We start from the raw sequence: 115,343 nt of genomic DNA, 5'->3' as shown, positions 1-115,343 counted from the left end.
CCGGCAGACGGCCCTGGGCCTCGGGGACGCCGGCCCGGAGCGCGCCGAACGGCTGGAGCAGGCCCTGCTGAAGGCCGTCCGCGAAGCCGCCCTGCACACGAGCTGGACCGAGCAGGACGCGGCGTACGAGGCCACGGTGTCCGGCCACGTCCCGGCGACCGCCCTGGAGCTGCCCGGGCCGCTGGCCGCGGCGGCCCGCGCGAACCTCCTCGGCATGGCGCTGCTGCACCTGGCCATGCCCGGGGTGCCGGAGGTCTACCAGGGCGCCGAGACGGAGTACCGGGCCCTGGTGGATCCGGACAACCGCCGCCCCGCCGTGTTCCCCCGGGAGGCCCTGGCCCGCCTGGACGCGGGGGCCGTCCCCCTGGGCCCGGCCGAGGAGAAGCTCGCCCTGACGGCCGCCCTGCTGCGGCTGCGCCGCAGCCGCCCCGGCCTGTTCGCGGGCTACGACCCGCTCCCCGTCCGCGGCCCGGCGGCGGAACACTGCCTGGCCTTCGCCCGATCCCCGGGCCTGGTGGCGGTGGCCACCCGGCTGTCGCACGGGCTCGCGGGGGCGGGTGGCTGGGGGGACACGGCCCTCGTGCTGCCACCGGGGAGGTGGCGGGAGCTGCCGGTCCTCGCGGCCGCACGCGAAGCCCCGTACGAGGGCGCGACCCGGCTGTCCGGGCTGCTCGACCGGGCGCCCGTGGCCCTGCTGGTCCGGGAGAGCTAGGGCCTGTCGTCAAAGTGCCGTCTGCCTCGCGGGCGACGACGCCACTTTGACGACAGGCCCTAGGCCGACAAGATCCGAAAGAGACGGCCCAGTGGCACATCGGACAACGCTTCGCGCAGGTGTCCGAAGACGGCTATCCCGTGCCCCCCACGGGCATGGGATCACCTGTGACCCTCATCCGTGACATGTGCTATCCGACCCCTCATGAACTCGCCCTCGCCGCCCGCGCGCTCGCCGATGAACATCCCGACCTCGTCCGCCTCCGCCAGGCCGGTGCCTCCCGGGCCGGGGAGCCGCTCTGGGTGCTCGCGGTCGGGCCCGCGGCGACCAGAGCGGACGCCGATGGCGACGCCGAGCCCGACGCGCGGAACGTGCTCGTCGTCGCCGGCGCGCACGCCAACGAACCCGTCGGCGGCGCCACCGCCCTCGCGCTCGCCCTGCACCTGATCCGCGAGCCCGCCGCCGGAACCACCTGGCACTTCCTGCTCTGCGCCGACCCCGACGGCGCCGCCCTGCACCGCACGCCCCGCCCGCGCTCGCTCCTCGACTACCACCGGAACTTCTTCCGGCCGCCCGGCCCCGAACAGCCCGAGTGGGCGCCGTCCTTACTGCCCCCGGACCGTCTCCCGCCGGAGACCCTCGCCCTCACCCGTCTCATCGACGAACTGCGGCCCGCCCTGCAGGTCTCCCTGCACGGAACCGATCTCGGCGGCTCCTGGGTCCAGCTCACCCGGGACATACCCGGTCTCGCCGAGCCCTTCGGCAAATCGGCCGCCGAGCTGCGCATCCCGGTCGAGACCAGCGCCTCCGACGCGGCCGGCTGGCCCTCCCCCGGGGCCGGGATCTTCGTGATGCCCGCTCCGGGGGCCGAGGGCGCGGCCGGTGCCTTCCCGCCGGAGGACACCCGGCTCAGCACCTGGTACCACGCGCACCGCCACGCCGGTACGACCGCGATCGTCGAAGTGCCCATGTGGGCCTCCGACCTGGTGGACGATCCGGCCCCGCACCCCGACCCGCGCGGCGCCCTGCACATGCTCGCCGGGCGGCTCACCGCCGACGCCGCGCGCGTGACCGAGCTGCGTCGGGGCGCGGCCCCCGGTACGGATCCGGCCACCGCGGCCCTGCTGCGCGCGGTGGACTGGACGCTCGCTCTGATCCCCGCGATCACCGTCGAGTGGACGGGCGCCGGGGCTCCGGCCGAGGCGACGGCGGCCTACATCGGGAGCATCGACGCCTTCGGCCGCCGGCTCTCGCTGCGCGCCGCCGCGATGCTGCTGCGGGTACTGCGCGCCCAGGGCCATCCGACCGCCCCGGCCGCGGACCGGCTGGTCACGGGCTGGTGCGAGGAGTTCGCGGCCCGCTTCCAGGCCCGCTGGGTCCCGGTGGCCACCCAGGTGGAGCACCAGTCCCGGGTCGTCCTGGCGGCCTACGAGCGCCTCGTGGCGGCCGCGCGATAGCCGGCCGGCGGCGTACGGCAGCCGTCACGCACCCTCCGTCGGCAGCGCGTACCTCCGCTTCGCCCGGCCCGTCGCCCCGAGCCGGTCGTAGAAGCGGATCGCCCCCTCGTTCCAGTCGGGCGTCTGCCACTCGACGTGTGCGAGACCGAGCTCGCGGGCCAGGCCCTTCACGCCGTCCATCAGGGCGGCGCCGAGGCCGTGGCCGCGGGCTTCCTCCGCGAGGTAGAGGCAGTCCATGTGGAGGTAGTGGCGGGCGTCCCAGAAGGCGAACTCGGCCGAGCAGGCGGCGTACCCGGCGACTTCGCCGTCCGGGGTCTCGGCCAGCAGCACCCACAGCCGGGCGTCCTCGGCGAAGAGCAGCGGGCCGAGCCGGTCGGCGAGACCGGCCGGGCGGGGCGCGGACTTCTCGTACGCGATGTGCTCGCGCATCAGCTCGTCCAGCCGGGGCAGGTCCTGCGGGCGGGCGGGCCGTACGACGGGTGCGGCAGCCGCCGCGGACGTGTGTTCCATGGGTGTCATCCTCACGCGCGGGGCGCGGACGTGCGCCACCCGGGTGCCCCGCCCGAAGTCACCGGGCGCTCCGACCGGATGCCCCGGCCGGACGTCTCAGCCCGCCGACAGCCGGAACGACACCCGTCCGAAGCCGATCTGGTCCCCGTCCCGCACCACGGCCGAGCCCGTCACCCGGCGCCCGTTCACGGTGGTCCCGTTCGTCGATCCGAGGTCCTTGACCACCCACACTCCGTCACGGATGCTCAGTTCCGCGTGCGCCCGGGAGACCGTCTCGTGGCTCAGGCGCAGCCCGTTGCCCGGATCGCGACCGATCCGCAGCGGCCCGGCGTTCGGGTGCGGCAGGAGCAGCTTGGGCAGCTTCTCGACGGCCCAGGCCCGCCGTACGCCCACGGCCACGGCCGAGGCCCGGCCCACCCAGCCGAACAGCCGACGGGTCCACGGGCTTTCGGCCCCCTCCCGCCCTTCCAGGTCGGCGGTGAGCACCGCCAGGTCCTCGGAACGGCGCGCTACCAGGGCGAGTTCCATGCGGCGCAGGAAGGTGTCGTGGGAGAGCTTGCCCAGGGCAGCTCCCTCCCGGAGCCGGTCCAGCGCCAGGTCGCGCTCGGCGTCGGACAACCGCGGAGCGGGATAGGCGGAGAACTCAAAACTCGACGTCACAGAGTGATTGTCCGCCCGTCGGGGGCAGAGTGTCCAGAACTCACCCGCCGCGCCCGGGATGATGGCCCGGACACGCAGGTTGGGGTAGCGCCGCCAGACGAGGGGACCGTCCGTGCAGTTCGAAGTGTGGGCACCGCTGACAGACCGGGCCGCCATGCGGCTCGACGAGGTCACGTACGAGATGGCGCGCGATCCGGAGCGCGAAGGCTGGTGGGTCGTCGAGGCCCCGGCCGCCGACGGCTCCCGGTACGGGTTCCTGCTGGGCCACGCGCAGGACACCGGTGAACCGCTGCGGCCCGACCCGCGCGGGCGCCGCCTCCCCACCGGGCCCGAAGGGCTTTCGGTGGTCGTCGACTTCGAGGCGCTGACCCCCGAGGTCCCGGCCCCCGCGCCCCGCACCCCGCTCCAGGACGCGGTCCTGTACGAGCTGCACGTCGGCACCTTCACCCCCGAGGGCACCTTCGACGCGGCGGCCGCCCGCCTCGGCCACCTCACCTCGCTCGGCGTCACCCACGTCGAGCTGATGCCGGTGTGCTCCTTCCCCGGCCGGCACGGCTGGGGGTACGACGGGGTCGCGCCCTGGGCCGTGCACGAGCCGTACGGGGGTCCCGCCGGTCTGGTCCGGTTCGTGGAGGCGGCGCACACCGCCGGGCTGGGTGTGGTCCTGGACGTGGTCCACAACCACCTGGGCCCCTCCGGCAACCACCTCCCGGCCTTCGGGCCGTACTTCACCGAGACCCACCACACCCCCTGGGGCGCGGCGGTGAACCTGGACGCGCCCGGTTCCGACGAGGTGCGCGCGTACCTCCTCGGCAGCGCCCTCGCCTGGCTGCGCGACTACCGGATCGACGGGCTGCGCCTGGACGCGGTGCACGCGCTGGCGGACGGGCGGGCGCTGACCTTCCTGGAGGAACTGGCCGCGGCAGTGGACGAACTGGCCGCCGAGACCGGCCGGCCGCTCTTCCTGATCGCCGAGTCCGACCAGTGCGATCCACGCACCACCATGCCCCGCGGCGCCGGCGGCCTGGGCCTGCACGCGCAGTGGAACGACGACTTCCACCACGCGCTGCACTGCGTGGTGACCGGTGAATCCCAGGCGTACTACGCGGACTTCGCCGAGGCCCCGCTCGGCGCCCTCGCCAAGACCCTCACCCGGGCCTTCTTCCACGACGGGACCTGGTCCTCCTTCCGGGGCCGCCACCACGGCCGCCCGCTGGACCGCGGCCGCACCCCCGCGCACCGGTTCCTCGGCTACACCCAGACCCACGACCAGATCGGCAACCGGGCGATGGGCGACCGGCTCGCGGCCTCCGCCTCGCCGGGGCTGCTGGCGTGCGCGGCGGCGGTGGCGCTGGCCGGGCCGTTCGTGCCGATGCTGTTCATGGGCGAGGAGTGGGGCGCGGGCACGCCCTGGCAGTACTTCACCGACCATCCCGACCCGGAACTCGCCGAGGCCGTACGGACGGGCAGGCGCCGGGAGTTCGCGGCGCACGGATGGAAGCCGGAGGAGATCCCCGATCCCCAGGACCCGGCCACCCGGGACCGCTCCTGCCTGGACTGGGCCGAGCCCGGCCGGCAGCCGCACGCCCGGCTGCTGGACTGGTACCGCACCCTGGTCACCCTCCGGCGCACCCACCCGGACCTGCGCGATCCCGATCTGGCGTCGGTCCGGGTGGCCCATGACGAGGAGCGGCGCTGGCTGACCTTCCGCCGGGGCGACATCCGCGTGGTCGTGAACTTCGGCGCGGAGCCCACGACCGTCGCCCTGGGCCGCAACGGCGTACGGGTCCTGGCCGCCTGGCTCCCCGTGGACCACCCCGATCCCGCCGGCCGCGTCCACGTACCGGCCGAATCGGTGGTGGTCCTGGGCCCGTAGGCCGTCTCCTTCGGATCCTGCCGGGGTCCTACTCGACGATCGCCAGTTCCCGCGAGGCGTTGTTGAAGCTGCGGCAGCCGTTCTCGGTGACGGTGATGATGTCCTCGATGCGGACGCCGAAGCGGCCGGGGAGGTAGATGCCGGGCTCCACCGAGAAGCACATGCCGGGGACGAGGGGCTGTTCCTCGCCCTCGACCATGTACGGGGGCTCGTGCGTGGTGACTCCGATGCCGTGGCCCGTGCGGTGGATGAACTGCTCGCCGTAGCCGAACTCGGTGATCACCGCGCGGGCCGCCCGGTCCACGTCCTGGCAGGCGGCGCCCGGCCGGGCCGCCGCCACGCCCGCCAGCTGGGCCTCGCGGACGATGTCGTGGACGCGCTGTTCCTCCTCCGTGGGCTCGCCCACGTGGACGGTGCGGGAGATGTCGGAGCCGTAGCCGTCCTTGAGGCCGCCGAAGTCGAGGACGATCATGTCCCCTTGCCGGATCACCCGGTCGCCGGCCTCGTGGTGCGGGTTGGCGCCGTTGGGGCCGGAGCCGACGATGGCGAAGTCGACCTGGGAGTGGCCGTGGACGCGCAGCAGCGCCGTCAGGTCGGCGGAGACGTCGCTCTCGCGGCGGCCGGCGAAGGGGACGTGCAGGATCTGCGCGTACGCGGCGTCCGCGGCCTCGCCGGCCGCCGCGAGCCGGGCCAGTTCGCGCTCGTCCTTGACCGCGCGCAGCATCGGCAGGGCGTCGGACAGCGCGGCGTACGAGGTCGTCGGCAACTCCCGCTGGATGCCCAGCAGGTGCATCGCCCAGGTGTTGTCGCTGACCCCGAAGCGGCCGGTCACGTCGAGCAGCGGTGAGGTGACGGCGTACGGGTTCTTCCCGTCGGTCCAGTCGCGCAGGGTCAGCGCGGCCGCCCCGGGCGCCTTCGCCGCGTCGGGGGCCTCCAGCGCGGGGACGACGAGGACGGGGTCCTGGCCGGCGGCGAGGACGAGCAGGGTCAGCCGCTCGGTGTCGACCGGCCGGTATCCGGTGAGGTGGGCGAGGTCGGGCCCGGGGGCGATCAGCAGGCCTGCCAGCCCGGCGTCGGCGGCGGACTGCGCGGCGGCGGCCATCCGGGCTGCGTAGTCGGCGGCCGTGAAGGGATCGGAGTCGTGGTCCATACCCGGGATCCTGCCGTGCGGCGCCCCTCCGGGCAGTGGGCCGCGCCGATCACCTCGGCCCCGCAGGGCTTCGCGTCACGCCGGGGTCGCCACCCGCAGCGCCCATTCCAGCGGCCCGCGCCGCAGCTCCGTACCGCGCAGGAGCCGGCTCCAGGCCAGGCACCCGGCCAGGGCGACGGCCGAAAAGGCGGCCAGCGCCTCCCACCCGCTCACACCCCGCAGGAACACCGCCAGCGCAACCGCGTGCACCACGTACACCGACAGCGCCATCGCCCCGACGGCCGCGAGCGGCCTCAGTACCCTCGCCACCCGGGCGGCCCGCGCCGCAAGGGCCAGCGAGCCCACGAGAGCGGCGCCGACCCCGGCGTTGCCGAGGGTCTCCAGCGGGGTCTGGCTGTAGGGGCTGGCCAGCAGCAGCCAGTCCCAGGAGGTGCTGGGGACGGCGCCGAACTGCTCGCTCAGCACCGCGGACACCGGATCGGGCTCCGCCAAGGCCCAGGGGTGCTCGCGGGCCACGGCCCGCAGCAGTGCTTCGCGGCGGCCCCCGGGGCCCAGGGCGAGCCAGGAGGCGCCGTACCCGATGGCGGCGGCCGCCGCCCCGGCACCGGTGAGCAGCCGGAGCGACCGCCCGCTGCGCAGGTCGGCGAGGCGGCCGAGGGCCATGCCGACCAGGATGTACGGGAAGTAGGTGAGCAGCGGGTACGCGCCCGAGAGCAGCAGGTCGCGCGCGGCCTCCCCGGCTCCGGCCCAGCTCGTCAGGGAGGCCGGGAGCGGGGTGGCGCCGCGCCCGCCGGTGCGCAGCCCGAGGGCCGGGCCCAGGGTGTAGGAGAGGACCGGGCCCAGGACCACCGCGGCGCCGGCGGTGGCGGCCAGGGTGCGGGTGCGCAGCCGGGTGAAGGGCTCGGCGGCCAGGAAGTAGACGGCGTAGAAGGTCAGGATCACGAGGATGCCGGGCGAGAGCGCGGCGAGGAGCAGGCCCAGCGCGGCGAGGATCGCGCAGCGGGTCAAGGTGGCCCGCGGCGACGGCGGTTCGGCGGCGCGGGAACGGGCCAGCGCGAGGGAGAAGCCCGCTATGAGCGTGAAAACGGCGGGGGCGCGGCCGTCGGCGGCGACGAGCAGCCAGCCGGCGCCGTCGGGGACGGGTGGCGGGCCGACGTGGACGGCGAACATGCCGAGGACGGCGGCGCCGCGGGCCGCGTCCAGGCCGGTCAGTCGGTTTGATCCCATATGGGTATGGAGGGATATCGGGGCGGCCGGGTTGCCTGCCGGAGCCGTCCGGCCCGGGTCCTTGGACCTGCGGCACTTGAGGCGGGCTGTAGAAGCAGTCGTGTCGTACGAGGTCACGCGCCGTCGCCCGATAAGACGTCGCGGGAGCACCCCGCAGATCGGCTATGCTGTGCATGCACATCGAACGGGTGGTCCGCCGCCCGTCGTGGTGGGTGTAGCTCAGTTGGTAGAGCACCTGGTTGTGGTCCAGGTGGCCGCGGGTTCAAGTCCCGTCACTCACCCTGTTGATCCCGTGGGGGGTACGAGGTTTCCTCGTACCCCCCACGGGTTTTTCGCGTCCCCGTCCCGTGTGACGCGGAGCGCTCCGGGCGCACCGGGCCACTCGGGTGATGCCGGCCACCGACGGAGTACACCCGGCGGTGGAGCTCTCCAGCGGCTCCGGGGCCCGGCGCCGGCCACACCCTGCCCGGCAGGCGCGACGCGCGCCCGCCGGCGGACGGCCGCGGCCGGTTTCGCGACCCCCTCCCGCCGCCGGGCGGCCTGGCAGGATCGACGGCATGAAGAGCGACACCACGTTGCTGCCCATCAATGGTCTCGCGGTGCTGCTGATCACCGTCCTGCTGACGGCCGCGGTGTTCGCGGGCACGGTGTGGCTGTGGCCCCGGCTCTCGGGGCGCGGGGTGCGGCCGGTGCTGGGCCGGGCCGGGCTCCAGCTGGCGGTCACGCTGACTATGGCGGTGCCGCTGCTGCTCACGGTGAACTCCTCGTACGGCTTCTACAACTCCTGGCGCGACCTGTTGTCCCTCCAGCGCGAGGAGCCGGCGCCCGCGGGCACGGACCCTTCGGGGCGGGACGGCCTGCTGGTGCGCAGTACGCACTCGTGGCGCCACGGAGGCTCGGACGACCCGTCGGTGATCGGCCGGATCGAGGCGGTCACGGTGCGCGGGCCGCGCAGCGGGCTGTCGGCGCAGGCGTACGTGTACCTGCCGCCGCAGTACCTGAACGCGACGGCCCAGCGGCGGGCGGAGTTCCCCGTGGTGCTGGCGCTGAGCGGGTTCCCGAGCACGACGCGGGTGCTGATCGACCTGTTCCGGTATCCGCAGGTGGCGCTGGACGCGGTACGGGCGGGGAAGATGCGGCCGGCGGTGCTGGTGCTGACCACTCCGACGGTGGCGCCGCCCCGGGACACCGAGTGCGTGGACGTGCCGGGCGGTCCCCGGGTGGAGACCTTCTTCGCGGAGGACCTGCGGGCGGCGACGGCCGCGCACTACGGCCTCACGCGCGACCCCCGGGCCTGGGGCGTGATGGGCAACTCGGTGGGCGGGTACTGCGCGCTGAAGCTGACCCTGCGCAAACCGGAGGCGTACCGGGCGGCGGCCGGGCTCTCGGCCCCGTACGAGGCGGCGCGGGACGCCGACACCGGTGACCTGTTCGGCGGCGACGCGCGCTACCGGCAGGAGAACGACCTGTTGTGGCGGCTGCGGAACCGGCCGCAGCCCGCGGTGTCCCTGCTGGTGGCGAGCAGCCGCAAGGGGGAGCACCAGTATCCACAGACGCTTGAGTTCATCGAGGCGGTGCGTCCGCCCGCCCGGATTTCGTCGATCATCCTGCCGAGCGGCGGGCACAACTACGAGACGTGGGGGCGCGAAGTGCCGCCCGCGCTCGTGTGGCTGGTGGGCCGGCTGGCTCCGGGTGACGGCGGGTCATGAGGATCCACCACCGGTCGTGACGGGTCGTGACGGACTCAATTCGACAGGTAGTAATTAGATGAATCCCCGACTAAATTCACGTCAATAAACCCTTCATCATTATCTCGATTTGATAACTACGCCACATCAAAGGCCTGGACCTTCACCTCAAGAGAAGCTCAATTGCCTTGATTTGACGGGGAATTGAGTGTTCGTCAAATCAGACGGACAGGTAACGGAATGATTTCTTGACGCGCACTCCCGTTTGTCCGAATTCTCCGTCGCATCCGTCTGGCAGGCTTCCGCGCACCCAGTCACTCCGATCACGAGTTGAGGTGCGCATGACAGGACGACGCAGACGGCGGGAACACCGGCGCAAACCACGCCGGTTCATACTTCTCACCGCCGCCACCGCCACGGCGGCGGTGATCGCCGCCGGCATCGCCTACTCCGGAATGGGCGACGGCGCCCAGGCCGCGGCACCCGCCCAGGCCTCGGGGGCCGCCGCGGACGCCGCACCGGCCGCCGCTCCCGCCCGGGACCAGGAGCCGGCCCCCCTCGCGAGCGCGCCCGCCAACGAGAGCGCGCGCGGCATGGTCTACGACGGCCTCGAGCCCGCACCCAAGGGCGACCGCTGTGTCGGGGTCTATCGCACCAGTGGTGGCCAGTGCACCCACGGTCCCGACGCACCGCCCACGGGCGTCGACATTGCGAAGGACGTCGCTCCCGCCGTCAAGACAACGGCTGCGGCGGCCGATCCGGCCCGCCCCGCCGCCGATGACCCGGTGACCGGCGAAGGCAGCGGGCGTCCTCAGGACGCGCCCGCCGCCGACGCCGACCGCACCGCCGACGAGTCCGCCGCGCCCGCACCGTCCGCCTCGGCCGCCGGCCAGGCCGTCGCCGCGGGACCCGCGGGCCAGACCGTCCAGTGCGACGGCGACGGCAGCACCGGAAACCGCGTCCAGGTCGCATACATCCACGGCCCCGGCCGGGACCGCTACTCCGAGTACGTGGCCTCGTTCCGCAAATGGGCGGCCGACGCCGACCTCATCTACTCGACGAGCGCCCAGGAGACCGGCGGCATCCGCCACATCCGCTACGTGACGGCCGCCGACTGCACGCCGACCGTGCTCGACATCGAGCTCCCGGACTCCGCGCTGTCCGAGTTCAGCGCCACCAACGCAGCCCTCGCCGGCAAGGGCCTGGACCGCCGCGACCGCAAGTACATGCTCTTCGCCGACACCCAGGTCTACTGCGGCATCGGCACCTTCAACGGCGACGAACGGCCCGGCCAGAACAACCAGAGCAACTTCGGCCCCTCCTACGGCCGTACCGACTCCGGCTGCTGGGGCGGCCACACCGCCGCGCACGAACTCGGCCACAACCTCGGCGCGGTCAACAACAGCGCCCCCAACACCAGCCACGGCGCCCACTGCACCGACGAGTTCGACGTCATGTGCTACTCGGACACCCCGTACTACCCGCAGATGCGCAACGTGTGCACCAACCAGGCGGCCGAGAACATCCTGGACTGCAACCACGACGACTACTTCCACACCAGCCCGAAGCCCGGCAGCTACCTGGCCACGCACTGGAACATCGCCGACAACCAGTTCCTGATGCGTGAGAACGGCGGAGGCGGCACCGGCCCCGACCCGAAGCCGACACCCACCCCGACGCCGACCAAGAAGCCCACCCCCACTCCCACTCCGACCAAGAAGCCCACGGGCGGACCGGCCGTGACGGCGGGTCAGATCAAATCCGACTCCGCCGTGGTGAGCTGGCCCAAGGTCGAGGGCGCCGCCTGGTACCAGGTCCTGCTGAACGGCAAGCACCTGACCTGGGTCCAGTCCCCGGTGCTGCGCATCTACAACCTCCAGGCGGGCACCTCGTACTCCGTCTCCGTCTCCGTCCGCGACACCGCCGGCCGGGACAGCGGCGCCGGCCGGGCCACGGCCTTCCGCACCCTGCGCACGGACGGCGGCGCGACCACCCCCAACATCCGCTACCTGCTCGGCAACGGCAGCACCGGCATGGCCGCGGAGCTGTGGGGCGGCCGCGACGCCGACGGGACCGTGCTCGTCGGGTCCCGTGCCAACGGCTACGCACAGCAGCAGTGGTACTTCGACGACGCGGGCGGCGGGCTGGTCCGCATCCGCTCCGCGGCCTCCGGCAAGTGCCTGCAGCCGGGCGGCGCCCCCGCCGCCGGCATGTGGGTCGCGCAGCGGCCCTGCGGCTCGGACGCCGCGCAGTCCTGGCGGCTGACCTCGCACGACGGCGCGGTGACCGTCACGGACCCGGAAGGCGGCTTCGCCCTGACCGTGGGCAACCGCCCGTACTACGGGACCTGGCTGCTGGAGCTGCGGCGCACCGACGGCGGCGCGGGCCAGCTGTGGACCGTGCAGAAGGCCGGCTGACCGGCTTGAGCGAGCTCCGGGCCGACCGCCCGGAGGAGACCCATCCCGACCCGGTGGACGGCCGCGGCCCGCGGCCGTCCACCGGCCCCTCACCCCACCCGGAGCACTGCGACGATGCCCACACGAACCGCTTTCACGGCCGCCCTGGCCCCGCTGGGCGCGCTCGGTCTGGTCCTGCTGTCCCCCGCCGCGGCCCGTGCCCACGGCGACACCGTGAAGGTGGTGGTCACCGGCGAGCGCGCCGGCCACGTCACCGCCGACGTCACCTGGGAGAACGACGGGGATGCCGTCGAATCCGCGGTCGCCGCCACCGTGAACGCGGTCAGCGGCGACGGCACCCGCACCCTCGGGCCCTGGCGCCTGGTCCGCGATCCGGCCGCGCCGCCCGCCGGGTGGAGCACCGCAGAGACCCTGCCGCCCGGGTCCTGGAAGGTGAGCGTGGACGTCGGGTTCCCGGCTCTGGGCCACGGCGAACGCGAAGTGGCCGTACCCGTGGTGGATCCCGCGCCGTCCACCGCCTCCCCCACAGCCGCCGCCTCCGCCGCCGACACATCGCCGACGCCCCAGACGGCGCCCCGCACGGCGGCCACCAAACCCACTCCCGAGCCCGAGGCCGGCGCCGCGCGGGGCGGCGCCGCCTGGTGGACGGTGGCCGGCGTGGCCGTGACCGCCTTGGCCGGCGCGGCGGTCGGCGTGCTGCTGCGCCGCCGCAGGGCCCGTCGGCGCCCGTAGGGCAACCCGGTACCCGTAGGACCTCTAGGACCGCAGGAACGCCTCCAGCGCTGTGGCGAGGGCCACCGGGCTCTCGTGCGGCGGGTAGTGGCCCGCGCCGGGGAGCGGGTGGATCCGGCAGTTCGGGTACCAGACCTGCCAGGTGGCCCGCATGACGTCGGCGGTGAGCGCGAGGTCGTACTCGCCGACGAAGACCAGCACCGGGACGGTGTTGCCCTTCACGGCCGCCGACAGGTCGAGCGGCTGCCAGCTCGCGAGGTACCCGGCGAAGGCGTCCGGCCGGGAGACGGTGAGGGAGTGCTCGACCATCCGCTCCAGCCAGTACGGGCTCGCGCGCTGGCCGGTGACGAGGTCGAGGATGGCGCGGCGGTTCTCCGGATGCTCGGCGGCTCCGTAGAACAGCGCGTGGGTCGCGTCGTCCATCTCGTACGGGCCCGCGGGGACCGGGTTGATCCCGGCGAGCTTCTCGATGCGTTCGGGCGCGCGGACCAGGACCTGCTGGGCGGCCTTGCCGCCCATGGAGTGGCCGAGGAGGGAGAAGGTGTCCCAGCCGAGCTCGTCGGCGAGCGCGAGGACGTCGTCGGCGATCTCGCCGAGGGTGTACCGGCCGGAAACGTCCCGGCGGTCGCCGTAGCCCCGGTAGTCGAGGAAGGCGTACGAGAACTCGCGCGGGTCCAGGTACTCCAGTACGGATCCCCAGTTGGCGGAAGTGCCGAACCAGTCGTGCAGCACGATGACCCGGACGGGACCTGTGCCGATCCTGCGGTGGGCGATGGCCATGCGTTCTCCCTCGGTGACGGGGCACGGAAAACCAACGCCGTACGTCTGCCCACCGGGTCCGGGATCACACCCGAACGGCCCCCGCACCGATACGGCCGCAGCCACCGCCCGCAGGACCTCCCGGTCCCGGGACGGTGGCTGCCGCGCGCACCGGGCGACCGCGTCAGACGGTCTTGATCGCCGGGTCCGAAACGCCGACGGCGCCCGTTTCGACGTGACCCGCGAAGCGGCGCAGGAAGGTGGTGTCCGCGTCGGAGACCACGCTGACGTCGTACCAGCGGGACGTGGCCGTCAGGGAGACCGTGCAGGGCACCGTCGCACCCGCCGCGACCCGCAGGATCTGGGGCGAGCCGCCGTAGGCGTTGGTCACCGTGAGGTTGACCGCGGCGGTGCCTCCGTTGGTCAGGGACAGGACCAGGTTGCCGGTGGCTCCGTCGTGGCGGGCCGTGACCTCGGGGCCGGCCTTCTTCGCCGGGCCCTTCCAGGTGCGCAGGAACCCGTTCGGGCCCCAGACCGTGAGGTTGATCTGGTTGCCGGTGGAGCTGCTCGTGCTCCAGGTGTCCGCGAGGGTCTTGCCCGCCTCGACCGTGTAGGGCCACGGGCCGTCCGTACGGTTGCCCGAGGTGCTGTGGAAGTGGGCGCCGAGGGAGGGACCCGAGGAGAAGGTCAGGGTGAACTTGCCCGTGGAGACCGTGGCCTTGCCGTCCACGTAGGGGACGTAGCCCAGTGCGCGCGTCGGCTTGCCGCCGGCCTCCTGCTTGGGCAGCGTACCCGTCGCCGGCGGGACCGGGTGGTAGGAGGCGTGGGTGTTGTGGTCCGCCGGGACGTACGCCGCCGTGGAGGGCAGGGCGGCGGGCGTCGCGTCGGCCTTCGAGAAGTCGAAGGCCGAGGTCAGGTCACCGCACACCGCGCGGCGCCACGGGGAGATGTTGGGCTCCTGCACGCCGAACCGCTTCTCCATGAAGCGGATCACCGAGGTGTGGTCGAAGGTCTCGGAGCAGACGTAGCCGCCCTTGCTCCACGGGGAGACCACGATCATCGGGACGCGCGGGCCGAGCCCGTACGGACCCGCCGTGTAGCTCGCGTTGCCCGCGAAGAGGTCCTTGGAGACGTCTGCGGTCGACAGGCCCCACGCCGAGGAGGTCGGCGGGTACGGCGGCACGACGTGGTCGAAGAAGCCGTCGTTCTCGTCGTAGGTGATGAAGAAGGCCGTCTTCGCCCACACGTCCGGGTTGGCGGTCAGCGCGTCGAGCACCTGCGAGATGTACCAGGCGCCGAAGTTCGTGGGCCAGTTCGGGTGCTCGCTGAACGCCTCGGGCGCCGCGATCCACGAGACCTGGGGCAGCGTGCCGCCCACGACGTCCGCGCGCAGCTTGTCGAAGTAGCCCTCGCCCGCCTTGGCGTTGGTGCCCGTACGGGCCTTCTCGTAGAGGGCGCTGCCCGGCTGGGCGTTGCGGTAGTTGTTGAAGTACAGCAGCGAGTTGTCGCCGTAGTTGCCGCGGAAGGCGTCGCTGATCCAGCCCCAGCCTCCGGCCGCGTTCAGACCGTCGCCGACGTCCTGGTAGATCTTCCAGGACACCCCGGCCGACTCCAGGCGCTCGGGGTAGGTCTTCCAGCCGTAGCCGGCTTCCTGGTTGCCGAGGACCGGGCCGCCGCCCACGCCGTCGTTGCCCGTGTAACCCGACCACATGTAGTAGCGGTTGGGGTCGGTGGCACCGATGAAGGAGCAGTGGTAGGAGTCGCAGACGGTGAAGGCGTCGGCCAGCGCGTAGTGGAACGGTATGTCGTTCCGCGTCATGTAAGACATGGTCGTGGCGGTCTTGGCCGGAACCCACTTGTCGTACTTGCCGTTGTTGTACGCCTGGTGGCCGCCGGCCCAGTCGTGGTTGAGGCCCTCGACGAACTGCATGCCCAGGTCGTTGACCTGCGGGTTGAAGGGGAGGATGTCCTTCGTCCCGTTGGACTGGTAGAAGACGGACTTGCCGCTGTCCTGCAGGACGGGACGCGGGTCGCCGAAGCCCCGTACGCCCTTCATCGTGCCGAAGTACTGGTCGAAGGACCGGTTCTCCTGCATCAGGACGACGATGTGCTCGATGTCCTGGATGGTCCCGGTGCTGCCCTGCGCCGGAATGGCGGCGGCGCGCGCGATGCTCTCGTTGAGCATGGCGGCGGCGGCCGTGCCGCCCGCGATCTGCAGGAACCTGCGGCGGTTCAGTTCTGCCATGGTGTCGACGACCTCTGGGGGGAGACAGTGAGGATGTGCCTGGCGGCGCCCCAAGAACAGCGGCCCCGGGGTACCGGTCGGCATTGCTTTCGTGACAGTGGGCCGTACACCTGGAGAACGGAAGGCCTCGTCGCACGGTTCATCCCCCACTGGCCGATTCCCGCCACGGCGCGCAACTCCCGTCACAACGCCCTGCTCACGGCCCGTTCCACAGCCCCGGCGGCACCCTCTCCCACTTCGGAGAGTCCAGTGACCACCGCAGTAGCGGCCTTCACGCTCTGGACACCCCGATCGCCACGCTTGAGGAGCATCCGCTGCCCCGCGTGCTCGACCGCAGCCGGGGCATCCCCCTCGATGCCGCGAGTCCCCTGGCGGAGCACCTGTCGAAGCTCATCGCGCAATCGGCGAGAGGTTCCTCCGCGGCGGCCACGGCGAGTGCCGGCGAAGGCCTGTACCGCATGGTGGTTCCGGCGAAGGTCGTCGCCCAGCTCGGTCAGGGGCATCGTCCGCCCGATGGCGTCGACGGCGGTGTCCGGCGGCATCCGCGGAGCACTCGTGAGGCGCATGCCGACCACAAGCGTCAGCAGGCTGTCGAACACATCACGGAACTGCTGGAGCAACTGCACTCGGAGAAGCTCTCTGACGAGCGCAACGAACTCGACGGCTGCCGCGATGGTCAACAGCCCCACGACCGACGTGGCGATTGAGATCGCCCGCGACAAGGACGGCTCACTGGTCGTGTTCCCCGCGCTGCCCGCGTAGGCACGGGCGTAGGCATAGGCATAGGCGCGCCAGGGTGCCCACGGCCCGGGATCACAAGTCGCTCGGCGACGCGAGAGCCCCGGAAACCGTCGGTGTCCGGGGCTCAAGGCGTCTCGGGGGCGCGGTCGGCCTCGGTGGCCGGCCCGTCAGCCCTCGGTGGGGGTCAGGCGCAGGGAGATGCTGTTGATGCAGTAGCGCTGGTCCGTGGGGGTGGGGTAGCCCTCGCCCTCGAAGACGTGGCCGAGGTGGGAGCCGCACTTCGCGCAGAGCACCTCGGTGCGGATCATGCCGTGCGCGGTGTCCGCCTTCAGTTCGACCGCCTCGGAGTCCTTGGGGTCGAAGAAGGACGGCCAGCCGCAGTGCGACTCGAACTTCTCCGTGGAACGGAACAGCTCGGAGCCGCAGCCGCGGCAGGAGTACACGCCCTCGGTCTTGGTGTCCGTGTACTCACCGCGGAAGGCGGGCTCGGTGCCGGCGAGGCGCAGCACCTGGTACTCGGACGGGGTCAGCTCCGCCTGCCACTGCTCGTCCGTCTTCTCTACCTCGTACGACATGACTGATCTCCCGCTTTCCCGCTCTTCCCAGAGCCGTCAGTTCGACAGACGGGCCAGAATGGCCGGCCCCAGGTCCGTGACGTCGCCCGCACCCATGGTGAGAACGAGATCGCCGGGCTTGGCCATTCCCGCGACGACCTCGGCCACGGCGTCCTTGTCGTGCTCGGGGGTGACGTCGGCGCCGGCCGACCGGGCGGCATCGATGATGATCTCGCTCGTGACCCCGGGGACCGGGTCCTCGCGGGCGGGGTAGATGTCGAGGACCACGGAGGCGTCCGCGAGGGCCAGGGCCTGGCCCATCTCCTTGCCGAGCTCCTGGGTGCGCGAGAAGAGGTGGGGCTGGAAGACGACCAGGATGCGGGAGTCCCCGGCGGCGCCGCGGATGGCCTCGAGGTCGGCGGTCATCTCCGTGGGGTGGTGCGCGTAGGAGTCGATGACCTGCACGCCGGCCGCCTCGCCCTTGAGCTGGAGGCGGCGCTTGACCCCGGTGTACTTGCCGAGGGCGGAGGCGAGGTTGTGCGGTGCGAGGCCGAGCGCGACACCGGCGGCGAGGGCCGCGACGGCGTTGTGCGCGTAGTGGCGGCCGGGCACGGAGACGGTGAAGGTCAGCATCTTGCCGCTGGGCAGGGCCACGGTGACGTCGCTGGTCAGGCCGCGCGGGGTGACCTTGAGGATCCGGACGTCGGCGCCCTCCCCCTCGCCGTAGGTGACGACCTCGATGTCGTACCTGCCGCTGACCCGCTCGGTGATCTCGGCAGCGCCGGCCTGGCCCTCGGCAATGACCAGGGTGCCTCCGGGGGCGATCCGGCCGACGAAGGTCTCGAAGGACTCGTAGATCTCCTCCATCGACGCGTAGTTCGCGTGGTGGTCGAGCTCCGCGTTGAGGATGATCGCGACCTGCGGGGAGTACTTGTGGAAGCTGCGGTCGCTCTCGTCCGCCTCGGCCACGAAGATGTCGCCCTCGCCGTGGTGGGCGTTGGAGCCCGGGGCGTCCAGGTCGCCGCCGATGGCGTACGAGGGGTCCAGGCCCAGCGCCGACAGGGACACCGCCAGCATCGAGGTGGTGGTGGTCTTGCCGTGGGTACCGGCGACGGCGATCGAGCGCAGGCCGTCCATGAGGCCGGCCAGGGCGTCGGAGCGGTGCACGACCGGGATGCCGAGTTCGGCGGCGCGGGCCAGTTCCGGGTTGTCGGCGCGGATGGCGCTGGAGACGACCACGCAGCTGGCGTCGTCGGCGAGGTGGCCGGCGGCGTGCCCGATGTGGACCGTGACGCCGTGGGCGCGCAGCGCCCGGGCGGTCTCGGAGTCACGGGAGTCGCTGCCGGCCACCTTCGCGCCGCGCTGCGCGAGGATCTTCGCGATGCCGGACATGCCGGCCCCGCCGATGCCGATGAAGTGGGGCCGTTCCATGGCGGTCGGCAGGCCGGGCTTCATTCAGGTAGCTCCAGAATCGAGTGCGTGCGGACAGCCGGACGCGAGGATCCGGCCACCTCCACCCTATTCGCTGTGGGCGAAGAGCTTGAGCACCGGAACGCCGACCTTGTGGCGGGCCCGTGAGGCCCAGTCCCGGTGGAAGAACTCCTCCACGTAGTGCGGGGCGGTCAGGACGATCACCTCGTCGGCGCCGGTCTCGTCCACGACGGCCTGGAGCTTGTCGAGCGGGTGGTCCTCGACGATCTGTCCGACGGCCTTGGCGCCCTTCTTGCGCAGGGAGGCCAAGGAGATCTCCAGTGCCTGCTCCGCCGGTCCGCGGGCGGCGTCGCCCTCCGGTTCCTCGCCTTCGTGGATGGCCTCGGTGAGCTCACCGAGCGCTACGTCGTCGATGGCGCGCAGCAGTCGGTCCCGGTCGCCGCGGGGCTGCATGAGGACGACAAAGGAGACTGCTTCGTCTCCGTGGAGGGTGGTGACGAAGTCCACGTCGACCGGGGTCAGCGGCTGCTCGATCATCAATACGCTCGTGAACACGGACGCCCTCTCCTTCGTGTGCCGAGGCCGGTCGGCCGGCCCCTGCGGAAACCATCCTGCCCCGCTGTCGCACGGGGCCCTGCGCGGGTATACCTGCCCACTTATGTGCCCAGCGGAAGCTAAGCGGAACGACAAATTCCGCTACCCGGTCAGATCCGACGGTAACGCGTGAAGAGAAACCCGGCCTCTTCCAGTAGACAGGCCGGCGCGAGCCGGTGCGGAACCGTGACGGAAGGCCCCCCGGAGATCCGCTGGGCGTCACCCGCCGTGAGCACCGGCGCGATCGTCAGGCACAGCTCGTCCAGCACGTCGGCGGCCACGAACTGGCCCAGCAGCCGGGGACCGCCCTCGGTGAGCTGGCGGCGCAGCCCGCGGGCCGCGAGCTCCCGTACCGCCCGGCCCGGGTCCACCCCGGTGCCGTCCCCGGCCACCACCACCACGGCCCCGGCCCCGGCGGCCTCGGCCACCCGGTCGGCGGGCGCGGCGGCCCCGGTGACCACCAGGGTGGGCAGGAGCGGGGAGGTGAACAGGGGCAGCGAGAAGTCCAGGTCCAGGCCGGCGCTGACCACGGCGATGACGGCGGCGGGGCCCTGGCCGGCGGCGGTGCGGCGGGCGGCGAAGGCCTCCCGGGCCCGTGCGGGACGGTAGCCCTCCTGGCGAACCGTTTCCGCGCCGACGACCACCACATCCGCCAGCGCCCGCAGGGTGCCGAAGATCCGCATGTCGGTCTCACCGGAGATCGGCTGCGAGCGCCCCTCGTGCTGGGCCGCGCCGTCCAGGCTGGAGACCATGTTGGCCCGCAGCCAGTGGCCGTCCGGGCCCGTCTCGGGGTACGCGTAGGCCTCGGCGAGCTCGTCCAGCGACCACTCCCGGTCGGTCTGGTCTGCTGATGTCTGATCGGTCACAGGGAACAGGCGTCGCATCGGTGCAGTGTGCCACGCCCCGTAGAGTTAAGAGCTGTGTCAACATCACTCTCGCACTCAGCACCGGCCTCCGGGCGGCCTCCGATAGCCGACGCCGGCCCGCAGGCCCTGTGCGCCCGCGAGCCCCGGGTGCCCGCCGAACGGCTGGTGGCCGAGATGGTGCCGCCCCCGCGTTTCGACTCGGTGCGCTTCGACACCTACAACCCGGATCCGGCCCAGCCGAGCCAGTCCGAGGCCGTCACGGTCCTCGCCGGCTTCGCCGCGGGGCTCGGCGGAGCCCACGCCACCGGGTCGGGCAAGCGCCGCTGGTTCTCGAAGAAGCCCGCCGCCGCCGTCGCCCCGCGCGGGGTCTACCTCGACGGCGGCTACGGCGTCGGCAAGACCCACCTGCTCGCCTCCCTCTGGCACGCCACCCCGGCCGAGCCCGCGCTCAAGGCCTTCGGCACCTTCGTGGAGCTGACCAACCTCGTCGGCGCGCTCGGCTTCCAGCAGACCGTGCAGACCCTCGGCGGACACCGCCTCCTGTGCATCGACGAATTCGAGCTCGACGACCCGGGCGACACCGTCCTGGTGTCCTCCCTGCTCAGCCGCCTGGTCGAGCAGGGCGTGGCGCTGGCCGCCACCTCCAACACCCTGCCCGGCAAGCTCGGCGAGGGCCGCTTCGCCGCCGCCGATTTCCTCCGGGAGATCCAGGGCCTGTCCGCGCACTTCCGGCCGCTGCGCATCGACGGCCAGGACTACCGCCACCGGGGCCTGCCCGAAGCCCCGTCCCCGTTCTCCGACGAGCAGGTGGCCAAGGCCGCGTACGCCACCGAGGGCGCCAGCCTCGACGATTTCCCCGGGCTCCTCGACCACCTCGCGCGGGTGCATCCCAGCCGCTACGGGGCCCTGACCGACGGCATCACGGCCGTCTGCCTCACCGACGTCGGCCCGGTGCCCGACCAGTCGACGGCGCTGCGCCTCGTGGTCCTCGCCGACCGCCTGTACGACCGGGAGATACCGGTCCTGGCGTCCGGCTCCCCCTTCGACAAGCTCTTCAGTGAAGAAATGCTGAACGGCGGCTACCGCAAGAAGTACTTCCGGGCCATCTCACGGCTCACCGCACTGGCGCGCGACGCCAAACCCCTGGTGTCCCAGTAGGTTTGGGAACGCCGGACCGTCCCTACGGTCCGGCCGTACCCACCTTCGTGAAGGGAACCACCATGGCCACCACGCGTTCTTCCCACACCGTCTGGGAAGGCAACCTGCTCAAGGGTTCCGGCGTCGTCTCCCTCGACTCCTCCGGCCAGGGCTCGTTCGACGTCTCCTGGCCCTCGCGCGCCGAGGCCGCGAACGGCAAGACCAGCCCCGAAGAGCTGATCGCCGCCGCGCACTCCAGCTGCTACTCGATGGCCCTCTCGCACGGTCTGGACGGCGCCGGTACGCCTCCCACCCGCGTGGAGACCAAGGCCGATGTGACGTTCCAGCCGGGCGAGGGCATCACCGGAATCCACCTGACCGTGCGCGCCGAGGTCCCGGGCCTGGACGCGGAGGGCTTCGCCGCCGCCGCCGAGGACGCCAAGAAGAACTGCCCGGTCAGCCAGGCCCTGACGGGCACGACGATCACCCTCAGCGCAGAGCTGGTCTGATCCCCGGACCGCCGGGCGGGCACTCCGGATCCAGCCCGCCCGGCGTCCGCCGCGCCGCCGTACCCCCTGTGCCCCGTACCCCCGGGCGAGGGGACCGTCGCGCGCGCCGGACGGGGCGTGCCGGGCCGGCGTGGTAACACGGGCCGTCGAAGGTCCGCCCCACCCCCGGGAGTTGCCCGTGCCGCCCACGCCCCTCAGCCGGCGCAGCCTGCTCGCCGCCGGCTCCATCGCCTTCAGCGGAGCGCTCGGCTCTCTCTTCGCCTCGTGCACAGCCGCCGCTGCCCCCGCCCCCGCCGCGCAGGGCTACGGCCCACTCGTGGCCGACCCCGCCGGGCTGCTCGACCTGCCCACCGGATTCGGCTACCGGGTGCTCTCCCGGGCCGGGGATCCGCTGCGCTCCGGCGAGGGCACCGTCCCCGCCAACTGCGACGGCATGGCCGCCTTCGCCGCCGGGGACGGCCGCGTCCGCCTCGTGCGCAACCACGAGAACCGGACCACCGCGGCCCTGCGGGTCCCGCTCGTCGACGGGCTCACGTACGACCCGTACGCCCTCGGCGGCTGCACCCTCCTCGAACTCGGCCCGGACAACCAGGTCCTCTCGGAGCGCGTCGCGCTGGCCGGTACGGCCGTCAACTGCGCGGGCGGCCGTACCCCCTGGAACACCTGGCTGTCCTGCGAGGAGACCGAGGACCGGGCGGGCACCTCCGGCTACGGCCGCGACCACGGCTACGTCTTCGAGGTCGACCCCGCCGACCCCCGCCGCTCCGGCGCGGTCCCGCTCACCGCGATGGGCCGCTTCGCGCACGAGGCCGTCGCCGTGGACCCGTACCTGGGGGTGGTCTACGAGACCGAGGACGCCTTCGTCGAGCCCTTCGGGCTCTTCTACCGCTTCCTGCCCGCCCGCCCCCTCGGCGGCCCCGGCTCGCTGCGCGCGGGCGGTGCGCTGGAGGCCATGCGCGTGCCCGGGCTGACGAACCTGGCGGTGGTGGACCGGCCTGGGGCCGAGTTCCCGGTGGAGTGGGTCCCCGTACCGGATCCGTCCGCTTCCGGGACCCCGATCCGGCTCCAGGACTTCGGCCCCGCGGGGATCACCCACGCGCAGAAGCTGGAGGGCTGCTACTGGGGCGGCACCGGGGTGCACTTCGTCTCCAGCTACTCCCGCACCCGCGAGGGCTCCCCCGCCGAGCACCACGGGCAGGTCTGGTTCTACGATCCGCTGCGCGCCCGGCTCCGCCTGGACGTGCTCTTCGGCCCGGCCACCGACATCCAGCTGCCGGGCGACTCCCCCGACAACATCTGCCTGGCCCCGGACGGCGGGCTGATGGTGTGCGAGGACGGCGGCGGCGCGCAGTACGTCTTCGGCGTGACCCCGGGCGGCGAGGTCTACCCGCTGGCCCGCAACGCCCAGGACATCGGCAGGCCGGGGGCGCCGGAGTGGGGGGAGTTCGCGGGCGTCACCTTCTCCCCGGACGCCCGGACCATGTACGTCAACGCGTACGCGCCCGGGACAACCTTCGCGGTGACGGGCCCCTGGCACTGACCGAAATAAGGTCTTCCGGACCGCCCGGCCCGGCCTTTCGCCACGTCGCGTCGTCATCCGATCTGTTGGAAGATCGTATGGAGTCGACGGGATCGAGGTAGCCAGCGGTGGCCAAGAAGGACAGCGGGAAGCCGGACAAGGCGACGAAGGCCGAGAAGCCCGGGAAGGCCGGGAAGGCCGGGAAAGCGGCCAAGGCCGAGAAGCCTGAGAAGGCACAGAAGTCGGAGAAGGCCGCCAAGCGGGAGAAGGCGGCCAAGGACACCAGCCCCGTCAAGGCCGAGAAGCCCGCCAAGGCCGAGAAGGCGGCGAAGCCCGCGCCCCAGACCGAGAAGGGCCCCGATCCCAGGCCCGACTCCAAGCCGAGGGCCAAGCCCAAGCCGGTGTCCCTCCGCGAGCTGCTCCGCATCTCCGCAGAGAGCTCCAAGGCCCCCAAGGGTGCCCGCAAGGCCGGCGGACACGGCGCGGGCTTCGACGCCCCGCTCGCCCCCCTGCTCCGCGTCCCCTCCGGCGAGCGCGTGGACCTCGGCGCGTTCCACCCGGGCGCGACCCCGGGAGGCCCCACCGACAAGGCGGCCGGCGTGGCGGCCACCGGCCACATGGCCGAACGCCTCGCCGACCTCCAGGAGCGGCTCTACGCCGCCAGCACCGCAGGAGACCGCCGCCGCGTCCTCCTCGTCCTCCAGGGCATGGACACCAGCGGCAAGGGCGGCACGGTCAAGCACGTGATCGGCCTGTTCAACCCCTCCGGCTGCCGGATCAAGGCCTTCAAGGCGCCCACTCCCGAGGAGCAGAACCACCCCTTCCTCTGGCGCATCATGAAGGCGCTCCCCCAGCCCGGCGAGATCGGCATCTTCGACCGTTCGCACTACGAGGACGTCCTCATCGCCCGCGTCCGCGACCTGGTGCCGCGCAGTCAGCTGGGCCGCCGCTACGCGCAGATCAACCGGTTCGAGAAGTCCCTCGCCGACGACGGCGTGACCGTCGTCAAGGTCTTCCTCCACATCAGCTACGAGGAGCAGCGCGAGCGGCTCCTGGAGCGGCTCGACAACCCGGAGAAGCACTGGAAGTTCAACGTGGGCGACATCGAGGAGCGCGCCGTGTGGCCCGCTTACCAGCAGGCCTACGAGCTGGCCCTGGAGCGCTGCTCCACGGACGCCGCGCCCTGGTACGTCGTCCCCTCGGACCGCAAGTGGTACCGGAACTGGGCGATCAGCAAGCTGCTCCTGGAGCACCTGGAAGGCCTCGCGCCGCAGTTCCCGAAGGGTGACTTCGACGTCGAGGAGTGCCGTGCGCGTCTGCTTGCCACTTAGTCAGATATTTTGCACATGTGACCATCTCAGTGCGTAAGGCGGCCGCCGTCGCGGCCGTCGCAGCCCTCAGTGCCGCCCTCGCCGCTTGCGGGGGCGGCACCGGCGCGTCGAACACCGGCAGCCAGGCCCGTATGGGCACCTCCGCGCCCCCCTCCGGGTCCGCTTCCCCGCAGCCGGGCTCCCCGAGTCCCCAGAGCGGCCAGCCGGGCACCCCGCAGACCGGCGCTCCGGGCAAGGCCCCCACGATGGCGCCCGGCCCGAACGGCCTGACCCCCGTCTTCGAGCGCACGAAGCAGCGGACCGACAAGACGGTGGCCCTGACCTTCGACGCCGACATGACCTCCGACCAGGGGCCGCGCGCGGCGAAGGGCGAGCACTTCGACAACCCGCAGCTGATCTCCACGCTGCGCACGCTCAAGGTGCCCTCGACCATCTTCATGACGGGCCGCTGGGCCGAGGAGTACCCGGACCAGGCGAAGTCCATCGGCACCGATCCGAACTTCGAGATCGCGAACCACTCCTACAGCCACCACGCATTCAAGTCCCCCTGCTACGGACTTCCCACCCTCGACGAGGCCGGGGCGCGGGCCGACGTGGACCGGGCCTTCGAGGCGTTCCGCAAGGCGGGGGCGGTCAACACCGTCCCGTACTTCCGCTTTCCCGGCGGCTGCTACGACGACCAGGCGCTGCGCGCCATCTCCACTGCCAAGGTGACGGCCGTCCAGTGGGACGTCGTCAGCGGGGACGCCTTCGCCAAGGATCCGGACGCGGTGGCCGAGCAGGTCCTGTCCGGGGTGAAGCCCGGCTCGGTCGTGGTCATGCACTGCACGCGCAGCGCGGCCCCGGTCACCGAGGAGGCCATCCGGAAGATCGTCCCGGAGCTGCGCAAGCGCGGCTACCGCTTCGTGAAGGTGTCCGAGCTCATCGGGAAGTGACGCGCGCGCTCAGCCCGAGCAGGCGGTGCGCTGCGCTTCCTGCCATTCGCACACCGGGCACAGCACCACGCCCGGTGTCGCGACCCCGTACTCGGTGGGCTTGCCGCACTCCAGGCAGTCCGCGTACGGCGGCCCCGCCACCCGTCCGGCCGGGGCCGCCGGGGCGGGGCAGTACGACGCGTACGACTCGCCCTGCTCGGGCCGGCTCTGCTCCGTCTGGTCCATGGGTACGAGCCTAATCGGCCCGGCCGCGGGGTGGAGCGGGGCGGGTGTGGAGCGGGCGGGGTGGCGGGCTCAGTGGGCCGCTGCGGTCTCGGTGACCTCGCTCGGGCGGACGATGACGAAGCCGTCGCCGCTGAGCTTCAGCTGCACGGCCTCGCCTGAGCCGCCTCGGATCATCGAGCCGACCGACTGGGACCGGTGCAGGTTCGTCTCCAGCCGGGCGCTCCAGCCGACCACCGCGTCCGTGTCCACGTAGACCGGGGCCTGCGGGGTGACCGGGATGATGATCGGGTTTCCGTCGCAGACGACGGCGAGCTTTCCGGTGCCGGTGAAGAGACTGTTGAAGAGGCCTCCGCCCGCCATGCCGGCGCCCTTCACCATCTTGATCTCGTAGGACAGCGTGGGGTCGAAGCACAGGACGTTGCGGCCGTTGATGGTGAGCGCGTCCCCGGGTTCGAACTCGACGACGAAGCAGTTGCCGGCCTGGTGCGCGAACCAGGCCTCGCCCTGTCCGCGCACGGACATCAGCGGCAGGCCCTCGCCGGTGACGGCGCGCTTGAGCATGCCGCCTATGCCCTGTCCCTTGCGCTCGAACTGGAGGTTGCCGCGGAAGGCGACCATCGAGCCCTGACGGGCGAGCATTTCACCGTTGACGGTGTACTTCACGGACTTGGCGTTCTGCAGGGTCATGCCGGGCGCGGCAGACGTCTGGACCAGGTTCTCGGACGCGAACAGATCACTCTTCATGCCCGTGATCCTCACCCGGCCGGGACCCCTCGGACATCATCCTGAAGACGGATGCTGGCATCCTTGACCGGATGAGCACCGAGCACACGCCCCACGACGACGGCCACGCCGCAACCCCCGCACCCGTACCCGCCGTCGGGTCGGACAGCCCGTTCCGGCAGGAGCGGATCGCCCGCGACGAGGCCCCGCAGTTCGTGCTGCCGCTGGTGGTGCGGATCGAGAAGGCCGAGCCGCCGGCCCGCACGGACGCCCTGGAGACGGCGGCCCGCGCGGTGCTGGTGCTGCTGACGGACGAACGGTCGGCGGGCGAGGGCGAGTGGGCCGAGGCGGTCCGCGACTGGCAGGACGCTCGGATCCGCAAGGTGGTCCGCCGGGCGCGCGGGGCGGAATGGCGCAAGGCCGGGACGCTGCCGGGTGTCACCGTGCACGGTGACATGTCGGAGGTACGGGTCTTCCCGCCGGTCCCGCTCGACGGCTGGCCCAAGGAACTGGCCAAGCTCCAGGTGTCGGGCACCGACCTGGACGACCCGGAACCGGCCGGTCCGGCGGAGTCCGGACTGCCGGTGCTGTGGCTCAACCCGGATCTGGACATGTCCGCCGGCAAGGCGATGGCCCAGGCCGGACACGCGGCGCAGCTGGCCTGGTGGGAGCTGACGGGGGCGGAGCGGACCACCTGGCGCGAGGCCGGCTTCCGGCTGGCCGTACGGACGGCTCCGCGCGAGCGGTGGGCGGAGCTGTCCGGGAGCGGGCTGCCGGTGGTCCGGGACGCCGGATTCACGGAGATCGCGCCTGGTTCGTGCACGGTGGTCGCGGACCATCCGGCGCTGCGCGCGCGGCTCTGAGGAGCGCGGGCCCGCAGCCCGGTGGACCCGGCCGGTCCGCTCGGCCCGGCCGGGAACCTCAAATGTTGCTCTGAACGTCCCCCTGTGCGGTTGGCTCGACTCCGTCGGGGCCATGACATCGGCAGAGAGACCGATGAGGGGGGCGAGTGGACATGAAGCCCATGGCACACCTGGGAGTGGGCATCGGCTGGCGGCCGGAGATCGCGGACGCCGTGGACGGGCTGGGGGGCCTGGACTGGGTCGAGGTGGTGGCCGAGAACATCTGTCCGGGCCACCTTCCGGAACCGCTGCAGAGGCTGCTCGACCGCGGGGTCCGTGTGGTGCCGCACGGGGTCTCGCTCGGAATCGGTGGCGCCGACCGCCCGGACCCGGCGAAGCTGGCCGCGCTCGCGGAGCGGGCGGTCGCCCTGGGGGCCCCGCTCGTCACCGAGCACATCGCCTTCGTGCGGACCTCCTCGTCGACGCCCGGCCGGACGCTCGAAGCCGGACACCTGCTGCCCGTGGCCCGGACCTGGGACTCGCTGCGCGTGCTGTGCGAGAACGTGCGGATCGCCCAGGACTGTCTGCCGGTGCCGCTCGCGCTGGAGAACATCGCCGCGCTGGTGTCCTGGCCCGGGGAGGAGCTCACGGAGGGCCAGTTCCTGACGGAGCTGGTGGAACGGACGGGCGTGCGGCTGCTGATCGACGTGGCCAACCTGCACACGAACCGGGTGAACCGGGGCGAGAACCCGGCCGCCGTGCTGGACGGGATCCCGCTGGAGGCGCTGGCGTACGTGCACGTCGCCGGGGGTGTGGAGCGGGACGGGGTGTGGCACGACACGCATGCGCATGCCGTGCCGGCGGTGGTGCTGGACGTTCTCGCGGAGCTTCGCTCCAGGGTGGAGCCGGCGGGGGTGCTGCTGGAGCGGGACGACGACTTTCCCTCCGGGGTGGAGTTGGCCGGTGAGCTGGACGCGATCCGGGGGGTGATGGGCCCTGCGGGAGCCGTCCCCGACCCTCCCCCAGACTTCGTCCGGGGGGACCCCCGGTTCCGCCCTTCCCCGGGGCTCCGCCCCGGACCCCGCTCCTCAAACGCCGGAGGGGCTGGATTTGGCGCAGCCGACGCGCTGGACAAGGCGCGGACTCGGGTCGGGATCGGGCAGGCCTCTCTGTTGTCGGCGCTGGTCGCCGGGACTCCCGTGCCCGAGGGGTTCGACCGGCAGCGGGTAAGGGTGCAGGCGCGGGCGCTCGCGGCCAAGCGGGCCGGGGTCGTGGCCCGGCTGGCTCCCGAGCTGCCCGGGATCCTGGGCGGCGAGGACGCGTACCGGGAGGCCTTCCTCGGCTATGCACGGCACCGCCCCATGACCGCCGGATACCGGCGCGACGCCCTGGACTTCGCCGAACACCTGCTGATCCGGGACCTGCCCGCCGACCCGGCCGCCCGGCGCCGGCTCACGCTCTGGTGGCAGGACCGGGCCGGGGCGCGGCCGACGCGCCGCATCGTGCGCTGGGCCCGCTCGCTGACGGCCCTCTCGCTGACGGGGAGAGCCGCATGAACCTCTTCGACTGGATCGCCGTCGCCGTCTGGGTCGGCGTCATCGTCTCCACCGTGATCCTGCGGCGGAGCGTGCCGCGCTCGCGGCCGCCCGTCCTCGGCCCGGTTCCCCGGCTGCACGATCTGTCCGAGGCCGCGTTCATGGCGGGCGGCCCCGGCGCGGTGGTCGACGCCGCGCTCGTCTCCCTGCTCTGCGACGGCCGGATGGTGGCCGGCGGGCCGGGCATCGTCCAGGTGCGCCCCGGGGTGCGGGCCGCCGATCCCGCCGAGCGGGCCGTCCTCCAGGCCCACCAGGGCGCGCCGTCGGGATGGCTCTACCAGATCCGCTACGCCGCCATGCGCGATCCGGCCGTCCAGGAGACGGGCGACGCACTGGCCGACCGCGGGCTGATCGCCCGGCCCGAAGGCCGACGCGGGCGGGGCCTCCACGGGGTCGTCCAGGCGGTGGTGTGCGGGGTGCTGCTGATGATGTCCCTGCCGCTCACCTTCGTCGCCCTCGTGCTCCAGCACGATCCCGGGTCCGACTCGGGCTCCTTCCACCTGCCCTTCATCGTCGAGGTGCTGCCGGTTCTGGTGGGCGGAATCGTGCTGGGTCTCAGGGGGGCCTCCCGCTCCCGGCAGCGGATCACCCGGGCGGGGGCCGCGGCGCTGCGCGAGATGCGCGCCCACCTCGGGGCCGACCAGAGCCCGTACGTGCAGACCTCGCTGTTCGGGCTGCGCGGACTGCGCGATCCGTATCTGCGCGGGCTGCTCCTGCCCGCCGCCCGGGACACCCGGCTGGCGGCGGCCCAGGCCCGGGTGCGTTCGGGCGGCTCCGGCGGGTCCGGTCATTCCCACCATTCCGGCAGCTCGGACACCGCTTGGGAGTCCGGAGCGGCGCTGGTCCCGGTGGTCTGGTGCGCGGGATCGGACGGCGGCGGATCGAGCGGGCCGGGCGGTTCCAGCTGCGGATCCGGTGGCTCCAGTTGCGGCTCGGGCGGTTCCGGCTGCGGGTCGTCGAGCGGCAGCGGCTGCTCCTCGGGATCGAGCTGCGGGTCCTCCGGGAGCAGCTGCGGGGGGAGCAGCTCCAGCTGCTCCAGCGGTTCGAGTTGTGGGAGTTCGTCCGGTTCCAGCTGCTCCAGCAGTTCCTGACCGTCCATCACGGACCCGTCACGAGCTGCTCACACCTCGGCAGGGGCCTATCCCCCGGGCTTCCACGTCTTGTAGAAAGCGGGCATGTTCTGGGTCCTGTTCCTCCTCTTGGCCTGGGCAGGGGTGCTGCTCGCGTGCACCCGCCTCCTGAGAGCCGCCGATCAAGCCGCGGAGCCCGCCGACGGGACCGCCGCCCCGCACGGTCGCGCCCGCTACCGCCACGAAGAACTGAGCCTGTACGAGGCCGCGTACCTCGCCGGCGGCCCGCGTCGGGTGGCCGACCTGACCCTGCTGTCCATGCAGCGCCAGCGCCGGCTGCTGCTCGCGCACACCGGCTGGGCCACCGTGGTCGATCCGGTCGGGCGCGATCCGCACGAGCGCTCCGTACTCGGCGCCTTCGGGCCCGACGGGCAGGAGCAGGTGGTGTCCGTACGGACCGCCGCGGAACGGGATCCCTCCGTACGGGCCCTCGCGGACCGACTGGGCGACGCGGGCCTCGCGCTGCGCGCCGACACCAAGCAGGGGGTCGGCGAGGGGATCCGGGCGGTCCGGCAGGCCACCTGGCTGGTCTTGGGCATGCTGGCGGCCGCCCTGTGCGTGCCGACCCCGGGGACCACGACGAAGATGATCCTGTGCTGGTTCTCGCTGCCGCTGATCCTGGCGGTGGGCTGCCTGGCCATCGCCAGTGCCGAGGGGCACGCGCACTCCCCGTGGGCCTCGCCCGCCGGTCAGCGGCTGCTCGTGGAACTGGCCCGAGAGCGCTGCGAGCGGGATTCGCTCACGGCGGTGGCCCTAAGGGGGCTGCGCGCGGTCACCGATCCGGAGTTGCGGGCGGCGCTGGCGTACGGCAGGCGGGGGCGGCAGCCGCGGCAAAAGAGGTACTGAGCGCGACACGGGCCTCCGATCCTGTACAGGGGCCCCGTCGCCGGATCTCATCGGACCTTCCGATGAGACGAGGAACCCGCCATGCGGATGCGAGTCGCGCTGGCCGCCGTCGTGCTGGCCGTGTCCGTGCCGGGAGTCTGCGCCGACCCGGCCGTCGCCCGAGCCGCCGCACTGCCCGGCGCCGCCGCCGGGACCGCGGCGGGGACCGCGGCGGTCACCGCGGCCGAGGAGGCCGGCGCCGAGCTCGTCGCGCACCGCGCCGCCGCAGCGGCGGCCGCGCGGACCTCGCGGGACCGGCTCGAGTTCGGGCCCTGCGCCGCCGTCGAAGGGCTCGACTCCGCCGTGCGCTGTGCCACGCTGCGGGTTCCGCTCGACTACGCGCGGCCCGACGGGGAGCAGATCGGGATCACCGTGAGCCGGGTCCGCGCCTCCGGCCCGGCGGCCCGGCAGGGGGTGCTCGTGTACAACCCCGGCGGGCCCGGCGGGAACGGGATGTTCTTCCCGCTGGTCGCCGGCCTGCCCGAGTGGCGGCGGATCGGGGCCGCCTACGACCTCGTCGGCTACGCCCCGCGCGGGGTCGGCCGCTCCGGTCCCCCGCTGTCCTGCCAGGACCCGGCGGAGTTCGCCCGTACCCCCACCCGGGCCCCGTCCGCCGTGCCGGACCCCGCGGAGAAGCGCGAACGCCGCGCCGCCGCCCGCCGCTACGCGCAGGGCTGCGCGCGGCGCACCGGCCCCGACCGGCTCGCGCACTACACGACCCTGAACAACGTCCGCGACCTGCACGTGCTGCGCGCGGCGCTCGGCGAGGCGAAGCTGAACTTCATGGGGGCCTCGTACGGCACCTACCTGGGCGCCGTCTACGCCACGCTCCACCCCGCCCACGTCCGCCGGATGGTCTTCGACTCGGCCGTCGACCCCGATCCGGCCGGCATCTGGTACCGGAACAACCTGGCGCAGGGGCCCGCGTTCGAGCGCCGGTGGGGCGACTTCCGCGCCTGGGTGGCCCGCCACGACGCCTCGTACGGGCTCGGCGCCACCCCGGAGGCCGTGCAGTCGAGTTACGACCGCGTCCGGGCCGCGCTGGCCCGCGAACCGGCGGGCGGGGTCGTCGGCACCGGGCAGCTGCACTCCGCGTACCTCAGGGCCGCCTACTACGACGAGGTCTGGCCGGACCGGGCGGCCGCGCTCTCCGCGTTCCTGCGCGGAGACCCGGCTCCGCTGATCGCGCTCGCCGCCCCGGACCCGGCGGCGGCCGCGGAGGGCGAGAACGCGACGGCGGTCTACACGGCGACCCTGTGCAACGACGCCCCGTGGCCCGCAGACTGGGAGACCTGGGACCGCGACAACACCGAACTGGCGCGCACGGCCCCCTTCGAGAGCTGGGGCAACGCCTTCCTGAACCTGCCCTGCGCCTCCTGGCCGGTGCGCGAACGGCAGCGGCCGGTGGACGTGGGCGGACCGGCGGCCGCCGCGCTCCCCCGCACGCTGGTCGTCGCGGCCGAGCGCGACGGCGCGACCCCGTACCCGGGCGCGCTGGAGCTCCAGCGGCGGCTCGGGGCCAAAGCGGCGCTGGTGACGGAAGAAGGGGCCGGCACCCACGGAGTGGTCGGTGGACGCAATGACTGCGTGGACCGTCACGTGGAGCGGTATCTGCTGACGGGGGCCACCTCGGGGTGGCGCGTCGCGTGTGCGCCGCATCCGGAGCCCGCACCGGTGTCGCTGGACGACCGGGCAGCGTCGGCCCAGGGGCACCCCAGGGCACTGCTGCCGCCAGTCGTCTGAACTTCCGGGCGGGATCTCCGGCTGCGTCGATTCGGGGGCAGGGCCTCCCGATCCACCGGCGGTCCACGGTCAGCGGTCCGCCGGTCCTTCCCCCCAGGGGAGGTCTCAGGCGAGTCCGGCCACCAGATCGGCGACGGACTTGCGGCGCCCGGTGTAGAAGGGCACCTCTTCACGGACGTGCATCCGGGCCTCGGAGGCGCGCAGGTGGCGCATCAGGTCGACGATGCGGTACAGCTCGTCGGCCTCGAAGGCCAGCAGCCACTCGTAGTCGCCCAGCGAGAAGGAGGCGACGGTGTTGGCGCGCACGTCCGGGTAGCCGCGGGCCATCAGACCGTGGTCCTTGAGCATGCGGCGACGGTCCTCGTCGGGCAGCAGGTACCAGTCGTAGCTGCGCACGAAGGGGTAGACGCTGACGTAGTCGCGCGGGGTCTCGTCGGCCAGGAAGGCCGGGATGTGCGACTTGTTGAACTCGGCCGGGCGGTGCAGGGCCATGTTCGACCACACCGGCTCCAGGGCACGGCCCAGCTTGGTGCGGCGGAACAGGTTGTACGCGGTCTGCAGCTCGTCGGAGGTCTCCGCGTGCCACCAGATCATGACGTCGGCGTCGGCGCGCAGGCCGGAGACGTCATAGGTGCCGCGGACGGTGATGTCCTTGGCGCCCAGCTGGTCGAACAGTTCCTGGACCTCGTCGGCATAGCCGCGGCGGTCCTCGGGCAGAACGTCCTTCAGCTTGAAGACGGACCACAGGGTGTAGCGGATGACCTCGTTGAGGTCCTTCGCCTTCTTCCCCGCGTTGGGAATCTTCTCTGGTGCAGTCATGTGTCTATTGTCCCGTGTGCTGATCAGTGGTCTGTGCCAGGGGTGCCCAACCGGCCTCCAACGTGGCGATCACCACGTCCGCAGCCTTGCCGGCACTGGCGATGCACGCCGGGATCCCGACCCCGTCGTAGAGCGCACCGCACACCGCGAGGCCCGGCAGCTCCGCCACGCCGCTGCGGATCCGGGCCACCCGGTCGAGGTGGCCGACGGGGTACTGGGGCAGGCCGCTGTCCCAGCGGGTGACGGTGGAGGCGACCGGGCGGACGGCTGGCGCCAGGCCCACGACCGCGCCGAGATCGGAGAGGGAGACCTCGACCAGTTCCTCGTCGGAGCGCTTCAGATCGGCCTCGTCGCCGTGGCGGCCGACGGAGGTGCGCAGCAGGAACAGCTCGGGGTCGGTCCCGGCCCAGGCCCACTTGTTGCTGGAGAAGGTGGACGCCTTGATCGTCCGGCCGTCCACCGGGGGTACGAGGAAACCGCTCGCGCCGCCGTCCGAGATCGCGGCCGGCAGCTCGGAACGGCGCAGCGCCATCGTCACCAGGGCCATGGAGGCGTACTCGGCTCCGCGCAGCTCGGTGGCGGCCGCCGGGGCGAGCCGGTCCAGCAGCCGGGCGGCCGGCCCGGCCGGGACGGCGAGGACCACCGCGTCGGCCTCGATGACCTCGGTCCCGTCCGGGGTGTCGGCGACGACCCGCCAGCCGGTGGCGGTACGGGTCAGCTCGCGCGCGGGGGCGTCGAGGAGGATCCGGGCTCCGGCCGCCCGGCAGGCCTCGGCGACCGCGAGCGGGAGTCGCCCGATGCCGCCGTCGATGCCGCAGAACACCGGCCCGGCCGCTCCGGGCTGCGCCTGGGCCGCCCGGCGCTGCAGTTCCCGTACGCCCTCGCCCAGTGAGGCGTGCCTGCGGGCGGCGTCGAAGAGCTGGGGCACGGCTGCGCGCATCGAGATGCGGTAGGCGTTGCCCGCGTAGACCCCGCCGAGGAGCGGTTCCACGAGCCGGTCGACGACCTCGTGGCCGAAGCGGGCGGCCACGTACTCGCCGATGGCCACGTCCTCGCCGAGCTCCACGGGGGCCAGCCCGGCCTCGGCCTCGATCCGGGCCAGGCCCTCGGCGGAGAGCACCCCGGACGCGGCGAGCGGGCCGAGGTCGCCGGGGACGCCCATGAAGTGGCCGCGCGGCATCGGCCGCAGCTCGCCGCGGGTCCACACGTGCGCGGTGGCGGTGGCGGGCGGCTGCAGGGCCTCGCCGAGGCCCACGGCGCGGGCCAGTTCCAGGGCTTCGGGGCGGCGGGCGAGCACGGATTCGGCGCCGAGGTCGACGGGTCGGCCGGCCAGTTCGCCCGCGCGCAGCTTGCCGCCGAGGTGCGGTCCGGCTTCCAGGAGGGTGACGCGGACCCCGTCGGCGAGCAGGCGGTGGGCGGCCGCGAGGCCCGCGATGCCGCCGCCGATGACGAGGGCGTGACCGGTCCGGGCGGGCCGGCCGGCCCCCCGCTCGGTACGTCCGTCCGTACGCGTGTCCGCTTCGTGCATGGACACATCGTCTCAGACCGTGCATCGGCCGTTCACCGAGGCCCGACCGTGACCCGTTCGGCATCACCTCGGGACCGTAGGTGCGAAACCCGCGGCGGGACCGTGAACGTCACACCCGTGACATCCGCGCGGCAGCGGAGGCGCGGACCATTTCCCCGGGGGGACTCGACGATGCAGAACCAGTACTCAGGACGGAGCGGAGCACGACGGTACGGCCGTCGGTCCGCGACGGCCCTGGCCGCGCTCTCGCTGGCGGGGGTGCTCGCCGTCACGGGTTGCTCCGCCTCGGGGGGCGGCAAGGCGATGGACAAGGGCGCAGAGGCGGCGGCTCCGCGGCAGGAGGGCGCCGCGGGGAAGGACGGCGGGGCCGCCGCGGCCGCACCGGCCCCTTCCGCCGCGGACAAGAGCCAGCCGCAGGCCCCGGCCGTGCGCGCGCAGATCATCCGCACGGCGACCCTGAGCGTGGAGACGGCGGACGCCCAGAAGGCGACGGCCGGGGCCCGGACGGCGGCGGAGGGCGCGGGCGGTTACGTGGGCGGCGAGACCACCAAACGCGGTGCCGACGGGGCGGTGACCTCGACCGTGACCCTGCGGGTGCCCGGGGACCGGTTCGACGCGGTGCTCGGCGCGCTGGAGGGCAGCGGGAAACTGCTCGACCGCAAGGTCGAGGCGCAGGACGTGACGCAGAAGGTCACGGACGTGGACAGCCGGGTCAAGACGCAGCAGGCGAGCGTGGCCCGGGTGCGCGACATGATGGAGAAGGCCACGGCGCTCGGCGACGTCGTCACTCTGGAGGCCGAACTCAGCAAGCGCCAGTCCGATCTGGAGTCGCTGATGGCGCAGCAGACGGCGCTGAAGGACCAGACCTCGCTCGGCACGATCACCCTCACGTTCTCGGAGCCCGGCGCAAAGCCGGCGCCGAAGAAGCCGGAGCCGAAGCCGGGATTCCTGGACGCGCTGTCCGGTGGCTGGTCCGCCTTCGCGAAGCTGGTCCAGATCCTGCTGATGGCGCTCGCCGCGGCCTCGCCGTTCCTGATCACGGGCGGGGCGCTGCTGCTCGGCTTCCGGCGCTACCGCAAGTGGCGGCCGGCGAAGCCGAAGACCGGCCTGGTCCCGAAGACGGTCCCGGCGCAGGTCGGCGCTCCCGGGACCCCGCCGGGGAACCCTCCGGGGAACGTCCGGGGCTGAACACCCGTTCCCCCGTAGCGTGGTTCCCGCGAACCACAGCGGCGGGCGGCGGGCGGCAGGGAAGGCGGTACGGGCGATGGCGAAGGGCACGGAGCGACTGGTGGTGGTCGGGGGTGACGCGGCGGGCATGTCCGCCGCGTCACAGGCCCGCCGGCTCAAGGGCCCCGCGGAGCTGGAGATCATCGCGTTCGAGCGGGGGCACTTCACCTCGTACTCCGCGTGCGGGATCCCGTACTGGATCGGCGGGCAGGTGGGCGGGCGGGACGAGCTGATCGCCCGGACCCCGCAGGAGCACCGCGACCGGGACATCGACCTGCGCACCCGCACGGAGGTGGTGGAGCTCGACCTCCCGGGTCGGCGGGTGCGCGCCCGCGAGCTGGATTCGGGCGCCGAGTACTGGACGGAGTACGACAAGCTCGTCCTGGCGACGGGCGCCCGGCCGGTCCGGCCCCGGCTGCCCGGCATCGACGCGGCGGGGGTGCACGGCGTGCAGACCCTGGACGACGGGCAGGGCCTGATGGACACCCTGGAGCGCGTCCGGGGCCGCAGGGCGGTGGTGGTCGGGGCGGGCTACATCGGCGTGGAGATGGCGGAGGCGCTGGTGGGGCAGGGCTTCGAGGTCACCGTGCTGCACCGGGGCGAGCAGCCGATGTCCACGCTGGACCCGGACATGGGCGGCCTGGTGCACAGCGCGATGAACGGCATGGGGATCCGTACGGTCTCCCGCGCCGAGGTGACGAAGATCCTCACGGACCCCGAGGGCCGGGCATGCGCGGTGGCCACGGCGGCCGGTGACGAGTACCCGGCGGACGTGGTGGTCCTGGGCATCGGCGTCGAGCCGCGCACGGAACTGGCCCGCGCGGCGGGCCTGCCGCTGGGCGACTCGGGCGGGCTTCTGACCGACCTCTCGATGCGGGTGCGGGGGCACGAGGACATCTGGTCGGGCGGCGACTGCGTGGAGGTCCTCGACCTGGTGGCGGGCCGTACGCGGCACATTGCGCTGGGCACGCACGCGAACAAGCACGGCCAGGTCATCGGCTCGGGCGTGGGCGGCGGCTACGCGACGTTCCCGGGCGTGGTCGGCACGGCCGTGAGCAAGGTCTGCGACCTGGAGATCGCCCGTACGGGGCTGCGCGAGCGCGACGCGCTGGCGGTCGGACTGCGCTTCGTCACCGCCACCATCCGCTCGACGAACACGGCGGGCTACTACCCGGGGGCCGAGGAGATGACGGTCAAGATGCTGGCGGAGCGGCGAACGGGCCGCCTCCTGGGCGTCCAGATCGTCGGCGGCGCGGGGGCCGCGAAGCGGGTGGACGTCGCGGCGGTGGCCTTGACGGCCGGCATGACGGTGGAACAGGTCGTGTCCCTGGACCTGGGCTACGCGCCCCCGTTCTCCCCTGTCTGGGACCCGGTCCTGGTCGCGGCCCGCAAGGCGGTCTCCGCGGTGCGGGCGGCGGGGGTGTAGGCGGGCCCTGCGGGGCTTGTCCCCTACCCGCCCTTCCACCATCCCCCAGACTCCGTCCGGGGGGACCCCCAGCCGGGCTCTGCCCGGACCCGGTCCTCAAACGCCGGACGGGCTGGAATGTGCCGCTGCGCGGCAGATCCAGCCCCGCCGGGCAAATCCAGCCCCGCCCGGGGGCCCCTCCCAGCGGTAGCTGGGGGAGTTTGAGGCGCGGGGTCTGGGGCGGAGCCCCAGCAGCCGGGCCGCAGGGGGCCGCTAGACCGCCGTCCGCGTGTGGACATAGTCCACCAGGCGGGTCAGGGCGTCCGGGTTCGTCGTCGGGAGGACGCCGTGGCCCAGGTTGAAGATGTGGCCCTCCAGGCCGGCCGCCGCGGCGAGGACCTCGTCGGTCTTGGCCTCCACGGCCTCCGGGGTGGAGAAGAGGACCGCCGGGTCCAGGTTGCCCTGGAGCGCCTTGCCGGGGCCGACCCGGTGCACGGCCTCGTTGAGCGCGACCCGGTAGTCGACGCCCATGACGTCGGCTCCGGCCTCGCCCATCAGGCCGAGGAGCTCGCCGGTGCCCACGCCGAAGTGGATGCGCGGGACCCCGTACGAGGCCACGGACTCCAGGACCTTCGCGGAGGCGGGCATCACCGAGCGGCGGTAGTCCGCCGGGGCGAGCGCGCCGACCCAGGAGTCGAAGAGCTGGACGGCCGAGGCGCCGGCCTCGATCTGGACCTTCAGGAAGGCGGAGGTGATCTCCGCGAGGCGGTCCAGCAGGTCGGCCCACAGCTCGGGGTCCCCGTACATGAGGGCCTTGGTGTGCTCGTGGTTCTTGGACGGACCGCCCTCGACCAGGTAGCTCGCGAGGGTGAAAGGCGCACCGGCGAAGCCGATCAACGGCGTGGAGCCCAGTTCACTCGTGAGCATGCCGATCGCCTCGGTGACGTACGAGACGTCCTCCGGGGTGAGGTCGCGCAGCTGTGCGAGGTCCTCGCGGCGGCGGATCGGCTGGGCGACGACCGGGCCGACGCCCGGCTTGATGTCCAGGTCGACGCCGATGGCCTTGAGCGGGACCACGATGTCGGAGAAGAAGATCGCCGCGTCCACGTTGTGGCGGCGCACCGGCTGGAGCGTGATCTCGGTGACCAGGTCGGGCCGCATGCAGGATTCCAGCATCTGCGTGCCCTCGCGGACCTTGCGGTACTCGGGGAGCGAGCGGCCCGCCTGCCGCATGAACCACACCGGGGTGTGCGGCACCGGCTCGCGCCGGCACGCCTTGAGGAAGGCGGAATCGTAGGTCTGGCTCGGCGTGCCCGTGGGGCGGAGGTTGGCGCTCACGACTCAAATCTTCGCACGTATGAAGAAGTGCCCGGCCCGGCGCGGGTGTCCCTGCGCCGTACGGGCGCTCGTTCCGCCTAGTCTTCCCCGCATGGCTGCGGCTCAGGGACGATTTTCAGATGGCGCTGACGGTACGGACAGCGCGAAGGAGAGCTCCGTCCCGCTCCCGTTCCGGCGGGCGGTCGACGGCTTGAAGAAAGCGAGGCTACGGGCGGGGATCGAGATCGACCCCACCAAGCCGCCACAGAGACTGGCACCGCACGCCTACGCGCTGGAGGCGGCGGTAGTGGACGGGGAGGAGGATCTGGCCGACGGCCGGCTCATCCTCCTGCACGACCCCGCCGGCCACGACGCCTGGCAGGGGACCTTCCGGCTGGTGACGCTCGTACGGGCGGAACTGGAGCCGGAGATGGCCGTGGACCCGCTCCTCCCTGAGGTGTGCTGGTCCTGGCTGACGGGGGCGATGGACGCGCGCGGGCTGACGTACGGGGAGGCGAGCGGGACCGTGACCATGGCCGCTTCGCACTACTTCGGCGGGCTCGGCGAGCGGCGTCCGGCGACCCAGATCGAAATCAGGGCGTCCTGGACGCCGCGCGAGGGCGTGGGCGGGGTGCCCGACACCTCGGCGCACCTGGCCGCGTGGTGCGAACTGCTGTGCCAGATCGCGGGTCTGCCGCCGGTCGGGCCGACGGAAGCGGTGACCGGTGTCGTCTCCCTGCCACAGCGACGCGGCCCTCACCACCCGCAGGGGTAGTACCGCAGGACCCGACGGAGCCCGTACAGCTGTGCGCACACGGCCGTACGGGCCCCCGGCATCCCGTACCGCACCCCAGTCGGGCACCCCCGCAGATGCGACCAAATCGGCACCGGAGTGTCGGAACGGGGCATCCATTGCGGGCTTCTGATCACCCTATGATCGATCACGCGTCCGAATTGCCCGAATTGTTACTCACCAAATCGTGATCATTCCCTAAAGCCGGGCGGGTGACGTGCCGAAGGAGTCAGTGACCATCCGCACGGTTCGCACCGGCTCCTCTTCCCCGAGCCGGACGTCCCGCCACTCCCCCCCAGGAGGCCTAGGTGTCCGTTCTTCTCGAGCAGCCCGCAAGCCTGGTCGCCTACCGCCCGAACAAGCCGACGGCCATGGTCGTCGTGGCCGACCCGCGCGTGCGTTCCACCGTGACCCGCCATTTGTGGGCCCTCGGAGTACGCGACGTGATCGAGGCGTCGTCCATCGCGGAGGCCCGTCCACGCATCGGCAGCCCGCGCGACATCTGCGTGGCCGACGTACACCTGCCCGACGGTTCCGGTCTCACCCTGCTCTCCGAGACCCGTGCCGCCGGGTGGCCCAACGGCCTGGCCCTGTCCGCCGCCGACGACATCGGCGCCGTACGCAACGCCCTCGCGGGCGGAGTGAAGGGCTACGTCGTCACCGGCACCCGGACCAACATCGGGCTCCCTTCCCGGCCCGGAGCCGCCCCCATCGGCGCCGCCGCCGCCCGTATGCACCGCCGCCCCCCGGGTGCCCCGAGCCACCCGGGCGGCTACCGAGAGCTCTCCGGCCGCGAGGTCGAGGTCCTGCGCCTCGTCGCGGAGGGCCAGTCCAACAAGGCCATCGGAGTTTCGATGGGCCTGTCCGCCCTGACCGTCAAGTCCCACCTCGCCCGGATCGCCCGCAAGCTGGGCACCGGCGACCGGGCCGGGATGGTCGCCGTCGCCCTGCGCACCGGGATCATCCACTGACCCCGCCGATACCCCCGGAGGACACCGGGCCAACACCTGGAGAACCCGGGGAAACGCCCACACTTCCCCCTCGCGCCCGTCGCCGGAACGTTCCGGCGACGGGCGCGCCGTATCCACGGATACCCTTGACCGGTGACCGACGCCCAAGAAACCGCAGCAGACCTGCGCACCACCACCGGGGGCGGCCCCCCGGACGACGAGGTTTCGTCCGATGGGCTGCCCGTTCCCCTGCTAGAACCGCGTGAGGGCATCCCCCCGGTGGTCGCCGACGCCGAGGCGCTCGCCGAGGTGGTCGCGGCCTTCGCCGCGGGCACCGGCCCCGTCGCGGTCGACGCCGAGCGCGCCTCCGGCTACCGCTACGGCCAGCGCGCCTACCTCGTACAGCTCCGCCGCGAAGGCGCGGGCTCCGCGCTGATCGACCCGGTGGGCTGCCCCGACCTCTCCGCCCTGGGCGAGGCCCTGTCCGGCACCGAGTGGATCCTGCACGCCGCCACCCAGGACCTGCCGTGCCTGCGCGAAATAGGCATGGCGCCCACCTCCATCTTCGACACCGAGCTGGCCGGCCGCCTCGCCGGCTTCCCGCGGGTCGGACTCGGCGCGATGGTCGAGAGCGTGCTCGGCTACACGCTGGAGAAGGGGCACTCCGCCGTCGACTGGTCCACCCGTCCGCTCCCCGAGCCGTGGCTGCGCTACGCCGCGCTCGACGTGGAGCTGTTGGTGGACCTGCGCGACGCGCTGGAGAAGGAGCTGGACCGGCAGGGCAAGCTGGAATGGGCCCGCCAGGAGTTCGACGCCATCGCCGCGGCCCCGCCCGCACCTCCCCGCAAGGACCCGTGGCGCCGTACGTCCGGCATGCACAAGGTCCGCCGGCGTCGGCAGATGGCCGTCGTGCGGGAGCTGTGGGAGTCCCGCGACCGGATCGCGCAGCGACGCGACGTCTCACCGGGCAAGGTGCTCGGTGATGCGGCGATCGTCGAGGCGGCCCTCGCGATGCCGCTGAACGTGCAGGCCCTCTCCGCTCTGCCCGGCTACGGGCAGCGCATGGGCCGGCGCCAGCTGGACCAGTGGATGGCCGCCGTGGACCGGGCGAAGGCCCTGCCCGAGAACGAGCTGCCGCAGCCCGGCGCGACCCCGGCCGGTCCTCCGCCGCCGCGCTCCTGGGCGGACAAGGATCCGGCGGCCGCGGCCCGGCTGGCGGCCGCGCGCACGGCCGTGTCGGCCCTCGCGGAGGGTCTGAACCTGCCGCAGGAGAACCTGATCACCCCCGACACGGTCCGCCGGCTGTGCTGGGAACCGCCGCTGCGGCTGGAGGCCGACGCGGTGGCCGAGGCCCTGGCGGGCTACGGGGCCCGCCCGTGGCAGGTCGAACTGGTGACGGACACCCTGGTCACGGCCCTGGCCGAGACCGACTAGCCCGGGCCCGTACGGAGTCCCGCCGTAGGAAGATTCCGGGAGAGCCCCCGCCGACCACGGCGGGGGCTCTGCGCGTACCGCGGCGTCCTACGGCACCGGCAGGGGCGTGATGTCGTCGTTGTCGTCCACGTGGAAGCTGCCCTGGTCCCTCCCGAACACCTTGGTGTGCTTGAGCCACTGCTTCGACATCGTCTGCAGGATGGTGCGCCGGCCCTCCCACGGCATCTGGTGGCTGGCGCAGGACACCTTGAACATCAGCTTGTTCGGGCCCGGGATGGCCTTGTAGAGCTCGGTGACCGACAGGCCCAGGGTGGTCACGGTCTTGTCGAGGTCTCCGTACACGATGAGCACCGGGACCGGGCCGCCGAGCGTGCCGTGGAGCGGCACGGTCTTCTTGTTCCAGCCCCACCAGAAGGTCTGGCGCTGGCGGCTCAGTCCCTCCGTCCCGCCGCCGGCCAGCGGCTTACCCCATTGGCTGCCCTTGTCGTCGCTCGCGATGATCGCTTCCCAGACCGTGTCCACGATGCCCGGCGCCTGCTGGGCCGGGCAGTTGGGACTGAGCTCGTTCCCCCAGGCCGTCTTGAGCCCAGCCTTGTTGCCGAGGGCCATCGGGTACGGCGGGGTGTCCAGCGGCAGCGGGGACGGCGCGCCGAACTCGGTCCCGGGGGCGCTGTCCGGGCCGTTGGGCTTGAACACGGGGGCCTGGAACATCAGGCTCCTGACGTTCTCCTTGTGCTGGATCGCGTACGGGCCCAGCGCGTACGCGGCGGCGGAGTTGCCGATCAGGTCCAGCTTTTCCACACCGTGGTGGTTCTTGATGTACTCCACCACCCGGTGGAGCTCGTCCCAGTCGCTCTGCGAGTTGCCCAGCTGGTGGGGGTAGGAGGGGGCGCAGTCCGAGGTCAGCGGCAGGTTGGGGGGCAGGACGCGGTCGTGCTGGGCCGGGTTGGCGTTGCACGGGGTCTCCATCTCCGGGCGGGGCGAGCGGCCCATCCCCTGGAGATCCATCATGAACACGTCGTACCCGGCGTGTGCCAGGACCCTGGACCAGCTGTAGTCACCGAGGCCGATATCGTACACGGCCAGGACCGGCACGGTCCTGCCGTGCAGCATCAGGACGACGCGGCGTTCGTCGGCCGGGGTGCCCGGCGGAGTCCCGTCGTGCTCACGGACGGGGAGCGTCACGGGCTTGTTGTGGTTGGCGGGGACGGTCGACGTGTGCGGGACGGCGTGTTCGGTGGTCTTGATGGGCATGCGGGACTCCGTTCCGTCGGCGGCTGCCCGGAGGCGGGCGCCCCGGGCGCAGCCAAGGATCGGGGCCTCCGGGACGTCCGGCCCAGAGCCGGGCCGGGCGGAGGGCCGAGGACGACCCCTTCGGGGTGTCCCGGCGCTCCGATCGGCCGGGCGCACGGCGGGGCGCGAGGGGGCTCACGCGGTGCCGGGCCGGTGTGACCTTCGCCGCTCCTCCCGGAGGGGGTGTGCATGCCGGTTACCGGCAAGTAGCATGGGCCGGGTGAGCGGGCGCTCAGGAATGGGCACGCCCCCGCACAGCAGTGCACACCCGCACCTGGAGGAGAGCCAACGTGCCTCGTACCGTCAGGGACGTCGTCTTCGTCGACGGCGTCCGCACCCCGTTCGGCAAGGCGGGCCCGAAGGGCATCTACAACGAGACCCGCGCCGACGATCTCGTAGTGAAGGCCATCCGGGAGCTGCTGCGCCGCAACCCGGACCTGGACCCCGCGAAGATCGACGAGGTCGCCATCGCCGCCACCACGCAGATCGGTGACCAGGGGCTGACCCTCGGCCGCACGGCCGGGATCCTCGCGGGCCTCCCGCAGTCCGTCCCCGGGTACTCCATCGACCGCATGTGCGCCGGTGCGCTCACCGCCGTGACCGCCGTCGCGGGCGGCGTGGCCTTCGGTGCGTACGACGTCGCCCTCGCCGGCGGTGTCGAGCACATGGGCCGCCACCCCATGGGTGAGGGCGTGGACCCCAACCCGCGCTTCGTCTCCGAGAAGCTGGTCGACGAGTCCGCCCTGTTCATGGGCATGACCGCCGAGAACCTGCACGACCGGTACCCGACGATCACCAAGCTGCGCGCCGACGAGTACGCCGTGCGCTCGCAGGAGAAGGCCGCCAAGGCGTACGCCGACGGCAAGATCCAGGCCGACCTGGTCCCGATCTCGGTGCGCAACACCAACCCCGCGGCCGGCGAGACCGGCTGGGGCCTGGTCACCAGCGACGAGCCGATGCGTCCGGGCACCACCCTGGAGAACCTGGCGGGCCTCAAGACCCCGTTCCGGGTCCACGGCAACGTCACCGCGGGCAACGCCGCCGGTCTCAACGACGGTGCCACCGCGGCGATCATCGCCTCCGAGGACTTCGCCCGCGCGAACAACCTCCCGGTCAAGATGCGCCTGGTCGCGTACTCCTTCGCGGGTGTCGAGCCGGAGGTCATGGGCTACGGCCCGATCCCGGCCACCGAGAAGGCCCTCGCGCAGGCCGGTCTGACGATCGAGGACATAGGCCTCTTCGAGGTCAACGAGGCCTTCGCCGTGCAGGTGCTGGCCTTCCTGGAGCACTACGGCATCGCCGATGACGACGCCCGCGTGAACCATTACGGCGGCGCCATCGCCTTCGGCCACCCGCTCGCCTCCTCGGGCGTGCGCCTGATGACCCAGCTGGCCCGCCAGTTCGAGGAGCAGCCCGAGGTCCGCTACGGCCTGACGACCATGTGCGTCGGCTTCGGCATGGGCGCCACGGTCATCTGGGAGAACCCGCACTTCACCGAGGGAGAGTCCAAGTGAGCACCACCACTGAGCTCCTGAAGGGCGCGGCCGAGCTGTTCCCGGACGAGGTCGTCACGCAGGCGCACGTGCGCCACCTGGACCTGCCCTTCGGCGCCGGGCGCTTCGCGCTCGTCACGCTGGACAACGGCCTGGACCACACCAAGCCGACCACCTTCGGTCCGCAGTCCCTCGCCAACCTGAACGCGGCGATCGACCAGGTCGAGCAGGAGGCCCTCGCGGGCTCCATCGTCGGCGCGGGCATCACCGGCAAGCCGTTCATCTTCGCGGTCGGCGCCGACCTCAAGGGTGTCGAGCTGCTGAAGAAGCACGACGAGGCGCTCGCCATCGGCAAGGGCGGCCACGACGTCTTCAAGCGCCTCGCGGCGCTGGCCGTCCCCAGCTTCGCGTACTACAACGGCGCGGCGATGGGCGGCGGTGTCGAGGTGGGTCTGCACTGCACCTACCGCACCGTCTCGAAGGCCATCCCCGCCTTCTCCCTGCCCGAGGTCTTCCTCGGCCTGGTTCCCGGCTGGGGCGGCTGCGCCCTGCTGCCGAACCTGATCGGCGCGGACCGCGCGGTCTCGGTGATCATCGAGAACTCGCTGAACCAGAACCGTCAGCTGCGGGGCAAGCAGGTCTTCGAACTCGGCATCGCCGACGCACTGTTCGAGGGTGCCGACTTCCTGGAGCAGTCTCTCCTGTGGACCGCCGGCGTACTGAACGGCACCACCGAGGTCTCCCGTCCCGAGATCGACCGCGGCGAGGGCTGGGACGCGGCGGTCGCCCGCGGCCGCGCCATCGCGGACTCCAAGGTGCACGGCGCGGCCCCGGCCGCCTACCGCGCGCTGGAAATCATCGAGGCCGCCAAGGACGGCGACCTCCAGAAGGGCTTCGACGCCGAGGACGCGGCCCTGGCCGACCTCATCATGGGCGGCGAGCTGCGCTCCGGCATCTACGCCTTCAACCTGGTCCAGAAGCGCGCCAAGCGCCCGGCCGGCGCCCCGGACAAGTCGCTGGCCCGCCCGGTCACCAAGGTCGGCGTCGTCGGCGCGGGCCTGATGGCCTCGCAGCTGGCGCTGCTGTTCCTGCGCCGCCTGGAGGTGCCGGTGGTCCTCACCGACATCGACCAGGAGCGCGTGGACAAGGGCGTGGGCTACGTCCACGCCGAGATCGAGAAGCTGCTCGGCAAGGGCCGCATCAACCAGGACAAGGCCAACCGCCTGACCGCCCTGGTGACGGGTGTCCTGGACAAGGCCGAGGGCTTCGCGGACGCGGACTTCATCATCGAGGCCGTGTTCGAGGAGATGTCGGTCAAGCAGAAGGTGTTCGCGGAGGTCGAGGCGGTCGCCCCGGCGCACGCGATCCTCGCCACCAACACCTCCTCGCTGTCGGTGTCGGAGATGGCCTCCAAGCTCCAGCACCCGGAGCGCGTGGTCGGCTTCCACTTCTTCAACCCGGTCGCGATCCTCCCGCTGCTGGAGATCGTGCGCGGCGAGCAGACCGACGACGCCTCGCTGGCCACGGCCTTCGGTGTCGCGCGCAAGCTGAAGAAGACCGCGGTCCTCACCAAGGACGCCCCGGCGTTCGTCGTGAACCGCATCCTGACCCGCTTCATGGGCGAGATCCAGAACGTCATCGACGAGGGCACCCCGGTGGTCACCGCCGAGAAGGCCATCGAGCCGCTCGGCCTGCCGATGTCCCCGCTGGTGCTGCTGGAGCTCGTGGGCCCGGCGATCGGTCTGCACGTCTCCGAGACCCTGAACCGCGCCTTCCCGGAGCGCTTCACCGTCTCGCCGAACCTCGCTGCCGTCGTCAAGGCCGGCAAGCGCGGCTTCTACGTCTACAAGGCCGAGAACGGCTTCAAGCCGGAGCTCGACCCCGAGGTCTCCGCCCTCCTCGTCCAGGGCGATGTCGTCCTGACCGAGGAGCAGGTCCGCGACCGTGTCCTGGACGCGGTGGCGCAGGAGATCGGCCTGATGCTGGAGGAGGGTGTCGTGGCCGAGGCCCAGGACATCGACCTCTGCCTCATCACGGGCGCCGGCTGGCCCTTCCACCTGGGCGGCGTCACGCCGTACCTGGACCGCGAGGGTGTCTCGGAGCGCGTGAACGGCAAGAAGTTCCTGGCCCCGGGCCTGGCCAGCGTTCCGGTCTGAGGTCTTTGCGCGCGGTGACGCCGACGCGCTCCGGACGCCCGTCCCCCTTCACCGGGGGGCGGGCGTCCGTCGTTGCGGGGGTCCACCGCGGCCGCGGACGCCAGGGGGATCCCGGGGCCGGGCCGGCTCCGAAGGGCTGGCAGAATACCGGCATGGCGGACACCAAAGCACCTTTCAGCCGCCGGACTCTCCTGTTCGCGGGTGGTACGGCGGCCGCCGGAACGGCCCTGGGCAGCCTGGGGTGGAAACTCCGTGACGAGATCGCTCCCCCCAAAGACGAATCCACGCCCGTCGTCGGAATGTTCGATATGCGGACGGCCGCCGAACTGCTGGCGCCTTCACCGCTTTTCAACACCACCGGGCCGCAGTCGTTCGCGTTCGACAACACAAAGGGATTGGTCTACACCCTTCAGGGCATTCAGGCCGGCTTGCAGCTGGACGGCGAGAAGGAGCCCGTCAGTTCCGCCGACCGCAAGACGGCCGGCGATATGTGCCTGACCCGGATGAGCAGTTCCGGGGAGCGGCTCGGCCACATGTACCTGCGCGGCTTCGGACACGGCATTTCCTTCGGCGTCGAGCCCGTGGGCAAGGCCACGCTCATCTGGCTGGAGAGCAGGCCCGACCCCGAGAGCGGCTACGGCCGCTCGGTGGCCCGCGTCCTCTTCAGGGACGGGGCCCTGCTCGACGGCAGCGACCCGACCGTGGCCCACTACGACCCGGTCCCGGGATCCTCCGACGTCTCCCCCGCGCTCGACCTGGCGGGCGGCCGGGTCCTGGTGAGCCACCAGGAAGGGGAGGAGCACCGGTTCTCGGTGTACGGGATGACCGACTTCCTGGCCGGCCGCTTCGAGGCCGCGCACACGCTCAAGGCCGGCGTCCAGGTGGGGGAAGAGGAGTGGTTCCAGGGCTGCGCCCTGCACGGCGACTTCGTCTACGTACTGACCGGTGAGCCGTATACCGGCAAGAATGGCGATAACCCGGCTAAATCGGACGGGAATACCTATGTCTCCGCAATTGACGTCCGCACGGGCGAGGCCCAAGGACGCCGTCTCGTAACGGTGGCGCGACATCTTCCCTACCGGGAGCCGGAGGGAATCGCGGTCAGCACGGCGGGCCCGAGCCCGGCTTTGTGCGTGGGGTTTTCCGTAAAGGCCAAGGACGCCAGAGAGCTGACGCTGTACCACTTCAGGCCGACGGACCAGAGCCCTCAGGGCCAATGACGCGAACCTTAAGGCGCGGCCCCGAAATCCTTGGGCTGTGGTTCACCTGGCGTTCTTAAGCCGTCCATATGGCTGCTTATACTACTGCGACTCCGGCAGAATCCTTATACCTCCATGGGAGAGGCTCCCAACGATGGGCTCCAACAGACTGCACGCCGCCAAGGGCGTACTGATCACCTCTGGGCTCATCCTCAGCTTCCTCGGCATGATGGTGGCCGTCGCGCTGACGTCCGTCACGCTGTTCGCCTACTGCGCCGCCATCAGCTACCTCGCCGACCTGCTGCTCCACAACACCGACTCGACGACCCTGGTCCGGCTGCGCGACTCGCGCTTCGGCCTGACCATGCGCTTCCTCATCCGGCAGTTCCTGCTGCTGGGTCTGTGCGGGGCCGTCGCCGACATCGAGTCGTTCGTGGCGCAGATGACGACCATCGGCCTGCTCCTCCTCTTCGTGCTGCAACTCGCGTACGGCGCGCTCCTCAAGCACGTGCGCAAGCAGCGCAACGATCTGCCGTTCACCACCCGCGGACTGGATCTGGAGGCACTCGGCATCCGCCGCATGCCGCACCCGTTCCTGGTGGACAAGCACGTGCGCAAGACCCTGCACCTGGACATCCCGCTGGTGGGCGGTGCCCTCGCCACCATCGAGACGGACAACTGGCGCTTCGTCACCTACGGCATGATCGCCACCGTCTTCCTCGCCTACCTCTCCCTGCTGGTGCTGGTGCCCGACGCGCGCAACGCGCTCAAGCTGCCCACCCACGACGAGGCCCTCGACGAGCTCAACCTGCAGCTGGCCCACTACCGTCCCCAGGTCGCGCTCTACTTCACCTTCGCCGCCATCTCCAAAGACTTCATGTACCAGGTCAACATGTGGCTGGAGTCCCTGGAGTCGCTGGAGCTGCGGCCCATCATCGTGCTGCGCGAGCGGGCCACCCTGCGCTACCTCGACGCGACGTCCGTGCCGGTGATCTGCGTCCCGAAGGCGGACAACCTCGCGCGCATCGAGATGAACGAACTGCGGGTGGCCCTGTACCCGGGCAACGCGGGCAAGAACGTGCACATGCTCCAGCGCGCCGAGGTCAAGCACGTCTTCATCGGACACGGTGACAGCGACAAGCTCGCCAGCAGCAACCGCGTCAGCAAGGTCTTCGACGAGATATGGGTGGCCGGCCGCGCCGGCCGCGACCGCTACGAGCGCATCAAGCACGCGGTCACGCACAACCAGATCGTCGAGGTCGGCCGCCCCCAGCTGATGTCCCTGCAGCGCTGGACCGGCAAGGCCGCGAACCCCGTGCCCACCGTCATCTACGCCCCCACCTGGGAGGGCTGGACCGACGACTCCTGCTACACCTCGGTCATCCCCGCCGGCGAGAAGCTGATCCAGGCCCTGCTCGACCACGAGCTCGACATCCGGATCATCTACAAGCCGCACCCGCTCACCGGCTCGCGATCCGCCGAGGCCGCCGCCGCGCACCGGCGCGTCATCGCCCTCCTCGAAGAGGACAACGCCCGGCGCTTCGGCCGCAAGGTCACCGACTCCAAGGCCGCCGCCAAGAAGCTGGCCCGGATCGACCGGCGCATCGCGGACCTCTCCGAGCGCGGCGTCCGCTCCAAGTACCCCGACCTCACCGAGGAGGAGCGGACCGCCCGCATCCGGCGGAGCCGCAACCAGGCCGGAGCGCTGTACTGGAGCGCGATGCCCGAAGCCGCGCACCACGTGGTGACCGAGCGGATCCCGGCCCTGTACGACTGCTTCAACCATTCCGACCTGCTCATCGGGGACATGTCGAGCGTCGTGTCCGACTTCATCGCCACCCTGAAGCCGTACGCGATCTTCAACCTCGACGGTCTGCCCGACCAGGAGTTCCGCAACGAGCAGCGCACCGCGTACGCCTCGTACCTCCTGGGCGCCGACTGCGACGGCCTGACCCAGGCCATCGACGCGATGCTGAAGCCGGCCGAGGACTTCATGGCCCCCTACCGGGAGCAGCTCAAGGAGTACCTCCTGGGCGAGGAGTACCCGCCCTCGATGGTCCGCTTCGACGCCGCCGCGAGCAACCTCTACCGGCGCGGGATCCTCGACTTCCCCATCGAGGAACCGGAAGAAGCGCACCACCTGGCTTGACCGGCGGATCCGCACTCCGCCCAACCGTCTCAACTGCCACTGCCATGGCCCGTTCAGCTCAGGAAGAAGGCGACCGTGTCGTCCAGACCCACCCTCCGCCGTACCATCGCCGTCGTTCTCGCCGGGGGCACTGGCCAGCGCATAGGGCTCGAGATACCGAAGCAGTTGCTCAAGATCGCCGGGAAGCCGATCCTGGAGCACACCCTCCACATCTTCGAGACGGCGCCGGACGTGGACGAGGTCATCCTCCTCATGACCCCCGACTACGTGGAGGACGCGCGGCGCATCGTCGAGCGGGCCGGACTGAGCAAGGTCACCCGGGTACTGGCCGGCGGTGCCACCCGCAGCGAGACCACCCGCATCGCCATCGCCGCCGCCTCAGAGGGGCTGGGCGAGGGCGGGGACTGCAACCTCCTCTTCCACGACGCGGTGCGCCCGCTGCTCTCGCAGCGCGTGGTCCGGGAGTGCGTCGAGTCCCTGGAGCGCTACCAGGCCGTCGACGTCGCCATCCCGTCCTCCGACACCGTCATCGTGACCCGGACCCACGGCGACGACGGCGAGTTCATCACCGAGGTGCCCGACCGCTCCCGGCTGCGCCGCGGCCAGACCCCGCAGGGCTTCCGGCTCTCCACCATCCGGGCCGCGTACGACCGGGCCGCCTCGGACCCGTTCTTCCAGGCGACCGACGACTGCTCCGTGGTGGTCAAGTACCTGCCCGACGTCCCGGTCCACCTGGTCACGGGCGACGAGTACAACATGAAGGTCACCCAGCCGGTCGACGTCTTCATCGCCGACAAGCTCTTCCAGCTGGCCTCCCACGCCGCCCCCGCGCAGGCCGGCGAGGCCGCCTACCGCGAGCAGCTGTCCGGCAAGACCATGGTCGTGTTCGGCGGCTCGTACGGCATCGGCGCCGACATCGCGCGCATCGCCGAGGGCTTCGGGGCCCGCGTCTTCGCCCTGGGCCGCTCCACCACCGGCACCCACGTGGAGAACCTCGACCACATCGAGGAAGCGCTGGCCTGGGCCTACGCCGAGACCGGCCGCATCGACTTCGTCGTCAACACCGCCGGCGTGCTGCGCGTCGGACGCCTGGACGAGACCGACAACGAGACGATCCGCGAGGCGCTCGAGGTCAACTACCTCGCCCCCGTGAACATCGCCCGGACCGCGTACAAGTACCTGAGCGAGACCGAGGGCCAGCTGCTGCTGTTCACCTCCAGCAGCTACACCCGCGGCCGTGCCAAGTACAGCCTGTACTCGTCGACGAAGGCCGCCATGGTCAACCTGACCCAGGCCCTCGCCGACGAATGGGCCGAGGACCGCATCCGCGTCAACTGCGTGAACCCGGAGCGCACGGCCACCCCGATGCGGACCAAGGCCTTCGGCCAGGAGCCCACCAACTCCCTGCTGTCCTCCGAGGCGGTGGCCCTGACCTCCCTGGACGTCCTGCTGTCGGAGATGACCGGTCACGTCATCGACGTGCGCAAGCAGGACCCGACCACCAACGCGGCGCAGCGCTCCGCGTTCGAGGCGGCGCTGGCGTCCGTGCTGATCCAGACCGCGGGGGACGGGGAAGTCTAGGCGTGACGTACGCACCCGTACAACGGCAGGGCCGGCCGCGGAGGATCTTCGTGGCCGGCGACAACCAGGCGCTCACCCGGCCCTACGGCCACCTGCCGATGGCCGGCTGGGCCCAGGCGCTGCCCCTGTTCCTCGGCGACGCGGTCGAGGTCGTCAACTGCGCGCGCGTCCGCGAGAGCTCGAAGAGCTTCCGCGAGCGCGGTCACCTCCAGTGGATCCTGGACGAACTGGAGCCCGGCGACTACCTCCTGTTCGGCTTCGGGCAGATCGACGCGAGGACCGACGCGGATCTGCACACGAAGCCGTTCTCCACCTTCCAGGAGGAGCTGGCCGCCTACGTGCACGGTGCGCGCGAGCGGCAGGCGCACCCCGTGATCCTGCTGCCGCACGAGCGGCGCCGCATCGACGCGCACGGGAACGCCGGCCGCTCGCTGGGCGACTACCCGCTGGCTGCCCGGCTGCTGGCCGAGGACGAGCACGTCCCCTTCATCGACCTGTACGGCCAGAGCCTGCTGTGGTGGGAGGAGCTCGGGCCCGAGGGGTCCAAGGCCGTCTTCACCCATCTGCGGCCGGGCGAACCCCTGTTGGAGAAGGTCCAGGACGCGGACGACCTGCACCTGCGGGCCGAGGGCGCGATCGAGTGCGCCCGCTTCGTCGCCCGATCGCTGGCCGAACAGGGCATCGTCCCGGCCCACTGGGTCCAGGGGCTCGACCGCGGCCGGTTCATCTACGGGGAACTGGGCTGGCTGGACGAGCAGACGTACGCGCACCGCACCGAGTCCCGGGTGTCCGGGACCCCGGCCGTCAAGGAGTCCCGCACGTGAACCTGCTCCGCCGAGCCCGGGCCACCGGCGAGGACCCGGCCCGGGGCTCCGTCTACGCGGCCCTGTACAGCTCGGCCGACCCGCGCTTCGGGGCCTCTCCCGGCGAGACCGTCCAGTTCGCCCTGTCCGTGGCCGCCGACCGGGGCGTCTTGCGGGGCTGCGCGTACCTGCTGGAGGAGCGGCTGACCGCGGCGGGCGAGATCGTCGGCACCCAGGGGCTGGAGTACTTCCCCCGGCAGCGCTGGTTCCGGGTCCGGGCCGATGCCGGCGAGACCAGTACGGGCGTCCTGCACCTGCGCCTCAAGGACCCCGCGTCGGCGCACGGCATCCGGTGCCAGGTGTCCGTGGGCATCCCCGACGCCTCGGGCCGCAAGCTCCTGCGCACGGGCCGCCTCGACGCCGAGCCGCTGCCGGTGCGCCGGCCCGTCGCCAGGGGTCTGCGGATCACCACCGCCCCGGGGAGCCCGGGTACCGTCAACGTGCTGTCCGCGGCGCCGCCGGGGAGCAACGCCCTCTCGGTGACCCAGCCGCGGGGCGGGGAGGCGCAGCTGTCGTACGACGGTTCGGTCACCTACACGCCCGCCGCCGGCACGGTCGGCTACGACCGCTTCGAGTACACCGTGGGCACCCCGGCGGGCGGGCGGCTGACCTCTCATGTGAACGTCTTCGTGGGCACCTTGGAGCACACTCCCGGCGCCTTCCCGGAGCACCCCGCGATCAGCGCCCCGCGGCCCTGGCAGTGGCCGGAGCTCATGGGTGAGATGGCGTGGCCCCGCAACGACCGGTCCCAGCAGAACTGAACGAGGATCACCAGATCATGAACACAGACTTCGTGCGCGCCACCGGCGTCAAGGACGTGACGGTCGCGATCCGCGTCCGCGACCGGGCGGCCGAGCTCGAAGCCTGCCTGGTCTCGGTGATCGGGCAGTCGATCGGCACGGACCGGCTGGAGATCATCGCCGTCGACGACGGTTCGACGGACGAGAGCGGCAGTGTCCTGGCCCACGCGGCACACCAGCACCCGGAGTTCGTGCGCATGGGCCAGGTGTCGCGCGGACTGAGCCCGGCGGCCGCCCGGAACTGGGCGCTGAGCCAGGTCCGGGGACGGTACGTGATCTTCCTGGAGGCCACGGACCGGCTGGCTCCGAAGGCGCTGGAGCGGATGGTCGCGGCGGCCGACGCGAACGAGGCCGACGTGGTGCTCGGAAAGCTGGAGAGCTCGGGCCGGCACAAGGTCGCGACCTCGATGTTCCGCAAGAACCAGGCCCACACCGACGTGCACACCTCGCGCGTCTACTGGTCGCTGACTCCGGAGAAGCTGTTCCGCACCACCCTGCTGCAGCGCCGCGGGCTGGTCTTCCCCACCGACATGCCGATCGGTGACGACCAGGTCTTCACCGCCTCCGCCTTCATCGCGGCGGACAACGTCTCGGTGGTCGGCGACGCGACCTGCGTGATCAAGGGCCCCTCGGCGCCGGCCGAGGCGACCCTGCCGGACCGGGTCGCCCTGGTCTCGCGGATGCTGGCGCTGGTGGGCTCGCAGCTGGAGCAGGGGCCGCGCCGGGACCGGCTCCACGCGCGCCACCTGGAGGTGGAGCTCGGCAAGGCGACCGCGTCCGCACTGTTGTCGGACATGGATCCGACGGAGCGCGACCAGACGCTGTGGGCGGCCTCCGAGGTGCTGCGCACCCAGGTGGCACCCGGGGCGCTCGCCCTGCTGCCGCGCACTCTGGCGGTGCGTTTCGCGCTGCTCGCGCAGGGCTGCTTCGTCGAGGCGCAGACCGTGGCCGCCTTCGAAGCGGACAAGGACCGCCCGGCCGTCCGCAAGACCGTGGAGAACGGGCGGGTGTTCACGAGGCTGCCGTTCTTCCGCGACCCGCAAGTGGGACTGCCGGACGAACTGTTCGAGATCACCGGCGAGATGACGGTCAGTCACCAGGTGCAGAAGATGCGCTGGGACGGGCCGGTCCTGCTGCTGGACGGCTTCGGGTTCTTCGAGCAGCTGTCGACGAAGGAGCGCACCACCCGGGTGGTGCTGCGCGAGCGTTCCGGTGCGCGGGAGGAGGCCTTCCCGGTGACGGGCCGCCGCGACGACACCCTCGTCAACGCCAAGGGCAACCCCCGGGCGATGGGCCGCTTCTCTGCCCGGGTCAACCTGGCGCAGACCCCCGGCGGCTGGCCGCTCGCGCCGGGCGTCTGGGACCTCTTCCTCGCCGTCGGCTTCGAGGGGGTGACGCAGGAGGTGCGGCTCGGCCCCCGGCGCTCCGCCGATGTCGATACGACGGCCCGGATGCCGGTACGGATCGCACCCGTGCCCGGCGCCGCGGGACTGGAACTGGTCGCCACTCCCCATTACACGCAGTCCGGTGGCCTGAGCATCGAGATCGCCCAGCGGACACCGCTGCCGGGCCGTTCCTGACCCCCTGGGGGCGGCGGGACTCAGCCCGCGGCGTGCCAGGGGCCGAACGCCAGGCCCTCGCGGGTGGTGTCCTGGCGGGCGACCACCAGGGCGCCGTCCTCGTCGAAGGCTGCCACGACGATCCGGCCGGACGGATCGACGGCCACCTGGGGCGCCTCGGTGCCACGGCCCGGGAGGGAGGTCCACCAGGTGCCGTAGCTCTCGTTCTCCGTTACGTAGGCGGTGAGTTCGACGTCGCCGTCCGCGCCGGTCTGTGCGATCACCGTGCAGTCGTAGCCGCCGAGGACGGCCCGGACCACACCCGGCATGCCCCGGCCCCCGGCGCCGCCGAGGCCCATCAGGCCGCCCTGGACGCCCGGCCCGGCCGCCCGCCAGGCGACGAGCGAGCCGTCGCCCGGGTAGCGCCAGAAGTACGTCACCCTGCGCGGGCCCGTCTCGCAGACGGCCGGGGTGCCGGGGACGACGGGCGAGGGGATGCGGTCGGCGAGCTGGAACCGGCCCTGGCCGATGCCCGCCCAGCGGTCCGCGCCGACCGGTCCGAGGGCGAGCAGCTCCAGTTGGCCGCCCTCGGGCATCAGCGGGGTCGCGTGACCCTCGTAGGACTGCGGGGCCATCTGCTTCCAGCCGCCCCACACGCCCGCCTCGTTGCGGCTGCGGCGCAGGATGCCGCCGTGCCGCAGGGAGACGATGACGTGCGTGGAGCCGGAGCGCTGGTTGACCGCGATGCGCGGCGGCCCGGCCAGGCCGTCGCCGGTGGGGCCGCCGGCCACGGCGGGTACGCCGAGCCGGTGCCAGTCGGTGATGCCGCGGCCGGTCTGGAACTGGGTGGCCACGGAGATCTCCGTGGCGCCCGAGCCGTCCGGAGCCTGTGTCGCGGCCACGAAGTGCACGTACCCCTCGCGGCTCCGCGCCATGGCCACGGGACCTGTCCAGCCCGGGACTCCGAAGGCCTCGGGGCCCGTCCAGCCGGTGAAGGGGGCGGGGGCCTCGGTCCAGCGCAGGAGGCCGCGCGGCCCGGACGCGTAGGCCGTCAGGCGGCCGTCGTTCCCCTTGAACAACCAGTTCCCGGACGGGGGCGAGGACCACAGGGGGCCCGGTCCGCGGAGGCCCGAATCCCTGGTCCCGCGAGCGGGATTGGAGGTTCGGCCGCCACCCTTGCCTCGGTTCACGCCGTTTTCCGCCCTTCCGGCAAGTGCTGTCCGCCGTGCGAGCGGGGGGGCAATTCACCCCAAGGATTCAGCCACTAGAAAGTATGTCTTATGATGCACCCCATTCAATAACAGAAGGACGCTGCCCCCATGACCGACCAGCCCCCTGCCCACACCCCCTCTTCCCGGCGTCGGCCGAGGCGTGGCAGGCGCGTTCTGCGGGGCGTGTTGCTGGCACTGGCGGTCCTCGTCCTGGCAGGCGGCGGCGTCGGCTGGTGGGCCTACAGCCACCTCGACGGCAACATCGACAGCGTCGACCTCAACCAGGCGATAGGCACCGACAACCGTCCGGCGAAGGTCGCCCCCAACGCGCAGAACATCCTGGTCCTCGGCTCGGACTCGCGCGCCGGGGCCAACGCCGACCTCGACCACGGCGATGTCAGCGGGGCCCGCTCGGACACCGCGATGCTGGTGCACATACCCGAGGGCCGCAAGAAGGCCACCGCGGTGAGCATTCCCCGGGACACTCTCGTCACCCGGCCCGAGTGCAAGGACGGCGACGGCAAGACGGTCAAGACCGCGAACCGGGTCATGTTCAACTCCGTCTACTCCATCGCCGGCCCGGCCTGCGTGGTCAAGACCGTCGAGCAGATGTCGGGCATACGCGTCGACCACTTCGTCGAGGTGGACTTCGCCGGGTTCAAGGACCTGGTGGACGCGCTCGGCGGAGTGACGGTCACCCTCGACAAGCCGATCAGCGGCGCGAAGGGCGGCCTGAAGCTGGACGCCGGCACGCACCGCCTCAACGGCACGGACTCGCTCAAGTTCGTGCGCACCCGCTACGGCTACGGCGACGGCAGCGACCTCGGACGAATAGGCCTGCAGCAGCAGTTCATGATGGCGATGCTGGCCGAGATAAAGAAGCAGGACGCCTTCGGCAGCCCGTCCCGGCTCTACAAGCTCGCCGACGCCGGCACCAAGTCGCTGACCACCGACTCCGACCTCGGCTCCCTCAAGGGCCTGGCCGACTTCGCCCAGAGCATGAAGGGCGTGGACCCGGACACCATGGAGACGATCATGATGCCGGTCGCCTACGACAAGGTGGACATCAACCGCGTGATCGTCGCGCAGCCGCAGGCCGGCCAGTTGTGGGAGGCCCTGCGCAACGACCAGCCCATCCCGGCCGCGGCGAAGAAGTCCCCCGCGACCGGCGGCTGATCCGTCCCCCTAGACTCCTCCGGCTCCTCCGAGCACCGCGCGCCAGTCCCCGCTCGCGTGCCACTGCCCCGGCGGGTACTCGAACCGGACCTCGCCCAGGAGTACGAAGCCGGCCGCGCGGCAGACCCCGGCGGAGGCAGAGTGGTCGACGGCGGGGAACGCGTGCAGGTGACGGCGGGTTCCGTGGACGCCCGCGTGGGCGATGAGCGCACGGACCGCCCTGGCCGCGAGCCCCCGCCCCTGGAACTCGGGGAGGATCCCCCAGCCGGCCTCGTAGACCTCCTCGTCCTGCCAGGTGCGCTCCCAGAAGCCGACGCTGCCCACGCTCTCGCCGTCGGCGACGACCCGGAACATCCGTCCGGCGGCCGGCTCCCGGGCGCTCAGCGCCAGGTAGCGCCGGTGGCGGTCCTCCAGCTTGGCCTGCGTCTCCGGCCCTCCGAGGTGCTCGGTCATGGCCGGCTCGTTCTTGCGGAGCAGCAGCCAGAAGTCGTCTTCCGACCAGGGCTCCAGTCCTACGGCGATCTCCATGACCCCACCGTAGGAGATGCTCAGCGTCCCTCTCGCGCCGGGTTCGCCGTCATGCCCTCGCCCCGGCCCAGCCGGCTGTGCGACTTCCCGTAGAGGAAGTAGACGAAGAAGCCGATGACCATCCAGATGCCGAAGCGCAGCCAGGTCTCGGCGGGCAGGTTGAGCATCAGCCAGACCGACGCGGCGATCGACAGGACGGGCACGAGCGGTACCCACGGGGTGCGGAAGGCCCGGTGCAGGTCGGGGCGGGTGCGGCGCAGGACCATCACGCCGAGGGCCACCACGACGAAGGCGAAGAGCGTGCCGATGTTCACCAGGGTGGCCAGCTCGTTGATGCTGGTGAATCCGGCGACGATCGCGATGATCACACCGAGCAGGATCGTCGGACGGTAGGGCGTACGGTACTTCGGGTGGGTCCGGGAGAAGAACCGCGGCAGCAGTCCGTCACGGCTCATCGCGAAGAACACGCGGGTCTGGCCCAGCAGCAGGATCATGCACACGGTGGTCAGGCCCACGGCCGCGCCGAAGCTGATGATGCCTCCGTAGACCGGATGACCGGCGGATTTGAAGGCGTCGGCCAGCGGGGCGCTGGTGGAGAGGTCCTTGTAGTTCTGCATGCCGGTCACCACGATCGAGACCGCCACGTAGAGCACGGTGCAGATGACCAGCGAGCCGAGGATGCCGCGCGGCATGTCCTTCTGCGGCAGCTTGGTCTCCTCGGCGGCGGTGGCCACCACGTCGAAGCCGATGAAGGCGAAGAAGACCACGGAGGCGGCGGTGAAGATGCCCATGACGCCGAAGTTGGTGGGCTCGTAGCCGAAGATCAGCTGGACGAGGGGGGCGTTCAGTCCGGAGCCGCCCTCCTGGGGTTTGGCCGGCGGGATGAACGGCGTGTAGTTGGACTTCGTGATGAAGAACAGGCCCGCGATGATCACGATGAGCACCACGGTGACCTTGATCGCGACGACGACCCCGGTGATCCGTGCGGAGAGCTTCACCCCGACGACCAGGATCGCGGTGAGGACCAGGACGAGGACGAAGGCGAGCAGGTCGAAGGTGCCGCCCTGCACGTCGGGCCCCTGGAGGGAGGCGGGCAGGTGGATGCCCACGTTGTCCATGAGCGAGCGGACGTAGCCCGACCAGCCCACGGCGACGACCGCGGTGCCGAGCGCGAACTCCAGCACCAGGTCCCAGCCGATGATCCAGGCGGGCAGCTCGCCGATCGAGGCGTACGAGAAGGTGTACGCGGATCCGGCCACCGGGACGGTCGAGGCGAACTCGGCGTAGCACAGTGCGGCGAGCGCGCAGACGATTCCGGCGGCGACGAACGCCAGGGCGGTGGCGGGTCCGGCGGTCTCCTTGGCGACCTTGCCGGTGAGGACGAAGATTCCGGTGCCGATGATGACGCCGACGCCGAAGACGGTCAGGTCCCAGGCCGAGAGCGACTTCTTGAGCGCGTGTTCCGGCTCTTCGGTGTCGAGGATGGACTGCTCGACCGATTTCGTGCGGAAGGGGCTGTTCAGATTCCTGCTCACCGACGCACCTCCCAGGAGAGACCGCATCGAAACGAGACGGGCCGGAAGGCCCACCCTTCAAGGGTGACCCTTCCGGCCCGGGCCGTGCAACCGCAGATGATCAGCCGCCGGGCGGCCGCCGTCAGTCGACGGTGGCGGCCGACTCGCTCTCGTAGCGCCCGTCCAGCTTGGCCACCAGGCCGGTGACCTGCCGGGCGATGTCGGGGGCGGTCAGACCGATCTCGGCCATGACCTCCTTGCGCGTGGCGTGGTCCAGGAAGCGCTGCGGGATGCCGAAGTCACGCAGCGGTACGTCGACGCCCGCGTCCCGCAGGGCCTGCGAGACCGCGGAGCCCACGCCGCCGGCGCGGCTGTTGTCCTCGACGGTGACGACCACCCGGTGACGGTCGGCCAGCGGGGCCAGGGCCTCGTCGACCGGCTTGACCCAGCGGGGGTCGACCACGGTGGTGGAGATGCCCTGCTTGTCGAGGAGGTCGGCGATCTCCAGGCACATCGGGGCCAGTGCGCCGACCGAGACGAGCAGTACGTCCGGACGGGTGACCTCGGCCCCCGGGACGCGCAGCAGGTCCATGCCGCCGATCTTGCCCACGGCCGGGACGGCCGGGCCGACGACGCCCTTGGAGAAGCGCACCACGGTCGGCGCGTCCTCGACCTCGACGGCCTCGCGGAGCTGGGCGCGCAGCTGCTCGGCGTCGCGCGGGGCGGCGAGGCGCAGGCCGGGGACGACCTGGAGGATGGACATGTCCCACATGCCGTTGTGGGAGGCGCCGTCGGTGCCGGTGACACCGGCCCTGTCCAGGACGAAGGTGACTCCGCACTTGTGCAGGGCCACGTCCATCAGGACCTGGTCGAAGGCGCGGTTGAGGAAGGTCGCGTACACCGCGAAGACCGGGTGGGCGCCGCCGGTGGCCAGGCCCGCCGCCGAGGTCGCGCCGTGCTGTTCGGCGATGCCGACGTCGAAGATCCGGTCCGGGTAGGCGTCCGCGAACTTCTTCAGGCCGACCGGCTGGAGCATGGCCGCGGTGATCGCGACGATGTCCTTGCGGTCCCGGCCGAGCTTGACCATCTCGTCGGCGAAGACGGAGGTCCAGCTGGCGGCGTCGGTGGTGACCGGCAGGCCGGTGTCCGGGTGGATCACGCCGACCGCGTGGAAGCGGTCCGCCTCGTCCTGGACGGCCGGCTCGTAGCCCCGGCCCTTCTGGGTGAGGCAGTGCACGATGACCGGTCCGCTGAAGCGCTTGGCGCGCTGCAGGGCGGATTCCAGGGCTTCGATGTCGTGGCCGTCGATGGGCCCGATGTACTTCAGGCCCAGGTCCTCGAACATGCCCTGCGGGGCGATGAAGTCCTTGAGGCCCTTCTTGGCGCCGTGCAGGGTCTCGTAGAGCGGCTTCCCGACGACCGGGGTGCGCTCCAGGATGTCCTTGCCGCGGGCCAGGAAGCGCTCGTAGCCGTCCGTGGTGCGCAGGGTGGCCAGGTGGTTGGCGAGGCCGCCGATGGTGGGGCCGTACGAGCGCTCGTTGTCGTTGACGACGATCACCAGGGGGCGGTCCTTGGCGGCGGCGATGTTGTTCAGCGCCTCCCAGGCCATACCGCCGGTGAGGGCGCCGTCACCGATGACCGCGGCGACGTGGTGGTCCTCCTTGCCGAGCACCTCGTTGGCCTTGGCGATGCCGTCGGCCCAGCCCAGCACGGTGGAGGCGTGCGAGTTCTCGATCACGTCGTGCTCGGACTCGGCGCGCGAGGGGTAGCCGGAGAGGCCGCCCTTGGTGCGCAGGCCGGCGAAGTCCTGGCGGCCGGTGAGCAGCTTGTGTACGTAGGCCTGGTGGCCGGTGTCGAAGAGGACCTTGTCCTTGGGCGAGTCGAAGACCCGGTGCAGGGCGATCGTCAGCTCGACCACACCGAGGTTGGGGCCGAGGTGCCCGCCGGTCTTGGAGACGGCGTCGACGAGGAAGGACCTGATCTCGGCGGCGAGCTGGTCGAGCTCCTCCTGGCTGAGCCGGTCCAGATCGCGCGGTCCCTTGATGCGGGTCAGCAGCACCCGTGCCTCCTTGCAGTTGCTTGCTGGTCTGTCGAGTCTAATGTTCCGCTCGCGGCGGGCATCATCGGGCGGTCCCGGTCGGGTCACACCTTTGTCATACCTGTACACCCGGCCGTGAAGTCACACCCACCAAACGGGCGCATACCAGTACAGATGTACGTACATACACACGCACAGGTGCCCGGCACCACACGAGGTGGCACCGGGCACTGTGACGGTTCTTACCGCTGGAGCGGTCGGGCGGCGCCCGCCGCCCGACCGGTCAGGCGCGTCCGGCCGTCTTCTGCGTCTTTCGGGTGACCGAGTCGATCACCACGGTGGCGAGCAGCACGGCGCCGGTGATCATGTACTGGATCGGCGTCGCGATTCCCTCCAGGGCCAGACCGTACTGGATGGACGTGATGACCATGACGCCGAGGAGCGCGTTCCAGGTCCGGCCGCGGCCGCCGAAGAGGCTGGTGCCGCCGATGACGGCCGCCGCGATGACGTTCATCAGGAGGTCGCCGGCGCCGGCGCTCTGGTTGGCCGCCGCGATCTTGGAGGCCCAGAAGAGGCCGCCGATCGCCGCGAAGGTGCCGGCGATCGCGAAGACCGTGATCCGGACCCGGTTGACGTTGATGCCGGCGCGCCGGGAGGCCTCGACGCTGCCGCCGAGCGCGAAGACCTGGCGGCCGAAGGTGGTGCGCCGCAGGACGAAGTCCGTGGCGACCAGGGCCAGCAGGAAGAGCACCACCGCGAGCGGCAGGCCCTTGTACTGGTTGAACACGACCGCGGGGCCGAAGGTGAACAGCGCGAGGAGCCCGGAGCGCAGCAGGATCTCGCCGAGCGGACGGGAGGGGACCCCGGCGGCCTCACGACGGCGGGCGTCGAAGAACGTGGCGAGGAAGTACCCGGCCACGGCGACGGCCGCGAGCCCGTAGCCGACGGCCACGTCCGAGAAGAAGTACGTGGTCAGCTTCCCGACCACGCCCTCGGAGTCGAGGTTGACCGTGCCGTTGCTGCCGAGGATCTGCAGCATCGCGCCGGACCAGAAGAGCAGGCCCGAAAGGGTGACGGCGAAGGCCGGGGCGCCGATCTTGGCGAAAAAGAACCCGTGGAGGGAGCCGATCAGGGCACCTCCGGCGACGGCGGCCGCGATGGCGAGCCATTCGTTGACCCCGTGGGTGACCGCGAGGACGGCGACGATGGCGCCGGAGACACCGCTGACGGAACCGACCGAGAGGTCGATCTCGCCGAGCAGCAGCACGAAGATGATGCCGACGGCCATCATGCCGGTGGCCGTCATCGTGATCGCGATGTTGGTGAGGTTCTCGGGGCCGAGGAAGTTCGAGTTCAGGCTCTGGAAGATGCTCCAGATGATGATCAGGCCGAGGACGACGGGCACGGAGCCCAGGTCGCCGGACTTGAGCTTGCGCCCGAACTCGCTCACGTACCCGGCGAAGCCCTGCTCGCGGACGAGCAGCCGGGGGTCCACGGCCGGAATGGCGTCGTGCGCCGCGGCCGGGTTCACCGGGTCGATGTGCTGCGCCTGGCCTGCCGGGCCCTTGCCCAGTGGACCGGCGGCATGCTTGTGGGTGCTCACTTGCGGGCCTCCCCGGTGCGGGCCGCCCGGCGGGTCACGGCGTTGTCCGTGGCCCCGGTGATGGCGGAAATGATCTCTTCCTGCGACGTGTCCTTCACTGAGAAGACACCGTTGTTGCGGCCCAGCCGCAGTACCGCCACCTTGTCGGCGACGGCCTTCACATCGGCCATGTTGTGGCTGATGAGGATGACGGCGTGGCCGCGCTCACGCAGCCGCTCCACCAGGTCGAGGACCTGTGCGGTCTGCTCGACGCCGAGGGCCGCGGTGGGCTCGTCAAGGATGACGAGCTGGGGTTCGCCCAGCATGGAGCGGGCGATCGCCACGGTCTGGCGCTGGCCGCCCGAGAGCGAGGCGATGGGGATTCGGACACTGGGGATCCGGATCGACAGGGTGGTCAGGAGCTCGCGGGCGCGCCGCTCCATCTCCACCTCGTCGAGGATGCCGCGCCTCTTGAGCTCGCGGCCGAGGAAGAGGTTGCCGACGACATCGATGTTGTCGCACAGCGCGAGGTCCTGGTAGACCGTCGCGATGCCCAGGTTCTGGGCGTCGTGGGGCTTGGTGATCGAAACCGGGCGGCCCTCCCACTCGATGACTCCGTCATCGATGGGGTGCACGCCGGCGATCGTCTTGACCAGCGTGGACTTACCGGCGCCGTTGTCGCCGACGAGGGCGACCACCTCGCCGGAATGGATCTCAAGTTCTACGTCGGTCAGGGCCTGAACGGCGCCGAACCGCTTCGAGACCCCTCGCAACGCCAGCACGGGCGCAGCGGACACATGAACCATCTCCTTCGCCGCCTGACCGGCGGGGATGTCGTGCAAAAGAGCAAGACCACAGGGGTATTCGGGAAAAAACCGTGGGGGAGGAGAAACGATTCTGTCCGGCGCCCCGCCAGTGGCGGGATGGAGGCGGGAACGCCGGACAGGAATGGGGGCCGGCTCGGACTGCGCCGAGCGGCGGGGCCTTACTTCAGGCCGAGGGTGGCGCAGGCGGCCGCGTACTTGTCGGTGCAGATCTCGTCGGCCGTGTAGACGTTGTCCCGGATGACGGTGTCCTTCACGTTCGCCTTGGTCAGCGAGACGACCGGGATCAGCAGGGACGGAACGCCCTTGGTGGTGGGGCTGTCGACCTTGGCGGTGGCCGTGGTCGCGATCGAGTCACCCTTGGCGAGGGCGACGGCCATCTTCGCGGCGGCCTCGGCCTCGGGGGCGTACGGCTTGTAGACGCTCATGAACTGCTCGCCCGCCACGATCCGCTGCACACCGGCGAGTTCGGCGTCCTGACCGGTCACCGGGGGCAGGGGGGAGACACTGGCCGCCTTGAGGGCGGTGATGATGCCGCCGGCCATGCCGTCGTTGGCGGAGTAGACGCCGACGACCTTGTCCTTGCCGAGCGCGGTGAGCGCGGCCGCCATGTTGGTGTTGGCGTTCTCCGGCTTCCACTCGACGGTGTCGTACTCCTTGCCGATGTTCACCTTGCCGTCGAGGACGGAGTGCGCGCCCTTCTTGAACAGGGCGGCGTTCGGGTCGGTGACGGAGCCGTTCATCATGACGATCTGGCCGTCCTTGGCCTTGTCGCCAAGGGCCTCCAGGAGCGCCTTGCCCTGGACCTTGCCGACCTCTTCGTTGTCGAAGGAGGTGTAGGCGTCGATCGGGCCCTCGGCCAGTCGGTCGTAGGCGACGACGGGGATGCCCGCGTCCTTGGCCTTCTTGACCGAGCCGGCGATGGCCTTGGAGTCCACCGCGTCGATGATCAGCACGTTCACCTTGTTGGTGATCATCGTGTCGATCTGCGAGTTCTGGGTGGTCGCGTCCTGCTTGGCGTTGGCGTAGACGACCTGGCCCTTGCCCGCGGTGAGATCGGTGACGGCCTTCTCGATGAGCGGCTTGTCGAACTTCTCGTAACGCGCGGTCTGGTTCTCCGGCAGGAGCAGACCGACCTTGATCGCGTTGCCCTTGACGGTGGCGGTGGAGTCCTTCTTGTCGCCGGACTCCTTCGCACTGCCACAAGCGGCGAGCGAGACGGCCATGGCGCTGGCGGCGACGGCTACGGCGGCTCTGCGCATACGCGTGTTCATTACTTGAACCTCCCTGACGAGGCCGCAACACTGCGGCCGAGGTGGATGTGAGTCAACCCCGGCCGCAAGTTTGCCGTCAAGGAGTGAATCCTTAACGAGATGACAACGGTGCCATCCGTTATCTAACTGAAGACAAGACGGCTGGTGCTCGCACTCCACTGCCATTTTCCGCCAAAAGCGTCGAATCGCCCATTTCGCTGAGCACCAGGGCCAGGGCTCCCAGCACCTCGGCGCGACCGCCCAGCGACCCTGTGAGCACTGACAATTGCCGGGCCGCGCTGGGAATCGCGTACCTTCCGACCGATTCGCGGATGGGGGCCAGTACCAGCTCCCCGGCGTCCGCGAGCGAGCCTCCCAGGACCACCCGGCTCGGGTTCAGGAGGTTGCACAGACTGGCCACGCCGCTGCCGATGTGGCGGCCGACGTCGGTGATGACCCGACGGCAGCCCGGGTCCCCTCCCCTGGCCAGCTCGACCACCCGCTCCATCGTCAACTCCGGTCCGTGGCTGCTCTGCAGGAGCGGCAGCACGTACCGGGCGGCGGCGAAGGTCTCCAGGCATCCACGGTTGCCGCAGCGGCAGACCGGGCCCGATTCGTCCAGCGTGATGTGCCCGATCTCGCCGGCCGTTCCACCCGGACCGCGGTAGATCTGACCGTTGATCACCAACCCCGCGCCGACGCCGCTGGCGACCTTGATGTACGCCAGGTCCTTCACTCCCCGGCCGCTCCCCCAAACGAGTTCACCCAGCGCTCCGAGGTTCGCGTCGTTGTCCACGTACACCGGCACGCCGAGGCGCTGCGAGAGCTCCTGGCGCGGGTTGATCCCGGCCCAGCCCGGCAGGATCGCGGTGGATCCGAGGGTTCCGGATTCCACGTCGATGGGGCCCGGGACGCCGAGTCCGACGCCGATGACCTTGTCGCGGCCGACCCCGATCCCCGCAATGAGCCGTCCGACCAGGGCCTCGGCCCGGTCGAAGCCGTCCACCCAGGAGGCGTCCACGTCCAGCGGCTCGGCCTCCTCGGCCAGCACCTGGTGGGCAAGGTTCCCCACGGCCACCCTCAGATGGGTGTGCCCGAAGTCGACCCCGATCACGATGCCGGCGTCACCGCTGAGCGAGACGCTGCGCGCCCGCCGGCCGCCCGCCGAGGTGTCCGTGACCTCTACGGTCCCGGCCTCCTTGAGCTCGCGCACGATGTTGGAGACCGTGGCCGCCGACAGTCCGGTGGTCCGGGCGATCTCCGCCTGGGTCAGCGAACCCGCGAGCCGCACCGCCCGTACGACGCGCTCCAGATTCGCGCGATGCAGTGAAGACTGCGATCCGGGAGTCTGCACGACTCATCCACTCCTGCCCATAAGCAACGGCAAGCCGTCGCCCCCCGGCCGGTGCCCTGACGGCTGTGTGCCCCGAGACCCCGGCGTCTCTCCAACTTGTGAACCTTAAGTCGAGCCTTTGGTCCCCGCGACGTCAAGAGGCCGACGCGGCACGAATCGGCCACTACCGCCCATAAGTACGAGAGAAATATCCATGGGCATCGTGTTACGGTCGCTGTGGCGCCGATCTTCTACGGCCTTCCCGGCCGGATCGGGCGCCCTCTGTCATGACAGCGCTACGCAAGGAGGTGTTCGGGATGAGTCCCGATCGAAGTCCTTGCAGCGCTCTCTTCGGCTGATCCTGAGGCGTCCAGACCCGCTCTGCCCTCCTGACCTGCCGATCTCTCTTCGAGCGTGCACGGCCGCGGCCCTTCGCCGCCCCCGTGTGTCCCTGCATTCATCTTCGTGATCCGCAGCCCCTTCCGCATGCCCGGCCCCCTGGCCGCGGCCTGCGTCATCCATGCCCACCGGCGTGCCCCGCGGCCTTGAGTGCCCACTCGCGCCGACCCATGATCACTCCACGTGACCGGACGGCTTCGCGCTGCCCGGACGCCGTGGAGGGAGGATTCGTCATGACCATGCTCACCCCCCGTACCCCCACGAAGCTCGCACCCCCGGGCCGGGCCCGCCGCGAGCGCAAGGCCGCCGAGCTGGAGGCCCGCACCCGTACCGTCGGCGAACGGCTCGTCGAGGCCGGCGCCCGGCCCGGCGTCCAGGTCCTGCAGGAAGTGGACGCTTCCCCGGCCGGCCTCACCCACTCCGAGGCCGCGCTGCGCCTGGAGCGCCACGGCGCCAACGTCGTCGCCCAGGAGCGGACGCCCCTGTGGTTCGTCCAGCTCGCGAAGGCCTACTGGAATCCCTTCATCGGGGTCCTCGTCTTCCTGGCCGCCGTCATGTACTGGCAGGACCCCGCCGACCCCGGCGTGATCATCCTCTCGGTGATGGTCGGAGTCAGCGGACTGCTCCGCTTCTGGCAGGAATACCGCTCCGGCCGCGCCGCCGACGCGCTCAAGCAGCTCGTCACCACCACCTGCGCGGTGCAGCGCCGGGCCGGCAGCGGATCGGGCCCCACCACCTTCGAGATCCCGATGGACCAGGTGGTCCCCGGTGACATGGTCAAGCTGGCCGCCGGCGACCTGATCCCCGCCGACCTGCGGCTCATCACGTCCAAGGACCTCATGGTCAGCCAGGCCTCGCTGTCCGGCGAGTCCCTGCCGGTGGCCAAGGCCGACACCCGGGCGGAGGACCTCGGCCGGTCCGGGACCACCGACCCCGTCGAGGCCGACAACATCTGCCTGATGGGCACTTCGGTGACCTCCGGCACCGCCACCGGAGTCGTCGTCGCCACCGGCGCCGACACCTACTTCGGCTCGATGGCCGGCTCCCTGGTCGGCGAACGCCCGGAAACCAACTTCGACACCGGCGTGCGCAGGGTCAGCTACCTGCTGATCCGCTTCATGCTGGTGATGGTCCCCGTCGTCTTCATGATCAACGGCTTCACCAAGGGCGACTGGGAGGCCGCCTTCCTCCTCGGGATCGCCGTCGCGGTCGGCCTGACGCCCGAGATGCTGCCGATGGTGGTCTCGGCCAACCTGGCCCGTGGCGCCGTCGCGATGTCCAAGCGCAAGGTGGTCGTCAAGCGGCTCAACGCGATCCAGAACCTGGGCGCCATGGACGTGCTGTGCACGGACAAGACCGGCACCCTCACCGAGGACCGGATCGTCCTGGACCGCTACCTGGACGTGCACGGCGACGAGGACGGCGAGGTCCTGGAGTACGCCTACCTCAACTCGCACTTCCAGACCGGCCTGAAGAACCTGATGGACCAGGCGGTCATCGACCGCGTCGACGAGGCCGAGGAGGTTGTCGTCGATGCACGGTTCTCGATGGTCGACGAGATCCCCTTCGACTTCGCCCGGCGCCGGATGTCCGTGGTCCTCAACCGCAACAGCATGGTGGGCCGGACCGGCCGCCCCGAGCACGTCATGATCACCAAGGGCGCCGTCGAGGAAGTCCTCGCCCTGTGCACCCACATGACGGACCGCGGCCGGAAGGTCGAACTGACCGAACAGCTGCGGTGGCACGTCACCCGCATCGCCGAGGACAACAACCGCAAGGGCCTGCGCGTCCTGGCCGTCGCCACCCGCACGATGAGCACCCCGCGCGACACCTACTCGGTCGCCGACGAGGACCAGCTGACCCTGATCGGCTTCCTCGCCTTCCTCGACCCGCCGAAGGCCGACGCGGCCCAGGCCCTGCAGGGCCTGGCCGACAAGGGCATCGCGGTCAAGGTGGTCACCGGCGACAACGAGCTCGTCGCCGCCCGGGTCTGCGCCGACGTGGGCCTCACCGTCGGCCACGTGGTCAACGGCACCGAGATCGACACCCTCGACGACGCGGAGCTGCGCGCACTGGCCGCCCGTACGACGGTCTTCGCCAAGGTCAACCCGGTCCAGAAGGCCCGGATCGTGCGGGCCCTGCAGGCCGACGGGCACACGGTCGGCTTCCTCGGGGACGGCATCAACGACGCGGCGGCGCTGCGCGACGCGGACGTCGGCATCTCGGTCGACACCGCCGTCGACATCGCCAAGGAGTCCGCCGACATCATCCTGCTGAAGAAGGACCTGACCGTCCTGGAGCAGGGCGTGATCCAGGGCCGGACCACCTTCGGCAACACGATCAAGTACATCAAGATGACGGCCAGTTCGAACTTCGGCAACGTCTTCTCCGTACTGGTGGCGAGCGCCTTCATCCCGTTCCAGCCGATGCTGGCGATCATGCTGCTGGTCCAGAACCTGGTCTACGACATCGCCCAGCTGGCCACGCCCTGGGACCGGATGGACGAGGAGTACCTGCGCAAGCCCCGCAACTGGGACGCCAAGGGCATCGGCCGCTTCATGCTGTGCATCGGCCCGATCAGCTCGATCTTCGACATCGCGATGTTCGTCATCATGTGGAACGTCTTCGCGGCCAACAGCGAGGCGAACCAGGCGCTCTTCCAGTCCGGCTGGTTCATCGAGGGCCTGCTCTCGCAGACCCTGATCGTCCACATGATCCGTACCCGCAAGATCCCCTTCATCCAGTCCCGCGCCTCCTGGCCGGTGATGGTGATGACCGTCCTCGCGGTGCTGACCGGGCTCTACCTGCCCTTCTCGCCGCTGGCCGCCTCGCTGGGCTTCGTCGCCCTGCCGGCGAGCTACTTCCCGTGGCTGATCGGCGTGCTGCTCGCGTACTGCACGCTCACGCAGCTGCTGAAGACCGTGTACATCCGCAAGTTCAACACCTGGCTGTAAGCAGCCGAACAGAAGGAAGGAGAGGCCGATGATGACCGAATGGGACATGGCCGCGCACCTGGCGGCCGCGCTCGGATTCGGGGCGGCCATCGGCCTCGAACGGCAGTGGCGGGCCCGGATGGCGGGTCTGCGGACCAACGCCCTGGTGGCGGGCGGGGCTGCGCTCTTCGTACTGCTCTCGCAGTACGGGTTCATCGGCGAGGTCTCGGTGGTCCAGTACGACGGCTCGCGGGTCGCCGCCCAGATCGTCTCGGGGATCGGCTTCCTCGGCGCCGGCGTGATCATGCGCGACGGGCTCAGCGTCCGGGGCCTGAACACGGCCGCCACCCTGTGGTGTTCGGCGGCTGTGGGCTGTCTCGCCGGGACCGGGATGTTCGTCCTGGCGGCCTGCGGCACGGCGGGCGTGGTGGGGGCCAACCTCCTGCTGCGCCCGCTGGGCCGGCGCATGGACCGCGAACCGCGGGGCGGGGCCGAGGTGGCCACCGACTTCCACTTCGAGGCCGTGTGCCTGGAGGCGGAGGAGGCCCACATCCGCCACCGGCTGGTCGACGCGCTGGGCCGGCCGGGCTACCAGCTGCGCTCGATCAGCAGCCAGGACGGCCCGAAGGCCGGCCTGGTGACGGTGTCCGCGCTGCTGACCGCCGAGGGCGAGGGGGGCCGGATGCTGGAGGAAGCGGTCAGCAACCTCTCCCTGGACCCCTCCGTCTCGGCGGTCAGCTGGTCGGTCGTGCCCGACCCGTCGGTCTCGGCTACTTGAGCGTGGCCGAGGTCAGACCCGCCTGGATCTGCCGCTGGAAGGACAGGTAGACCACCAGCATCGGGATCATCGCGATGGTCACACCGGCGAACAGCACCGGCAGGTCCGTCTCGTAGCCCATCTGGTACTGCAGCTGGATCAGGCCCTGGGTGAGCATGTAGCGCTCGGGGTCGGATCCCGTCTGCGGCTGCATCAGTACGGACGGCAGGATGTACTGGTTCCACTGCCCCAGGACATTGAATATCCCGACGCTGATCAGGCCGGGCTTGGCCATGGGCAGCATCACCTGGAAGAAGATCCGGGTGTGCGAAGCCCCGTCGATCACCGCCGCCTCGTGCACGGCCGTCGGCAGCGTCCTGAAGAAGGAGTGCATGAAGAAGACGGTGAACGGCATCGAGTACGCCACGTAGACCAGGATCAGACCTTGGTACGTGTTGAGCATGTCCAGCCGCTTCACCATGAAGAACAGCGGGACGAGCGCCAGGAAGACCGGGAACATGGCCCCGCTGACGAAGAAGTAGTAGATCGGCCGGTTGCCCCGGAAGGGGTACCGGGCCAGGACGTACGCAGCCATCGAGCCGAGCAGCATCGTCAGCGGAACCGAGAACACCATCACGATCACCGTGTTGGCGAAGTAGCTCCCGATGCCCTTGTTCCAGGCGCGGGGGAAGGCGTCGAAGTGCCAGTTGGCCGGCCAGCTCAGGGCCGATTCGCCGATCTGCACGTCGGTCTTGAACGAACCGAGCACCAGCCAGATGAGCGGGAGGACGATCAATATCCCCCACACGGCGAGGAAGCCGTGCGAGAAGACGTTGAGGACCATCCCGTCGGAACCGCTCTTCTTGCGGCCGCGGGGCTGCCCGGAGGCGGCGGAGCGCTTCTCGGCTGCCGCCTCGCCCGGTGCTTTGATCACAGTGGTCATCGTGGTCTCCCGCTAGAACTCGACGTGCTCGCGGCGAGTGGCCCGCAGCGTGATGGCGGAGAGGATCAGGGTGAGGACGAGCATCACGACCCCCATGGCGCAGGCGTAACCGGCCTTGCCGAAGTAGAGGAAGTTACGCATCAGCACCGTCGCCATGACCTCGCTGTGGTGGTCCGGTCCGCCGCCGAACTGGCCCGAGGTCATGGTCGACACGAGGACGAACATGTCCATCGCGGCGATGCCCAGATAGACCGCGGAAGTCTGCACAGAATCCCACAGCAGGGGCAGCGTGACCTTGAAGAAGGTCTGGGCGCGCCCCGCGCCGTCGAGCAGCGCGGCCTCGTAGATGTCCTTGGGCACCGACTGCATGGCGGCCGAGAAGAGGACGAGGTAGAAACCGACCCCGTGCCAGACGACTACGAGCAGCAGGCACCAGAGGACGAAATTGGGCTGGTTGAGCCACTCGATGGGGTGCTTCGGGTCGACCAGGCCCAGTTTGGTGAGGAATCCATTCAGCAGCCCTCCCTCGTCACTGCGGTACACGGCTCCGAAGAGCACCGCGAGGATCGCGAGGGAGAGGACCTGCGGGAAGAAGTAGATCACCTTGTAGAGGGCTGAACCCGCCACCCCCTGGACCCCGCCCGCTCCGCTGCGCCCGCCGGCGTTCAGCATGAAGGCGAAGAACAGGGAGATCAGGATGGTGACCGTCGGGACGAACACCAGGAGCAGCAGATTGTGCAGCAGTGCGCCGCGGAAGACCTCGTCCTTCAGCAGGGCCGAGTAGTTGTCCAGCCCGACGAAGTCGAAAGTCGGTGACTGACCCGTCCAGTTGGTGAAGGAATAGCCGAACGTCTGAATGTACGGCCAGATGACAAAGGTCAGGTACAACGCGAGGGGCAGGACGAGGAAGCCGGCGATGAAGCCGCCCCGCCCCTTGCTGTTTGCTACGTGGCTCATGGTGTCCGTCCCTGGTGGTTCCGGGTGACCGGTGGACGCGGGTGTCAGCTGCGCTTGTTGTTCTTGGCGTTCGGGTCCTTCGTGGCCTTGTCTACCGCAGCCTGGGCCCGCTTGATCCATTCCTTGGGCTGGATGCGCTTGGCCATCAGCTCATTGGACGCGTTCTCGATCTCCGTGCCCATCTCGCTGTACCAGTCCGCGTAGCGGTAGTTGAAGGTGTTGTCCCCCGCCGCCTTGAGGGCCGCCACGGCCGACTGGGTACCCGGACGCAGCTTGACCGCCGGGTCCACGCCGTCCTTGAGGATGGTGAGGGAGTTGGCCTGCTGGGCGAAGAGGGTCGACCACTCGCGCGACAGCATCGAGCGGAGGAACTCCAGGCCACCGGCCTTGTTGGCGGCCTTCTCCGGGACGATGAAGGGCTCGCCCGCACCGGCGCGGATGGCCTCGAAGGGCAGCTTGCTCCCGGGCAGCACCGGCATCGGCAGGAACTGCATGTCGAAGTCTTCCGGGGTCTGCTTGAGCTGCTCGTTCTCCAGCCAGGAGCCCGAGGTGATGAAGGCGGCCTTGTACTGGTTCCACTGGGTCTGGGACTCGGTGTGCGTCAGGCCGTTGGTGCCCGGCATGAGCAGGTCCTTCTCGACGACGTCGTAGATCGCCTCGACGGCCTCGAGCGCCACCGGGTTGTCCGCGAAGGCGTTCGGCTCCAGGTTGTCGATCGCCTTCATGGCATCCAGGCCGCCCTTCTTGGCGATCAGGTCCATGATGGCGACGTTGATGTAGTACGGGTACTTGCCCTGGTGGGCGAGGCCGCCGATGCCGGCTTCCTTGGCCTTCTTACAGATCTCGATGAACTCGGGCCAGGTCTTCGGCGGGGTCCAGCCCTTCTCCTTGAAGAGCTTGCCGGAGTACCACAGGCCCCAGACGGTGTAGACGTACTGCAGGGCGACGAACTTGCCGCCGACCATGCCGCCTTCGACGGCCCCGGGCATCAGCGTGTCCCGGACCTTCTTGGTCGGGTCGTCGAGGGAGGGGGCGTCGAGCACCGCGGTGAGGTCGGCGACCTGGCCGCCCTTGACGAGCACGTCCAGCTTGATCTGCTGGGCGCCTGAGTCGTCGACGACGTCCGGCGGGTTGCCGCCGTTGAAGCGCGGCTGCAGCTTGGAGGTGATCTCCTGGGTGGAGAGGTGGGAGGTGGTGGTGCCCCACTTCTTGTCGAACGCCGCCTCCCAGGCCTTGGCGTAGTCGTCGCCGTAGCCGCCCTTGAAGACCACCACGTCGAGCTTGCTGCCCTTTGCGACGCCGAACGGGTTTTCCTTGGTGACGGCCGTCTTGGACTCGTTGCCCTTGGTCGTCTCGTCGGAGCCCGAAGCGCAAGCGGACAGGAAGCTCATCGTCGGTACGGCGATCAGTCCGAGTGCCGCGGAACGCTTGATCAGGTCCCGGCGGCCGAGGCCCTCACCGTTGCTGTTCTCGCCGTGGGCGGAGGTGGATCCCATGCTCAAGTCCTCGCCTTCGTCAGGAGTGTGAAGGAGGAAGGAAAGTACGGCTGTTGCCGCGCATGCGGACATAACCGCAGGTCCCCGCCATCCCCCCGTCCGGAGCCGCTCGTTTCGCGGTGACCCGGACGGGCACAGGTATAGTCCACTTCCGCTCCTGTGAGCAAGATCATGTACCGGTATGCGTCCCGGCTTTTCCGAGTTGAGACCTCACCGTCACCTGACCTGGACCGTCGGAGCCGCCCACAAAAGCGGAAGGGCCGTACCCCCTTAACGGGGGTACGGCCCTTTGGTGCCGGTATGCGCTCAGCCGCGGATGTGCTTATCCACGGATGAGGTTGCGGAGCACGTACTGCATGATGCCGCCGTTGCGGTAGTAGTCCGCCTCACCCGGGGTGTCGATGCGGACGACCGCGTCGAACTCCACGCCGGACTCGGTGGTGACCTTGACCGTGCGCGGGGTGGTGCCGTTGTTCAGCTCCTCCACACCGGTGAAGGAGAAGGTCTCCTCGCCCGTGAGGCCCAGGGAGGCCGCCGTGACGCCCTCGGGGAACTGCAGGGGCAGGACGCCCATGCCGATCAGGTTGGAGCGGTGGATGCGCTCGTAGGACTCCGCGATGACGGCCTTGACGCCGAGCAGCGCGGTGCCCTTGGCAGCCCAGTCGCGGGACGAGCCCGAGCCGTACTCCTTGCCCGCCAGGATGACCAGCGGGATGCCGGCGGCCTGGTAGTTCTGCGAGGCGTCGTAGATGAAGGCGACGGGGGCGCCCTCGACGGTGAAGTCGCGGGTGAAGCCGCCCTCGGTGCCCGCCGCGATCTGGTTGCGGAGGCGAATGTTGGCGAAGGTACCGCGGATCATGACCTCGTGGTTGCCGCGGCGGGAACCGTACGAGTTGAAGTCGCGGCGCTCGACGCCGTGCTCCGTGAGGTACTTGCCGGCCGGGGTGTCGGCCTTGATCGCACCGGCCGGGGAGATGTGGTCGGTGGTGACCGAGTCGCCCAGCTTCGCCAGCACGCGGGCGCCGGTGATGTCGGAGACCGGGGTGGTCTCCATCGTCATGCCCTCGAAGTAGGGGGGCTTGCGCACGTAGGTGGACTGCGGGTCCCACTCGAAGGTGTTGCCGGTCGGGATCGACAGCGCCTGCCACTGGGCGTCGCCCGCGAAGACGTCCTGGTAGGACTTGGAGAACATGTCCTCACCGATGGCGTTCGCCACGACGTCGTTGACCTCGGCCTCGGAGGGCCAGATGTCCTTCAGGAAGACCGGCTTGCCCTCGGTGTCGGTGCCGATGGCGTCCTTGGTGACGTCCACCTTCATGGAGCCCGCGATGGCGTACGCGACGACCAGCGGCGGGGAGGCCAGGTAGTTCATCTTGACGTCGGGGTTGATGCGGCCCTCGAAGTTGCGGTTGCCCGAGAGGACCGAGGTGACCGCGAGGTCGTGCTCGTTGATCGCCTTCGAGATCTCCTCGTCCAGCGGACCGGAGTTGCCGATGCAGGTGGTGCAGCCGTACCCGACGAGGTTGAAGCCCATCTTGTCGAGGTACGGGGTCAGGCCGGCCTTGTCGAAGTAGTCGGTGACGACCTTCGAGCCCGGGGCCAGGGTGGTCTTGACCCACGGCTTGCGGGACAGACCCTTCTCGACCGCCTTCTTGGCCACGAGCGCCGCGGCGACCATGACGTAGGGGTTCGAGGTGTTGGTGCAGGAGGTGATCGCGGCGACGGTGACGGCGCCGTGGTCGATCTCGAAGGAGGTGCCGTCGGCCAGGGTGACCTGGGTCGGGCGGCTCGGCACGCCGTTGGTGGCGGCCGGGGCGTCGGAGGCCGGGAAGGACTCCTTGCCCGCCTCGTCGTCGTCCTCGACGTAGTTGCGCACGTCGAGGGCGAACTGCTGCGAGGCGTTGGCGAGGACGATGCGGTCCTGCGGGCGCTTCGGGCCGGCGATGGAGGGGACGACCGTGGAGAGGTCGAGCTCGAGCTTCTCGGAGAAGTCCGGCTCGGCAGCAGGGTCCAGCCACAGGCCCTGGGCCTTCGCGTACGCCTCGACCAGGGCGACCTGCTGGGCGTCGCGGCCCGTCAGGCGCAGGTACTTCAGCGTCTCGTCGTCGATCGGGAAGATCGCGGCGGTGGAGCCGAACTCCGGCGACATGTTGCCGATGGTGGCGCGGTTCGCGAGCGAGGTGGCGGCGACGCCCTCACCGTAGAACTCCACGAACTTGCCGACGACGCCGTGCTTGCGGAGCATCTCGGTGATGGTCAGAACGAGGTCGGTGGCGGTGGTGCCGGTGGGCAGCTCGCCCGTCAGCTTGAAGCCCACGACGCGCGGGATCAGCATGGAGACCGGCTGGCCCAGCATCGCGGCCTCGGCCTCGATGCCGCCGACGCCCCAGCCCAGTACGCCCAGGCCGTTGACCATCGTGGTGTGCGAGTCGGTGCCGACGAGGGTGTCGGGGTACGCCTGGCCGTTACGGACCATGACCGTGCGGGCCAGGTGCTCGATGTTGACCTGGTGGACGATGCCGGTGCCCGGCGGGACGACCTTGAAGTCGTCGAACGCGGTCTGGCCCCAGCGCAGGAACTGGTAGCGCTCCTTGTTGCGGCCGTACTCCAGCTCGACGTTCTGCGCGAAGGCGTCCTTCGTGCCGAACTTGTCGGCGATGACCGAGTGGTCGATGACCATCTCGGCGGGCGAGAGCGGGTTGATCTTCGCCGGGTCGCCACCGAGGGCCTTCACGGCCTCGCGCATGGTGGCGAGGTCCACGACGCAGGGAACGCCGGTGAAGTCCTGCATGATCACGCGGGCCGGCGTGAACTGGATCTCCTCGCTGGGCTGGGCCTGCGAGTCCCAGTTTCCGAGCGACCGGATGTGGTCGGCGGTGATGTTCGCGCCGTCCTCGGTACGGAGCAGGTTCTCCAGCAGGACCTTCAGGCTGTAGGGAAGGCGGGCAGAGCCCTCGACCTTGTCCAGCTTGAAGATCTCGTACGACTCGTCGCCCACCTGCAGCGTGCTGCGGGCGTCGAAGCTGTTCGCCGACACGACAGTCTCCTTCATGCATGAATTCGCGCGTATTACCGCAATCCTGCCGCTCGGCACTCTGGCCAATCCGCTAAGGTGAGGCTAAGTTAGGCAACCCTTACCAGCGGGACGGCTGCGGTACGTCCGGGGCAGATATCTCGATGTCGAGATAACTCTAGTACATGTGCAGGGGCTGGGACGAGGCACGCACCCGCAGCCCCGCCGGTACCGTCAGCTGGCCGGCCGATTCCACATGTCCGGATTCGACGAGCTTGACCAGCACTGACACGGCCGTGGCGGCGATCCGGTCCGGATCGAAGGTGACGGTGGTCACGGCGGGTTCGTTCTCGGCGTAGGCCGGATCCTCGCTCGCGCACACCAGCAGCAGGCCGTCCAACCCGGATCCGGCGCTCCCCCTCCCACCCGGCACCGGGATGCCGTGGCGGGCGGCGGCGGCCAGCACCTGGCGGCCCCCCGGGTCGTATACGCAGTAGACGGCGTCCGGCCGGTCCGGTCCCGCGAAGGCGGGGTCGAAGGCGTGCCCGGCCGCGTCGTTCGGGTCGAAGGGCACCACGAGCGCAGCCCGCCCGTGCGAGGCGCACCAGTGTTCATAGGCTGAGGTGACGGCCTCGGTGTAGAACTCCCGGCCGTACCCGGAGTGCAGGGCGATCCGCCGGGCGCCGGATCGCGCCAGGTGGTCCAGTACCTCGTGGGTGGTGGCGGTGTGGTCGTTGTCCACCCACACGTCCCCCGGCCGGGGATCGGGCGGGCGCCCGTCGAAGACCACCGGCAGACCTCGCGCCCGCAGAGCGCGCAGCACCGGGTCGTCGGCCGGGGTGTCGAGCAGCAGCATCCCGTCCACCGCGAGCTGGTGCCACAGCGGCTCGGCGCCCCGGTCGGCGGGCAGCGTGGTCAGGGCGTAGCCGTGGGCATGGGCGGCCGAGGTGGCGGCGGTGAGCAGCCGGGAGAAGTAGGCGATCCGCGCGAAGTCCCAGGCGAAGCCCGCGTACGTGGTCACCGCGACGCCGAGGCTGCGGTTGTGCGGGCCGCGCCGGGCGCCGTAGCCGAGGGCGCCGGCCACCTCGCGGACCCGGCGGCGGGTGGACTCGCCGAGCCGGCCAGTGCCGTTGAGCGCGTGCGAGACCGTCGCGGTGGACACCTCGGCGGCGCGAGCGATGTCGGCGAGGGTCGGACCGGGGACGGGGGCGGGCGCGGGCAGGGAACCGGGGGCGGGGCCGGGAGCGGGGAGGGGAACGGGCGCTGACACGTGGCCATCGTACGGATTTCGTCGCGGGAGACGGGTTCTGGTTAAGCCGTTAATCAAACAGCGTCCTGGCCACACCAACGTTTGGAGTGGGCATGCAGTCATCTTCGTCCCCCCGGTCCGCACAGTCCCCGTCGTCCCCGGCCTCCCCCTCGTCCGTGCAGTCCGCGCCGTCCGCGCTGAGCCGTCGGGGGCTCCTCGCGGCGGCCGGGGCCGCCGGGGCGGCGGGGCTGCTGGGCGCGGGACCGGCGTCGGCCGCCTCCTCCGGCTCTACGGGCTCTACGGGCTCTACGGGCTCTACGGGCTCCACGGGCTCCACGGGCTCTTCCGGCGGGCGGGGTTCGGCCGCGCTGGTGGTCCACAACGCCTCCGTGTACACCGGGACCGGCGGCCGGGCGCCCGTACGGGCCGTCGCGGTCGGCCGGGACGGGAAGATCCTGGCCACCGGGACCGACGCGGCCCTGCGCCGGTACGTGGGCCGCGACACCGAGGTGGTCGACGCCCGCGGGAACACCGTGATGAGCGGCATCCACGACGGCCACGTGCACCCGCTCGGCGCGGGCGAGCGCTCGCTCTCCCCCTCCCTGAACGGCGCGGAGACCACTCTGGACGACCTCCGGGCGATCTTGACCGGCTTCCTCGCCGACACGGGCGGCGCGGCCGCCGAGCCCGACCGCTGGCTGGTGGTGGAGGACTGGAACCCGGTCGGACTGCTGCCCTCGGGCACCAATCCGCACCACGAGATGCTGGACGCCCTGCCGACCCGGCGGCCGATCGCCCTGGTCGGCGGCGACGGGCACAACCTGTGGGCCAACCAGCGGGCACTGGACATCGCCGGGATCACGGCGGCCACCCCCGACCCGGTCGGCGGCAAGGTGGTCAAGGGCGCCGACGGCAGGCCCACGGGCGTCCTCAAGGACGACGCGCAGGGCCTGGTGAAGCGGCACGTCCCGGAGCCCACCCGGGCCGAACTGGTCGAGGCCTGCGCCAAGGTGCTGGAGCTGGCGGCCGCGTCCGGGGTGACGACGATGATGGACGCCCTGGTGGGACGGCACGAGCTGGAGCTGTACCAGGCCCTCTCGGGGGCGGGCAGGCTGCCGCAGCGGATCGTGCCGGCGATCCGGCTGGACGCCGAGCAGGCCAAGGACCCGGCCGCCTCGCTGGCCTACGCGCGGGGGCTGCGGCGGGAGTTCGAGGGGGTGCGGGGGCTCCGGTTCGGGATGATCAAGGTGTTCCTCGACGGAGTCATCGAGTACCCGGCGCAGACGGCCGCGCTGCTGGAGCCGTACCTCGACGGGAACGGCAAGCCGACCGCGAACCGGGGCGAGCTCTACACCTCGGCGGCGGACTACGGCCGGCTCAGCGCCGCCTTCAACCGGGCGGGCTGGCAGATGCACGCCCACGGCCTCGGGGACCGGGCGGCGCGCACGGCCCTGGACGGGTACGCGTACGCCCGGCGGGCCACGGGCCTCAAGGACGCCCGCAATGCGGTGGCACACCTGCAGATCGTGGACCCGGCGGACCTGCGGCGCTTCGCGCAGCTGGGTGTCGCGGCGTGCATGCAGCTCCAGTGGGCGACGGAGGACACCTGGACGATGGAGGCGCTGCTCCCGTACATCGGGCCCGAGCGGCACCGGTGGATGTACCCGGCGCGCAGCCTGGAGAAGGCGGGGGCGCGGCTGACGGGCGGCTCCGACTGGCCGGTGGACGCCCTTCAGGTGTGGAACCAGCTGCGGACGGCGATCGACCGGCAGGGCGCCTTCGGATCGGGCGCGCTGCACCGGGAGAAGGAGGCGCTGAGCCGGGACACCACGTTGCGGATGCACACTTCGGGAACGGCGTGGCAACTGCGCCAGGAGGAACTGACGGGCACGGTGGAGGCCGGCAAGGCCGCGGACCTGGTGGTGCTGGACCGGGACGTGACCCGCTGTCCGGTGGCCGACATCAGCGGGACCGGGGTCCGGCTGACCCTGGTCGGCGGCCGGGTGGTGCACGACGCGGACTCGACGTCGGGGCGGGCGGCTTCGGCACGGGTGGCGGGCGCCGCTTCGGGCCCGCGGCCGACCGCGTACGCCTCGGTGCACGCCGGTGGCCGCCACCACGCCTGTGGGCACTGACTGAGGGGTCTGGCTGAGGGGTCTGGCTGAGGGGTCTGGCTGAGGGGCCTGGCTGAGGGGCCTGGCTGAGGGGCCTGCGGGCGGGCCCCGCAGGCGCTGAGGCGTCAATTCCACTTAATATTCTCACCCTTTGAGGTGGAGATTATGGTAGCGGAGAGTAACCGCGGCGGGGTTCGAGCACATTGCCGGTGACAGAAAGTGAAGGAACTGGCAATGGGGGGCCACCATGGAACCGCTTTTCCGCATCTCGCTCATGCGTCCGCCGATGAGCCAGGACCCGGTCGGTCCGAGCATCGCACTGGCCCAGTCCTCCGACTTCCAGGCCGCGTTGGCGACGGCCTCGTCCGCACCCGATCCCCGGGCCGCGCTGCGCACGGTCGCGGGCGCGTTCGTCGCCTCGCCCCGGTTCCTGGGGGATCCCGCCAGGACACCGCTCGCCGGGGCGAGCGCCGCCTTCTCCACCGCGCTGGACTCCCTGGCAGGCCCGGTGGCGGGCTCGGCCGCCGCCGGACCGGGGGTGCCGCTGCGCCGCGCCGTGCTGAACGCGGTGCGCGACGCGTACGGCGGCACCCCCGAAGCGGTGGTGGCCGGGGCCGAGTTCAAGGAGGCCCTGGCCCGGCTGCGGGACAGCCTGCTGGCGATCAAGTACCTGCCGGAACAGCACGGCCGACCCATCGAGGAGCTCACCCGCCAACTGCGCCACCTGGAACTCGTGGTCCAGCTGACCCGGACCACTGATCTGCCCGCCTTCCCGGCGAACCCTCAGGAGCTGCGACGGGCCCGCCGGCGCTCGCTGGAACTCCCCCGCCCGACCGGACTGGAACCGGCCCTGTCCACAGTGGAGGCGGCCCGGCGCCAGCGCGCCAAGGAGCTGGAGAAGGCCGCCGCGCGACAGCAGCGGGCCGGTGAGCTGCTGCGCGGCCACGCACAGTTGCGCGGCGCCATGGCCGAGCTGATCGGGCTCACCGGTGACAGCTTCCAGGCCCCGGAGCAGCAGGCGGACGAGGGGGTGCTGCCGCCCGCCGCACCCAAGGACGAGCTGCTCCGGCAGATCGACTTCCACGGCAGGCTCGCCGCCGCCAACCTCCGCGCCCTGGAGGTCCGGGGAACCAGCGGGACCCCGGTGGCGGCCGATCCCGAACCGCAGCCCCAGTCGCCCTCGCTGGTGGCCGGAGCGGCGCAGCTCGCCGGTCAGCTGTTCGTCTCCAAGCCGGACCTGCTCGACGGCAAGCTGAAGTTCGCCGTCCCCCTCCTCGCCGCGACCACCTTCCGGCTCAACGACACCGGCGCCGCCCGCGTATCGCAGGGGACCAGGGCGCTGATCACCGCCCGCGGCATCGACCTCACCGGAGAGCCGCTGGACCGGATCGTGGCATACCTGGTGGACGAGGTGGAGGCGCTCGGCGCGGAGCTGGACGCGCTCTACGGCCAGCCGACCCGGCGCAGCGTCAAACGGGTCGGCGACGCCCTGGTCACCGTGTCCACCCCGCTCCCCTCGCCGTGGACCGCGCTGGTGGTGGGCGAGCCCGATGCGAGCGAGAAGGTCCCGCTCGAAGATCCCCGGGTGCCCGCGAGCAGGGGCCGGGTCAAACCGGCCGGGGTGGCGGACCTGCTGCTCGTACGGCAGCAGCTGACCGGGTACGAGGCGGCCGACGTCGCCCACATCGAGAACGTGCTGCGCGGCGAGAGCAAACAGCGGGAGCACACCCGACGGCAGGAGACCGAGCAGCTCACCTTCCACGAGACCGAGGTGACCACCTCGCAGGAGCGGGAGCTGGAGTCCACCGACCGGTTCGAGATGACCAAGGAGTCCAGCGAGGTCATCAAGGAGGACGCCGCCCTCAAGGCGGGGCTGACCGTGTCCGGCAAGTACGGCCCCACGGTGGAGTTCTCCGCCTCCGCGGAGGGCTCGGTCTCCCGGTCCAAGGAGGAAGCCACCAAATCGGCGTCCACCTTCTCCCGGGACGTCACGGAGCGCAGCTCCAACCGGATCTCGCAACGGGTACTGGAGCGCACGTCGCTGCGCGTGACGACGGAGGTGACCGAGAAGAACACCCACGGCCTGGACAACAAGAACGGGATCGGCCACATCTCGGGCGTCTACCAGTGGGTCAACAAGGTCTACGAGGCGCAGATGTACAACTACGGGCTGCGCACCATGTTCGACTTCATGATCCCGGAGCCGGCCGCATTCCTGATCCACTCGCTCCAATCCGCGCACGCGAGCGCGGTCGACCTGGTGAAGCCGCCGGAGTTCACGCTGCGCCCGAACCGGGTCAGCGAGTACAACTACCCCTTCTGGGTGCGGGTCTACGGCGCGACGGACGTCACCCCGCCGCCCGAGCCGTACCGGACGAAGTCGTTCGACTTCAAGGCAGGCGGCGGGGACAGCAAGACCAACTACGACCACTCCGGCCAGATCTCCATCGACGACGGGTACCAGGCCGTGCACGCCTCGGTCGGCAAGGTGGCGACCATCTGGTCACCGGACTTCAGCCTGGACGTGGTCGTCGGCCGGCGCTCGCACCGGTTCACGAACGACGGTTCCTGGGTGTGGACCACCTCCCTGGACGACGAGCGGGATTCGGTGCCGGTCTCCCTCGTCAGTTTCCGGGCCGCCCACATCGCGGTCGCCGTCGAGGTGAAGTGCCGGCGCACGGTCCGGGCGATGGAGAAGTGGCGGCTGGAGACCCACGCGAAGCTGACCACGGCCTACCGGGCCCGGCTCGCCGAGTACGAATCGAAGCTGGCCGAGCTCCAGCTCCAGGCGGGGGTGGCGATCCGGGGCCGCAATCCGGGTGCCAACCAGGAGTTGATCACCGACGAGCTGCGCAAGAGCTGCGTCAGCGTGCTGACGGAACAGCACTTCGACCTGTTCGACGCCATCGACACCGGGGCGCAGGGGATCCCGCAGATCGATGTCTGGGAGGCGGCCGGGGAGGGCGCGTACGTCCGCTTCTTCGAGCAGGCCTTCGAGTGGGAGCACCTGACCTGGGTGGCCTACCCGTACTTCTGGGGCCGCAAGGAGCAATGGGACGAGCGGCTCTCCTACGAGGATCCCGATCCGGTGTTCAACCAGTTCCTCAAGGCCGGGTACTGCCGGGTGACGGTCCCCGCCCGACCCGGGTTCGAAGGGGCCATCGACCACTACATGAACTTCGGTGAACTCTGGAACGGCGGACCGCTCCCGGCCATCTCCAGCCCGCTCTACCTGCCGATCGCCGATGAGATCGCCGAGCGGCTGGAGCGACCCGGCTCCGAGGTGCCGCAGGGAGATCCGTGGCAGGTGCGGATCCCGACGACCCTGGTGCACCTGCGGCCGGACGACACCCTTCCGAAATGGGCGAAGGACCCGGACGGCGAGTGGGTGGAGCGCTGATGCCCAGGGTGAACGTGTCGGCCCAGCTGCGGGAGATCACCGCCGTCGAGACCAACGTGCGGGCCGGACTCCTGGGCAACGGCAGCGCCGTGCGGATCGGGACGGCCCGGCTGGGGTCGGAGCTGATGCGCGAGCACCTCTCCCGTCGGCCGGACCAGGTCGCGGTCTTCCCCGGCGGTCCCGACGGGTGGCGGCGGTACTGGCTGGGGCAGGCGGAGCGGGAGCTCGCGCCGTGGGACGCGGACGAGGCGACGCAGAAGGCGTACACGGCCAAGAGGGAGGAGTACGCCTCGTTCTGCGACCGGCTGGAAACGGACCACATGTGGCGGACCCACGTGGTGGTCGACAAGTTCAACGGCAAGAGCTACCTCATCGAGGACAACCGCGAGATCCGCACCATCATGGCGGGGGTGGCCCGGTCCTTCTTCACCTGGTTCCTCGAACATCCCCCGGACCGGGTGTTTCTCCGGCTCAGCCCGCAGGCCTCGTTCCGGGACTTCCTCGACGACCGGCCCGGCGTACTGGCCGCGCTGCGGTTCGCCCAGCGGCTCCCCTCGGACTTCAACCCTCCGCTGGACGTGCCGATCGAGCGGCCGGTCCTGGTGGAGATGGTCGAGCTGGCCATCGGGCTCGTCCCGGTGCTGGGCAGCGCGGTCGCGGGGTACGAGGTGCTCACCGGCCGCGATCTGTTCGGGTACCGGCTGAGCGATCTGGAGCGGGCGGTCCTGGCCTCGTCGGTCCTGCTGCCCGCGGCGGGAAGGCTGGTCAAAGGAGGCCGGCTCGTCTACACCGAGGCGCGCCTCACCCGGCTCTACGGACAGGAGGTCCAGGGGTGGCGCCTGGCCATCGCGGCGGACGCCCGGGCCTCCGCGAACCCGGCGGCCCTGCACGCCGTCAACCAGGCGGCGGAGGAGCTGAGGCTGGGGCGCCGGCTGGAGGCCGCGCTGGCCCGGGAGGTGGCTCAGGCCCTGCCCAAGCTGGTCAGGGGGGTGATCCAGGCCATCGTGGAGCACGAGCCCCGGATCGTCGTCCTGCTCGCGAAGCTGGCCAAGAGGTTCCCGGCCCTGGCCAAGCTCGACGCCCCCTCCTTGCTCCGGGTCCTGCGCAAGGGGCCGGGCGCGAGCAACATGAAGGGTCAGCTCCTGGAGGAACTGCTCGAAACCCGGGTGTTGTCGTGGCTGCGCGACCCGGCCGGGCTCGCGGCGCTGGGGCTCAAGACGCGGGGGAAGAAGATCGAGTTCATCCCCGGGCACTTGATGTGCGGCAGGGACGGCAGGGGAATCACCGACGGCATGCTCGTGTACTGGGAGAAGGACGTGATGGTGCCCGTCGCGGTCTTCGAGGCCAAGGCGGGCAAGGACACGGCCGTGGGCCGGCTCCACCTCGGCGGCGGCGACGACCACGAGTCGGCGGACGCCCTGCTCCAGTTCGTCGCCGAGGTGAAGGAGGAGCTCCGTGACCGGGCTCTGCTGGCCGAGGCCGAGGGCAGACCGTTCACGGAAACCTTCCAGGACGTGGCGAGGGAGTTCGCCAGGAAGGAGAAGCTCGGCCAGATCCAGCGCGACATCGAGCGCCTCTCGGCGAACGACATACCGGGCCGGGCCGGCCTCACCCGGATTCTCGTCGGCGGGCGGCTGGTGCCGGTCCGCTTCGACCAGGCGAAGGTGAAGTTCTTCGGGGTGGTGCTGCGTGGTTCCCGCACGGCCCCGACCGAGGCGGCCATGAAGGCCCTGAAGCTGAACTTCGAGGTCATGGGGGTCGAGATGACCGACGCCGAGTTCAACGCGGCGGTGGAGGAGATGCTCCCCCTGGCAAGGGAGCTCGCGAAGGAGCGGCTGTAGCAGCAGCGGGAGCGGAGGGGCAGAAGGGGCCCGGGGCCGGGATGGGGGCCGGGGCCGGGGCCGGGGCCGGGGGCTCAACCTGCGAGGCCGCGGCGGGCCATCCAGGCCGTGACGGCCGTCGCGATCTCCTCGGGCCGGTCCTCCGGGCAGAGGTGGGCGGCGGTGCCGCAGTACTCGGTCTCCAGGGCCGAGATGTTGCGCGCGCACCACTCGGCCTCCCGCGGACCGATCATCAGGGTGGGCGAGCCGTCGAAAGTGAGGAGCAGCTTGGGGACTTCAGGGCTGGCGGACAGCCAGGCGTCGTACTCCTTTACCCGGCTGACGACGTCGGCGGGTTCGCCGTCGAGCGGCATGGAGCGGGCCCACTGGAGCATGGGCCGACGGCTTTCGGGCGTCGGGTAGGGGGCGGCGTAGCGGGCGTGGTCGGTCTCGGCGAGGGCTCCGGACAGGATCGTCCGGGACAGGCCGTCCTCGATGAAGAGGTTGTGGTCGAGGACCATCTCCTCCCCCACGCCCGGCGTGCGCAGCGCCTCGAACCGCGAGCGGGCGGCGGGCGGGAACTCCTCCCAGCTCATCGGCCGCAGGATCGTCTCCATGAAGGCGATGCCGCGGACCCCCTGCGGATGCCGGGCCGCCCGGTCGAAGGCGAGCGCCCCGCCCCAGTCCTGGCCGACGAGGACGACCTCGTCCAGCCCCAGGGCTTCGAACCAGGCGTCGAGGTAGCGGGCGTGGTCGGCGAAGCGGTAGTTGCCGCCCGGCTTGCCCGAGCGGCCCATTCCGATGAGGTCGGGGGCGAGGACCCGTACCTGTCCCCCGGCCGCGCCCCCGCCGATCCGGGGCAGGACGCCGCGCCACAGGTGGGAGGAGGTGGGGTTGCCGTGCAGGAGGACGACGACGGCGCCTCGGGCGCCGGCGCCCAGTTCCTCGTAGTGCATCGTCGAGTCGAGTACGTCGATCGTGGGCATGGAAAGGCCCCTCCCAATTCGTTAGTGCACCAAACGTTGGTGACACGAATGAATTTAGATCGTTAGTGTCACCAACGCAAGGGATAGGATCCCGTCATGACCACGGAAGAGGAGCAGGCCGCCACCGTCCCGGCGCGGCTTCGGGAACTGCCCAGTCGGCTGCTCGCGCAGGCCTCGGCGCACGCCCAGCGGTTCGTCATCGAGGGGCTGAACGGGGCAGATGCCCGCAAATGGCACTACGCGGCCCTGGTCGCCCTGGACGAGTTCGGACCGGCCAGCCAGGCCACCCTGAGCGGCCGCACCGGCATCCACCGCAGCGACCTGGTCGCCGTCATCAACGAACTCGCCGAACGCGAACTGGTCGAGCGAACCCCCGACCCCGCCGACCGGCGGCGCAATGTCATCACCCTCACACCGCTCGGCCGACGTCGGCTGCGCAAGCTGGAACAGTTGCTCGCCGCGGCCCAGGAAGAGCTCTTGTCCCCTTTGTCCGCACCGGAGCGCGAGCAGCTCACCCGGCTCCTCGGCCGGCTCGTCGCCCACCACGCGCACGCCGACCCCGGCATGGGAGCTGACGCCGGGTAACACCCGTCCGCCACACCCAGCGCGAGCGGAATCTCATATCTGAGATACGGTGCAGCCATGGGAGACGACTACCTCGTACGCATCGGCAAGCTCATCCGTGACGCCCGGCAGCACCGTGGCTGGACACAGAGTCAGCTCGCCGACGCGCTCGGCACCAGCCAGAGCGCCGTGAACCGGATCGAGCGCGGCAACCAGAACATCAGTCTCGAAATGATCGCGCGCATCGGGGAAGCCCTCGACAGCGAAATCGTTTCGCTGGGCTACGCCGGTCCGATGCACCTGCGCGTGGTCGGCGGCCGTCGCCTGTCCGGCGCGATCGACGTCAAGACGAGCAAGAACGCGTGCGTGGCCCTGCTGTGCGCCGCCCTGCTCAACAAGGGCCGCACCGTGCTCCGCCGGGTCGCCCGCATCGAGGAGGTCTACCGCCTCCTGGAGGTCCTGAACTCCATCGGTGTCCGCACCCGCTGGATCAACGACGGCGTCGACCTGGAACTCGTACCGCCGGCCCGCCTCGACATGGACGCCATGGACGCGGACGCGGCCCGCCGCACCCGCAGCATCATCATGTTCCTCGGTCCCCTCCTCCACCGGATGGACCACTTCAAGCTGCCCTACGCCGGCGGCTGCGACCTCGGCACCCGCACCATCGAGCCGCACATGATCGCCCTGCGCCGCTTCGGCCTGGACATCACCGCGACCGAGGGCATCTACCACGCCCAGGTCGAGGCCGGGACCTCCCCGGACCGCCCGATCGTGCTGACCGAGCGCGGGGACACCGTCACCGAGAACGCGCTGCTGGCCGCCGCCCGGCACGACGGGACCACCGTCATCCGCAACGCCTCCTCCAACTACATGGTCCAGGACCTGTGCTTCTTCCTGGAGGCCCTCGGCGTCCGGGTGGACGGAGTCGGCACCACGACCCTGACGGTCCACGGCATCCCGAACATCGACGTCGACGTCGACTACTCCCCCTCCGAGGACCCGGTCGAGGCGATGAGCCTGCTGGCCGCGGCCGTGGTCACCGAGTCCGAGCTCACCATCCGCCGGGTCCCGATCGAGTTCATGGAGATCGAGCTCGCCGTCCTGGAGGAGATGGGCCTCGACCACGACCGCTCGGCGGAGTACACCGCCGACAACGGCCGCACCCGCCTGGTGGACCTCACCGTCCGCCCGTCGAAGCTCGAAGCCCCGATCGACAAGATCCACCCGATGCCCTTCCCCGGGCTGAACATCGACAACGTCCCCTTCTTCGCCGCCATCGCGGCCGTGGCCCAGGGCCAGACCCTGATCCACGACTGGGTGTACGACAACCGGGCCATCTACCTGACGGACCTCAACCGCCTCGGCGGCCGCCTCCAGCTCCTGGACCCCCACCGCGTCCTGGTCGAGGGCCCGACCCGCTGGCGCGCGGCGGAAATGATGTGCCCCCCGGCCCTGCGTCCGGCCGTCGTCGTCCTCCTCGCGATGATGGCAGCCGAGGGCACCTCGGTCCTGCGCAACGTCTACGTCATCAACCGCGGCTACGAGGAACTGGCGGAACGCCTCAACTCGGTCGGCGCCCAGATCGAAATCTTCCGGGACATCTAGGAATCCGACACAGGGGCCAAGTGAGGCATGGCCCGAAGCTCTGAGGACGGTGCAGGCCGGCTGGGCGCTACTCGGCGACCTAGAAGCCGCTCGATCGGCCGATACAGTCCGTGCGCAGCCTGTATCGGCCGCCTCCCAGCCTGACCCCCGCACGAAGCCCCCGCCGCCGGCAGCAGTCCGGACCGGGCGGGGGCTTCGTCGTGCTCAGCACTCCTCGGCGAGCGGTATGTCGTACGGGCAGGGGTCGACGGGGGCATCCACCTGGTGCCGCGGCTTGCCGGGGCCGTAGTCGTAGCGGGGCGAGCTGTCCTCGCCGGCGCTACAGGCGTTGGCGTCCTGACCGCGAGGACTCAAACCGCGGCAGCTTGACCGGCGGGGGCTTCGAGTTGGTCAGGCGAAGAGATCCATACAGCCCTTCCGGGGCGACGGGCCCGCGAACTGTAGACCTTGAACGGTAGGCAATCCATGCAGGTTCAGCACGTGGAACACCCCTCTTCGGGCCGTGGGCACAGGAGTTGGCCCAGCGCCCGCCGCCGAGTGGCACGTTGGCCACCCCGTCGTCGTCGCTCTCCGTGGAGAGTGATGGGGCTCGGTGTGTCGGTCTGCTGCTCGTACTGTGGCCGTATGAACATTTGCGTCTTCCTCTCGGCCGCCGACCTCGACGAGCGCTACACCGGCCCGGCCCGGGAGTTCGCCGAACTCCTCGGCAGGGGCGGCCACACCTTGGTGTGGGGCGGCTCCGAGAGCGGTCTGATGAAGGTCGTCGCGGACGGCGTCCAGGCGGCGGGGGGCCGACTCGTGGGTGTATCGGTCGGCTTCCTGGCGGCCAGTGCCCGCAAGAACGCCGATGAGATGGTGATCGCCGGTGACCTCGCCGAACGCAAGGCGCTGCTCCTGGCCAAGGCCGACGCGGTCGCGATCATGGTCGGCGGGACCGGAACGCTGGACGAGGCGACCGAGATCCTGGAGCTCAAGAAGCACGGAAAGACCACGAAGCCGGTGGTGCTCCTCAACACGGCAGGGTTCTACGACGGCCTGAAGGAGCAGTTCCGGCGGATGGAGGAGGAGGGGTTCCTGCCGGTCCCCCTGGCCGACCTGGTCTTCTTCGCCGAGGACGCCGAGACCGCGCTCGCCTACCTGGTGGAGAACGGGCGATCCGGTAGTTAGGGCTGTGTCGGGTGGGGTTCGTCTCATCGGAAGATCCCATAACTCCGTGGCGTTGTGCGGGACATGAGGATCGGCGAGGCGGCGAAGGCCAGCGGTGTCAGTGCCCGGACGCTGCGGTACTACGAGGAGGAGGGGCTGATCGCCCCCGAGCGGGGAGCCAACGGCTACCGGGACTACTGCCTCGCCGCCATCGAACGCGTCCGCCTCATCCGCTCCCTGGCGCAGTCGGGGCTGCCCATGCGGCTGATCAAGGAAGTGCTGCCCTACATCACCCCGAAGACCAGCCCGCACGGGATATGCCCGCAGTTCCTCGCGGAAGTACAGGAGTACCGCGACCGGCTCGCGGAGCGGATCGCGGGTCTCGCCACCCAACAGGCCGCGCTGGACGCCTTCCTGAGTGCCGCTCGGGCGGATCGGTGAGGTGTTCCGTGAGACGGGCTTGACCTTCACGCCGACGGGAACCTTTTACGGTCCTGCCCATGGACACAAGTGAGCAGCAGCAGACCGTCCTGATCCAGTCCTCGCTCAAGGGTCCCGAGGACCTGGCCCTGGCGACCGGCCGTGCCGTGCCCGTGCCCGGACCGGGCGAGTATCTGGTCCGCGTCAGCGCGGCGGGGATCAACTTCGCGGACGTCATGCAGTCCCACGGCACCTACGAGGGCGGGCCGCAGGCCCCGTACACGGCGGGTTTCGAGGCGGCGGGTGAGATCGTCGGCCTCGGCCCCGGCATCACCGAGCCCCTTCCGGTCGGAACGCATGTCGTGGGCACGGGCTACGGGGCGTTCGCCCAGTACATGGTGATGCCGGCGGCCCTCGCCCTTCGCGTCCCCGTCGGCTGGAGCGGAGCGGAGTCGCTCGGACTGGTGCTGAACTGGGCCACGGCCCTGGCGGCCCTGAAGCCCCTCGGCGGGATCAAGCCGGGTGATGTGGTGCTGGTGCACGCGGCGGCGGGCGGGGTCGGCCAGGCCGCCGTCCGTCTCGCCTCCCACTACGGGGCCCGCGTCATCGCCACCGCGTCCCCGTCCAAGCACCGCAGCGTCCGCGAACTGGGCGCCGACCACGTCCTGGACTCCGCCGACCCCGATCTCGCGAAGACGGTCCTCGGCCTGGCCGACGGCGTCGACATCGTCCTGGAATCGGTGGGCCGGGCCACCTTCCACGACAGCCTGGCCGTGACCCGTCCGGTGACCGGCAGCATCATCGTCTTCGGCGCCGCCTCGGGCGACGCCACCCTGACCACCCATGACCTCGTCTTCAGCCACCGCGTCCAGGTCAAGGGCCTGCACATCGGTTCCCTGGCCGAGGACGCGCCCCAGATCTTCCGGGACCTGCTCACCGAACTCGCCGCCCTGATCGCCGACGGCGTCTACCCGCCCGGCTCCCCGGAGGTCCACCCCCTCGCCGACGGGCCCACCGTCCTCCAGCAGCTCGAATCCCGCCGGACCCAGGGCAAGCACGCCCTCGACCCGTGGCGTTGAGCGGGAGCAGGGCCGGTCCTGCGTACCGATCGGTACAAGCTTCAATCTTCTGTACGCTCGCCGAGCCCCCCACGCTCCGCGTCGCCAGAAGGACTGCCCGTGACCCACCCGCCCTACCCGCCGCCCTACCCGCACCCGTACGCGCCCGTACGGCGATGGTGGCAGCACCCGGCACTGATCATCACCCTGCTGGTCGTCATCCCGCCCGCGGGTATCGCGCTGGTCTGGATGAGTCGGTGGAACCAGAAAACGAAGATCATCACGACGGTGCTGGCGGGCCTCTGGTTCCTGACTCCCTTTCTCGCTTCGGACCCCCCGGACAAGTCCGCGGACGACGCCAAGCCGCAGCCGGCGGTCACCCGGACCGTCATCGTCGAAATCACGCCCTCGGTGAACGCCTCGCCGACGCCCATACCCACACAGAGCGCCGACCCCCTGATGCCCGCCGTCGTGGGCAAGCCCTTCGCGGAGGCGGAGAAGGCCGTCGAGGACCTGGTCGACACCGAACTCGCCACTCTCAGCGCGTACGCGGACGTGGAGGTTCCCGCCGCCCACGCGGACTGGATCGTCTGCTTCCAGGGCCCCGAGGCAGGAGTGAAGCTCGTCGCGAAGACCGCTGACACCAGCGTGCACCTCGTGGCCCCCGGGACCGCGTGCCCGGCCGGGAAGGACACCGTCCTGCACCCGAAGAAGCCCTCGCCCACACCCACGCACGACGACGGCGACAGCAGCGGCGGCAGCAGCAGCTCTGGCGGCTCGACCAGCTCCGGTGGATCCGACACCGGCGGGGGTGGCGGCGCCACGGTGACCCCCGGCGCGTACTGCGCGACGCCCGGAGCGACCGGGGTCGGCAAGAACGGCGTCACCTACACCTGCAAGGGCCCCGACCGGGAACGCTGGCGTCGCTGAGAGCTCCCGCCGCATCCCCCAGCGGCTACGGGATCAGCGCACGGGCGCTGCCGTGGCCGCTGGAGGCAGGGGGACGACCTCCGACAAGGGAGTTGTCAGCCCGGGTAGTTGGTGCGCCAGGGCTGGTAGTGGGGGTTGTCTCGGCACTCGTCCATGACTTCGACCTTCTTCACCGTGTCGACCCGGCAGACGGCCACGATGAACGAGCGCTCGATGCCGCCCGGGAAGGCGACCTCGACCTGGCGGGCGTACTTGTGGGTGTCGCCGATGGTCTGGTTGACGTCCACCCCGCCCGGGGCGTCGATGTAGTAGTTCCAACCGCTCTTCCAGGACTTGTACAGGTCGTGGTCGTAGGTCGTGGAGACGTACGGGGAGGGCTGGTTGACCAGGACGTAGCTCTCGATGTCGTACTGGCCGGTGCGGGTGTCCCTGGGGAGGAAGCCCTCCTCGAAGACCACCTCCGGCGGGCGGCCGTCCGAGCGGTAGAGCTGCTTGCAGTTGATCCGCCAGGAGGGGGACGGGGTGATCCGCTCGATCTCGACGCTGGGGTCGGCGGCGGCGAAGAGGTGGTCCTGGACCCGGGGGCAGGAGTTCGCGGGCGCGGCCGCGTGGACGGAGGCCGAAGCCGAAACCGGAGGCAGCAGGGCTGCGGCGAGGACGGTCGCGAGCGCGACGACACGGCGGCGCAGGGCGGAAGTGATCATGCCCTCACCCTGGCGGCCCCGCGCCACGCGCAGCGGGATCCTCACCCGATGGTGAGCGTGTCGGCGTGATCACCGACTCCCTTGATTGCGGCTGGAGTTGGAGGCGTAACGATCCTTCGCCGGAACTCCCCCGACCCCGCACGACTAAGCTTCGGCGGATGCATGCCGTTGCTTGAGTTGCTCGAGTTGATTGAGTTGCTCGAGTTGATTGATCTGGGGGGTCATTCATGTTTCAGCGTCGGGGCGTCGCCATAGCGTCCGCCGTGGGGGCCGTCGTACTGCTCGTCACCGGGTGCCAGGACTCGTCCGCGCCGAAGGGTTCCGACAAACCGGGGCCCGCGCCGACTCCGAGCTCCACCACAGGGCCCGCCATGCCCGCGATCGTCGGCAAGAAGCACGCCGAGGCCGAGGTCCTCGTCAAGCAGGTGATCACCAAGGCGCCCGAGGTGCGCAGTGCGTACGTCGACGTCCCGCTGCCCGCCGACCACGCGCAGTGGACGGTCTGCTTCCAGACCCCGGCGGCGGACACTTCCGTGACGGGCACCACCTCCGTCGAGATCTCCCTCACCGCGCCCGGGATCCCGTGCCCGGAGAAGGCGGGCGCCACCCTGCACCCGACCAAGGGTCCGAGCCGCACGCCGACCCCGCCCCCGGGGGCCCCGAAGCCGAAGTCCAGCCCGACCCCGGCGCCCGGCCCCAAGGACGTCACCTACAAGAACTGCGCCGAGGCCAAGGCCGCCGGCGCGGCCCCCATCCGGCGCGGCGAGCCCGGCTACGGCAAGCACCTCGACCGGGACAACGACGGCATCGCCTGCGACAAGTAGGCGGGCCGGGAGCGAGTGGCGGGGCGAGCTGCGGGAGCAAGCGACGGATACCGGGACGACGGGGGCGCGCAGCGGCGGTATTCGGCCGGATGCGGCGACATCCCTCCCCCGGGGCCGCGCCCACCTGGACAATCGGCCCGTCGGCACAGTTCTGAGGGCGGAGCCATGGCAGCAACGGAAACAGCACGGACAGGCTTGGACACCCGTAGGGAGACACCCCGGCTCGCGGGCACACCGCTGCTCGGATCCCTCGCCGACCTCAGGGCGGATTCGCTCGGTACGTATCTGCGCGCGCACCACGAACAGGGCGACGTCGTCCGGATCACGGCCGGCCCGCCGGGGCTCCGTGCCGAGCTGTACTGCGTGTTCTCGGCGGAGGGGGCCCAGCAGGTACTGGCCTCGCAGGCGGCCAACTTCCGCAAGGACAACGCCGTCTACCAGGAGGTCCGCGACGCCCTCGGCAACGGCTTGCTGACCAGCCAGGACGAGGACTACCTGCGCCAACGGCGGCTGGTGCAGCCGCTGTTCACCAGGCGCCGGGTGGACGGGTACGCCGAGGCCGTCGCCGAGGAGACCGCCTCGACCCTCAGCGCCTGGGAGCGGTCCCCGGACGGCGTCGTCGACGTCTCGGACGAGATGATGGTCCTCGCCCTGCGGGCGGTCGCCCGGATCCTCTTCGGCGCCGACGTGGAAGCCACCGTCGATGTCGTGGACCGATGCTTTCCGGTCATCACAGAGTACGTGCTGCGCCGCGGCTACTCCCCCGTGAACGTCCCCCGCACCTGGCCCACTCCGGGCAACAAGCGGGCGGCGGCCGCGCTGGAGGAGCTGTACGGGGTCTGCGACAAGATCGTCGCCGACCGCCGGGGAGGCTCCGCCGCCGGGGGCGAGGACCTGCTGTCGCTGCTCGCGGCCGCCACGAGCGCGCAGGACGCCGAGTTCGACGCCACCGAACTGCGCGAACAGGTGCTGATCTTCCTGCTCGCGGGACACGAGACGACCGCCACCTCGCTCTCCTTCTCCCTGCACCTGCTGGCCCGCCACCCCGAGCTGCAGGACCGGGCCCGAGCCGAGATCACCGAGGTCCTGGGCGACCGTACGCCCGGCGCCGCCGACCTCGACCGCCTCCCGTACCTCACCCGGGTGCTCAAGGAGGCCATGCGGCTCTACCCGGCGGCCCCGGTCATCGGCCGCCGCTCGGTCGCGGCGGCCGAGGTGGACGGCCACACCATCCCGGCGGGCGCGGACGTGATCCTGGCTCCGTGGGTGACCCACCGCCACCCCCGGTACTGGCCGGACCCGGAGCGCTTCGACCCCGACCGGTTCACCCCGGAGGCCGAGGCGGCCAGGCCGCGCTACGCCTGGTTCCCCTTCGGCGGGGGCCCGCGCGCCTGCATCGGACAGCACTTCTCGATGCTGGAGTCGGTGGTGGCGCTGGCGATGATCCTGCGCGCCTACGAGTTCGAGGCCGTGGACACGGACATCGCGGTCTCCGCCGGGATCACCCTGAACACCCTCGGCCCGGCGCGCTGCCGGATCCGGCGCGTGGGCGCCTGACGGCACCGCGCGGCCGGGAGGGCCGGGCCCGCCCCGGAACCCGGCGACCGCAGGTCAGGCCTTCGTCGGGGCCGGCGTGTGGTTGCCCTGGAGGCGGGCCAGGTCCGAGGGTCTGACCTGGATGACGAAGAGTGCGATCAGCGCCGTGACCAGGGTGAACGCGGCTGCCGCCACGAAGGCGGCGCTGACGCCCGAGGTGAGGACCTGATCGCTCCACGGCTTCGGGAACTGCTTGGTGCGCGCGAAAAAGGCCTTCTGCTCGGGCGTGGAGTCGCGCAGGAAGGAACCCACCTGGTCCTTGGCCTCGTTGCGGCTGGCCGTGCCGAACACCGTGACCAGGATGGACAGTCCGAGCGATCCGCCCACCTGCTGCATCGAGTTGAGCAGTCCGGAGGCCGCGCCGGACTCCCGGTCGGGGACGTTCGAGAGCGCCATCAGGGTCAGGGAGACGAACTGCTGGCCCATGCCCGCGCTGAACAGCAGCATCGGGCCCAGGATGCTGCCCAGGTACGTGGAGTGGATGTCGGTCTGCGTGAGCCAGGCCAGTCCGGCGGCCGCGCACAGGGATCCCGACACCATGAAGGGTTTCGGCCCGAGCTTCGGCAGCAGTTGGGAGGTGATCCCCGCGAATACCGCGACCATCGCGCTGACCGGCAGGAAGGCGAGCCCGGCCCGCAGTGGGCTGAAGCCCAGCACGTTCTGCACGAAGAGGGTCAGGAAGAAGAACATGCCGAAGATCGCGCAGGCGAAGAAGAGCATGATCGCGTAGGTCCCGGCCCGGTTGCGGTCCGCGAACATGTGGAGCGGGGTGATCGGCTGGGGCGAGCGCCGCTCGTTGACGACGAAGAGGCTCAGCAGGACCACGGCCGCCACGAAGGAGGCGAGGGTCAGCCCGTCCCGCCAGCCCTCCTGGGAGGCGCGGATGAATCCGTAGACCAGCGCGACCATGCCCAGGGTGGAGAGCAGGGCTCCCGCGAGGTCGAAGTGTCCGGGACGGCGTTCGGACTCGCGGATCACCTTCGGCGTGGCCAGGGCGATCAGCAGGGCGATGGGGACGTTGACGAAGAGCACCCACCGCCAGTTCAGCCACTCCACGAGGAGGCCGCCCGCGAGCAGCCCGATCGCGCCGCCGCCCGCCGAGACGCCGGCGAACACGCCGAACGCCCGGTTGCGTTCGGGGCCTTCCTTGAAGGTGGTGGTGATCAGTGCGAGCGCGGTCGGTGAGGCGATGGCGCCGCCGACGCCCTGGAGGGCACGGGCGCCCATCAACTGGCCCGCGTTCTGGGCGAGTCCGCCCAGCAGCGAGGCCAGGCCGAAGAGCAGTACGCCGAACATGAAGACGCGTCGTCGGCCGAGGATGTCGCCGGTGCGCCCGCCGAGGAGGAGCAGGCCGCCGAAGGTGAGGGTGTAGGCGTTGACCACCCAGGACAGGCTCTCCGTGGAGAAGCCGAGGGCCGTCTGGATGTGCGGCAGCGCGATGTTCACGATGGTGATGTCGAGAACGACCATGAGTTGGCAGGATGCGATCACGAGCAGGGCGAGCCCGTGTCCGCTTCCTCGGACCTTGCCGTTGGTCCCGGTGCTGGTGCTGCTCGGCGTAGTGTTCCGGTCCACCTTTTCGACGCTAAGCCCGCACCCCAAGGGCCACCACTCGAACGGCCTAGTCTATGTGGCATGTGTTATGTGGTATTTCACATGACACACTGGCTCCATGGATCTCATGGACGACTTCCTCAGGCTCTCCGCGAGCACCGCCCGGTTCACCTACGGCGCCCCGCGCGCCTTCGCCTTCGGCGATGAAGGCCGGCTCCTCTGGTTCCTCCGCTCCACCGGACCGACCGATCCCCTCGACTCCCTCTGGGTCCTGGACACCGCCACCGGCGCCGAGACCCGGCTTGCCGACCCCCGCGAACTGTGCCCCGGACTGGACCCCGCAGCCACGGCCCCGCCCCTGCCCGTCGCCGAGCGCCGACTGCGCGAGCGGACCCGGCTCGTGGCCGCCGGAATCGGCTCGTACGCGCTCTCCGGCGACGGCCTGCGCGCCGTGTTCCCGCTCTACGGGCGGCTGTACGAGGTCACGTGCGCGCCCGAAGCGCAGCGGCGCGCGGAGCCCGCGCAGTCCGTTCAGCCCGTTCAGCCCAAGGAGGTCCCGGTCGCCGGGCCCGCCTTCGACCCCCGCCCCAACGCGGACGGCTCCCGCATCGCGTACGTGGCCGACGCCGCCCTGTACACCGCCCCCGGCGGCCGGATCAGCCCCGAGGACGGAGCCCGCTGGGGCGTCGCCGAGTTCGCCGCCGCCGAGGAGCTCGGGCGCTCCCGGGGGCACTGGTGGTCCCCCGACGGGGAGAGCCTGCTCGCCGCCCGGGTCGACGAATCCGCCCTCCAGCGGCGCTGGTTCGCCGACCCGGCGCACCCGGAGCTGGCGGCGGAGGACTTCGCTTACCCCGAGGCGGGCGGCCCCAACGCGGACGTGCAGCTGTGGACCTTCGGGCCGGGCCGCGACCCCGTACGGCTCGAATGGGACGCGCAGACCTATCCGTACCTCTCCGACGCCGGCTGGGAGTCACCCGGGGAGATCCTGCTGACCGTGCAGGACCGGCTCCAGCAGCGCGTCCTGCTGCTCTCCGCCGACCCGGCCACCGGACGGACCCGGGAGCTGTCGCGCACCACCGACCCCCGGTGGGTGGACCCCATGGTCCCCGGCACCCCGGCGCGCCTCCCCGACGGGCGGATGCTGACCAGCGCCGACACCCCCGACGGGACCGCCCGCGGGCTCGCGGTGGACGGGGTGCTCCTCACCGGCGACGGGCTCCAGGTCCGCCGGGTGGCCGGAGCCCACGGGGACCGGCTGCTGATCGAGGGCGCCCGGCGCGACCCCTCCGAACAGCAGGTGTTCCTCCTGGATCCGGACTCCGGCGAGCTGAGCCCGCTCGCGGACGGACCCGGGGTGCACTCGGTCCAGGGGTCGGGCGGAGCGCTGCTGCTCACCTCCGCCGACGCGGACGGGATCCGGCGGATCCTGCGGAACGCGGAGGGACGGGAGTTCACCCCCGAGGACCTGTCGCAGCCGATGCCGTACCGGGTGGTCCCGGTGCTGGAGCGGGTCACCGAGCACGGGATCCCCACCGCGCTCGTGCTGCCGCGCGGGCACGTGCCCGGCACCCGGCTGCCCGTCCTGCTCGACAGCTACGGCGGCCCCGGCGCGCAGGACGTCTGCGCGGAGCCGCGGCGCTGGCAGCACCGGCAGTGGTGGGCCGACCAGGGCTTCGCCGTGGTGACCATCGACAACCGGGGCACGGCGTACGTCTCCCCGCGGTTCACGCACGCCATGTACCGGGGGTTCTCGGACGTCACCCTGGACGACCAGGTCGCGGCGCTGCTGGCGCTCGGGGAGCGGCACGGCGACCTCGACCTGGGCCGGGTCGGGATCCGCGGGTGGTCGTACGGCGGGTACCTGTCCGCGCTCGCGGTCCTGCGGCGGCCGGACGTCTTCCACGCGGCCGCGGCGGGGGCCGCTCCGACGGACTTCCGGCACTACGACACGGCGTACACCGAGCGGTACCTGGGCCTGCCGGCGGAGCACCCCGAGGTGTACGAGCGGGACTCGCTCCTCGCGGACGCGGCGGGGCTGTCGAGGCCGCTGCTGCTGGTGACGGGGCTGGCCGATGACAACGTGCATCCTTCGCACACGCTGCGGTTGTCGCGGGCGCTGACGGATGCGGGGCGGGTCCATCAGCTGCTGGCGCTGCCGGGGGTCACTCATATGACGCCGGGCGGGGTGCGGGAGAAGATCATGGTGCAGGAACTGGCGTTCTTCCGGCGGGAGCTCGGCCTCTGATGGGTGGGGGGACAGGCCCCGGCTGCGGGTGTGCCGCTGCGCGGAGCCTGTCCCCTACCCACCCTTCCGCCGTTCCCCAGGGCTCCGCCCCGGACCCCGCTCCTCAAACGCCGGAGGGGCTGGATGTGGCGCAGCGCGCCGTCCAGCCCCCGCGCCTCAAACGCCCGAGGGGCCGGATGAGCGACCCGTCAGTCCCCGGGGAAGTGGCAGGCCACCTCTCGGGATTCCGCGATCCGCAGGAGGGGTCGTTCCACGCGGCAGATTTCCCGGGCCTTCGGACATCTCGGGTGGAAGGTGCAGCCCGGGGGTGGGGAGGCCGGACTCGGGGGGTCGCCCAGGAGGACGATGCGTTCGCGGCGGCGCTCCGCCGCCGGGTCGGGGAGCGGGACCGCTGAGAGCAGGGCCCGGGTGTAGGGGTGCTGGGGGTTCTCGTAGAGGGACTGCTTGTCGCCGATCTCCACGATCCGGCCGAGGTACATCACGGCGACCCGGTCGCTCACCCGCTTGACGACCGAGAGGTCGTGCGCGATGAACACGTAGGCCAGGCCCAGTTCGGCGCGCAGCCGCTCCATCAGGTTGACGATCTGTGCCTGGACCGAGACGTCGAGGGCGGAGACCGGCTCGTCGGCGATGATCAGCCGGGGGCTGGTGGCGAGCGAGCGGGCGATGCCGATGCGCTGGGCCTGGCCGCCGGAGAACTCGTGCGGGTAGCGGTCGATGTGCTCGGGGATCAGGCCGACGAGGTCCATCAGTTCGGCGGCCCGACGGCGTGCGTCGGATGCCGACCAGCCCTGGACCAGCAGCGGGTCGGAGATGATCCGGGCCACCGTCTGGCGGGGGTTGAGCGAGGAGTGCGGGTCCTGGAAGACCATCTGGAGGTGGCGGCGCAGGGGACGCAGGGCCGGCTGGGAGAGCCGGCTGATGTCCTTGCCCTCGAACTCCACGCTCCCGGAGGTCGGTTCCAGCAACCGGACGAGCATGCGCCCGGTCGTGGACTTGCCGCAGCCCGACTCGCCGACCAGGCCCAGGGTCCGGCCGGCCTCCAGCTCGAAGGAGACCCCGTCCACGGCGCGCACGGGCGCCCCCCGGCGCCCGGTCGCGGTCCGCTTGCCGGGGAAGGTCATCGTGAGGTCGCGGACGGAGAGCAGCGGCCGGTCGGTTGTCGCGCGGGCCGTCGTTCCGGTCGAGGCGGTCATCGGGTCATCTCCGCTGCGGTACCGGCGTAGTGGCAGGCGACCGCGCGCGGCGGCCCGTCCCCGTAGGCGGCGAGCTCCGGCCGCCGGTCCTCGCAGCCCGCGCCCGCCTTCGGGCAGCGCGGGGCGAAGGCGCACCCCGGGGCCGGGGCGAGCAGGGAGGGCGGGGAGCCGGGGATGGCCCGCAGCGGCGCGTCGTCCGCGTCGTCCAGTCGGGGCAGCGAGTCGAGCAGCCCCCTGGTATACGGATGGGCGGGGTCGGCGAACAGCTCGTCCACCGGGGCCTGTTCGGCGGCGCGGCCGCCGTACATGACCAGGACTTCGTGGGCCACCCGGGCCACCACCCCCAGGTCATGGGTGATCATGACGACTCCGAGGCCGCGTTCCTGCTGGAGCCGGGCGATCAGTTCCAGGATCTGCGCCTGGACGGTGACGTCGAGGGCGGTGGTCGGCTCGTCGGCGATGAGGAGTTCGGGTTCGCAGGCCAGCGCCATCGCGATCATCGCGCGCTGGCGCATGCCGCCGGAGAACTGGTGCGGGTACTCCCCCGCCCGGCGGGCCGGTTCCGGGATTCCGACCTCGCCGAGCATGTCGACCGCGCGCCGTTTCGCGGCGGCCCGGCCGGCCCTGAAGTGGACCCGGAAGTGCTCGGCGATCTGCTCGCCGACCGTGTAGTAGGGGTGCAGGCTGGAGAGCGGGTCCTGGAAGATCATGGCCATCCTGCGGCCGCGCAGCTTGGAGAGCTCCTTCTCCGACTTGGTGGTCAGCTCCTGCCCGTCGAGGGTGATGGAGCCGCCGATCTCGGCCCCCCGGTGCAGTCCCATGACGGCGAGGGAGGTGACGGACTTGCCGGAGCCGGATTCGCCGACGATGCCCAGAGTCCGGCCCGCCTCCACGGTGAAGCCGAGGGAGTCGACGGCGCGTACGGAGCCTCGTGGGGTGGTGAAGGTGACGCGCAGGTCGCGCACCTGGAGCAGGGGCGCCTTGGGCGGCTGGGGCATCAGTACCTCACCCTCGGGTCGATGACGGCGTACAGGAGGTCGACGGCGAGGTTCGCGACGACGATGAAGAAGGCGGCCAGGAGGGTGACCCCGAGCACGACGGGCTGGTCCGAGCTGACGAGCGCCCCGTAGAACAGCCGCCCGATGCCGGGGAGTCCGAAGATGGACTCGGTGATGACGGCTCCGGCGAGCAGTCCGCCGAGGTCCATGCCGAAGATGGTCAGGATCGGGGTCATTCCGGAGCGCAGGCCGTGTTTGACGACGACGGTGCGTTCGGGCATGCCCTTGGCGCGGGCGGTACGGATGTACGGCTCGGCCATCGCCTCGATCATCGAACCGCGGCTCTGGCGCGCGTACATGGCGGCGTAGAGCAGGGCGAGCGCGGTCCATGGCAGCAGCAGATTGCTCGCCCAGGCGAGCGGGTTCTCGGTGAGCGGCTGGTAGGCGGGGTAGGGCAGGAGTCCGGCGATGCGGATGACCCCGTAGATCAGCATCACGGAGGTGAAGTAGACGGGCAGGGAGGCGGCGGCGACCGCTCCGACCATGAGGACCTTGTCGGTGGCGGTGTCCTTGCGCAGCGCGGCGGTGACTCCGGCGCCGAGGCCGAGGACGAGCCACAGGGCGGCCGCGCCCACCGCGAGGGAGGCGGAAACCGGGAGGCGGTCCATGAGCAGGTCCCAGACGGGCAGGGAGTTCTCGTAGGAGTAGCCCAGGCAGGGGAAGTCGCACTGCACGGCGTACTGGCCGGTGCCGAGGGTGCGGCCGGTGAAGATCCCGGTGAGAAAGTCGCCGAACTGGCGCCACAGGGGCCGGTCCAGGCCGAGGTACGCGCGTACGTCGGCCAGTCGCTCGGCGCTGCAGGTCTTTCCGCAGGCGGCCGCGGCCGGGTCGGAGGGGAGCACGTAGAAGATGAGGAAGGTGACGGCGGCGATGGCGAGCAGCACCCCGGCGAGGGCGAACACGCGGCGCAGGAAGTAGAGGATCACGTCCGGGCGCCCCTCGGGTCGAGGATGTCGCGCAGGGCGTCGCCGAGGAGGGTGAAGGCGAGCACGGCGAGGAAGAGGAAGAGGCTGGGGATGACGAAGTACATGGGGTCGGTCTCGTAGAAGGCCACGGACTCGGCGATCATCTGGCCCCAGGACGGGGTGGGCGGACGGACTCCCACGCCGAGGTAGCTGAGCGCGGCCTCGGTGCTGATCATGCCGGGGATGAGCAGGGTGGTGTAGGCGATGACCGGGCCGGAGACTCCCGGGAGAATGTCGCGGGTCAGGATCCGCCAGGAGCTCGCGCCGGCGACGCGGGCGGCGTCCACGTACTCGCGGTGTTTGAGGGAGAGGGCCTGGCCCCGCACCACGCGGGCGACGCCTGGCCAGCCGAAGAGGCCGATGACGGCGGTCATGAGGAGGATGCGGTTGACATCCTTGGCCACGGACAGCATCGCGATCATGAAGATGAGGGACGGGAAGGACATCGTCAGATCCATCAGGCGGGACAGGACGGTGTCGGTGCGGCCGCCGAAGTAGCCGGCGGCAATTCCGGCGGCGGTGCCCGCGACGACGACGATGGCGGTGGCGGCGAAGGCGATGAGGAGCGAGACCTGGGCGCCGCTGACCACGCGGGCGAACAGGTCCCGGCCGGTGACGGGTTCCACGCCGAGCCAGTGCTCGGGGCTGATCCCGCCGAAGGAGCCGAGCGGCTGGCCGCCCAAGTAGGGGTCGATGGCGGACTTGTCGAACTCCTCGGGGGACCAGCCGCCGAGCGCACCCAGCCAGGGGGCGGTGGCGGCCATCAGGACGAAGAGGAGGACGACGCAGAGGCTGATGCGGACGGCGGGGCGGCGGCGGAGTTCCCGCCGGGCGAGCTGCCAGGGGCTGCTGCCCGGAGGTACCTCCGCGACCGCCGCCGCGTCCTTGGACGTGGCGGCGACGGCGGCGGTCATGATCAGCCCTGGTTCTGGCTCTTGGCGGGGTCCTTGAGGCCGACCGTCGCGTAGTCGATCTGGCCGACCCACACCGGGTGGCCGAAGGCGCCCGCGATGTTGGTGCCGACGAGCAGCGGCTTGCGCTCCAGCAGGACGGGGACGGCCGGGGACTTCTTCATGATCTCGGCGTCGAGGTCGATCCAGGCCTGGTTGGCCTGCTTGGCGTCGGCCATCGCGTTGATCTCGTCGATCCGCTTCATCGTCGCGTCGTCGCGGAACTGCGAGTAGTTGCCCTGGTTGCCCTTGACCTTGATGGTGCGGCCGTCGAAGACGAAGGGCAGGAAGGTGGACCCGGAGGGGTAGTCGGGGCACCAGCCGGCGAGTACGAGGTCGGGCGCGGTGGTGGTGTCGCCGATGACGTCGTAGTACGCGCCCGGGTCGACGGTGTCGATGACCACCTCGACGCCCGCGCGGCCCAGGCCCTGCTGGATGGCCTCCGCCTTGCCCTTGTCCCCGGTGGAGACGGCGAGGGAGACCTTCAGGGTCTCCTTGCCCGCGGCCTTGAGCAGTTCCTTGGCCTTGGCCGGGTCGCCGGCCGGCGCGATCTTCAGGGTGTCGCCCTGCTTGCCGCCCGAGAGGGCCGGGGGCAGGTAGGCGGTGGCGACGTCGTTGAGCGCGGGGCCGCCGCCCGCGGTGACCACGGCCTCCTTGTCGAGGGCGTACTGCATGGCCTCGCGGACCTTCGGGTCGTCGAGGGGGGCGCGGGAGCTGTTCATCTGGAGCATCTCGGTACAGCCCTGCGACTCGGCCAGCAGCCGCTGCTCGATCTCCGGCTTCGGCAGCACCTTGGGGGCGCTCTCGGGCCGCATGTCGGACCACTCGACACTGGAGCCGTCGGCGCCGTCGGAGGCGATGATCCGGTCGTCGATCTGGCCGCCCTTGAGGCCCATGACCACGACGAACTTGTCCGGGTAGGCCTTGCGGACGGTGTCGGTCTTGGCGTCCCAGTGCTCGTTGCGGACCAGGACGAGCTTCTTGTCGCGGTCGTACGACTCGATCTTGTACGGGCCGGAGGAGAACGGCCGGGCGTCGTACTGCGTGCCCTTCTCCTGCGCTTCGGGGACGGGCGCGAAGGTGGGCAGGGTGGCGGTGGCGGAGAACTCGGCGACGGGACGCTTCAGTTCGAAGACGATCGTGCGGTCGTCGGGGGTCTTGACGGAGTCGAGGTGCTTGCCCTGGAGCGGGCCCTTGTAGCCGTCGGTGCCGGCCAGGTACTGGGCCGCGTAGTCGGGGCCGCCGGTGAGGTCGGGGGCGAAGGAGCGCTCGACGTTGTACTTGATGTCCTGGGCCCTGATGGCCGAGCCGTCCTCGTACTTCAGGCCCTCTTTGAGGGTGAAGGTCCAGGTCCGGCCGCCGTTGGAGGGGGTGCCGAGGTCGGTGGCGAGATCGGGCACGAGCTCGCTGCCGCCCTTGCCGGGCTCGGCCTTGAAGGTGACGAGGGTGCGGTAGAGGAGGCGGGTCCCGAAGTCCATCGTCGGCATCACCCAGTTGCGGGCCGGGTCGAGGTGGGCGAAGTCCTGGTTGGACAGGACGGTGAGCGTGCCGCCCTTGACGGGGGTGCCGCCGAGGATCTTTCCGTCGTTGGCGGCGGCGGGGTTGTCGGCGCCGGCGCCGGAAGAGCCCTTCTTGGGGTCGGAGCAGCCCGAGGCACCGAGTGCGAGTGCGGCCACCAGGGTGGTGGCGAGGACGAGTTGGGTGCGCTTGGTCATGGGTCACTCCAGTGAAGGGCCGCGCTCTATGATGTGACCGGTAACATAGTAATGTGAAATTGTACTGACAAGAGGTCGGAGCCTCTGTTATCCAGCCGTGTCCAAACCCGGGCAGGCGAAGGGGTGTTGGGGACGGCGCCCATGCTCCCGCCATGGATCCGATACTGCCGCCTGCGCTGCCCGAGCTCGTGCACCCGGTCGAGGTGCTGACTTCTCTGGCCCGGAACACGGCTTTGCCGGAGGATCTCGCCTTACGACTCCTTCCACGCGGCATGGCGCCGCTCAGGCTGGCACTCAGGAAGGGGTTCGCGCCGAGTCCGGCCCTGTGCGAGGCGTTCCTGGCACACGGCGCGGCCGAGGCGCTCGCGCACGCCTGGGCGCTGCCGCCGGAGTTCGCCGAGCGACCGGCCGCCGACCCGGACCCGAAGGTGTGCGCGGTGCGCGCCGGACGGGAGGACGCCGGCATCGGGTCGCTGCACCTGTTCGCCGCCGACCCCGACGAGGAGGTGCGGGCAGAGCTCGCCGCCCATCCGGCACTGCCGTTGGAACTCCGGGACCGGCTGGGCCAGGACCCGAGCCCCTACGTGCGGGGAAAAGTGTTCGTCCGCGCCGACGCCCCCTCCGGGCTCCGGGACGAGATCCACGCGCGACTGACCGAGGGCGCCCGTCGCTTCATGGAGAAATCGAGCGCCGCCACCCGCCGTCGAAGTCCGGGGACCGCCCCGCGGACTACTTCGCGTTTCCGCCCCAGAGGCTCCGGCGGTTCGCCGCGGACCCGGACCCGCGCATGCGCGTACTGGCCCTGCGCGACCCGGAATTGCCCGCCGCACTGCTGGAACGGCTGGCGGCGGACGAGAACCACATCGTCCGGCGGGCCGTCGCCAAGGACTCCCGGACGGCGCCGGACACCCTGCTGCCCCTGCTCGGCGACTCCTCGGAGTCCGTCGCCGCGGCCGCCGCCGCCTCGCCCCGGCCACCGGTGAAGGCGATGCGCGCAGTTCTCGACCTGGCCGCCCCGTGGACGGAGCCGCCGGGCGCGGGGAGGCCGTAGGGTCCGTCCGGGCCGGGAGCTGGTTCAGCCCGCCGAGCCCAGGGCGCCCGAGCCCAGGCGGCCCGGGGTGCGGCCCACCGGTTCGTCGCGGCCCTGGGCCCAGAGGGAGCGGACGTGGCCCAGGTGGCGGGTCATGCAGGCTTCGGCCGCCTCCGAGTCCCCGGTGAGCATCAGGTCGAGCAGCTCGATGTGCTCCTCGGCCGAGGAGACCAGCTTGCCGGCCTCGTCCAGGCCGGTCAGCCCGTACAGGCGGGAGCGCTTGCGCAGGTCGCCGACCGTTTCGACCAGGCGGTCGTTGCCCGCCAGGGCCAGCAGGGACAGGTGGAAGCGGCGGTCGGCCTCCAGGTACCCGATGAGGTTGTGCTCGCGGGCGCTGGTGACGATCTCCTCGGCGATCGGGCGCAGGGCCTCCAGCTGCTCGGGGGTCGCGATCTTGGTGATCCGGCCGATGGTCGGGACCTCGATCATCGTGCGCAGCTCGGTGTACTGGTCGAGATCGCGCTCGCTGACCTCGGTGATCCGGAACCCCTTGTTGCGGACGGGCTCGACCAGGCCTTCGCGGGCCAGGTCGAGCATCGCTTCGCGTACCGGTGTGGCGGAGACGCCGAGCTCGGCCGCGAGGCCGGGGGCGGAGTAGACGCTGCCGGGGCGCAGTTCACCTGCTATCAGGGCTGCTCGGAGTGCGTGGCCGACCTGGTCGCGGAGCCGTTCCTGAGCCTTGATGAGGCTGTGCTGCTTCAGGTCACCCATTGCTTTTCCTCCGAGACCCTCGACACCGCCGACGAGGAGAGGGACAGCGTACAATGTCACGTTGCGCTTATTCCTCCCCCTCGGCCGCCTCGAACAGCGCGACCGCCACAGCGAGATCTTCCCAGGCCATGCCCACACTCTTGAAGAGCTGTGGACAACTCGCCGCCGCGCCGGTCGCGAGCCGGCCCGCCACCAACTCGGCCAGGGTGCCGGTGATGTGGCCGGGCCCGATGGCCCCCTCCGCCTCCGGAACCAGCAGGTCCCCCGCCTCGCGCAGGGCCGCCGCACGCGACTCCACGTACACGGCCGCCCGTCTGACCAGCGCCGTGTCCACCTCCCGGGCCTCCGGCTCGTGCGAGCCGACCGCCACGACGGTCGCGCCCGGTGCGATCAGCCGCCCGTCGAAGAGGGGCTCGCGGGCCGTGGTGCAGCAGATCACCAGGTCGGCGTCGGCCACCTCGGCAGCCACCCCCGTCCTGGCCGGGACCCCGAGTCCCCGTGCGTGCGCGGCCAGCTTCTCGGCGCCCGCCGCGCCGTCCGGTGACCCCGTCCGGGCCACGACCACCACCTCGGCCAACCGGCGCATCGCCAGCACCGCTTCGAGGTGCCCGTAGGCCTGCGGCCCCGAACCGAAGAGCACCAGCCGCAGCGGCCGGCCGTCCGGGACCAGGTGGCGCAGCGCGAGGGCCGAGACCGCCGGGGTGCGAAGGGTGGTCAGCGCCGCCCCGTCGAACAGGGCCAGCGGGCGCAGGGTGGGCCCGTCCAGGAGCAGGTACGTGCCGGTGATGCGGGGCAGGCCGCGCGCCGGATTCCCCGGCGCCACCCCCGCGATCTTCACGCCCGCGTAGCCCCCGGCAGCGGCCGGCATCACCAGCAGCTCCCCACCGCCCGGCACCGCCACGGCGCCGCGCGGCGGGCAGCTCTCCGGATCCAGCCCGGCCCGCAGTGCGCCTGCCAGCGCGTCCGCGGCGGCGGCCGGACCCAGCAGCCCGGCCGTCTGGGCCGCCGAGAACTGCCGGATCCCGGCGGGGCCCGTCACGGGAAGCCCCGTCACAGCAGGAACCCGGTACCGAGCGCGTCGTACGGGTCCACGGTGAAGGCGTGCTCGCCGGTGCGGTACGCGGCTCCGGTGACCTCCGTGACCAGCCCCGCCTCGGTGGCCGAGGCGACGCGGCCGGTGAACACCGTGCCCGTCACCGACTCGTGCAGCAGGTCGTCCCCCGCCCCCAGCCGCCCGTCCTCCGCCAGCAGTGCGAGCCGCGCCGACGTGCCGGAGCCGCAGGGCGACCGGTCGATCTGCCCGTCGGCGAAGACGGTGACGTTGCGCTGGTGCGGGCCGAAGGGGGTGTCGGGCAGTTCTTCGTAGAAGATCACCCCGTAGACCCCGGAGAGCAGCGGCCCGCCGGGGTGCCAGGTCCCCGGGTGGGTGGCGAGCGCGGCCCGGATCTCCACGCCCGCCCGCACCAGCGAGGGCAGCGAGGCCCGGGTCACCTCCAGGCCGAGGTCCCGCGCCCGGACGGAGGCGTAACAGGCTCCGGCGTGCGCGATGTCCACCTCGGCCAGGCCCAGGGTGGTGGCGACGGGCACCTTGCGGGCGCTGGTGCGCGCCGGGACGTTGCGGAAGGTGACCCCGGTGGTGCGGCCGGCGGTGCGGTGCACGGTCGCACCGACCCGGCCCGAGGGCACGTCGATCCGTACGGCCACGTCCCCGTCATCGGGCGCCGGGACCCGGCCGGTGTCCACGGCCCAGGCGCCGAGCGCCATGGTGCCGTGACCGCAGGCGGTGGAGTAGCCGTCCTTGTGCCAGAACAGCACCCCGAAGTGGGCCCCGTCGTCGTCGGGCGGCACCACGAACCCCCCGTACATTCCGGCGTGCCCGCGCGGCTCCTGCACCAGCAGCCGCCGTACGTCGTCCAGGGCGCCCCGCCTCGGCGCGGTCCCGGAGCCGCCCGGCCCGATGGCGGTGGCGCAGCGCTCGGCGACGGTGTCCCCGGGGGCGGGTGGCAGTCCGTCCGCAAGGGTGTCGACGATCCGGAACGGCTCGCCCGCGGTGTGGTAGTCGGCGGTGCGGACCAGGACGGGCGCGGGGGTGGGGGCCGGGGCGGGGGCCGGGCCCGGGGCGGCCTCGGGGGTGGTGGTCACAGCAGAAACCCTCCGGGGAAGGGGTCGGACGGGTCGAGGAAGTACTGGGCGGTGCCGGTGATCCAGGCCCGCCCGGTGACGGTGGGCACGACGGCCGGGATCCCGCCCACGGTGGTCTCGCCGACGAGGCGGCCCGTGAACTCGGTCCCGATGAAGGACTCGTTGACGAAGTCCGTGTCCAGGGGCAGCAGCCCCCGGGCGTGCAGTTGCGCCATGCGCGCGCTGGTTCCCGTACCGCAGGGCGAGCGGTCGAACCAGCCCGGGTGGATGGCCATCGCGTGCCGGGAGCGGCGGGCGTCGGAGCCCGGGGCGGCGAGGTAGACGTGCTTGACCCCGCCGATCGCCGGGTTCTCGGGGTGGGCGGGCCGGTCGTCGGAGGCGTTGATCGCGTCCATGACGGCGAGGCCCGCGGCGAGCAGGTCGTCTTTGCGTGCCCGGTCGAAGGGGAGGCCGAGGGAGTCGAGTTCGACGAAGGCGTAGAAGTTGCCGCCGTAGGCGAGGTCGTAGGTGACCGTGCCGTATCCGGGGACCTCGGCCTTGAGGTCGAGGCCGACGCTGAAGGAGGGGACGTTGGTGAGGGTGACGGCGGTGGCCGCACCGTCCTCGACGAGCACGTCGACGCTCACCAGTCCGGCCGGGGTGTCGAGCCGGACGGTGGTGACCGGCTCGACGACCGGGACCATGCCGGTCTCGACGAGGACGGTGGCGACCCCGATGGTGCCGTGCCCGCACATGGGGAGCAGGCCCGACACCTCGATGAAGACCACGCCGAAGTCGGCGTCGGGGCGGGTGGGGGGCTGCAGGATGGCGCCGCTCATCGCGGAGTGGCCGCGCGGTTCGTACATGAGCAGGGTCCGGATGTGGTCCAGGTGCTCGATGAAGTGGAGCCGTTTGGCGGCCATGGTGGCGCCGGGGATCACCCCGACTCCCCCGGTGATCACCCGGGTGGGCATCCCCTCGGTGTGCGAGTCCACCGCGTGGTAGATGTGGCGCGTGCGCATCGTGCGCTCCCCCTGACTGCCTTGTCGGCGTGTGGGTCGAGGCCTCGGACGGGGCCGGTCGACGTGGCTAGTTGAGGCCCTCGGCGAGAGCCTTCTCGGTGGCGGCGCGGACGGCGGCCTCGATCTCGCCGGTCAGCGGGAAGCGGGGCGGGCGGGTGGCGCCGCCGGGTCGGCCGGCCAGGTCCATGGAGAGCTTGATGGCCTGGACGAACTCGGTCTTGGAGTCCCAGCGCAGCAGCGAGTGGAGGGACTTGTAGAGCGGGAGGGCGGTGTCGAGGTCCCCGGCGACGGCGGCCCGGTAGAGGGTGGCGCAGGACTGCGGCAGGGCGTTGGGGTAGCCGGCGATCCAGCCGACGGCCCCGGCCAGGGCCAGTTCGAGCAGGACGTCGTCGGCGCCGATCAGCAGGTCGAGGCCCGGGGCCAGTTCGGCGATCTCGTAGGCGCGGCGGACGTCTCCGCTGAACTCCTTGACGGCGACGATGGAGCCGTCCGCGTGGAGTCGGGCGAGGAGGGCCGGGACCAGGTCCACCTTGGTGTCGATGGGGTTGTTGTACGCGACCACGGGCAGCCCGGCGCGGGCGGTCTCGGCGTAGTGCGCGCGGACGGCGTCCTCGTCGGCGCGGAAGGCGTTGGGCGGCAGGAGCAGGACGGAACCGGCGCCGGCCTCGGCGGCCTGTTCGGCCCAGCGGCGGGACTCGGCGCTGCCGTAGGCGGCGACGCCGGGCATGACGCGGGCCCCGTCCCCGGCGGCCTCGACGGCGGTACGCACGACGCGTGCCCGCTCTTCGTCGGTGAGGGTCTGGTACTCACCGAGGGAGCCGTTGGGGACGACGCCGTCGCAGCCGTTCGCGATCAGCCAGGCCACGTGTTCGGCGTAGGCGTCGTAGTCCACGCTCAGGTCTTCCCGCAGGGGTAGCGCGGTGGCGACCATGATGCCGTGCCAGGGGCGGGTGCGGATGTCCGTGGTGGGCGCGGGGGTGTGCGCGTGGTTCATGAGAGAGCTCCCTAGAGTGGTGTGTGACATTTTACTAGTGGGCGCAAGGCGGCCACAAGAGTTGCGGCACGCCTGATCAGCGTTCGGGGGTGGGAAGTTCTTCGGGAAGCCCGCCGGGAAGGTCAGCGGCGGGTTCGTCGGGGAGTCCGGCGAGGTGGCGCAGCGGGACCGGGCAGGACAGCGGCCTGCGGTCGGGGGACGGCTCCTCCCCCGCCAGGGCGGCGACGGCCGGACCGCACATCCGGCCCTGGCACCAGCCCATGCCGGCCCGGGTGAGCAGTTTGACCGTACGGGCGTCCCGTGCGCCCAGGTCTTCGACGGCCTCCCGGATCCGGGAGGCCGGGACCTCCTCGCAGCGGCACACGTCGGTGTCCCCGCGCAGCCAGCCGGTCCAGCCCGGGCCCGGACGGTGGGCGCCGGCCATCGCGTCGGCGAAGGCCCGCAGCCGCGTCCGGGTGCGGACGAGGCGGCCCGGGACGGGTCGGCCCGCGATCGCGTGGGCGGCGATCTCCCCTTCGGCCAGCGCCAGTTGCGCACCGCCGATGCCACCGGTCTCCCCGGCGGACCAGATCCCGGGGACCGAGGTCCGCTGGCCGGGGTCCAGCTCCAGGGCGACGGTGCCGTCGGGGCTGCGGCGGGTGGCGCAGCCGAGACCGGTGGCCAACTCCAGCTGGGGCACGAGTCCGTGGCCCACGGCGACGGCGTCGCAGGGGATGCGGCGCGCGGTCGCGGGGACCGGGCGCCAGTCGCGGTCGAGCCGGGCCACGGTGACGGCCTCGACCCGCCCGGTCCCGTGGGCTTCGGTGACGGCGTGCCGGGCGAGGAGCCGGACCCCGTGCCGGAGCAGGGCGCTGCCGTACGTGGCGCCTTCGGCGAGCTTGGCGGGGTTGCGCAGCAGGGCGGGGACGTGGCCGGCGTACCCGGTGTAGGAGGCGGCCTCCACCACGGCGGGCACCCGGGCTCCGGCCGCGGCCAACGAGCCGGCCACGGCGAGCAGCAGGGGCCCGCTCCCGGCGACGACCACCCGCTTGCCCGGAAGCACCAGCCCGCTCTTGAGCATGGCCTGCGCCCCGCCGGCCCCGACGACCCCGGGCAGGGTCCAGCCGGGGAAGGGGAGCTGGCGCTCGTAGGCTCCGGTCGCCAGCAGCACGGCGGCGGCGTGGACGGTCGCGGGCGCCTCGTCGGGGCCGACCACGGCATGCAGGGTCCAGCTCCGCCCGGGGTCCTGCCCCTGGCCCGGGACCACGGTCCAGACGTGGTGGAGCGGAAGGTACGCGATCCTCCCGGCCTCCTCGTGTTCCCGCAGGGCGGCTTCGCGCGCGGCGAAGGCGGCCCACCCGTGGTGCAGGGCTTCGGGGCGGGCGGCGCCGAGTCCGGGAGCCGGGTGGCGGTAGTACTGGCCGCCGGGGCGTTCCCCCGAGTCGAGGAGGACCACGCGCAGCCCGAGGCCGGCGGCCGTCACGGCGGCGGCGAGGCCGGCGGGGCCGGCGCCGACGACGGCGAGGTCGGCGGGGGCGGCTGGGGCCGCCGGGGCGGTCGGGGCGCCCGGGGCGTCAGACGGCGAGGTCGCCACGGCCGGTCCCTTCCTGAGTGGTGACACGGTCCCCGGGGCGGGCGGGGACGAGGCACGCGCGCTGGTTCGGGCGGTCGTTGACGGTGACGAGGCAGTCGTAGCAACTGCCGATCCCGCAGAACGCACCGCGGGGGGCGGCGTTCTCACGGGTGGTCCGCCAGGCGAGGATGCCGGCGGACCAGAGGACGGCGGCGATGCTCTGCCCGGCTTGCGCGGGCAGTTCGCGGTCGTCGAAGCGGAGGGTCCACGTGTCGGTGGGGGCGCCGCCGACCAGGTCGCGGGGCGACCGTTGCCGCGGGGTCGTCGCTTCGCTCATCGCTTCCGTTCTCCTCAGATCCTCTGACCGGGCGCGTTCCGCGCCCCCGTTGCCCTGCGGGGCCTGTCCCCTACCCATCCCCCAGACTCCGTCCGGGGGGACCCCCAGTTCCACCGTTCCCCGGGCGGAGCCCGGACCCGAAAGCCCCCGGGCTCCGCCCGGACCCTCCCCCAGCTACCGCCGGGGGTGCCCCCTGCCTCAAACGCCGGCGAGGCTGGATTCCAGCGACGGCGGTCATCGGTCCGGCTCCGCGAAGCGCGACGGGTCGAAGGGGGTCGGGTCCAGTGGCGGGGCCGAGCCGGTCAGCGCCGCGGCGATCAGGACGCCCGTCGCCGGAGCCAGGCCGATGCCCGCGCCCTCGTGGCCGCACGCGTGGAACAGGCCCGGCGCCCGCGGATCCGCGCCGATCGCCGGGAGGTGGTCGGGCAGGTACGGCCGGAAGCCGTGGTAGACCCGCAGCACCCGGACGTCCGCCAGGACGGGGAAGAGCGCCGCCGCCTGCGTCGCCAGACGCCGCAGCGCCTGCGTCGACAGGGAGCGGTCGAAGCCCACCCGCTCCCGCGTGGCCCCGATGAGGACCGGGCCGGCCGGGGTGCCCTCGACCACCGCCGAGGACTGGAGCGAGGCCGAGCCGCTCGCCACGTCCGCGATGTAGTCCGCGGCGTAGACCTTGTGCCGCACCACCCTCGGCAGCGGCTCCGTGACGAGGACGAAGCCCTTCCGGGGCAGGACCGGGAGCGTGAGCCCGGCCAGTGCGGCCACCGCCCCGCCCCAGGTGCCCGCCGCGTTGACCACCGCCGGGGCGAGGAGTTCGCGGCGGCTCGTGCGGACCCCGCGCAGGGCGCCGGAGCCTGCGGGTCCCGGGGAGCGGAGCAGGGCCGTCACCTCCTCCCCCAGGTACACCTCGGCCCCCGAGGCCGCGAGCAGCCGCGCCGCCGCCTGGGCGGGCTGGACCTGGGCGTCCTGCGGGTAGTGGAAACCGCCCGCCAGGTCCGGGGCCGAATGGGGCTCCAGATCCCGCAGTTCACCCGGCCCGACCTCGACCGCGTCGACCCCGGCGGCGCGCTGGCCGTCCGCGAAGCCCCGTAGCGCCTTCACCGTGGCCTCGTCGGCCGCGACGACCAGGCCGCCCTTGGCCTCGTACTCGATCTCCCGGGGGAGTTCGAGGGCGAGCTCCTGCCAGAGGCCCGCCGACAGCAGTGCGAGGTCCAGCTCGGGGCCGGCCTCCTTGTCGGAGACGAGCAGGTTGCCTTCGCCGGCGCCTGTGGTGCCGCCCGCGACCGGGCCCCGGTCGACGACGGCCACGGAGAGTCCGCAACGGGCCGCGTAGTACGCGCACGCGGCCCCGACGACGCCCGCGCCGATGATCACGACGTCGAGCGGGCGGCTCGGCCGACGACTCTGGGAGGGGGAGTGTCTCTTGGGCACGGCAGTAATATGTCACATTCTTTAGAAGGGGAACAGGCCGGTCCCGCCCCCGCCGGGTGGCGGGACCGGCCTGAGCCGGATCAGCTGCGCAGCGGTCCCTCACAGCTGTAACTCGAGGTGCCCCCCAGGTGGTTGCTCCAGACCTCCACCGGGCCGAAGGAACAGTTCATGTCGGCCAGGTTGTTCGAGGCCGCACCCGCCCGGTCGAGGATGAAGTAGTCGACCGTCTCGGACATGTCCTTGAAGTTCTGGTCGTCACTGCGCCACTTCGACAGGTTCGCGGTGATCTTGCCGGTGCAGGTGAACCGGCGCTTGCCCGCGTCTCCGTTCTCCACGCAGTCCGGATTGCTGTAGGTGGCCGTGTAGAACGAGGACTTCACGTCCGCCAGCGCCGCGTCGCGCAGCTGCGCGTTCGGGGTGAAGGAGGTGTTCGGCACGTACAGCTGGTCCACCTTGGCGATCTGCGCGTCCAGGAACCGGTTGTAGTCGCGCTGCAGGTACGAGTCCCCGCCCATCCGGCTGCGCCAGGCGTCGAAGCCGGCCGGGTCGTCGGCGCGCTGGTAGCCGTACATCTCGCGCAGGAGCGTGGGGTGCTCGGTCCACAGGAACTCGAAGAACGTGCCCGCGTAGTTGTAGAAGCGGAAGCCGTCGTGGTCGTACGTGGCGTGCAGCAGCTCGTCCACCGTCATGCGCGGGCCGCCGCCGGCCGTGTCGCTGATGATGCCCCTGACCAGGGACTTGCGGACGGCTATGCCGTTGTCGCGGGTCGCGCCGTCGAAGAACTCGGCGGTGCCCTCGTCCATGGCGGTGGTCCGGTCGCCCTGGTACCAGGCGCCCTGGCCGAAGAAGCCGGGCACGGCGAAGCGGCCGTTGAGGTAGTGCGTGTACTCGTGGCGGAAGAGCTCTTCCAGGGTGAGGGAGGAGTCCTGCGGGACGCGGCGCTGGTAGGTGTAGAAGGTCGCGCCGTTCTCGATGTAGATGCCGCCGTTGTTGGTGCCGTAGCCCGTCAGGATCGGGTGGTAGTTCACGTAGTCCGCGCGAGAGGCGTACAGCACGATGTTCAGCGTGGTGTTGGGGTCGCCCGCGAGCGGCTGGTCGGTGCCCAGGACCCGGTGGAACTGCGTCTTGACCTGCTTGCTCGCGTAGTAGAGCTGGTCGACGGTGGCCCGGTCGAGGGCGGTGCGGACCTTGATGCCGCCGTTGTCGTAGACGTAGGTGTTCGGGAAGAGCTGCTTCTCGATGTCCTCCTTGCACACCCCGTACTGCTTGC

At 71.4% G+C, this 115,343-nt stretch carries 92 protein-coding genes, 1 tRNA gene and 1 pseudogene (2 of these 94 only partly in view); 47 read left to right on the top strand and 47 right to left on the bottom strand.

All coding sequences use genetic code 11. From position 1 onward, the window contains the following. Together treY and AC3IYJ_RS31315 are read left to right on the top strand one after the other, a co-directional pair. Positions 1-712 carry the final stretch of a malto-oligosyltrehalose synthase gene (treY, locus tag AC3IYJ_RS31320; RefSeq protein ID WP_489397874.1) on the top strand. It extends 1,604 nt beyond the left edge of the window, so 712 of the gene's 2,316 nt are visible here — the last part of the coding sequence; the start codon falls outside the window, past its left edge; it ends in the stop codon at positions 710-712. A 167-nt stretch (positions 713-879) separates the two neighbouring features. Beyond that, complete coding sequence (locus tag AC3IYJ_RS31315; RefSeq protein ID WP_489397873.1) at positions 880-2,169, top strand: M14 family zinc carboxypeptidase; 1,290 nt, start codon at positions 880-882, stop codon at positions 2,167-2,169. Between the two features lie 24 nt (positions 2,170-2,193). Here the strand turns inward: AC3IYJ_RS31315 and AC3IYJ_RS31310 are convergent, their stop codons facing one another. Further along, the gene (locus AC3IYJ_RS31310; protein WP_489397872.1) at positions 2,194-2,679 is read right to left on the bottom strand and encodes a GNAT family N-acetyltransferase; all 486 of its coding nucleotides are present in this window, start codon (positions 2,677-2,679) and stop codon (positions 2,194-2,196) included. A 96-nt stretch (positions 2,680-2,775) separates the two neighbouring features. Further along, entirely contained in the window at positions 2,776-3,339 is a 564-nt protein-coding gene (locus AC3IYJ_RS31305) for an FHA domain-containing protein (protein WP_489397871.1), read from the bottom strand. 112 nt (positions 3,340-3,451) lie between these two features. Between AC3IYJ_RS31305 and treZ the strand changes: the two genes are divergently transcribed. Beyond that, a complete protein-coding gene (gene treZ, locus AC3IYJ_RS31300) occupies positions 3,452-5,215 on the top strand; it encodes a malto-oligosyltrehalose trehalohydrolase (protein ID WP_489397870.1) in 1,764 nt (587 codons plus the stop codon). Between the two features lie 28 nt (positions 5,216-5,243). Here the strand turns inward: treZ and AC3IYJ_RS31295 are convergent, their stop codons facing one another. Together AC3IYJ_RS31295 and AC3IYJ_RS31290 are read right to left on the bottom strand one after the other, a co-directional pair. Beyond that, a complete protein-coding gene (locus AC3IYJ_RS31295) occupies positions 5,244-6,365 on the bottom strand; it encodes a M24 family metallopeptidase (protein WP_489397869.1) in 1,122 nt (373 codons plus the stop codon). A gap of 75 nt (positions 6,366-6,440) precedes the next feature. Further along, positions 6,441-7,592, bottom strand: a complete 1,152-nt coding sequence (locus tag AC3IYJ_RS31290) for a heparan-alpha-glucosaminide N-acetyltransferase domain-containing protein (RefSeq protein WP_489397868.1) — start codon at positions 7,590-7,592, stop codon at positions 6,441-6,443. 208 nt (positions 7,593-7,800) lie between these two features. Between AC3IYJ_RS31290 and AC3IYJ_RS31285 the strand changes: the two genes are divergently transcribed. From AC3IYJ_RS31285 to AC3IYJ_RS31270, 4 genes are all read left to right on the top strand, one after another. Continuing rightward, positions 7,801-7,873, top strand: a tRNA-His gene (locus AC3IYJ_RS31285). 276 nt (positions 7,874-8,149) lie between these two features. Next, positions 8,150-9,301, top strand: coding sequence for an alpha/beta hydrolase (locus AC3IYJ_RS31280; RefSeq protein ID WP_489397867.1), 1,152 nt, complete (start codon positions 8,150-8,152; stop codon positions 9,299-9,301). A gap of 320 nt (positions 9,302-9,621) precedes the next feature. Next, on the top strand, positions 9,622-11,697 hold the full coding sequence (locus AC3IYJ_RS31275) for an RICIN domain-containing protein (RefSeq protein WP_489397866.1): 2,076 nt from the start codon (positions 9,622-9,624) through the stop codon (positions 11,695-11,697). Between the two features lie 114 nt (positions 11,698-11,811). Continuing rightward, complete coding sequence (locus AC3IYJ_RS31270; protein ID WP_489397865.1) at positions 11,812-12,429, top strand: hypothetical protein; 618 nt, start codon at positions 11,812-11,814, stop codon at positions 12,427-12,429. A 24-nt stretch (positions 12,430-12,453) separates the two neighbouring features. Here the strand turns inward: AC3IYJ_RS31270 and AC3IYJ_RS31265 are convergent, their stop codons facing one another. Continuing rightward, complete coding sequence (locus tag AC3IYJ_RS31265; RefSeq protein ID WP_489397864.1) at positions 12,454-13,209, bottom strand: alpha/beta fold hydrolase; 756 nt, start codon at positions 13,207-13,209, stop codon at positions 12,454-12,456. A gap of 163 nt (positions 13,210-13,372) precedes the next feature. Continuing rightward, positions 13,373-15,433 carry a phosphocholine-specific phospholipase C gene (locus tag AC3IYJ_RS31260; RefSeq protein WP_489397863.1) on the bottom strand — a complete coding sequence of 687 codons (2,061 nt, stop codon included), beginning with the start codon at positions 15,431-15,433 and terminating at the stop codon, positions 13,373-13,375. 278 nt (positions 15,434-15,711) lie between these two features. Here AC3IYJ_RS31260 and AC3IYJ_RS31255 point away from each other — a divergent pair. Then, positions 15,712-16,107 (top strand): annotated as a pseudogene (locus AC3IYJ_RS31255) (hypothetical protein); the annotation flags it as partial. Positions 16,108-16,341: 234 nt separating this feature from the next. Here AC3IYJ_RS31255 and msrB read toward each other — a convergent pair. From msrB to AC3IYJ_RS31235, 4 genes are all read right to left on the bottom strand, one after another. Then, positions 16,342-16,749, bottom strand: a complete 408-nt coding sequence (gene msrB, locus AC3IYJ_RS31250) for a peptide-methionine (R)-S-oxide reductase MsrB (RefSeq protein ID WP_371618516.1) — start codon at positions 16,747-16,749, stop codon at positions 16,342-16,344. 36 nt (positions 16,750-16,785) lie between these two features. After that, complete coding sequence (gene murC / locus AC3IYJ_RS31245; RefSeq protein ID WP_489397862.1) at positions 16,786-18,183, bottom strand: UDP-N-acetylmuramate--L-alanine ligase; 1,398 nt, start codon at positions 18,181-18,183, stop codon at positions 16,786-16,788. A gap of 63 nt (positions 18,184-18,246) precedes the next feature. Continuing rightward, complete coding sequence (locus AC3IYJ_RS31240; protein ID WP_489397861.1) at positions 18,247-18,714, bottom strand: indole-3-glycerol phosphate synthase; 468 nt, start codon at positions 18,712-18,714, stop codon at positions 18,247-18,249. A 149-nt stretch (positions 18,715-18,863) separates the two neighbouring features. Beyond that, entirely contained in the window at positions 18,864-19,637 is a 774-nt protein-coding gene (locus AC3IYJ_RS31235) for a pyrimidine reductase family protein (protein WP_489397860.1), read from the bottom strand. A gap of 84 nt (positions 19,638-19,721) precedes the next feature. Here AC3IYJ_RS31235 and zapE point away from each other — a divergent pair, with 84 nt between their 5' ends. From zapE to AC3IYJ_RS31210, 5 genes are all read left to right on the top strand, one after another. Continuing rightward, positions 19,722-20,777, top strand: coding sequence for a cell division protein ZapE (gene zapE / locus AC3IYJ_RS31230; protein ID WP_489402980.1), 1,056 nt, complete (start codon positions 19,722-19,724; stop codon positions 20,775-20,777). Positions 20,778-20,839: 62 nt separating this feature from the next. Continuing rightward, on the top strand, positions 20,840-21,265 hold the full coding sequence (locus tag AC3IYJ_RS31225; RefSeq protein ID WP_489397859.1) for an OsmC family protein: 426 nt from the start codon (positions 20,840-20,842) through the stop codon (positions 21,263-21,265). A 172-nt stretch (positions 21,266-21,437) separates the two neighbouring features. After that, positions 21,438-22,805: an alkaline phosphatase PhoX gene (locus AC3IYJ_RS31220; protein WP_489397858.1), complete on the top strand. Its 1,368-nt coding sequence runs from the start codon at positions 21,438-21,440 to the stop codon at positions 22,803-22,805. 488 nt (positions 22,806-23,293) lie between these two features. Further along, a complete protein-coding gene (locus tag AC3IYJ_RS31215) occupies positions 23,294-24,115 on the top strand; it encodes a polyphosphate kinase 2 family protein (RefSeq protein WP_489402979.1) in 822 nt (273 codons plus the stop codon). Positions 24,116-24,132: 17 nt separating this feature from the next. Further along, complete coding sequence (locus AC3IYJ_RS31210; protein ID WP_489397857.1) at positions 24,133-25,050, top strand: polysaccharide deacetylase family protein; 918 nt, start codon at positions 24,133-24,135, stop codon at positions 25,048-25,050. Positions 25,051-25,059: 9 nt separating this feature from the next. Here AC3IYJ_RS31210 and AC3IYJ_RS31205 read toward each other — a convergent pair whose 3' ends face one another. Beyond that, on the bottom strand, positions 25,060-25,275 hold the full coding sequence (locus AC3IYJ_RS31205; protein WP_489397856.1) for a hypothetical protein: 216 nt from the start codon (positions 25,273-25,275) through the stop codon (positions 25,060-25,062). A gap of 69 nt (positions 25,276-25,344) precedes the next feature. Next, positions 25,345-26,019, bottom strand: coding sequence for an AIM24 family protein (locus tag AC3IYJ_RS31200; protein ID WP_489397855.1), 675 nt, complete (start codon positions 26,017-26,019; stop codon positions 25,345-25,347). 71 nt (positions 26,020-26,090) lie between these two features. Between AC3IYJ_RS31200 and AC3IYJ_RS31195 the strand changes: the two genes are divergently transcribed. The 5 genes from AC3IYJ_RS31195 to AC3IYJ_RS31175 all read left to right on the top strand — a co-directional run bounded on the left by AC3IYJ_RS31195 (position 26,091) and on the right by AC3IYJ_RS31175 (position 32,193). Beyond that, a complete protein-coding gene (locus AC3IYJ_RS31195) occupies positions 26,091-26,861 on the top strand; it encodes a peptidyl-tRNA hydrolase (protein ID WP_489397854.1) in 771 nt (256 codons plus the stop codon). A gap of 152 nt (positions 26,862-27,013) precedes the next feature. Next, positions 27,014-28,396: an MbnB/TglH/ChrH family RiPP precursor modification enzyme gene (locus AC3IYJ_RS31190; protein ID WP_489397853.1), complete on the top strand. Its 1,383-nt coding sequence runs from the start codon at positions 27,014-27,016 to the stop codon at positions 28,394-28,396. Beyond that, entirely contained in the window at positions 28,393-29,526 is a 1,134-nt protein-coding gene (locus AC3IYJ_RS31185) for a TIGR04222 domain-containing membrane protein (RefSeq protein ID WP_489397852.1), read from the top strand. The genes AC3IYJ_RS31190 and AC3IYJ_RS31185 overlap by 4 nt, the downstream gene beginning before the upstream one ends. 84 nt (positions 29,527-29,610) lie before the next feature. Continuing rightward, positions 29,611-30,411 (top strand): TIGR04222 domain-containing membrane protein, encoded by an 801-nt coding sequence (locus tag AC3IYJ_RS31180; RefSeq protein ID WP_489397851.1) that lies wholly within the window; start codon positions 29,611-29,613, stop codon positions 30,409-30,411. Between the two features lie 87 nt (positions 30,412-30,498). Then, positions 30,499-32,193 carry an alpha/beta hydrolase gene (locus AC3IYJ_RS31175; protein ID WP_489402978.1) on the top strand — a complete coding sequence of 565 codons (1,695 nt, stop codon included), beginning with the start codon at positions 30,499-30,501 and terminating at the stop codon, positions 32,191-32,193. A 105-nt stretch (positions 32,194-32,298) separates the two neighbouring features. Here AC3IYJ_RS31175 and hemQ read toward each other — a convergent pair whose 3' ends face one another. Beyond that, positions 32,299-33,012, bottom strand: coding sequence for a hydrogen peroxide-dependent heme synthase (hemQ, locus tag AC3IYJ_RS31170; protein WP_489397850.1), 714 nt, complete (start codon positions 33,010-33,012; stop codon positions 32,299-32,301). A 4-nt stretch (positions 33,013-33,016) separates the two neighbouring features. Further along, positions 33,017-34,540, bottom strand: coding sequence for a protoporphyrinogen oxidase (gene hemG, locus AC3IYJ_RS31165; protein ID WP_489397849.1), 1,524 nt, complete (start codon positions 34,538-34,540; stop codon positions 33,017-33,019). Positions 34,541-34,711: 171 nt separating this feature from the next. On the opposite strand from hemG, the gene AC3IYJ_RS31160 reads away from it, so the two are divergent. Continuing rightward, positions 34,712-35,728, top strand: a complete 1,017-nt coding sequence (locus AC3IYJ_RS31160; RefSeq protein ID WP_489397848.1) for a DUF4349 domain-containing protein — start codon at positions 34,712-34,714, stop codon at positions 35,726-35,728. Between the two features lie 76 nt (positions 35,729-35,804). Further along, positions 35,805-37,193 carry an FAD-dependent oxidoreductase gene (locus AC3IYJ_RS31155; RefSeq protein WP_489397847.1) on the top strand — a complete coding sequence of 463 codons (1,389 nt, stop codon included), beginning with the start codon at positions 35,805-35,807 and terminating at the stop codon, positions 37,191-37,193. A gap of 252 nt (positions 37,194-37,445) precedes the next feature. On the opposite strand, the gene hemE is transcribed toward AC3IYJ_RS31155, so the two are convergent. Beyond that, the gene (gene hemE, locus AC3IYJ_RS31150; RefSeq protein ID WP_489397846.1) at positions 37,446-38,510 is read right to left on the bottom strand and encodes a uroporphyrinogen decarboxylase; all 1,065 of its coding nucleotides are present in this window, start codon (positions 38,508-38,510) and stop codon (positions 37,446-37,448) included. A 91-nt stretch (positions 38,511-38,601) separates the two neighbouring features. Between hemE and AC3IYJ_RS31145 the strand changes: the two genes are divergently transcribed. The 3 genes from AC3IYJ_RS31145 to AC3IYJ_RS31135 all read left to right on the top strand — a co-directional run bounded on the left by AC3IYJ_RS31145 (position 38,602) and on the right by AC3IYJ_RS31135 (position 41,666). Continuing rightward, positions 38,602-39,264, top strand: a complete 663-nt coding sequence (locus AC3IYJ_RS31145) for a DUF3000 domain-containing protein (protein ID WP_489397845.1) — start codon at positions 38,602-38,604, stop codon at positions 39,262-39,264. A gap of 326 nt (positions 39,265-39,590) precedes the next feature. Then, a complete protein-coding gene (locus AC3IYJ_RS31140) occupies positions 39,591-40,253 on the top strand; it encodes a response regulator transcription factor (protein ID WP_214956508.1) in 663 nt (220 codons plus the stop codon). A gap of 132 nt (positions 40,254-40,385) precedes the next feature. Further along, positions 40,386-41,666 carry an HRDC domain-containing protein gene (locus AC3IYJ_RS31135; RefSeq protein WP_489397844.1) on the top strand — a complete coding sequence of 427 codons (1,281 nt, stop codon included), beginning with the start codon at positions 40,386-40,388 and terminating at the stop codon, positions 41,664-41,666. A gap of 87 nt (positions 41,667-41,753) precedes the next feature. On the opposite strand, the gene AC3IYJ_RS31130 is transcribed toward AC3IYJ_RS31135, so the two are convergent. Continuing rightward, the gene (locus tag AC3IYJ_RS31130; RefSeq protein ID WP_489397843.1) at positions 41,754-42,920 is read right to left on the bottom strand and encodes an alpha/beta fold hydrolase; all 1,167 of its coding nucleotides are present in this window, start codon (positions 42,918-42,920) and stop codon (positions 41,754-41,756) included. Between the two features lie 329 nt (positions 42,921-43,249). On the opposite strand from AC3IYJ_RS31130, the gene AC3IYJ_RS31125 reads away from it, so the two are divergent. The 8 genes from AC3IYJ_RS31125 (at position 43,250) to AC3IYJ_RS31090 (ending at position 54,780) form a co-directional block, all read left to right on the top strand. Continuing rightward, entirely contained in the window at positions 43,250-44,473 is a 1,224-nt protein-coding gene (locus AC3IYJ_RS31125) for a thiolase family protein (protein WP_489397842.1), read from the top strand. After that, positions 44,470-46,608: a 3-hydroxyacyl-CoA dehydrogenase NAD-binding domain-containing protein gene (locus AC3IYJ_RS31120; RefSeq protein WP_489397841.1), complete on the top strand. Its 2,139-nt coding sequence runs from the start codon at positions 44,470-44,472 to the stop codon at positions 46,606-46,608. The genes AC3IYJ_RS31125 and AC3IYJ_RS31120 overlap by 4 nt, the downstream gene beginning before the upstream one ends. A 152-nt stretch (positions 46,609-46,760) precedes the next feature. Further along, entirely contained in the window at positions 46,761-47,828 is a 1,068-nt protein-coding gene (locus AC3IYJ_RS31115) for a phage baseplate protein (protein WP_489397840.1), read from the top strand. Positions 47,829-47,961: 133 nt separating this feature from the next. Further along, entirely contained in the window at positions 47,962-49,956 is a 1,995-nt protein-coding gene (locus AC3IYJ_RS31110; protein ID WP_489397839.1) for a hypothetical protein, read from the top strand. Positions 49,957-50,031: 75 nt separating this feature from the next. After that, positions 50,032-51,537: an SDR family NAD(P)-dependent oxidoreductase gene (locus AC3IYJ_RS31105; protein ID WP_489397838.1), complete on the top strand. Its 1,506-nt coding sequence runs from the start codon at positions 50,032-50,034 to the stop codon at positions 51,535-51,537. Positions 51,538-51,539: 2 nt separating this feature from the next. After that, entirely contained in the window at positions 51,540-52,361 is an 822-nt protein-coding gene (locus tag AC3IYJ_RS31100) for a rhamnogalacturonan acetylesterase (protein WP_489397837.1), read from the top strand. Beyond that, on the top strand, positions 52,358-53,161 hold the full coding sequence (locus AC3IYJ_RS31095; protein ID WP_489397836.1) for an Ig-like domain-containing protein: 804 nt from the start codon (positions 52,358-52,360) through the stop codon (positions 53,159-53,161). The genes AC3IYJ_RS31100 and AC3IYJ_RS31095 overlap by 4 nt, the downstream gene beginning before the upstream one ends. A 17-nt stretch (positions 53,162-53,178) precedes the next feature. Beyond that, positions 53,179-54,780 carry a glycosyltransferase family 2 protein gene (locus AC3IYJ_RS31090; RefSeq protein WP_489397835.1) on the top strand — a complete coding sequence of 534 codons (1,602 nt, stop codon included), beginning with the start codon at positions 53,179-53,181 and terminating at the stop codon, positions 54,778-54,780. A gap of 20 nt (positions 54,781-54,800) precedes the next feature. Here the strand turns inward: AC3IYJ_RS31090 and AC3IYJ_RS31085 are convergent, their stop codons facing one another. Beyond that, positions 54,801-55,838: a PLL family lectin gene (locus tag AC3IYJ_RS31085; protein WP_489397834.1), complete on the bottom strand. Its 1,038-nt coding sequence runs from the start codon at positions 55,836-55,838 to the stop codon at positions 54,801-54,803. Between the two features lie 240 nt (positions 55,839-56,078). Between AC3IYJ_RS31085 and AC3IYJ_RS31080 the strand changes: the two genes are divergently transcribed. Next, the gene (locus AC3IYJ_RS31080) at positions 56,079-57,146 is read left to right on the top strand and encodes an LCP family protein (RefSeq protein ID WP_489397833.1); all 1,068 of its coding nucleotides are present in this window, start codon (positions 56,079-56,081) and stop codon (positions 57,144-57,146) included. 9 nt (positions 57,147-57,155) lie between these two features. Here the strand turns inward: AC3IYJ_RS31080 and AC3IYJ_RS31075 are convergent, their stop codons facing one another. The 7 genes from AC3IYJ_RS31075 to AC3IYJ_RS31045 all read right to left on the bottom strand — a co-directional run bounded on the left by AC3IYJ_RS31075 (position 57,156) and on the right by AC3IYJ_RS31045 (position 66,239). Further along, complete coding sequence (locus tag AC3IYJ_RS31075) at positions 57,156-57,674, bottom strand: GNAT family N-acetyltransferase (protein ID WP_489397832.1); 519 nt, start codon at positions 57,672-57,674, stop codon at positions 57,156-57,158. 20 nt (positions 57,675-57,694) lie between these two features. Beyond that, the gene (locus AC3IYJ_RS31070) at positions 57,695-59,209 is read right to left on the bottom strand and encodes an amino acid permease (protein ID WP_489397831.1); all 1,515 of its coding nucleotides are present in this window, start codon (positions 59,207-59,209) and stop codon (positions 57,695-57,697) included. A gap of 121 nt (positions 59,210-59,330) precedes the next feature. Further along, entirely contained in the window at positions 59,331-61,247 is a 1,917-nt protein-coding gene (gene dxs, locus AC3IYJ_RS31065) for a 1-deoxy-D-xylulose-5-phosphate synthase (RefSeq protein ID WP_489397830.1), read from the bottom strand. A gap of 262 nt (positions 61,248-61,509) precedes the next feature. Further along, on the bottom strand, positions 61,510-62,799 hold the full coding sequence (locus tag AC3IYJ_RS31060; protein ID WP_489402977.1) for a sugar ABC transporter permease: 1,290 nt from the start codon (positions 62,797-62,799) through the stop codon (positions 61,510-61,512). A gap of 26 nt (positions 62,800-62,825) precedes the next feature. Continuing rightward, positions 62,826-63,614, bottom strand: a complete 789-nt coding sequence (locus AC3IYJ_RS31055; protein ID WP_112447331.1) for an ATP-binding cassette domain-containing protein — start codon at positions 63,612-63,614, stop codon at positions 62,826-62,828. A 179-nt stretch (positions 63,615-63,793) separates the two neighbouring features. After that, a complete protein-coding gene (locus AC3IYJ_RS31050; RefSeq protein ID WP_489397829.1) occupies positions 63,794-64,906 on the bottom strand; it encodes a sugar ABC transporter substrate-binding protein in 1,113 nt (370 codons plus the stop codon). Positions 64,907-65,024: 118 nt separating this feature from the next. Further along, a complete protein-coding gene (locus tag AC3IYJ_RS31045) occupies positions 65,025-66,239 on the bottom strand; it encodes an ROK family transcriptional regulator (protein WP_384649854.1) in 1,215 nt (404 codons plus the stop codon). Positions 66,240-66,850: 611 nt separating this feature from the next. Between AC3IYJ_RS31045 and mgtA the strand changes: the two genes are divergently transcribed. Next, positions 66,851-69,571, top strand: a complete 2,721-nt coding sequence (gene mgtA, locus AC3IYJ_RS31040; RefSeq protein ID WP_489397828.1) for a magnesium-translocating P-type ATPase — start codon at positions 66,851-66,853, stop codon at positions 69,569-69,571. Between the two features lie 28 nt (positions 69,572-69,599). Further along, positions 69,600-70,328 (top strand): MgtC/SapB family protein, encoded by a 729-nt coding sequence (locus AC3IYJ_RS31035; protein WP_489397827.1) that lies wholly within the window; start codon positions 69,600-69,602, stop codon positions 70,326-70,328. Here the strand turns inward: AC3IYJ_RS31035 and AC3IYJ_RS31030 are convergent. From AC3IYJ_RS31030 to AC3IYJ_RS31010, 5 genes are all read right to left on the bottom strand, one after another. Then, positions 70,321-71,250, bottom strand: a complete 930-nt coding sequence (locus tag AC3IYJ_RS31030; protein WP_489397826.1) for a carbohydrate ABC transporter permease — start codon at positions 71,248-71,250, stop codon at positions 70,321-70,323. The two genes, AC3IYJ_RS31035 and AC3IYJ_RS31030, sit on opposite strands and share 8 nt — an antisense overlap. A 12-nt stretch (positions 71,251-71,262) precedes the next feature. After that, positions 71,263-72,207, bottom strand: coding sequence for a carbohydrate ABC transporter permease (locus tag AC3IYJ_RS31025; protein WP_489397825.1), 945 nt, complete (start codon positions 72,205-72,207; stop codon positions 71,263-71,265). Positions 72,208-72,251: 44 nt separating this feature from the next. Continuing rightward, a complete protein-coding gene (gene ngcE, locus AC3IYJ_RS31020) occupies positions 72,252-73,703 on the bottom strand; it encodes an N-acetylglucosamine/diacetylchitobiose ABC transporter substrate-binding protein (RefSeq protein WP_489397824.1) in 1,452 nt (483 codons plus the stop codon). Positions 73,704-74,025: 322 nt separating this feature from the next. Continuing rightward, on the bottom strand, positions 74,026-76,740 hold the full coding sequence (gene acnA, locus AC3IYJ_RS31015; protein WP_489397823.1) for an aconitate hydratase AcnA: 2,715 nt from the start codon (positions 76,738-76,740) through the stop codon (positions 74,026-74,028). A gap of 154 nt (positions 76,741-76,894) precedes the next feature. Continuing rightward, positions 76,895-77,986, bottom strand: coding sequence for a LacI family DNA-binding transcriptional regulator (locus AC3IYJ_RS31010; RefSeq protein ID WP_489397822.1), 1,092 nt, complete (start codon positions 77,984-77,986; stop codon positions 76,895-76,897). A gap of 92 nt (positions 77,987-78,078) precedes the next feature. Between AC3IYJ_RS31010 and AC3IYJ_RS31005 the strand changes: the two genes are divergently transcribed. The 3 genes from AC3IYJ_RS31005 to AC3IYJ_RS30995 all read left to right on the top strand — a co-directional run bounded on the left by AC3IYJ_RS31005 (position 78,079) and on the right by AC3IYJ_RS30995 (position 85,320). After that, positions 78,079-80,100 (top strand): amidohydrolase, encoded by a 2,022-nt coding sequence (locus tag AC3IYJ_RS31005; protein ID WP_489397821.1) that lies wholly within the window; start codon positions 78,079-78,081, stop codon positions 80,098-80,100. Between the two features lie 226 nt (positions 80,101-80,326). Beyond that, a complete protein-coding gene (locus AC3IYJ_RS31000; RefSeq protein WP_489397820.1) occupies positions 80,327-83,479 on the top strand; it encodes a hypothetical protein in 3,153 nt (1,050 codons plus the stop codon). Beyond that, the gene (locus AC3IYJ_RS30995) at positions 83,479-85,320 is read left to right on the top strand and encodes a pre-toxin TG domain-containing protein (protein WP_489397819.1); all 1,842 of its coding nucleotides are present in this window, start codon (positions 83,479-83,481) and stop codon (positions 85,318-85,320) included. The genes AC3IYJ_RS31000 and AC3IYJ_RS30995 overlap by 1 nt, the downstream gene beginning before the upstream one ends. A 74-nt stretch (positions 85,321-85,394) precedes the next feature. Here AC3IYJ_RS30995 and AC3IYJ_RS30990 read toward each other — a convergent pair whose 3' ends face one another. Continuing rightward, positions 85,395-86,285 (bottom strand): haloalkane dehalogenase, encoded by an 891-nt coding sequence (locus AC3IYJ_RS30990; protein WP_489397818.1) that lies wholly within the window; start codon positions 86,283-86,285, stop codon positions 85,395-85,397. 96 nt (positions 86,286-86,381) lie between these two features. Here AC3IYJ_RS30990 and AC3IYJ_RS30985 point away from each other — a divergent pair, with 96 nt between their 5' ends. Together AC3IYJ_RS30985 and AC3IYJ_RS30980 are read left to right on the top strand one after the other, a co-directional pair. Beyond that, a complete protein-coding gene (locus AC3IYJ_RS30985) occupies positions 86,382-86,870 on the top strand; it encodes a MarR family winged helix-turn-helix transcriptional regulator (protein ID WP_489397817.1) in 489 nt (162 codons plus the stop codon). 57 nt (positions 86,871-86,927) lie between these two features. Next, positions 86,928-88,457, top strand: coding sequence for a helix-turn-helix domain-containing protein (locus AC3IYJ_RS30980; protein WP_489397816.1), 1,530 nt, complete (start codon positions 86,928-86,930; stop codon positions 88,455-88,457). 204 nt (positions 88,458-88,661) lie between these two features. On the opposite strand, the gene AC3IYJ_RS30975 is transcribed toward AC3IYJ_RS30980, so the two are convergent. Further along, positions 88,662-88,811: a hypothetical protein gene (locus AC3IYJ_RS30975; protein ID WP_489397815.1), complete on the bottom strand. Its 150-nt coding sequence runs from the start codon at positions 88,809-88,811 to the stop codon at positions 88,662-88,664. A 270-nt stretch (positions 88,812-89,081) separates the two neighbouring features. Between AC3IYJ_RS30975 and AC3IYJ_RS30970 the strand changes: the two genes are divergently transcribed. The 4 genes from AC3IYJ_RS30970 to AC3IYJ_RS30955 all read left to right on the top strand — a co-directional run bounded on the left by AC3IYJ_RS30970 (position 89,082) and on the right by AC3IYJ_RS30955 (position 92,011). After that, on the top strand, positions 89,082-89,624 hold the full coding sequence (locus AC3IYJ_RS30970; RefSeq protein ID WP_489397814.1) for an LOG family protein: 543 nt from the start codon (positions 89,082-89,084) through the stop codon (positions 89,622-89,624). Positions 89,625-89,687: 63 nt separating this feature from the next. After that, positions 89,688-90,044 (top strand): MerR family transcriptional regulator, encoded by a 357-nt coding sequence (locus AC3IYJ_RS30965; RefSeq protein ID WP_489397813.1) that lies wholly within the window; start codon positions 89,688-89,690, stop codon positions 90,042-90,044. Between the two features lie 59 nt (positions 90,045-90,103). Next, positions 90,104-91,102 carry a zinc-binding dehydrogenase gene (locus AC3IYJ_RS30960; RefSeq protein WP_489397812.1) on the top strand — a complete coding sequence of 333 codons (999 nt, stop codon included), beginning with the start codon at positions 90,104-90,106 and terminating at the stop codon, positions 91,100-91,102. A 99-nt stretch (positions 91,103-91,201) separates the two neighbouring features. After that, positions 91,202-92,011, top strand: coding sequence for a hypothetical protein (locus AC3IYJ_RS30955; protein WP_489397811.1), 810 nt, complete (start codon positions 91,202-91,204; stop codon positions 92,009-92,011). Positions 92,012-92,106: 95 nt separating this feature from the next. On the opposite strand, the gene AC3IYJ_RS30950 is transcribed toward AC3IYJ_RS30955, so the two are convergent. Then, a complete protein-coding gene (locus AC3IYJ_RS30950) occupies positions 92,107-92,715 on the bottom strand; it encodes an ADP-ribosyltransferase (protein ID WP_489397810.1) in 609 nt (202 codons plus the stop codon). A gap of 227 nt (positions 92,716-92,942) precedes the next feature. On the opposite strand from AC3IYJ_RS30950, the gene AC3IYJ_RS30945 reads away from it, so the two are divergent. Together AC3IYJ_RS30945 and AC3IYJ_RS30940 are read left to right on the top strand one after the other, a co-directional pair. Continuing rightward, positions 92,943-93,539 carry an excalibur calcium-binding domain-containing protein gene (locus AC3IYJ_RS30945; protein ID WP_489397809.1) on the top strand — a complete coding sequence of 199 codons (597 nt, stop codon included), beginning with the start codon at positions 92,943-92,945 and terminating at the stop codon, positions 93,537-93,539. Between the two features lie 165 nt (positions 93,540-93,704). Beyond that, entirely contained in the window at positions 93,705-95,096 is a 1,392-nt protein-coding gene (locus tag AC3IYJ_RS30940; protein ID WP_489397808.1) for a cytochrome P450, read from the top strand. Between the two features lie 54 nt (positions 95,097-95,150). Here AC3IYJ_RS30940 and AC3IYJ_RS30935 read toward each other — a convergent pair whose 3' ends face one another. After that, positions 95,151-96,710 (bottom strand): MFS transporter, encoded by a 1,560-nt coding sequence (locus tag AC3IYJ_RS30935; RefSeq protein WP_489397807.1) that lies wholly within the window; start codon positions 96,708-96,710, stop codon positions 95,151-95,153. Between the two features lie 97 nt (positions 96,711-96,807). Here AC3IYJ_RS30935 and AC3IYJ_RS30930 point away from each other — a divergent pair, with 97 nt between their 5' ends. After that, a complete protein-coding gene (locus AC3IYJ_RS30930; protein WP_489397806.1) occupies positions 96,808-98,934 on the top strand; it encodes a S9 family peptidase in 2,127 nt (708 codons plus the stop codon). 188 nt (positions 98,935-99,122) lie between these two features. Here AC3IYJ_RS30930 and AC3IYJ_RS30925 read toward each other — a convergent pair whose 3' ends face one another. Genes AC3IYJ_RS30925 through AC3IYJ_RS30905 form a run of 5 tightly spaced genes read right to left on the bottom strand, consistent with a single transcriptional unit; the run spans position 99,123 to position 104,818 of the window. Next, on the bottom strand, positions 99,123-100,130 hold the full coding sequence (locus AC3IYJ_RS30925) for an ABC transporter ATP-binding protein (RefSeq protein WP_489397805.1): 1,008 nt from the start codon (positions 100,128-100,130) through the stop codon (positions 99,123-99,125). Next, positions 100,127-101,128: an ABC transporter ATP-binding protein gene (locus AC3IYJ_RS30920; RefSeq protein WP_489397804.1), complete on the bottom strand. Its 1,002-nt coding sequence runs from the start codon at positions 101,126-101,128 to the stop codon at positions 100,127-100,129. The genes AC3IYJ_RS30925 and AC3IYJ_RS30920 overlap by 4 nt, the downstream gene beginning before the upstream one ends. Then, the gene (locus tag AC3IYJ_RS30915) at positions 101,128-102,114 is read right to left on the bottom strand and encodes an ABC transporter permease (protein WP_489397803.1); all 987 of its coding nucleotides are present in this window, start codon (positions 102,112-102,114) and stop codon (positions 101,128-101,130) included. The genes AC3IYJ_RS30920 and AC3IYJ_RS30915 overlap by 1 nt, the downstream gene beginning before the upstream one ends. Next, positions 102,111-103,067, bottom strand: coding sequence for an ABC transporter permease (locus AC3IYJ_RS30910; RefSeq protein WP_489397802.1), 957 nt, complete (start codon positions 103,065-103,067; stop codon positions 102,111-102,113). The genes AC3IYJ_RS30915 and AC3IYJ_RS30910 overlap by 4 nt, the downstream gene beginning before the upstream one ends. A 2-nt stretch (positions 103,068-103,069) precedes the next feature. Beyond that, positions 103,070-104,818 (bottom strand): ABC transporter substrate-binding protein, encoded by a 1,749-nt coding sequence (locus AC3IYJ_RS30905; protein WP_489397801.1) that lies wholly within the window; start codon positions 104,816-104,818, stop codon positions 103,070-103,072. 787 nt (positions 104,819-105,605) lie between these two features. Here AC3IYJ_RS30905 and AC3IYJ_RS30900 point away from each other — a divergent pair. Then, positions 105,606-105,869, top strand: coding sequence for a hypothetical protein (locus AC3IYJ_RS30900; RefSeq protein ID WP_489397800.1), 264 nt, complete (start codon positions 105,606-105,608; stop codon positions 105,867-105,869). Positions 105,870-105,893: 24 nt separating this feature from the next. On the opposite strand, the gene AC3IYJ_RS30895 is transcribed toward AC3IYJ_RS30900, so the two are convergent. From AC3IYJ_RS30895 to AC3IYJ_RS30855, 9 genes are all read right to left on the bottom strand, one after another. Next, positions 105,894-106,619 (bottom strand): GntR family transcriptional regulator, encoded by a 726-nt coding sequence (locus AC3IYJ_RS30895; protein ID WP_489397799.1) that lies wholly within the window; start codon positions 106,617-106,619, stop codon positions 105,894-105,896. Positions 106,620-106,686: 67 nt separating this feature from the next. Beyond that, positions 106,687-107,658, bottom strand: coding sequence for an ornithine cyclodeaminase family protein (locus AC3IYJ_RS30890; RefSeq protein WP_489397798.1), 972 nt, complete (start codon positions 107,656-107,658; stop codon positions 106,687-106,689). 11 nt (positions 107,659-107,669) lie between these two features. After that, positions 107,670-108,695, bottom strand: a complete 1,026-nt coding sequence (locus AC3IYJ_RS30885; RefSeq protein ID WP_489402976.1) for a proline racemase family protein — start codon at positions 108,693-108,695, stop codon at positions 107,670-107,672. Positions 108,696-108,757: 62 nt separating this feature from the next. Next, positions 108,758-109,762, bottom strand: a complete 1,005-nt coding sequence (locus AC3IYJ_RS30880; protein WP_489397797.1) for a proline racemase family protein — start codon at positions 109,760-109,762, stop codon at positions 108,758-108,760. A gap of 67 nt (positions 109,763-109,829) precedes the next feature. Continuing rightward, positions 109,830-110,756 (bottom strand): dihydrodipicolinate synthase family protein, encoded by a 927-nt coding sequence (locus AC3IYJ_RS30875; protein ID WP_489397796.1) that lies wholly within the window; start codon positions 110,754-110,756, stop codon positions 109,830-109,832. Between the two features lie 76 nt (positions 110,757-110,832). Beyond that, complete coding sequence (locus tag AC3IYJ_RS30870; RefSeq protein ID WP_489397795.1) at positions 110,833-112,329, bottom strand: FAD/NAD(P)-dependent oxidoreductase; 1,497 nt, start codon at positions 112,327-112,329, stop codon at positions 110,833-110,835. Then, complete coding sequence (locus AC3IYJ_RS30865) at positions 112,310-112,645, bottom strand: (2Fe-2S)-binding protein (RefSeq protein ID WP_489397794.1); 336 nt, start codon at positions 112,643-112,645, stop codon at positions 112,310-112,312. The genes AC3IYJ_RS30870 and AC3IYJ_RS30865 overlap by 20 nt, the downstream gene beginning before the upstream one ends. A 234-nt stretch (positions 112,646-112,879) precedes the next feature. Continuing rightward, positions 112,880-114,073 carry an NAD(P)/FAD-dependent oxidoreductase gene (locus AC3IYJ_RS30860; protein ID WP_489397793.1) on the bottom strand — a complete coding sequence of 398 codons (1,194 nt, stop codon included), beginning with the start codon at positions 114,071-114,073 and terminating at the stop codon, positions 112,880-112,882. 80 nt (positions 114,074-114,153) lie between these two features. Continuing rightward, positions 114,154-115,343, bottom strand: the 3' portion of a protein-coding gene (locus AC3IYJ_RS30855) for a collagenase (RefSeq protein WP_489397792.1). Its footprint extends 1,189 nt past the window's final position; 1,190 of the gene's 2,379 nt are visible here — the last part of the coding sequence; its start codon lies off the right edge, out of view; its stop codon occupies positions 114,154-114,156.

This window comes from Streptomyces sp. GL_140, assembly GCF_057834465.1.
This window is presented reverse-complemented; position numbering and strand designations above follow the sequence as displayed.

Coding starts and splice junctions, on each gene's coding strand:
- AC3IYJ_RS31310 (WP_489397872.1), bottom strand. CDS start 2,679: ATGGAACACACGTCCGCGGCGGCTGCCGCACCCGTCGTACGGCCCGCC.
- AC3IYJ_RS31295 (WP_489397869.1), bottom strand. CDS start 6,365: ATGGACCACGACTCCGATCCCTTCACGGCCGCCGACTACGCAGCCCGG.
- AC3IYJ_RS31290 (WP_489397868.1), bottom strand. CDS start 7,592: ATGGGATCAAACCGACTGACCGGCCTGGACGCGGCCCGCGGCGCCGCC.
- AC3IYJ_RS31280 (WP_489397867.1), top strand. CDS start 8,150: ATGAAGAGCGACACCACGTTGCTGCCCATCAATGGTCTCGCGGTGCTG.
- AC3IYJ_RS31275 (WP_489397866.1), top strand. CDS start 9,622: ATGACAGGACGACGCAGACGGCGGGAACACCGGCGCAAACCACGCCGG.
- AC3IYJ_RS31270 (WP_489397865.1), top strand. CDS start 11,812: ATGCCCACACGAACCGCTTTCACGGCCGCCCTGGCCCCGCTGGGCGCG.
- AC3IYJ_RS31265 (WP_489397864.1), bottom strand. CDS start 13,209: ATGGCCATCGCCCACCGCAGGATCGGCACAGGTCCCGTCCGGGTCATC.
- AC3IYJ_RS31260 (WP_489397863.1), bottom strand. CDS start 15,433: ATGGCAGAACTGAACCGCCGCAGGTTCCTGCAGATCGCGGGCGGCACG.
- msrB (WP_371618516.1), bottom strand. CDS start 16,749: ATGTCGTACGAGGTAGAGAAGACGGACGAGCAGTGGCAGGCGGAGCTG.
- murC (WP_489397862.1), bottom strand. CDS start 18,183: ATGAAGCCCGGCCTGCCGACCGCCATGGAACGGCCCCACTTCATCGGC.
- AC3IYJ_RS31235 (WP_489397860.1), bottom strand. CDS start 19,637: ATGCGACGCCTGTTCCCTGTGACCGATCAGACATCAGCAGACCAGACC.
- AC3IYJ_RS31225 (WP_489397859.1), top strand. CDS start 20,840: ATGGCCACCACGCGTTCTTCCCACACCGTCTGGGAAGGCAACCTGCTC.
- AC3IYJ_RS31205 (WP_489397856.1), bottom strand. CDS start 25,275: ATGGACCAGACGGAGCAGAGCCGGCCCGAGCAGGGCGAGTCGTACGCG.
- AC3IYJ_RS31200 (WP_489397855.1), bottom strand. CDS start 26,019: ATGAAGAGTGATCTGTTCGCGTCCGAGAACCTGGTCCAGACGTCTGCC.
- AC3IYJ_RS31195 (WP_489397854.1), top strand. CDS start 26,091: ATGAGCACCGAGCACACGCCCCACGACGACGGCCACGCCGCAACCCCC.
- AC3IYJ_RS31190 (WP_489397853.1), top strand. CDS start 27,014: ATGAAGCCCATGGCACACCTGGGAGTGGGCATCGGCTGGCGGCCGGAG.
- AC3IYJ_RS31185 (WP_489397852.1), top strand. CDS start 28,393: ATGAACCTCTTCGACTGGATCGCCGTCGCCGTCTGGGTCGGCGTCATC.
- AC3IYJ_RS31180 (WP_489397851.1), top strand. CDS start 29,611: ATGTTCTGGGTCCTGTTCCTCCTCTTGGCCTGGGCAGGGGTGCTGCTC.
- AC3IYJ_RS31175 (WP_489402978.1), top strand. CDS start 30,499: ATGCGAGTCGCGCTGGCCGCCGTCGTGCTGGCCGTGTCCGTGCCGGGA.
- hemQ (WP_489397850.1), bottom strand. CDS start 33,012: ATGACTGCACCAGAGAAGATTCCCAACGCGGGGAAGAAGGCGAAGGAC.
- hemG (WP_489397849.1), bottom strand. CDS start 34,540: ATGCACGAAGCGGACACGCGTACGGACGGACGTACCGAGCGGGGGGCC.
- AC3IYJ_RS31160 (WP_489397848.1), top strand. CDS start 34,712: ATGCAGAACCAGTACTCAGGACGGAGCGGAGCACGACGGTACGGCCGT.
- AC3IYJ_RS31155 (WP_489397847.1), top strand. CDS start 35,805: ATGGCGAAGGGCACGGAGCGACTGGTGGTGGTCGGGGGTGACGCGGCG.
- AC3IYJ_RS31145 (WP_489397845.1), top strand. CDS start 38,602: ATGGCTGCGGCTCAGGGACGATTTTCAGATGGCGCTGACGGTACGGAC.
- AC3IYJ_RS31130 (WP_489397843.1), bottom strand. CDS start 42,920: ATGCCCATCAAGACCACCGAACACGCCGTCCCGCACACGTCGACCGTC.
- AC3IYJ_RS31115 (WP_489397840.1), top strand. CDS start 46,761: ATGGCGGACACCAAAGCACCTTTCAGCCGCCGGACTCTCCTGTTCGCG.
- AC3IYJ_RS31110 (WP_489397839.1), top strand. CDS start 47,962: ATGGGCTCCAACAGACTGCACGCCGCCAAGGGCGTACTGATCACCTCT.
- AC3IYJ_RS31090 (WP_489397835.1), top strand. CDS start 53,179: ATGAACACAGACTTCGTGCGCGCCACCGGCGTCAAGGACGTGACGGTC.
- AC3IYJ_RS31080 (WP_489397833.1), top strand. CDS start 56,079: ATGACCGACCAGCCCCCTGCCCACACCCCCTCTTCCCGGCGTCGGCCG.
- AC3IYJ_RS31075 (WP_489397832.1), bottom strand. CDS start 57,674: ATGGAGATCGCCGTAGGACTGGAGCCCTGGTCGGAAGACGACTTCTGG.
- AC3IYJ_RS31055 (WP_112447331.1), bottom strand. CDS start 63,614: ATGGTTCATGTGTCCGCTGCGCCCGTGCTGGCGTTGCGAGGGGTCTCG.
- AC3IYJ_RS31050 (WP_489397829.1), bottom strand. CDS start 64,906: ATGAACACGCGTATGCGCAGAGCCGCCGTAGCCGTCGCCGCCAGCGCC.
- mgtA (WP_489397828.1), top strand. CDS start 66,851: ATGACCATGCTCACCCCCCGTACCCCCACGAAGCTCGCACCCCCGGGC.
- AC3IYJ_RS31035 (WP_489397827.1), top strand. CDS start 69,600: ATGATGACCGAATGGGACATGGCCGCGCACCTGGCGGCCGCGCTCGGA.
- AC3IYJ_RS31030 (WP_489397826.1), bottom strand. CDS start 71,250: ATGACCACTGTGATCAAAGCACCGGGCGAGGCGGCAGCCGAGAAGCGC.
- AC3IYJ_RS31025 (WP_489397825.1), bottom strand. CDS start 72,207: ATGAGCCACGTAGCAAACAGCAAGGGGCGGGGCGGCTTCATCGCCGGC.
- ngcE (WP_489397824.1), bottom strand. CDS start 73,703: ATGGGATCCACCTCCGCCCACGGCGAGAACAGCAACGGTGAGGGCCTC.
- AC3IYJ_RS31005 (WP_489397821.1), top strand. CDS start 78,079: ATGCAGTCATCTTCGTCCCCCCGGTCCGCACAGTCCCCGTCGTCCCCG.
- AC3IYJ_RS31000 (WP_489397820.1), top strand. CDS start 80,327: ATGGAACCGCTTTTCCGCATCTCGCTCATGCGTCCGCCGATGAGCCAG.
- AC3IYJ_RS30995 (WP_489397819.1), top strand. CDS start 83,479: ATGCCCAGGGTGAACGTGTCGGCCCAGCTGCGGGAGATCACCGCCGTC.
- AC3IYJ_RS30990 (WP_489397818.1), bottom strand. CDS start 86,285: ATGCCCACGATCGACGTACTCGACTCGACGATGCACTACGAGGAACTG.
- AC3IYJ_RS30985 (WP_489397817.1), top strand. CDS start 86,382: ATGACCACGGAAGAGGAGCAGGCCGCCACCGTCCCGGCGCGGCTTCGG.
- AC3IYJ_RS30980 (WP_489397816.1), top strand. CDS start 86,928: ATGGGAGACGACTACCTCGTACGCATCGGCAAGCTCATCCGTGACGCC.
- AC3IYJ_RS30970 (WP_489397814.1), top strand. CDS start 89,082: ATGAACATTTGCGTCTTCCTCTCGGCCGCCGACCTCGACGAGCGCTAC.
- AC3IYJ_RS30965 (WP_489397813.1), top strand. CDS start 89,688: ATGAGGATCGGCGAGGCGGCGAAGGCCAGCGGTGTCAGTGCCCGGACG.
- AC3IYJ_RS30960 (WP_489397812.1), top strand. CDS start 90,104: ATGGACACAAGTGAGCAGCAGCAGACCGTCCTGATCCAGTCCTCGCTC.
- AC3IYJ_RS30950 (WP_489397810.1), bottom strand. CDS start 92,715: ATGATCACTTCCGCCCTGCGCCGCCGTGTCGTCGCGCTCGCGACCGTC.
- AC3IYJ_RS30945 (WP_489397809.1), top strand. CDS start 92,943: ATGTTTCAGCGTCGGGGCGTCGCCATAGCGTCCGCCGTGGGGGCCGTC.
- AC3IYJ_RS30940 (WP_489397808.1), top strand. CDS start 93,705: ATGGCAGCAACGGAAACAGCACGGACAGGCTTGGACACCCGTAGGGAG.
- AC3IYJ_RS30930 (WP_489397806.1), top strand. CDS start 96,808: ATGGATCTCATGGACGACTTCCTCAGGCTCTCCGCGAGCACCGCCCGG.
- AC3IYJ_RS30925 (WP_489397805.1), bottom strand. CDS start 100,130: ATGACCGCCTCGACCGGAACGACGGCCCGCGCGACAACCGACCGGCCG.
- AC3IYJ_RS30920 (WP_489397804.1), bottom strand. CDS start 101,128: ATGCCCCAGCCGCCCAAGGCGCCCCTGCTCCAGGTGCGCGACCTGCGC.
- AC3IYJ_RS30910 (WP_489397802.1), bottom strand. CDS start 103,067: ATGACCGCCGCCGTCGCCGCCACGTCCAAGGACGCGGCGGCGGTCGCG.
- AC3IYJ_RS30905 (WP_489397801.1), bottom strand. CDS start 104,818: ATGACCAAGCGCACCCAACTCGTCCTCGCCACCACCCTGGTGGCCGCA.
- AC3IYJ_RS30900 (WP_489397800.1), top strand. CDS start 105,606: ATGCGCGTACTGGCCCTGCGCGACCCGGAATTGCCCGCCGCACTGCTG.
- AC3IYJ_RS30895 (WP_489397799.1), bottom strand. CDS start 106,619: ATGGGTGACCTGAAGCAGCACAGCCTCATCAAGGCTCAGGAACGGCTC.
- AC3IYJ_RS30880 (WP_489397797.1), bottom strand. CDS start 109,762: ATGCGCACGCGCCACATCTACCACGCGGTGGACTCGCACACCGAGGGG.
- AC3IYJ_RS30875 (WP_489397796.1), bottom strand. CDS start 110,756: ATGAACCACGCGCACACCCCCGCGCCCACCACGGACATCCGCACCCGC.
- AC3IYJ_RS30865 (WP_489397794.1), bottom strand. CDS start 112,645: ATGAGCGAAGCGACGACCCCGCGGCAACGGTCGCCCCGCGACCTGGTC.